This is a genomic window from Stenotrophomonas sp. PAMC25021, from assembly GCF_004795795.1.
GTDB classification, from domain to species: Bacteria; Pseudomonadota; Gammaproteobacteria; order Xanthomonadales; family Xanthomonadaceae; genus Stenotrophomonas; species Stenotrophomonas muris.
In genome coordinates this window covers 3,167,041-3,282,383 of record NZ_CP039255.1, presented here as the reverse complement: position 1 = coordinate 3,282,383, position 115,343 = coordinate 3,167,041, and the positions used below count along the sequence as shown (strand labels likewise).

General features: G+C 67.7%; 89 protein-coding genes, 2 pseudogenes and 1 riboswitch (2 of these 92 only partly in view). Of the genes and pseudogenes, 41 read left to right on the top strand and 50 right to left on the bottom strand.

Translation table 11 applies throughout. The features are described 5' to 3' along the window. The 9 genes from pbpC to prpB form a co-directional block, all read right to left on the bottom strand. Positions 1 to 1,600 carry the 5' portion of a penicillin-binding protein 1C gene (gene pbpC / locus E5790_RS15200; protein WP_111206446.1) on the bottom strand. The gene continues 782 nt to the left of window position 1, outside the view, so 1,600 of the gene's 2,382 nt are visible here — the first part of the coding sequence; it begins with the start codon at positions 1,598 to 1,600; the stop codon falls past the left edge of the window. Between the two features lie 49 nt (positions 1,601 to 1,649). Further along, positions 1,650 to 6,557: an alpha-2-macroglobulin gene (locus E5790_RS15195; protein ID WP_111206444.1), complete on the bottom strand. Its 4,908-nt coding sequence runs from the start codon at positions 6,555 to 6,557 to the stop codon at positions 1,650 to 1,652. Positions 6,558 to 6,784: 227 nt separating this feature from the next. Beyond that, the gene (locus tag E5790_RS15190) at positions 6,785 to 8,245 is read right to left on the bottom strand and encodes a bifunctional 2-methylcitrate dehydratase/aconitate hydratase (RefSeq protein ID WP_049441266.1); all 1,461 of its coding nucleotides are present in this window, start codon (positions 8,243 to 8,245) and stop codon (positions 6,785 to 6,787) included. 146 nt (positions 8,246 to 8,391) lie between these two features. Next, positions 8,392 to 9,570: a 2-methylaconitate cis-trans isomerase PrpF gene (gene prpF, locus E5790_RS15185; RefSeq protein ID WP_111206442.1), complete on the bottom strand. Its 1,179-nt coding sequence runs from the start codon at positions 9,568 to 9,570 to the stop codon at positions 8,392 to 8,394. A gap of 23 nt (positions 9,571 to 9,593) precedes the next feature. Beyond that, a complete protein-coding gene (locus E5790_RS15180) occupies positions 9,594 to 9,920 on the bottom strand; it encodes a type II toxin-antitoxin system RelE/ParE family toxin (protein ID WP_111206441.1) in 327 nt (108 codons plus the stop codon). Beyond that, positions 9,907 to 10,164 (bottom strand): type II toxin-antitoxin system ParD family antitoxin, encoded by a 258-nt coding sequence (locus tag E5790_RS15175; RefSeq protein WP_014648042.1) that lies wholly within the window; start codon positions 10,162 to 10,164, stop codon positions 9,907 to 9,909. The genes E5790_RS15180 and E5790_RS15175 overlap by 14 nt, the downstream gene beginning before the upstream one ends. Before the next feature lie 99 nt (positions 10,165 to 10,263). After that, positions 10,264 to 12,882: a Fe/S-dependent 2-methylisocitrate dehydratase AcnD gene (gene acnD / locus E5790_RS15170; protein WP_111206439.1), complete on the bottom strand. Its 2,619-nt coding sequence runs from the start codon at positions 12,880 to 12,882 to the stop codon at positions 10,264 to 10,266. A 97-nt stretch (positions 12,883 to 12,979) separates the two neighbouring features. Further along, positions 12,980 to 14,137, bottom strand: coding sequence for a 2-methylcitrate synthase (gene prpC / locus E5790_RS15165; protein ID WP_005418357.1), 1,158 nt, complete (start codon positions 14,135 to 14,137; stop codon positions 12,980 to 12,982). Positions 14,138 to 14,172: 35 nt separating this feature from the next. Further along, positions 14,173 to 15,066, bottom strand: coding sequence for a methylisocitrate lyase (gene prpB / locus E5790_RS15160; protein ID WP_005418360.1), 894 nt, complete (start codon positions 15,064 to 15,066; stop codon positions 14,173 to 14,175). 153 nt (positions 15,067 to 15,219) lie between these two features. Between prpB and prpR the strand changes: the two genes are divergently transcribed. Further along, complete coding sequence (prpR, locus tag E5790_RS15155) at positions 15,220 to 16,803, top strand: propionate catabolism operon regulatory protein PrpR (protein ID WP_049441273.1); 1,584 nt, start codon at positions 15,220 to 15,222, stop codon at positions 16,801 to 16,803. A 74-nt stretch (positions 16,804 to 16,877) separates the two neighbouring features. Here the strand turns inward: prpR and E5790_RS15150 are convergent, their stop codons facing one another. Together E5790_RS15150 and pdxH are read right to left on the bottom strand one after the other, a co-directional pair. Further along, positions 16,878 to 17,330, bottom strand: a complete 453-nt coding sequence (locus E5790_RS15150) for a DoxX family protein (RefSeq protein WP_014648046.1) — start codon at positions 17,328 to 17,330, stop codon at positions 16,878 to 16,880. 187 nt (positions 17,331 to 17,517) lie between these two features. Next, positions 17,518 to 18,117: a pyridoxamine 5'-phosphate oxidase gene (pdxH, locus tag E5790_RS15145; RefSeq protein WP_049441282.1), complete on the bottom strand. Its 600-nt coding sequence runs from the start codon at positions 18,115 to 18,117 to the stop codon at positions 17,518 to 17,520. 40 nt (positions 18,118 to 18,157) lie between these two features. Between pdxH and E5790_RS15140 the strand changes: the two genes are divergently transcribed. Beyond that, entirely contained in the window at positions 18,158 to 18,985 is an 828-nt protein-coding gene (locus tag E5790_RS15140; protein ID WP_111206437.1) for a kinase, read from the top strand. Positions 18,986 to 18,991: 6 nt separating this feature from the next. On the opposite strand, the gene E5790_RS15135 is transcribed toward E5790_RS15140, so the two are convergent. Beyond that, complete coding sequence (locus E5790_RS15135) at positions 18,992 to 19,195, bottom strand: dodecin family protein (protein ID WP_005410663.1); 204 nt, start codon at positions 19,193 to 19,195, stop codon at positions 18,992 to 18,994. Between the two features lie 98 nt (positions 19,196 to 19,293). Between E5790_RS15135 and E5790_RS15130 the strand changes: the two genes are divergently transcribed. The 5 genes from E5790_RS15130 (at position 19,294) to mdtD (ending at position 23,846) form a co-directional block, all read left to right on the top strand. Continuing rightward, positions 19,294 to 19,836, top strand: a complete 543-nt coding sequence (locus tag E5790_RS15130) for a shikimate kinase (protein ID WP_014648049.1) — start codon at positions 19,294 to 19,296, stop codon at positions 19,834 to 19,836. After that, complete coding sequence (aroB, locus tag E5790_RS15125) at positions 19,833 to 20,945, top strand: 3-dehydroquinate synthase (protein WP_049441286.1); 1,113 nt, start codon at positions 19,833 to 19,835, stop codon at positions 20,943 to 20,945. Before E5790_RS15130 ends, aroB begins: the two co-directional genes overlap by 4 nt. 51 nt (positions 20,946 to 20,996) lie before the next feature. Beyond that, positions 20,997 to 21,236: a WGR domain-containing protein gene (locus tag E5790_RS15120; RefSeq protein WP_014648051.1), complete on the top strand. Its 240-nt coding sequence runs from the start codon at positions 20,997 to 20,999 to the stop codon at positions 21,234 to 21,236. A gap of 25 nt (positions 21,237 to 21,261) precedes the next feature. Next, positions 21,262 to 22,344 (top strand): uroporphyrinogen decarboxylase, encoded by a 1,083-nt coding sequence (hemE, locus tag E5790_RS15115; RefSeq protein ID WP_049441290.1) that lies wholly within the window; start codon positions 21,262 to 21,264, stop codon positions 22,342 to 22,344. A gap of 92 nt (positions 22,345 to 22,436) precedes the next feature. Further along, a complete protein-coding gene (mdtD, locus tag E5790_RS15110) occupies positions 22,437 to 23,846 on the top strand; it encodes a multidrug transporter subunit MdtD (RefSeq protein ID WP_014648053.1) in 1,410 nt (469 codons plus the stop codon). A 509-nt stretch (positions 23,847 to 24,355) separates the two neighbouring features. On the opposite strand, the gene E5790_RS15105 is transcribed toward mdtD, so the two are convergent. Further along, a complete protein-coding gene (locus E5790_RS15105; protein WP_046432011.1) occupies positions 24,356 to 27,883 on the bottom strand; it encodes a hybrid sensor histidine kinase/response regulator in 3,528 nt (1,175 codons plus the stop codon). Between the two features lie 96 nt (positions 27,884 to 27,979). Next, a complete protein-coding gene (locus E5790_RS15100; RefSeq protein ID WP_111206433.1) occupies positions 27,980 to 31,522 on the bottom strand; it encodes an ATP-binding protein in 3,543 nt (1,180 codons plus the stop codon). A 164-nt stretch (positions 31,523 to 31,686) separates the two neighbouring features. On the opposite strand from E5790_RS15100, the gene E5790_RS15095 reads away from it, so the two are divergent. The 3 genes from E5790_RS15095 to E5790_RS15085 are packed head-to-tail and all read left to right on the top strand — an operon-like array spanning position 31,687 to position 33,476. Next, a complete protein-coding gene (locus E5790_RS15095; RefSeq protein ID WP_014648056.1) occupies positions 31,687 to 32,331 on the top strand; it encodes a YceI family protein in 645 nt (214 codons plus the stop codon). After that, on the top strand, positions 32,328 to 32,900 hold the full coding sequence (locus E5790_RS15090; protein WP_111206431.1) for a cytochrome b: 573 nt from the start codon (positions 32,328 to 32,330) through the stop codon (positions 32,898 to 32,900). Before E5790_RS15095 ends, E5790_RS15090 begins: the two co-directional genes overlap by 4 nt. A 3-nt stretch (positions 32,901 to 32,903) precedes the next feature. Beyond that, complete coding sequence (locus tag E5790_RS15085) at positions 32,904 to 33,476, top strand: YceI family protein (protein WP_111206429.1); 573 nt, start codon at positions 32,904 to 32,906, stop codon at positions 33,474 to 33,476. Positions 33,477 to 33,595: 119 nt separating this feature from the next. Here E5790_RS15085 and E5790_RS15080 read toward each other — a convergent pair whose 3' ends face one another. Beyond that, positions 33,596 to 33,826, bottom strand: coding sequence for a glutaredoxin family protein (locus E5790_RS15080; protein WP_100478603.1), 231 nt, complete (start codon positions 33,824 to 33,826; stop codon positions 33,596 to 33,598). Between the two features lie 99 nt (positions 33,827 to 33,925). Here E5790_RS15080 and E5790_RS15075 point away from each other — a divergent pair, with 99 nt between their 5' ends. Further along, positions 33,926 to 35,308 carry an L-serine ammonia-lyase gene (locus E5790_RS15075; protein ID WP_006464040.1) on the top strand — a complete coding sequence of 461 codons (1,383 nt, stop codon included), beginning with the start codon at positions 33,926 to 33,928 and terminating at the stop codon, positions 35,306 to 35,308. Positions 35,309 to 35,511: 203 nt separating this feature from the next. Beyond that, complete coding sequence (locus E5790_RS15070; RefSeq protein ID WP_032957057.1) at positions 35,512 to 36,507, top strand: alpha/beta hydrolase; 996 nt, start codon at positions 35,512 to 35,514, stop codon at positions 36,505 to 36,507. A gap of 110 nt (positions 36,508 to 36,617) precedes the next feature. On the opposite strand, the gene E5790_RS15065 is transcribed toward E5790_RS15070, so the two are convergent. From E5790_RS15065 to E5790_RS15055, 3 genes are read right to left on the bottom strand one after another with little or no spacing between them, the layout of a single operon-like run. Beyond that, complete coding sequence (locus tag E5790_RS15065; protein ID WP_014648061.1) at positions 36,618 to 37,685, bottom strand: homoserine dehydrogenase; 1,068 nt, start codon at positions 37,683 to 37,685, stop codon at positions 36,618 to 36,620. Next, positions 37,682 to 38,917, bottom strand: coding sequence for an O-succinylhomoserine (thiol)-lyase (locus E5790_RS15060; RefSeq protein WP_111206427.1), 1,236 nt, complete (start codon positions 38,915 to 38,917; stop codon positions 37,682 to 37,684). Before E5790_RS15060 ends, E5790_RS15065 begins: the two co-directional genes overlap by 4 nt. Beyond that, positions 38,914 to 39,945, bottom strand: coding sequence for a homoserine O-succinyltransferase (locus E5790_RS15055; protein ID WP_014648063.1), 1,032 nt, complete (start codon positions 39,943 to 39,945; stop codon positions 38,914 to 38,916). Before E5790_RS15055 ends, E5790_RS15060 begins: the two co-directional genes overlap by 4 nt. Before the next feature lie 77 nt (positions 39,946 to 40,022). After that, positions 40,023 to 40,141: riboswitch (SAM riboswitch) on the bottom strand. Between the two features lie 148 nt (positions 40,142 to 40,289). On the opposite strand from E5790_RS15055, the gene E5790_RS15050 reads away from it, so the two are divergent. From E5790_RS15050 to E5790_RS15035, 4 genes are all read left to right on the top strand, one after another. Continuing rightward, positions 40,290 to 41,174, top strand: coding sequence for a M23 family metallopeptidase (locus tag E5790_RS15050; RefSeq protein WP_111206425.1), 885 nt, complete (start codon positions 40,290 to 40,292; stop codon positions 41,172 to 41,174). A gap of 66 nt (positions 41,175 to 41,240) precedes the next feature. Continuing rightward, positions 41,241 to 42,845: a peptide chain release factor 3 gene (locus E5790_RS15045; RefSeq protein WP_014648065.1), complete on the top strand. Its 1,605-nt coding sequence runs from the start codon at positions 41,241 to 41,243 to the stop codon at positions 42,843 to 42,845. Between the two features lie 160 nt (positions 42,846 to 43,005). Then, positions 43,006 to 43,644, top strand: coding sequence for a hemolysin III family protein (locus E5790_RS15040; protein WP_005410682.1), 639 nt, complete (start codon positions 43,006 to 43,008; stop codon positions 43,642 to 43,644). A gap of 82 nt (positions 43,645 to 43,726) precedes the next feature. After that, the gene (locus E5790_RS15035; RefSeq protein WP_111206423.1) at positions 43,727 to 45,700 is read left to right on the top strand and encodes an AsmA family protein; all 1,974 of its coding nucleotides are present in this window, start codon (positions 43,727 to 43,729) and stop codon (positions 45,698 to 45,700) included. A gap of 551 nt (positions 45,701 to 46,251) precedes the next feature. On the opposite strand, the gene E5790_RS15030 is transcribed toward E5790_RS15035, so the two are convergent. The 3 genes from E5790_RS15030 to mtgA form a co-directional block, all read right to left on the bottom strand. Next, on the bottom strand, positions 46,252 to 46,683 hold the full coding sequence (locus tag E5790_RS15030; protein ID WP_111206421.1) for a CBS domain-containing protein: 432 nt from the start codon (positions 46,681 to 46,683) through the stop codon (positions 46,252 to 46,254). Further along, positions 46,643 to 47,662, bottom strand: coding sequence for a glycosyltransferase family 2 protein (locus tag E5790_RS15025; protein WP_049441325.1), 1,020 nt, complete (start codon positions 47,660 to 47,662; stop codon positions 46,643 to 46,645). The genes E5790_RS15030 and E5790_RS15025 overlap by 41 nt, the downstream gene beginning before the upstream one ends. A gap of 64 nt (positions 47,663 to 47,726) precedes the next feature. After that, positions 47,727 to 48,476 (bottom strand): monofunctional biosynthetic peptidoglycan transglycosylase, encoded by a 750-nt coding sequence (gene mtgA / locus E5790_RS15020; protein ID WP_032957384.1) that lies wholly within the window; start codon positions 48,474 to 48,476, stop codon positions 47,727 to 47,729. A 77-nt stretch (positions 48,477 to 48,553) separates the two neighbouring features. Here mtgA and E5790_RS15015 point away from each other — a divergent pair, with 77 nt between their 5' ends. From E5790_RS15015 to E5790_RS15005, 3 genes are all read left to right on the top strand, one after another. Next, positions 48,554 to 49,447 carry an Hsp33 family molecular chaperone HslO gene (locus tag E5790_RS15015; protein WP_014648070.1) on the top strand — a complete coding sequence of 298 codons (894 nt, stop codon included), beginning with the start codon at positions 48,554 to 48,556 and terminating at the stop codon, positions 49,445 to 49,447. 116 nt (positions 49,448 to 49,563) lie between these two features. Next, the gene (locus E5790_RS15010) at positions 49,564 to 50,412 is read left to right on the top strand and encodes a hypothetical protein (protein WP_014648071.1); all 849 of its coding nucleotides are present in this window, start codon (positions 49,564 to 49,566) and stop codon (positions 50,410 to 50,412) included. A gap of 383 nt (positions 50,413 to 50,795) precedes the next feature. Next, positions 50,796 to 53,684, top strand: a complete 2,889-nt coding sequence (locus tag E5790_RS15005) for a TonB-dependent receptor (protein WP_053496147.1) — start codon at positions 50,796 to 50,798, stop codon at positions 53,682 to 53,684. A 139-nt stretch (positions 53,685 to 53,823) separates the two neighbouring features. On the opposite strand, the gene E5790_RS15000 is transcribed toward E5790_RS15005, so the two are convergent. Continuing rightward, entirely contained in the window at positions 53,824 to 54,426 is a 603-nt protein-coding gene (locus E5790_RS15000; RefSeq protein WP_005418411.1) for a TetR/AcrR family transcriptional regulator, read from the bottom strand. Between the two features lie 153 nt (positions 54,427 to 54,579). Here E5790_RS15000 and E5790_RS14995 point away from each other — a divergent pair, with 153 nt between their 5' ends. The 4 genes from E5790_RS14995 (at position 54,580) to E5790_RS22095 (ending at position 59,023) form a co-directional block, all read left to right on the top strand. Beyond that, positions 54,580 to 55,497: an alpha/beta hydrolase gene (locus E5790_RS14995; protein WP_014648073.1), complete on the top strand. Its 918-nt coding sequence runs from the start codon at positions 54,580 to 54,582 to the stop codon at positions 55,495 to 55,497. Further along, positions 55,494 to 57,971, top strand: a complete 2,478-nt coding sequence (locus E5790_RS14990; protein ID WP_014648074.1) for an acyl-CoA dehydrogenase — start codon at positions 55,494 to 55,496, stop codon at positions 57,969 to 57,971. Before E5790_RS14995 ends, E5790_RS14990 begins: the two co-directional genes overlap by 4 nt. Positions 57,972 to 58,046: 75 nt before the next feature. Continuing rightward, positions 58,047 to 58,514, top strand: coding sequence for a hotdog fold domain-containing protein (locus tag E5790_RS14985; RefSeq protein ID WP_014648075.1), 468 nt, complete (start codon positions 58,047 to 58,049; stop codon positions 58,512 to 58,514). A 254-nt stretch (positions 58,515 to 58,768) separates the two neighbouring features. Next, positions 58,769 to 59,023: a hypothetical protein gene (locus E5790_RS22095; RefSeq protein ID WP_247594915.1), complete on the top strand. Its 255-nt coding sequence runs from the start codon at positions 58,769 to 58,771 to the stop codon at positions 59,021 to 59,023. A gap of 48 nt (positions 59,024 to 59,071) precedes the next feature. Here E5790_RS22095 and E5790_RS14975 read toward each other — a convergent pair whose 3' ends face one another. Together E5790_RS14975 and E5790_RS14970 are read right to left on the bottom strand one after the other, a co-directional pair. Next, positions 59,072 to 59,422 carry a DUF1304 domain-containing protein gene (locus E5790_RS14975; protein WP_014648076.1) on the bottom strand — a complete coding sequence of 117 codons (351 nt, stop codon included), beginning with the start codon at positions 59,420 to 59,422 and terminating at the stop codon, positions 59,072 to 59,074. 76 nt (positions 59,423 to 59,498) lie between these two features. After that, a complete protein-coding gene (locus tag E5790_RS14970; protein WP_014648077.1) occupies positions 59,499 to 60,827 on the bottom strand; it encodes an MFS transporter in 1,329 nt (442 codons plus the stop codon). A 284-nt stretch (positions 60,828 to 61,111) separates the two neighbouring features. On the opposite strand from E5790_RS14970, the gene E5790_RS14965 reads away from it, so the two are divergent. Then, the gene (locus E5790_RS14965) at positions 61,112 to 62,512 is read left to right on the top strand and encodes a serine hydrolase domain-containing protein (protein WP_032960851.1); all 1,401 of its coding nucleotides are present in this window, start codon (positions 61,112 to 61,114) and stop codon (positions 62,510 to 62,512) included. Between the two features lie 102 nt (positions 62,513 to 62,614). On the opposite strand, the gene E5790_RS14960 is transcribed toward E5790_RS14965, so the two are convergent. Beyond that, positions 62,615 to 63,373: an SDR family oxidoreductase gene (locus tag E5790_RS14960; RefSeq protein WP_032960847.1), complete on the bottom strand. Its 759-nt coding sequence runs from the start codon at positions 63,371 to 63,373 to the stop codon at positions 62,615 to 62,617. Positions 63,374 to 63,487: 114 nt separating this feature from the next. Here E5790_RS14960 and E5790_RS14955 point away from each other — a divergent pair, with 114 nt between their 5' ends. Next, positions 63,488 to 64,381, top strand: a complete 894-nt coding sequence (locus tag E5790_RS14955; protein WP_014648080.1) for a LysR family transcriptional regulator — start codon at positions 63,488 to 63,490, stop codon at positions 64,379 to 64,381. Positions 64,382 to 64,505: 124 nt separating this feature from the next. Here the strand turns inward: E5790_RS14955 and E5790_RS14950 are convergent, their stop codons facing one another. The 8 genes from E5790_RS14950 to nudE all read right to left on the bottom strand — a co-directional run bounded on the left by E5790_RS14950 (position 64,506) and on the right by nudE (position 70,597). After that, positions 64,506 to 65,000, bottom strand: coding sequence for a hypothetical protein (locus tag E5790_RS14950; RefSeq protein ID WP_014648081.1), 495 nt, complete (start codon positions 64,998 to 65,000; stop codon positions 64,506 to 64,508). A 775-nt stretch (positions 65,001 to 65,775) separates the two neighbouring features. Continuing rightward, entirely contained in the window at positions 65,776 to 66,171 is a 396-nt protein-coding gene (gene gcvH / locus E5790_RS14945; RefSeq protein ID WP_111207084.1) for a glycine cleavage system protein GcvH, read from the bottom strand. Positions 66,172 to 66,264: 93 nt separating this feature from the next. Next, positions 66,265 to 67,377: a glycine cleavage system aminomethyltransferase GcvT gene (gene gcvT, locus E5790_RS14940; protein ID WP_014648083.1), complete on the bottom strand. Its 1,113-nt coding sequence runs from the start codon at positions 67,375 to 67,377 to the stop codon at positions 66,265 to 66,267. 157 nt (positions 67,378 to 67,534) lie between these two features. Then, positions 67,535 to 67,837, bottom strand: a complete 303-nt coding sequence (locus E5790_RS14935) for a DUF962 domain-containing protein (RefSeq protein WP_014648084.1) — start codon at positions 67,835 to 67,837, stop codon at positions 67,535 to 67,537. A gap of 217 nt (positions 67,838 to 68,054) precedes the next feature. Next, complete coding sequence (locus tag E5790_RS14930) at positions 68,055 to 68,384, bottom strand: YnfA family protein (protein ID WP_014648085.1); 330 nt, start codon at positions 68,382 to 68,384, stop codon at positions 68,055 to 68,057. After that, entirely contained in the window at positions 68,381 to 69,220 is an 840-nt protein-coding gene (gene mazG / locus E5790_RS14925) for a nucleoside triphosphate pyrophosphohydrolase (protein ID WP_136191774.1), read from the bottom strand. The genes E5790_RS14930 and mazG overlap by 4 nt, the downstream gene beginning before the upstream one ends. A gap of 13 nt (positions 69,221 to 69,233) precedes the next feature. Beyond that, positions 69,234 to 70,037, bottom strand: a complete 804-nt coding sequence (gene cysQ, locus E5790_RS14920; protein WP_014038179.1) for a 3'(2'),5'-bisphosphate nucleotidase CysQ — start codon at positions 70,035 to 70,037, stop codon at positions 69,234 to 69,236. Further along, entirely contained in the window at positions 70,034 to 70,597 is a 564-nt protein-coding gene (gene nudE, locus E5790_RS14915; RefSeq protein WP_005418435.1) for an ADP compounds hydrolase NudE, read from the bottom strand. Before nudE ends, cysQ begins: the two co-directional genes overlap by 4 nt. 77 nt (positions 70,598 to 70,674) lie before the next feature. Here nudE and bioA point away from each other — a divergent pair, with 77 nt between their 5' ends. The 4 genes and pseudogenes from bioA to E5790_RS14895 all read left to right on the top strand — a co-directional run. Continuing rightward, positions 70,675 to 72,066: an adenosylmethionine--8-amino-7-oxononanoate transaminase gene (bioA, locus tag E5790_RS14910; protein WP_247594914.1), complete on the top strand. Its 1,392-nt coding sequence runs from the start codon at positions 70,675 to 70,677 to the stop codon at positions 72,064 to 72,066. Then, positions 72,057 to 72,794: a 16S rRNA (uracil(1498)-N(3))-methyltransferase gene (locus tag E5790_RS14905; protein WP_111207085.1), complete on the top strand. Its 738-nt coding sequence runs from the start codon at positions 72,057 to 72,059 to the stop codon at positions 72,792 to 72,794. The genes bioA and E5790_RS14905 overlap by 10 nt, the downstream gene beginning before the upstream one ends. A gap of 166 nt (positions 72,795 to 72,960) precedes the next feature. Beyond that, positions 72,961 to 73,065: pseudogene (locus E5790_RS14900) on the top strand (16S rRNA (uracil(1498)-N(3))-methyltransferase); the annotation flags it as partial. A gap of 166 nt (positions 73,066 to 73,231) precedes the next feature. After that, positions 73,232 to 73,336, top strand: a pseudogene (locus tag E5790_RS14895) (16S rRNA (uracil(1498)-N(3))-methyltransferase); the annotation flags it as partial. Between the two features lie 99 nt (positions 73,337 to 73,435). On the opposite strand, the gene E5790_RS14890 reads toward E5790_RS14895, so the two are convergent. From E5790_RS14890 to pilG, 7 genes are all read right to left on the bottom strand, one after another. Next, positions 73,436 to 73,900 (bottom strand): chemotaxis protein CheW, encoded by a 465-nt coding sequence (locus E5790_RS14890; protein WP_136191772.1) that lies wholly within the window; start codon positions 73,898 to 73,900, stop codon positions 73,436 to 73,438. Continuing rightward, positions 73,897 to 75,234, bottom strand: coding sequence for a chemotaxis protein CheB (locus tag E5790_RS14885; RefSeq protein WP_049441322.1), 1,338 nt, complete (start codon positions 75,232 to 75,234; stop codon positions 73,897 to 73,899). Before E5790_RS14885 ends, E5790_RS14890 begins: the two co-directional genes overlap by 4 nt. Next, a complete protein-coding gene (locus tag E5790_RS14880) occupies positions 75,221 to 81,952 on the bottom strand; it encodes an Hpt domain-containing protein (protein WP_049441324.1) in 6,732 nt (2,243 codons plus the stop codon). The genes E5790_RS14885 and E5790_RS14880 overlap by 14 nt, the downstream gene beginning before the upstream one ends. Positions 81,953 to 82,052: 100 nt before the next feature. Next, complete coding sequence (locus E5790_RS14875; RefSeq protein ID WP_014038185.1) at positions 82,053 to 84,089, bottom strand: methyl-accepting chemotaxis protein; 2,037 nt, start codon at positions 84,087 to 84,089, stop codon at positions 82,053 to 82,055. 41 nt (positions 84,090 to 84,130) lie between these two features. Further along, the gene (locus tag E5790_RS14870; protein WP_014648092.1) at positions 84,131 to 84,661 is read right to left on the bottom strand and encodes a chemotaxis protein CheW; all 531 of its coding nucleotides are present in this window, start codon (positions 84,659 to 84,661) and stop codon (positions 84,131 to 84,133) included. Continuing rightward, positions 84,661 to 85,023, bottom strand: coding sequence for a response regulator (locus E5790_RS14865; RefSeq protein ID WP_005410717.1), 363 nt, complete (start codon positions 85,021 to 85,023; stop codon positions 84,661 to 84,663). Before E5790_RS14865 ends, E5790_RS14870 begins: the two co-directional genes overlap by 1 nt. A gap of 18 nt (positions 85,024 to 85,041) precedes the next feature. Further along, positions 85,042 to 85,443, bottom strand: a complete 402-nt coding sequence (gene pilG / locus E5790_RS14860; protein ID WP_005418455.1) for a twitching motility response regulator PilG — start codon at positions 85,441 to 85,443, stop codon at positions 85,042 to 85,044. Between the two features lie 240 nt (positions 85,444 to 85,683). Between pilG and gshB the strand changes: the two genes are divergently transcribed. Together gshB and E5790_RS14850 are read left to right on the top strand one after the other, a co-directional pair. Continuing rightward, entirely contained in the window at positions 85,684 to 86,631 is a 948-nt protein-coding gene (gene gshB, locus E5790_RS14855; RefSeq protein WP_014648094.1) for a glutathione synthase, read from the top strand. After that, entirely contained in the window at positions 86,631 to 87,515 is an 885-nt protein-coding gene (locus E5790_RS14850; RefSeq protein ID WP_014648095.1) for an energy transducer TonB, read from the top strand. Before gshB ends, E5790_RS14850 begins: the two co-directional genes overlap by 1 nt. A gap of 653 nt (positions 87,516 to 88,168) precedes the next feature. Here E5790_RS14850 and tsaB read toward each other — a convergent pair. From tsaB to mrcB, 4 genes are all read right to left on the bottom strand, one after another. Further along, a complete protein-coding gene (gene tsaB / locus E5790_RS14845) occupies positions 88,169 to 88,882 on the bottom strand; it encodes a tRNA (adenosine(37)-N6)-threonylcarbamoyltransferase complex dimerization subunit type 1 TsaB (protein ID WP_049440310.1) in 714 nt (237 codons plus the stop codon). 9 nt (positions 88,883 to 88,891) lie between these two features. After that, positions 88,892 to 90,940, bottom strand: coding sequence for an ATP-dependent DNA helicase (locus E5790_RS14840; protein WP_111206956.1), 2,049 nt, complete (start codon positions 90,938 to 90,940; stop codon positions 88,892 to 88,894). Positions 90,941 to 91,533: 593 nt separating this feature from the next. Continuing rightward, complete coding sequence (locus E5790_RS14835) at positions 91,534 to 92,070, bottom strand: hypothetical protein (protein WP_014648099.1); 537 nt, start codon at positions 92,068 to 92,070, stop codon at positions 91,534 to 91,536. After that, entirely contained in the window at positions 92,067 to 94,505 is a 2,439-nt protein-coding gene (mrcB, locus tag E5790_RS14830; protein WP_032958979.1) for a penicillin-binding protein 1B, read from the bottom strand. Before mrcB ends, E5790_RS14835 begins: the two co-directional genes overlap by 4 nt. A 96-nt stretch (positions 94,506 to 94,601) precedes the next feature. Between mrcB and E5790_RS14825 the strand changes: the two genes are divergently transcribed. After that, entirely contained in the window at positions 94,602 to 96,701 is a 2,100-nt protein-coding gene (locus E5790_RS14825) for a glycosyltransferase (protein ID WP_111206102.1), read from the top strand. Here the strand turns inward: E5790_RS14825 and E5790_RS14820 are convergent. Together E5790_RS14820 and E5790_RS14815 are read right to left on the bottom strand one after the other, a co-directional pair. Further along, positions 96,698 to 98,263: a hypothetical protein gene (locus E5790_RS14820; RefSeq protein WP_046432065.1), complete on the bottom strand. Its 1,566-nt coding sequence runs from the start codon at positions 98,261 to 98,263 to the stop codon at positions 96,698 to 96,700. The genes E5790_RS14825 and E5790_RS14820 overlap by 4 nt on opposite strands. A gap of 30 nt (positions 98,264 to 98,293) precedes the next feature. Further along, complete coding sequence (locus tag E5790_RS14815; protein WP_032958977.1) at positions 98,294 to 100,450, bottom strand: bifunctional (p)ppGpp synthetase/guanosine-3',5'-bis(diphosphate) 3'-pyrophosphohydrolase; 2,157 nt, start codon at positions 100,448 to 100,450, stop codon at positions 98,294 to 98,296. Between the two features lie 130 nt (positions 100,451 to 100,580). Here E5790_RS14815 and E5790_RS14810 point away from each other — a divergent pair, with 130 nt between their 5' ends. Continuing rightward, positions 100,581 to 101,105, top strand: a complete 525-nt coding sequence (locus tag E5790_RS14810) for a hypothetical protein (protein WP_014648104.1) — start codon at positions 100,581 to 100,583, stop codon at positions 101,103 to 101,105. Between the two features lie 75 nt (positions 101,106 to 101,180). Here the strand turns inward: E5790_RS14810 and hrpA are convergent, their stop codons facing one another. Continuing rightward, entirely contained in the window at positions 101,181 to 105,263 is a 4,083-nt protein-coding gene (hrpA, locus tag E5790_RS14805) for an ATP-dependent RNA helicase HrpA (RefSeq protein WP_111206103.1), read from the bottom strand. 86 nt (positions 105,264 to 105,349) lie between these two features. Between hrpA and E5790_RS14800 the strand changes: the two genes are divergently transcribed. From E5790_RS14800 to E5790_RS14775, 6 genes are all read left to right on the top strand, one after another. Beyond that, positions 105,350 to 105,898 (top strand): Dps family protein, encoded by a 549-nt coding sequence (locus E5790_RS14800; RefSeq protein WP_005410730.1) that lies wholly within the window; start codon positions 105,350 to 105,352, stop codon positions 105,896 to 105,898. 572 nt (positions 105,899 to 106,470) lie between these two features. After that, positions 106,471 to 108,276: a DNA helicase RecQ gene (gene recQ / locus E5790_RS14795; RefSeq protein ID WP_111206104.1), complete on the top strand. Its 1,806-nt coding sequence runs from the start codon at positions 106,471 to 106,473 to the stop codon at positions 108,274 to 108,276. Positions 108,277 to 108,480: 204 nt separating this feature from the next. Then, positions 108,481 to 108,861 carry a CopL family metal-binding regulatory protein gene (locus E5790_RS14790; RefSeq protein ID WP_014648107.1) on the top strand — a complete coding sequence of 127 codons (381 nt, stop codon included), beginning with the start codon at positions 108,481 to 108,483 and terminating at the stop codon, positions 108,859 to 108,861. Between the two features lie 75 nt (positions 108,862 to 108,936). Next, positions 108,937 to 110,748: a copper resistance system multicopper oxidase gene (locus E5790_RS14785; RefSeq protein ID WP_111206105.1), complete on the top strand. Its 1,812-nt coding sequence runs from the start codon at positions 108,937 to 108,939 to the stop codon at positions 110,746 to 110,748. Then, positions 110,745 to 111,755 carry a copper resistance protein B gene (locus E5790_RS14780; RefSeq protein ID WP_111206106.1) on the top strand — a complete coding sequence of 337 codons (1,011 nt, stop codon included), beginning with the start codon at positions 110,745 to 110,747 and terminating at the stop codon, positions 111,753 to 111,755. Before E5790_RS14785 ends, E5790_RS14780 begins: the two co-directional genes overlap by 4 nt. Before the next feature lie 81 nt (positions 111,756 to 111,836). Then, positions 111,837 to 112,349, top strand: coding sequence for a GNAT family N-acetyltransferase (locus E5790_RS14775; protein ID WP_111206107.1), 513 nt, complete (start codon positions 111,837 to 111,839; stop codon positions 112,347 to 112,349). 78 nt (positions 112,350 to 112,427) lie between these two features. Here the strand turns inward: E5790_RS14775 and E5790_RS14770 are convergent, their stop codons facing one another. After that, positions 112,428 to 112,733, bottom strand: a complete 306-nt coding sequence (locus E5790_RS14770) for a zf-TFIIB domain-containing protein (RefSeq protein WP_111206108.1) — start codon at positions 112,731 to 112,733, stop codon at positions 112,428 to 112,430. 149 nt (positions 112,734 to 112,882) lie between these two features. On the opposite strand from E5790_RS14770, the gene E5790_RS14765 reads away from it, so the two are divergent. Beyond that, entirely contained in the window at positions 112,883 to 113,650 is a 768-nt protein-coding gene (locus E5790_RS14765) for a CPBP family glutamic-type intramembrane protease (RefSeq protein ID WP_111206109.1), read from the top strand. 92 nt (positions 113,651 to 113,742) lie between these two features. Continuing rightward, positions 113,743 to 114,165, top strand: a complete 423-nt coding sequence (locus E5790_RS14760) for a response regulator (protein ID WP_111206110.1) — start codon at positions 113,743 to 113,745, stop codon at positions 114,163 to 114,165. An 8-nt stretch (positions 114,166 to 114,173) separates the two neighbouring features. Here E5790_RS14760 and E5790_RS14755 read toward each other — a convergent pair whose 3' ends face one another. Then, entirely contained in the window at positions 114,174 to 115,112 is a 939-nt protein-coding gene (locus tag E5790_RS14755; protein WP_049440328.1) for an alpha/beta hydrolase-fold protein, read from the bottom strand. Positions 115,113 to 115,196: 84 nt separating this feature from the next. Beyond that, a protein-coding gene (locus E5790_RS14750) for an alpha/beta hydrolase-fold protein (RefSeq protein ID WP_100450488.1) crosses the window boundary here: on the bottom strand, positions 115,197 to 115,343 show its end. Its footprint extends 717 nt past the window's final position; only the last 147 of its 864 coding nucleotides appear in the window; the start codon falls outside the window, past its right edge; the stop codon is at positions 115,197 to 115,199.

Sequence of the window (115,343 nt, the reverse complement as noted above, 5' to 3'; positions counted from 1 at the left end):
CGCGGTACCCGTAACTGGTGCCGGTCTTCCACGCCACGCGCGGGCGGCCACCGACATCGAACGTCCCGACGCTATACCCCGGCCGCGGATTCGATTCCAGCATCTCGCGCACGATCCAGCTGGCGCCCGGCGAGGCCAGGCGACGCTCGATCATCGGTTCGTCATCGGTGTAGCGCACGCGCCCGGCGATGCCGTTGCGGTTGAGCGCGGCGAACGCGCCGACCAGGTCTTCCAGGCGTGCGCCGGTGCCGCCCAGGATCAGCGACAGATTGGGTGTACTGCCCGGCGGGAAGCGCAGCTGGATGCCGGAGTGCGACAGGCGTGCGGCGAAGCGCGCCGGACCGACCCGCTGCAGCAGGTCCACCGAGGGCACGTTGAGTGACAGCCGCAGCGCGCTGGAGGCACCAATCGGCCCATTGAAAGCCATGTCGAAGTTGCCGGGGCGGTAGCTGCCGAAACTCTGCGGCGCATCGACCAGCAGGCTTTCCGAATGGATCAGGCCATCGTCCAGCGCCATGGCATACAGGAACGGTTTGAGCGTGGAGCCCGGCGACCGCCAGGCCTGCACCATGTCCACGTGGCCCAGCCGCTGCCGGTCACCGAACGCCAGCGTGCCGACATAGGCACGCGCCTGCAGGGTCTGGTTGTCGACTACCAGCAGGGCGGCCGAGGTGCGTTCCGGCAGCGTCGAGAAATAGCTGGCCACGCGTTCTTCCAGCGTGCGCTGCAGGCCGATGTCGATGCTGCTCTGGATGCGTGCTTGGCCCGGATGCGCCGAGTGCAGGCGCTGCGCCAGCAGCGCGGCGTGCAGCGGCGGGCGCAGCGAGCGCGCCACCACGTTCTCGATGCGCGCGTCTTCCACTTCGTCCGCCGTCCACACGCCCAGCTCGTTCATGCGGGACAGCACCTTGTCGCGCGCCTTCTGCGCCGCTTCCGGATGACGGTCCGGGCGCAGCCGGCTCGGCGCCTGCGGCAGCACCGCCAGCAACGCGGCCTCGGCATGCGACAGCTGCGCCGCCGGCTTGCCCAGGTAGGCCCAGCTGGCCGCCTCCACCCCCTCGATGGTGCCGCCGTAGGGCGCGCGCTCCAGATACAGGGCCAGGATCTGCTGCTTGCTCAGGTGCACTTCCAGCTGCACCGCGCGCAGCATCTGCTTGAGCTTGCCCCACGGCGTGCGCGTATGCGGATCGAGGATGCGGGCGACCTGCATGGTCAGGGTCGAGCCACCGGAAACGATGCGGCCGCCACGCAGCAGCTGGCCGCTGGCACGCAGGATCGCCAGCGGGTTGATGCCCGGATGCCGCCAGAACCAGCGGTCTTCGTAGGTCAGCAACGCCTGCAGGTACAGCGGCGAGACGCTGTTGATCGAAGCCGGGTAGCGCCACACACCCTCGGCGTCGGCGAATGCACGCAGCGGCGTGCCGTCGGCAGCCACCACCAGGGTGCTGGTATCACGCTGCTTCGGCAGCGGTGGCGGGAAGGCGAAATCCAGCACCAGCAGCAGCGCCAGCGTGGCGGCCGTACCCCAGCGCAGCCAGGGCCACAGCGGCTGCAGCCGGCGGCGCAGGGCCGCCAGCCGGATCGACATCGTGTTGTTCATTGCAGGTTGCCAGCAGGACGGGCCGCGCCGTCGCGGCCCGTCCGCGCGGTCACGGCTGTACCACCGTGATCGTGGTCGGGTTGCTGCGGCCGACGCCGCGCAGCTGCGGCCGGTACATGTCCTCCACCAGCGGCGGCGGCACCGAGTAGGTTCCCGGCGTCACCGCGCGTACTAGGTAGAACACGTTGGCCTTGCTGCCACGCGAGAGCTTCAGCGCGGCCACATAGCGGTCATCGCGGAACTCCTCGTGCTTGGTGTCGGCGGCCTCACCACGGTCGCTGATGGTGATGCCATCGACCACCACGTCGGCCCACTGCTTGGCATCGCCCAGGTTGAAGTTCTCGATCTCCAGGCCCGCCGGCAGCAGGTCGGTCAGCAGCGCATCGGGCATCGTGGTGTCGGCAGTCACCGTGACGCGCACGATCAGCGCTTCGCCTTCCTTCAGCGGGCGCGGCGACCACGGCTTGCCATCGGTGCCGTAGTAACTGCGCTCGACGCCCAGCACACTGTTGTCCGGTGCCGGTGCGCTGCGCGGGATGCCGGCCACATCAATGCTGGCGAACATCGGCGGCTGCCCCTGCGGGGTGAAGCGCACGCCGCTGGCCAGCTCACTGGCGCTGAAGTTGCGGCCGAACAGCTTGCGCTCGCCGATGGCTTCGGTGTTGCCACCGATCACCAGCTCACCGGCCACCAGCGCCTTCTGGTTGGCGGCCAGGGCCTTGCCGAGGCGGGCAATCGCCACCTGTTCCTGCGTGCTCAGCCACATCCAGCCGGCATTGCGGCGCGCATCCAGGCCACGGCCAAGATCCACCGCACGCGCGTCCCAGGCGGGCTTGGCCAGCTTGTTCTCGTGGGTCAGCGCGATCATCAGCGCGTCATCACGGATCGCACTGCCGTAGTCGCCGAAGTACGACGGACGTTCACTGCTGGACTTGGCGAAGGCCGCCGCCAGCGCGGCCTGGCCACGCTTGGCATCACCCTGCAGCGACAGCGCCACGCCCAGGTGGACCAGCGACAGGCCACCGACCGCCTTGCTGCGCTCGTTGTCGTACAGCGTGCGCAGGGTACCCAGCGGTGCACGGTTGACCCGGGCCAGCACGTAACCCGAATACGCCTGGTTGGCGAACTTCAGCTTCTCGCGATCCTCCTGGCCATAGAACTGATTGCCGCCGGACAGCAGATCCTCGCTGAGCCGGTTGAGCGCCTTCTGCAGCACGTTGTCGGGCACGGCGAAGCCGGCGTCCTTGGCATCAAGCAGGAACTCGGTGATGTACGGGGTCAGCCACGGATTGACGTAGCCGTCGTCACCCCACATCGAGAAGTTGCCGTTGGCCACCTGCATCGACGCCAGGCGACCGAACGCACCTTCCATGCGCTCTCTACGGGTCTTGGCATCCAGGCCGTCGGCACCGAGCATCGACGACGTCGCCTGGTCCAGGATCAGCGCGGCGTAACCCTTGCTGGTGGTCTGCTCGGCACAGCCATACGGGTAGTTCAGCGCGCCCTGCAGTGCACTGGCGAACGGGATCGGCGGCAGCGGGCTGACCAGCAGGCGGGCATTCACCGACTCTGCCATCAGGCCATCGGTCAGGCCGTTGTCGAGGCTGACCGCGGCCAGTGGATCGAGTGTGCGCACCTGCGAACGCAGCACCTGCGGCCACGCCGCACGCACCGGCAGGTCGTAGCGGCGATCAGCCTTGAAGCCGTTGCCGTCCACCCGCACCCGCACCTTGGCCACGCTGTGGCCCTCGCGAGCCGACAACGGGAAGCTCAGCGTGGTCTTGGCATCGGCATTCAACTGCACGCTGCGGCTGCCCTCACCCAGGTTCAGCGGACCCTCGCTTTCCACCTTGACGTTGAACTGCCCCGGCTTGCCGGTGAAGTTCTGCACGTCCAGGGTCACGGTGCTGCGGTCGCCCGGGGCCAGCACGCGCGGCATGCTGGCTTCGGCCAGGATCGGGGCGCGCACGATGGTTTCCACGTCACGCTTGCCGTACTGGTCATCGCTGTAGACCAGCGCCGACACGCGCAGAGTGCCGTTGAAGTCCGGCACCTTCAGGCGGATGCGGGCATTGCCCTTGGCATCGAGCTGCACCGGGCCGGAGAACAGGTCCACGGTCTGCACGCGCGCGGTCGGGCGCTTGGCCTGCGGCAGTGCCTGCAGCGCCATGTCGCCGCCGAACTTCAGCTTGCCGCTGCCACCATCGAAGCTCTCGATCACCCGGCTGTAGATGTCATAGGCATCGATACCGAGGCGACGCTGGGCGAAGAAGTGCGCGCCGGCGTCGGGCACCGGGAAACGGGTGATGTTGAGGATGCCCACGTCCACCGCCGAGACGGTCACGTGCGCGGCCCTGCCGGCCAGCTGCGGTGCGCTGACCGTTACCGGCAGGTCCTGTTCCGGCCGCATCTGCTTGGGCGCGACCAGGCCGACGGCCACGGTTCGGCCCTTGCGGTCCATCGGCACATGCACCACGCCCACGGCGCGGGCCGGGGTGATCTTGCTCGGCGCACTGCCGCCGCGGAACACCAGCGCGGTGATGTAGACGTCGTGGCGTTCCCAGTCGGCGGTGACCGGGATCTTGAAGGTCGAGCCCGGCTTGGCCTCGATGTCCTGCACATACAGCATGCGGTCGGTCTCGACCATCAGGATGCCCTTGCCGGCGTGCGGCGGGGTCACCGTCACTTCCAGGGTGTCACCGGCCTTGTAGCCGGTCTTGTCCAGGCCCAGCTTGACCTTGTCCGGGCGTGCATCCAGGCCACGGTTGTCATCGCCCCAGCTCCAGCCCGCACGGAACGGGTAGCGGCTGGTCAGTCCGGTGGACGGATCGAACACGTCCACCCGGTACTCGCCCCACTCCACCGGGAAATCGAAGGCAACCGCACTGCTGCCGGCATCGACGGTGCGGGTTTCCTTGTTCTCGAAACGGCGGGTGAAATCGTAATCCCAACGGTTGTCGTTGAAGGTCCAATGGTAGTCGCGCAGTTCCCGCACCAGGGTGATCTTCAGGCCCTTGGCTGGCTGCGGTGTGCCGGCGGCATCCACGCGCATCAGTTCGAAGCGTGCGTTGCCGTTGGAATCAGCACCATCGTCGGGGTTGAACAGCGGCCGCACGCCGACCAGCGCGTTGGCCGGCCACATCACCCGTTTCAGGGTACGGGTGACCGTGCGGCCACCGGTTTCATACAGGCTGCCGGACAACACCACGGCGATCGGTGCCTTGGCCTTGGCCGCCTCTTCCGGCAACGCCACATCCTCACGCAGCTGGCCATTGGCCGGCAGCGTGGTATCGATCACGTCCTTGGCCTCGCGCGGCAGCTGCAGGGTCGGGTCACCGAAGAAATAGCCCGGCAGGCCCTCCACCGGCTTCTGCTCGGCAGCCACCGCCATGCGCGCAGTGAAGCGGTTGCCATCGGCCGGCGCGCCGTACAGATAGGCGCCGTTGGCCTGCAGGCGCAGGTCCTCGCCCGGCTTCAGCGTCTTCTGCGCGCTGTCCAGGTCCAGCTTCATGCGCTCGGGCAGGAACTCCTCGATGCGCAGGGTCATGCCCTGGATCGCTTCCTTGCTGGCCGGGTCGGTGCGGAACTCGACCTGCCAGCGCCCGGTCGGCGCCTCGGCGGGGATCACCTGCTCGAAGTTGATGTAGCCCTGGTCGCCCGGCTGCAGGCGGGTCTCGCGGAAGGTCTTGCCGTCGGGCTGCTTCAGGCGCAGGAACACCGGTTGTGCCTTGACCGGCTTGCCGTCGTTGTCGCGCAGCAGCGCGGACAGGCGCACGGTCTCGCCCGGGCGGTACAGGTCGCGGCCGGACCAGGCGTAGACGTCGAACCAGGCGTTGTCACGACCGGCCACGGCGAACTCACTCAGGTCCAGCGCCGGCTGGTTGAACGGCAGGAAGCTGGTGTCCTTGCCACTGCTGGCGACCAGCACGTGGGTGGCATCCAGGGTGTAGTTCAGCAGCGCATTGCCGTTGCCGTCGGTGCTGCCCTTCAGCACCACCTCACCCTTGGCGTCGAGCACGCGCAGGTCGATGCCCTTCAGCGGCGCACCGTCCTTGAGGCCGGCGGTGTGCACGAACAGCTTGTCCTTGTAGGCACGGGTATGCAGGCCGATGTCGCTGACCGAGAAGAACGCGGTATCGAACTCGCCCTCGTAGTCACCGGTGCGCTTGAGCAGGGCGAAGTACAGGCCCGGCTCCTGCAGTTCCTTGATGTCCTGGGTCGGCAGGTAGGTCAGCACCCGCTCGTTCTGTTTGCCACCCAGGATGAAGCGGTTGACATAGACCGGCTCGGCCAGCTTGTTGATCGGGCTGCGCTCGTAGTCGCTGCTGAGCTCCCAGCTGCCACGGCGGCCGCCGCGCTGGTACTGGCTGAAGAAGGTCGGCAGGTCCTTCTCGCGCACGCGCAGGAACTCGACGTCGACCTCCGGCACGTTCACCGAGACCACCGGCAGGCCGCGGCTGTCCTTGGCCGGCAGCACGCTGCCCTGCGAGGCGAAACCGACCACCGGCTTCAGCTCGCCGCTGAACACCTTCTGCTTCAGTTCCTTGCCCAGCCGGCTGCCGTCGGCGGCCAGCAGGTCCGGCGAGGCCACCAGGCTGAACTCCTTGCCGGCCTCGACGAACGGGTAACGCAGGGTCAGGCCGTCATCGGACAGGGTCCAGCTGCTGTCCTCGGTGCCGACCTTCTCTTCGAAGCGAACCAGTTTGTCGAAATCCTGCGTGCCGACCAGCGGGCGCGAGAACTCCAGCGCCAGCGACAGGCCGTCATTCTTCTGGTCCGGGTAGGCACGCAGCAGGGTGAATTCCTTCACCTGCTCGGCCTTGGTGGTGATGGCTTCACCACTGGCCTTGGGCAGCTGCCCGCTGTCATTGCGGCAGCCGGCCAGCCCCAGCAACAGGCCTCCTGCCAGCACGGCCGCCGCCCACCCCCACCGCTTCCGCCGTGCCGGACCGCTCATGTCGTCACTCCTTGATCGAGGCGGCCATTATAGGCAGGCCACGTCAAGGTGTTGACGCAAATCCGGCAATTGCCCCAGGCGCGGGTAGTGCCGGCCGCTGGCCGGCAGTCTCGGTAGCCGCCAACCTTGGTTGGCGTCGGCCGTGCCAACCAAGGTTGGCACCTACCCAAGCGGATCGAGCCATGTGCCCGGCAAGCAGGCGTGGTGTCAGATCCGGTGAAGCGCCCCTACCCCGGCAGGTACAGGTCCACATAGTCGGTCACCGGCATCGCCGCCAGCGCCACCAGATCCAGCGATGCGGCCAGGATGCGCTGCTGCTGGGTGGTCGGGAAGCGATGGGCCAGGTGCCGGCGGAACTTGTCCATCAGCAGCGGAATGCCTTCCTCGCGACGGCGCGCGTGGCCCAGCGGGTATTCCACCAGTACTTCGGGCAGCTCGGTGCCATCGGTGAAGCGCACGCTCAGGCCGTTGGCGATGCTGCGCTTGTCAGGGTCCAGGTAATCGGCGCTGAGCTGCGGGTCTTCATGGCAGGTCATCTTCGCGCGCAGCGCATCGATGCGCGGATCCGCCGCCACATCGTCCTCGTAGTCCTGGGCCACCAGCCGCCCATGCAGCAATGCGATGGCGACCATGTACTGCACGCAGTGGTCGCGGTCGGCCGGGTTATGCAGTGGGCCCTGCTTGTCGATGATGCGGATGCAGGCTTCCTGGGTGCGGATGGCGATGTGCGCGATGTCCTCGACCCGACGCCCCATCGCACGCAGCTGCTGGTGCAGCGTGATCGCCGCCTCCACCGCGGTCTGGCCATGGAACTCGGCCGGGTAGCTGATCTTGAACAGCACGTTTTCCATCACGTAGCTGCCCAGCGGTCGCTCCAGCGTCAGCGCCTTGCCCTGCATCGATACCGCTTCAAAACCCCAGGTCGGCGCGCTCAACACACTGGGATAGCCCATCTCGCCACTGGCCGCCATCAGCGCCAGGCGCACGCCACGGCTGGTCGCATCGCCGGCCGCCCAGCTCTTGCGCGAGCCGGTGTTGGGCGCGTGCCGGTAGGTGCGCAGCGCCTGGCCATCGACCCAGGCCAGCGACAGTGCATTGAGCATGCGTTCGCGATCCAGGCCGAGCAACTGCGCGACCACCGCGGTGGTGGCCACCTTGACCAGCACCACGTGGTCCAGCCCGACCCGGTTGAAGGAATTCTGCAGGGCCAGCACGCCCTGGATCTCGTGTGCCTTGATCATCGCCAGCAGCACGTCATGCAGGGTCGGCGCTGGGCGATGCAGGGCCTGCGCGTTGCGCCCCAGCCAATCGCAGACAGACAGGATGCCGCCCAGGTTGTCCGACGGGTGGCCCCACTCGGCGGCCAGCCAGGTATCGTTGAAATCCAGCCAGCGCACCATCGCGCCCAGGTTGAAGGCGGCCTGCACCGGGTCCAGCACGTAGTGCGTACCCGGCACGCGCGCCCCGTTGACCACGCTGATACCCGGCACCAGCGGACCGAGCAGCTTGCTGCAGGCCGGGAAGGACAGCGCTTCCAGCCCGCAGCCCAGCGTGTCGAGCAGGCAGTAGTGCGCGGTCTGGAAGGCCAGGGGGGAGTCGATGCGCGCGTCGCGTACGTAATCGACGATGTCCACCAGCAGCGCATCCCACGCTGCACGCTCGTTGGATGGGGTGTGGCTGTCAGACATCGTCGATCTCCTCTTCAGAGCTCAGGCCGCGCCTCCCGGTAGTCGCCAACCTTGGTTGGCGCTGGACGTTGCCCGGGCGGTGCCAATGCCATGCCAACCAAGGTTGGCATCTACCGAAGCATGTGATGCCAGCGCCGACCGGCTGGTTATTCGGCCGGCACCCGCACCTTGCCTTCCATCAATACGCGGGCGCTGCGGCTCATGATGGCCTTGGTCACTGTCCACTGGCCGTCAACGAGGCCGGCCTGCGCACCCACGCGCAGCGTGCCGGAAGGGTGGCCGAAGGTCACCGCTTCGCGTTCACCACCACCGGCCGCGCGATTGACCAGCGTGCCCGGAATCGCCGCCGCAGTGCCGATCGCCACGGCGGCGGTGCCCATCATCGCGTGGTGCAGCTTGCCCATCGACAACGCCCGCGCGTGCAGGTCGATGGCCGAGGCCGGAATGGCCTTGCCGCTGGAGGACACGTAGTCCCGTGCCGGCGCCACGAAGGCCACCTTCGGCGTGTGCTGGCGGGTGGCCGCATCTTCCAGGTTCCTGATCAGACCCATGCGCAAGGCGCCGTAGGCGCGGATCTTCTCGAAGCGCTCCAGCGCTCCCTTGTCCTCGTTGATCGCAGGCTGCAGCTCGGTGCCGGTGTAGCCCAGGTCTGCCGCATTGAGGAAGATGGTCGGAATGCCGGCGGTGATCATGGTCACCTCCAAACTGCCGACGCCCGGCACGTCCAAGGTGTCGACCAGGTTGCCGGTCGGGAACATCGCGCCCGCATCGCCGTCATCGGACGGATCGATGAACTCCAGCTGGATCTCGGCGGCCGGGAAGGTCACGCCATCCAGCTCGAAATCGCCGATCTCCTGCACTTCGCCATCGCGCATCGGCACGTGGGCGATGATGGTCTTGCCGATGTTGGCCTGCCAGATGCGCACGGTGCACAGGCCATCGCGCGGCACCCGGGCCGGATCGATCAGCCCATTGGCGATCGCGAACGGACCCACTGCCGTACTGAGGTTGCCGCAGTTGCCGCTCCAATCGACGAAGGCGGTGTCGATCGAGACCTGGCCGTACAGGTAGTCCACATCGTGGTCCGGCACCGAGGCGGTGGAGATGATCACGCACTTGCTGGTGCTGGAGGTGGCACCGCCCATGCCGTCGGTCTGCTTGCCATACGGATCGGGCGAGCCGATCACGCGCATCAGCAGCGCATCGCGCGCGGCGCCCGGCACCTGAGCGGCTTCGGGCAGGTCCTGCAGGCGGAAGAACACGCCCTTGCTGGTGCCGCCGCGCATGTAGGTGGCGGGAATACGGAGTTGCGGGAGGAAGGTCATCGTCGAATCCACGCGTTTGAATTTCAGGAAATGTCTTGCATCAGTGCGTCAAGACCACGATCAACGCACCACACACGCATGATGTCCACGCGGTCCGGTAGATCGAGGTAATAGACGAGGTAGCGTTCGAAGCCCGGAACCAGCATGAACCGCAACGACACCGGCAGCTGTGCTGCGAGGTCGGCGTGCCGGGTGGAACCCGAGCCTGGAAACACGGCGATGCGTTGAAGCGTGGCCTCCAACTCGGCGAGAAAGCGCCGACCCAGTACCAGCCCACCCTGCCGTGCAAACCACAGTGCGGCATCGGCTACGTCGGCTTCGGCCCTTGGCCGCCATTCAATCGCCTTCACGCTCCAACCTTTCGGTCAGTTCGCGACGCATGCGCTCGAATGTGTCGGCCGTCACCGCAACGCCTGGACCAGAAGCCAGCCCCTCGGCTATCAACTGCTTGAGCAGCTCTTCGGCCTTGCTGCGCTGGCGCTGGCGGATCAGGTCACGCACGTAGTCCGACGTACTGGAGTAGCCGCCTTCACGCACTTCCTCGTCCACGAACTGCTTGAGCGGATCGGTCAGCGAAATGTTCATGGTGGCCATGAAACTCTCCTTTGGCAGTTTTTGCCAAGTCAGTGTGCGCCCTGCCCGGGTGTCGGACAAGCCGCCCCCGGCCTCCGGGGGCAGGCATTCAGGCCGGTATCACGCCACCTTGGCCCCTTCCAGGAAGTCCTGGGCGAAGCGCTGCAGCACGCCACCGGCTTCGTAGATCGCCACTTCCTCGTCGCTGTCCAGGCGGCAGGTCACTGGCACGATCACATCCTGGCCGTCGCGGCGGTGGATGACCAGGGTCAGGTCGGCGCGCGGGGTGCGCTCGCCGATCACGTCGAAGGTCTCGGTACCGTCGATGCCCAGGGTCAGGCGGGTGGTGCCCGGCTTGAACTCCAGCGGCAGCACGCCCATGCCGATCAGGTTGGTGCGGTGGATACGTTCGAAGCCTTCGGCCACGATCGCTTCCACACCGGCCAGGCGCACGCCCTTGGCGGCCCAGTCACGCGAGCTGCCCTGGCCATAGTCGGCACCGGCGATGATGATCAGCGGCTGCTTGCGGTCCATGTAGGTCTCGATCGCTTCCCACATGCGCATCACCTTGCCTTCCGGCTCCACGCGCGCCAGCGAACCCTGCTTCACGCTGCCATCGTCGTTGCGCACCATTTCATTGAACAGCTTCGGGTTGGCGAAGGTGGCGCGCTGTGCGGTCAGGTGGTCACCGCGGTGGGTGGCGTAGGAATTGAAGTCCTCTTCCGGCAGGCCCATCTTCGCCAGGTATTCGCCGGCGGCACTGGACGCCAGGATCGCGTTGGACGGCGACAGGTGGTCGGTGGTGATGTTGTCCGGCAGCACCGCCAGCGCACGCATGCCCGACAGTGTGCGCTCACCGGCCAGTGCGCCCTCCCAGTACGGCGGACGGCGGATGTAGGTGCTCTGCGGGCGCCAGTCGTACAGCGGGCTGACCGCCGCGCCATGCTCCACGCGCACGTTGAACATCGGGTTGTAGACGCGGCGGAACTGCTCGGGCTTCACCGAGGCCTTCACCACCGCGTCGATCTCGGCATCGCTCGGCCAGATGTCCTTCAGGCGCACCTCGTTGCCCTCGGCATCCACGCCCAGCACGTCCTTCTCGATGTCGAAGCGCACGGTGCCGGCGATGGCATAGGCGATCACCAGCGGCGGCGACGCCAGGAAGGCCTGCTTCGCATACGGGTGGATGCGGCCATCGAAGTTGCGGTTGCCCGACAGCACGGCCGTGGCGTACAGGTCGCGATCGATGATTTCCTGCTGGATGGCCGGATCCAGCGCGCCGCTCATGCCGTTGCAGGTGGTGCAGGCGAAGGCGACGATGCCGAAGCCGAGCTTTTCCAGGTCCGGCAGCAGGCCGGATTCTTCCAGGTAAAGCTGCACTGCCTTCGAGCCCGGCGCCAGCGACGACTTTACCCACGGCTTGCGCAGCAGGCCACGTTCGTTGGCCTTGCGCGCCAGCAGTGCGGCAGCGATCACGTTGCGCGGGTTGGAGGTGTTGGTGCAGCTGGTGATGGCGGCGATGATCACCGCGCCGTCGGGCATCAGGCCCTGCGCCTGCTCGGCCCTGCCCGCTGCCAGCTTGGCTTCGTCGGCGATGCCGCGCTCGGCCAGCTCGGCGGTGGCCACGCGCTTGTGCGGGTTGGACGGGCCAGCCATGTTGCGCACCACGCTGGACAGGTCGAAGCGCAGCACGCGCTCGTACTGCGCAGTGGCCAGGTCATCGGCCCACAGGCCGGTGGTGCGCGCATAGTTCTCCACCAGCGCCACCTGCGATTCCTCGCGGCCGGTCAGGCGCAGGTAATCGATGGTCTGCCCGTCGATATAGAACATCGCGGCGGTGGCGCCGTATTCGGGGCACATGTTGGAGATGGTGGCGCGGTCACCGATGGTCAGTGCCGACGCCCCCTCGCCGAAGAATTCAAGATACGCACCCACCACGCGTTCCTTGCGCAGGAACTCGGTCAGTGCCAGCACCACGTCGGTGGCGGTGATGCCCGGCTGTGGCCTGCCGGTCAGCTCGACGCCGATGATATCCGGCAGGCGCATCCACGACGCGCGGCCCAGCATCACGTTCTCCGCTTCCAGGCCGCCAACACCAATCGCGATCACACCCAGCGCGTCGACGTGCGGGGTGTGGCTATCGGTGCCCACGCAGGTATCCGGGAAGGCTACGCCGTCCTGCACGTAGATCACCGGCGACATCTTCTCCAGGTTGATCTGGTGCATGATGCCGTTGCCCGGCGGAATCACGTCCACGTTCTGGAACGCCTGCTTGGTCCAGTCGATGAAGTGGAAACGGTCTTCGTTGCGGCGATCCTCGATGGCGCGGTTCTTCTCGAACGCCTGCGGATCGTAGCCACCGCATTCCACCGCCAGCGAGTGATCGACGATCAACTGCACCGGCACCACCGGATTGACCTTGGCCGGGTCGCCGCCCTTGTCGGCGATCGCATCACGCAGGCCGGCCAGGTCCACCAGCGCGGTCTGGCCGAGGATGTCGTGGCACACCACGCGTGCCGGGAACCACGGGAAGTCGAGGTCGCGACGGCGCTCGATCAGCTGCTTCAGCGAATCGCCGAGCGTGGCCGGATCGCATCGGCGCACCAGGTTCTCGGCCAGCACGCGCGAGGTGTACGGCAGGGTGGCATAGGCGCCGGGCTGGATCGCATCGACAGCGGCGCGCGCGTCGAAATAGTCCAGCGCGCTGCCGGGGAGGTTCTTGCGGTAATCGGTATTCATGGGCTGGCGGAGTGCTTGGGGCGGGCCGGGTGCCGGCGGTGCGGCGGCGAAAGCACCCGGCCGGCATGCGGCCGGCCGGATGGGTACAGCAGGGGGATCAGACGCGCTTGTCGATGGCGACGAAGTCGCGGTCTTCCGGACCGATGTAATTGGCGCTCGGGCGGATGATCTTGCCGTCGATGCGCTGCTCGATGATGTGCGCGCTCCAGCCCGCGGTGCGCGCGATCACGAACAGCGGGGTGAACATCGCGGTCGGCACGCCCATCATGTGGTAGCTGACCGCACTGAACCAGTCCAGGTTCGGGAACATCTTCTTGATGTCCCACATCACCGATTCCAGGCGCTCGGCGATGTCGTACATCTTCATGCTCGACTGTTCCTCGGACAGCTCGCGGGCCACGTCCTTGATCACCTTGTTGCGCGGATCGGAGACGGTATAGACCGGGTGGCCGAAACCGATCACCACTTCCTTGCGCTCGACGCGCGCCTTGATGTCCTCCTCGGCTTCATCCGGGTTGTCATAGCGCTTCTGCACTTCGAACGCCACTTCGTTGGCGCCGCCATGCTTCGGGCCACGCAGCGCACCGATGCCACCGCAGATCGCGCTGTACATGTCGCTGCCGGTACCGGCGATGACACGGCAGGTGAAGGTCGAGGCGTTGAACTCGTGCTCGGCGTACAGGATCAGCGAGGTGTGCATCGCCTTCACCCACGAATCCTGCGGCTTTTCGCCATGCAGCAGGTGCAGGAAGTGGCCGCCGATCGAATCATCGTCGGTTTCCACATCGATGGCGCGGCCGTTGTGGCTCCAGTGGTACCAGTACAGCAGCATCGAACCGAGGCAGGCCATCAGCTTGTCGGCGATGTCGCGCGCGCCCGGGTGGTTGTGGTCGTCCTTCTCCGGTGCCACGCAGCCGAGCACGGACACGCCGGTGCGCATCACGTCCATCGGGTGCGCCGACGGCGGCAGCTCTTCCAGCGCGGCCTTCACCGCGGCGGGGATCCCACGCAGCGACTTCAGCTTGGCCTTGTACGAAACCAGCTCGGCGCGGGTCGGCAGCTTGCCGTGCACCAGCAGGTAGGCGATTTCCTCGAACTCGCTGGTGTTGGCCAGGTCCAGGATGTCATAGCCGCGGTAGTGCAGGTCGTTGCCGCTGCGGCCCACGCTGCACAGCGCGGTGTTGCCGGCCGCGGTGCCGGACAGGGCGACGGACTTCTTCGGCTTGAAGGTCGGGGTTGCGGTCGTATCGTTCATGTTTCCCTCCGAAACTTGATGGTGCAGGGTACTGCTTATTTCTTGGCGGCGAACAGCGCATCGAGCTGCTGCTCGAAGGCGTGATAGCCGATGCGGTCGTAGAGTTCCTCGCGGGTCTGCATGGTTTCCACCACGTTGCGCTGGTGGCCATCGCGGCGCACCGCCTGGTAGACGTTCTCGGCGGCCTTGTTGGCGGCACGGAACGCCGACAGCGGGAACAGCTGGATGGCGACGCCGGCCGAGGCCAGTTCATCGCGGCTGAACAGCGGGGTGGCGCCGAATTCGGTGATGTTGGCCAGCACCGGCACCTTCACCGCGTCGACGAAGCGGCGGTAGGTATCCAGATCGTAGGCGGCCTCGGCGAAGATGCCGTCGGCACCGGCCTCGACACAGGCGATGGCGCGCTCGATCGCCTTGTCCACGCCGTCCACCTGGATGGCATCGGTGCGCGCGATCAGGAAGAAGTCCGGATCGGTCTTGGCATCGGCAGCGGCCTTCACACGGTCGACCATTTCACCCTGCGAGACGATCTCCTTGCCCGGACGATGGCCGCAACGCTTGGCACCGACCTGATCCTCGATGTGGCAGGCGGCCGCGCCGGCCTTGATCAGCGACTTCACGGTGCGCGCGATATTGAACGCGCTCGGGCCGAAGCCGGTGTCGATGTCGACCATCAAGGGCAGGTCGCAGACATCGGTGATGCGGCGCACGTCCACCAGCACGTCTTCCAGGGTGTTGATGCCCAAGTCCGGCAGGCCCAGCGAGCCTGCGGCAACGCCGCCGCCGGACAGGTAAATGGCACGGAAGCCGGCGCGCTTGGCCAGCAGGGCGTGGTTGGCGTTGATCGCACCGATCACCTGCAGCGGCGATTCGGCAGCCAGCGCCTCACGGAAGCGGGCACCGGCGGAGAAAGGGGCAGAAGCGGTCATGCGGCAATCCAGGTTGAAGTACGGGAAAGGAAGCGCAAGCACCATGCCAAGCTGCAAGCGGTTGATTTCACGGGAATGACCGGCATGCAACAGTGGAACATATGAAACATTGAAACGGATGTATCATGAAACATCCTCCCCGAAACGGCTGCCATGTATCTGCCCCGCTCCCCCCTGCGCCATGCCGATGCCGACCCGGGCCGTCCGGTGATCTGGACGGTCAGCGTCTCGCGGCTGACCGGCCTGCTCGGCGACGTGATCCCCGAGTTCGACCGCCGCGCGCGTATCGAACAGATCAACCTCGGCTTCGAGGAAGCGGTGGAGGTGATCGGCCAACGCCTGCGTCGCGAGCACTGCGACGTGGTCATCGCCGGCGGCTCCAACGCGGCCTGGCTGCGCGGCCGGCTGGAGCTGCCGCTGGTGCCGATCCAGGCCAACGGCTTCGACCTGATGGAAGCGCTGGCCCGGGCACGGCGTATCGCCAGCCGCATCGGCCTGGTCACCCACGCCAGCGACGTACCGGTGTTCAGCAACTTCCAGCAGAGCTTCGGCCTGGATATCGAGCATCGCCGCTTCGTCACCCGCGAGGACGCCCGCGACTGCATCGCCGACCTGCGCGCCAACGGCATCGAGGTGATCGTCGGCACCGGCATGGCCATCGACCATGCCGAGCAGGCCGGCCTGCCCGGGGTGCTGCTGTATTCGGCCGACTCGGTGCGGCAGGCGTTCGAACATGCGCTGGAACTGACCCAGACCCTGGCACGTTCCGGCAGCAACCGCGCTGCACCGCGCCGGCGCCCGGCAGCGCGTGCCGATGCGCATGAACTGCTGGGCGACAGCGACGCGATGGCGCAGGTGCGCGCGCAGATCGCGCTGTATGCCCCACATGACAGCACCGTGCTGGTCAGCGGCGAAACCGGCACCGGCAAGGAACTGGTGGCGCGCCAGCTGCACGCCGCCAGCGGGCGCCGTGGCCGCTTCGTCGCGCTGAACTGTGGCGCGATCAGCGAATCGCTGCTGGAAGCGGAGCTGTTCGGCTACAGCGATGGCGCCTTCACCGGCGCACGGCGTGGCGGCCGCGTTGGCCTGGTGGAAGCTGCAGATGGCGGCACCCTGTTCCTGGACGAAATCGGCGAACTGCCGCTGCCGCTGCAGACCCGCCTGCTGCGGGTGCTGGAGGAACGTGAAGTGCTGCGCGTGGGTGCCACCGAACCGACGCCGGTGGACCTGCGCGTGGTCGCCGCCACCCTGCAGTCGCTGGAGCAGCGCGCGGCGACCGGCAGCTTCCGCCGCGACCTGTATTACCGCCTGGCCGCGCTGCGGATTGCCCTGCCCTCGCTGCGCGCCCGACGCGGTGACATCCCGTTGCTGGCGCAGCATTTCTTCCGCCAGCTGCGTGGCATCGACGCGCCATTGGATGAGGCGGCGCTGGCGGTGCTGTGCGCGGCCGAGTGGCCGGGAAACGTGCGCGAGCTGCGCAATCTGGTCGATCGCCTGCGCATCCACTGGCAGCCCGGTGAAGGGCTGATCGATACGGCGCGGCTGCTGCAGCTGGCACCCGAGCTGGTGCATGAAGGTGTCGCGGCGTTGCCGCTGGAAAGCAACGGCAGGCGCCCGCCGCGGGCCAAGCTGGAAGCACTGCTGCGGGAACACCGGCATGATCGTGAGGGCATGGCGCAGGCGCTGGGCGTGTCACGCACCACGCTGTGGCGCTGGCTGCGCGCGGAGGACCTGTAAAGCCGAGCCCATGCCCGGCTGATGTCCCCGCAGAAGCAGCCGAGCATGGGCTCGGCTCTACAGGATGCGTGTCGTCAGCGCGCTTCGATGGCGAACCGTCCACTACCCACTGCGGCAATCCACAACAGCAGCACGCCCAGCGGCACTTCGCTCAGGTAGAAGAACCAGCTCAGCCAATCCGGCACGCTCAGTCCCGCAGGAATGCGCGCGATGCCATCGGTCAGCGCAGCCACTACGCAGATCGCCGCCAGCAGCAGGGCCGAGGGGCGGCTCAAAAGGCCCAGCACCAGCAGACCACCCGCAATCCACTCGATCGCACCGAGTACCGGCGCACTGAACACCGGGAATGGGATACCGGCATCGACCAGCGTATGCACCATGCGCTCGCGCCCGGCGTCGGTGAACACCTTGTTCCAGCCGGACACGCAGAACATCACACCGGCGACGATGCGGGCGAGCAGCAACAACAACGCTTCCACGCCGCGGCGTGGTGGCGGCACGGCAAACAGGCAACGCCAGGAGGGCATGGCAACTCCGCAGATCGAGGGCATCGCAGCGAGTGTGCCCGTCGCCGACCTGCTCGTGCATGAAGCGGACCAGTCCGTTCGCGACAAACGCAGGTTTCTGTAGAACCGAGCCCATGCTCGGCTGCTCCTGCGAGAACATCAGCCGAGCATGGGCTCGGCTCTACAGCAGCCCCGGCACCACCCCGCCTTACGGGTACAGCAGGCGCTTGCTCCAGCGCCCTTCGGCGCCGGCTTCATAGCACCAGCGCTCGTGCAGGCGGAACTGCGCGCCAAACCAGAACTCGATGCGGTCAGGCACCACGCGCAGGCCGCTCCAGCCCTCCGGGCGCGGCACGTCCTTGCCCTCGAAGCGGGCTTCGACCTCGGCCACGCGAGCATCGAATTCCTCGCGCGTTGCCAGCGTCTTCGACTGCTGCGAGGCCCACGCGCCGATCTGGCTCATCCGCGGGCGGCTGGCGAAATAGGCGTCGGCTTCGGCATCGGCGACCTGCTCGACACGGCCTTCGATGCGCACCTGGATGCCGGCCTCGCGCAGGCTGCGCCACAGGAACAGCAGCGCGGCCTGCGGATTGGCCTGCAGCTCCTGGCCCTTGTGGCTGTCCAGGTGGGTGTAGAACACAAAGCCGCGCTCATCGAACGCCTTCAGCAGCACGGTGCGCGCCGAGGGGCGACCCTGCGTATCGGCGGTGGCCACGGTCATCGCGTTCGGCTCGACCTCGCGGCTCTGTTTGGCCTCGTCGAACAGGCCGGCAAACGTGGACAGGGCTTCGGCGTACAGGTCGCTCATGATTGCGTTCTTCTCACACGGATTGGGCTATTGTGGCTGCATGGCCGCTGCTGCGTATATGCCCCAGGTGAAAGGATTCCCCGAAACATTGGCCGAACAGGCGCTGGATGATGCGCTGGGCAGCGGCGCAGCGGTTCCAGTATTGGCGATCAGCGGCCTGCAGGGGAGCGGCAAATCGACGCTGGCGGCGCAGGTGGTGGCCCGTGCCCGGGCACGCGACCTGAACGCCGCCACGCTGTCGATCGATGATGTCTACCTGACCCGCGCACAGCGCCAACGTCTGGCCCGCCAGGTGCACCCACTGCTGATCACCCGTGGCCCACCCGGCACCCACGACCTGCCGCTGGCCCATGCGGTATTGAACGCCGTGGCCGCACGCCAGCCCTTCGCAATGCCGCGCTTCGACAAGCTGGCCGACGAGCGCCTGCCCGAAGCACAATGGCCGCAGCTGCAGCAACCGCTGGACCTGCTGGTATTCGAAGGCTGGTTCCTGGGCACGCCCGCGCAGGATGACGACGCGCTGGACAGCCCGTTGAACGCACTGGAACGCGAAGCCGACGCCGATGGCCGCTGGCGGCGCTGGTGCAACCAGGCGCTGGCCCGCGACTACCCGGCGTTGTGGCAGCGCTGCGACCGCCTGTGGTTCCTGCAGCCGCCGGATTTCTCGGTGGTACCACGCTGGCGCTGGCAGCAGGAGCAGAACCTGCAGGCCGCGCAGCCGGGCCGGCACGGCATGAGCCGGCCACAGCTGGACCGCTTCGTGCAGTACTACGAGCGGGTCAGCCGGCAGGCATTGAGCGCCCTGCCCGCCCTGGCCGACCACGTGGTGGTGCTGGACGGCCAGCGACAGGTGCAGGACGTGCGCTGAACGCGCCTATTCCACCAGGAAAGTCACCCGCAGGTTGACCCGCCATTCGGTGATCTCGCCGCTGCCATTGGTGACCACCTTGGTCTCGTTCACCCAGGCGCCCTGGATGCCCTTGACCGTCTCGGAGACCTTCTTCAGCCCGCTGCGCACGGCGTCTTCCACGCTTTTCGGCGAGGACGCAGTGATTTCGATGACCTTGGCGACCGTCATGGCCTGTACTCCGTCTGGCGCGGGAGACCCCGCAGGAACGCCCACCCTGACGTGAAGAACGTAAAGGCCAGGGCACGGAGGTGTTAGCATCAGAAGGCATGAATCCTGCTCCGAACCTGATCCTGATCGGCCCGATGGGCGCCGGCAAAACCTGCATCGGCCGCCGCCTGGCCGAGCGTTTCACGCTGGACTTCGTCGATGTCGACCAGGCCATCGTCGATGCCGCCGGCGCCAGCATTCCGACCATCTTCGAGCACTCCGGCGAAGCCGGCTTCCGCAGCCATGAACGCCAGGCGCTTGCGCGGGTACTGGAAGGCCGTGGCCAGCTGGTCTCCACCGGTGGCGGCGCCGTGCTGGATCCGGACAATCGTGCACTGATCGCCCGGCGCGGCTTCGTGGTCTATCTTCGGGTCAGCGTGGCCGAACAGCTCGAGCGCCTGGCCCGCGACAAGGGCCGGCCGCTGCTGCAGCGCCCGGACCGCGAGCAGGTGCTGCACGATCTGGCCGCACACCGCGACCCGCTGTACCGCGAACTGGCCGACCTCACCCTCGACACCGACCCGTATACCGCTGCCGATGCGACCGCCCAACTGGTGGTCAAGCTGGCCACGCAATGGCAGCGCCAGGACCTGACCGCATGACCTCCCCCGCCCTGCTGCAGGTCGCCGTTGGCGGCGACCGCCCCTACTCCATCACCATCGGCGCCGGTGCCCAGGCCGATGGCACCGCGCTGGCCTCGCACGTGCGCGGCCGTCATGTGCTGCTGCTCAGCGACAGTGAAGTCGCCCCGCGCTATCTGGCGCCGGTGAAGCAGACGCTGCTGGCCGCTCGCCCCGACCTGGTCATCGGCGAGCACGTGCTGGCCGCGGGCGAAGCCTCCAAGACGCTGGCCGAGTTCGACCGCGCGATCGAAGCGCTGGCCGCGCTCGGCGCCACCCGCGACGCCTGCGTCTTCGCCCTCGGCGGCGGCGTGGTCGGTGATCTCGCCGGTTTCGCTGCCGCCTGCTGGATGCGCGGCGTGGACTGCGTGCAGCTGCCGACCACCCTGCTGGCAATGGTCGATTCGTCGGTGGGCGGCAAGACCGCAGTCGACATTCCGGCCGGCAAGAACCTGGTCGGTGCCTTCCATCCGCCGCGTGCGGTCATCGCCGATACCCGCGTGCTGGCCACCCTGCCGCCACGCGAGCTGCGTGCCGGCCTGGCCGAAGTGGTGAAGTACGGCGCGCTGGGTGATGCCGTGTTCTTCGAGTGGCTGCAGCAGCATGCCGATGCGCTGCTGGCCGGCGAGGATGCGGTGCTGGCCGAGGCCATCGCGCGCAGCTGCCGGCACAAGGCCGCCATCGTCGAGCGCGACCCGTTCGAGAAGGGCGAGCGTGCCCTGCTCAACCTCGGCCACACCTTCGGCCACGCCATCGAGACCGAACAGGGCTATTCGGCCCCGGGCCGCGATGCGCTGAACCACGGCGAGGCGGTGGCGGTGGGCATGGTGCTGGCGGCGAAGCTGTCCACCGACCTGGGCCTGGCCGACGATGCCGACCGCGCGCGCCTGCAGGCCCTGCTGGAACGCCTCGGCCTGCCGGTGGCGATCCCGGCCGGGCTGGAGCCGCAGGCCCTGCTCGGCCGCATGCGCCTGGACAAGAAGAACGTGGCCGGCCGCCTGCGCCTGGTGTTGTGGCGCGGGATGGGCCGTGCCGAAGTGGTGCCGGACGTGGATGAGGCGGCGGTGCTGAAGGTGCTGTCGGTCCGGTAGTGCCGGCCGCGTTGCGGCCGGGGTCACCCTGGCCCCGCTACAATCGGCGCCATGCACGTTTACCTGCAACATCCCGACGCCGGTGCGCAGGCACCGCGCTTCCTGCGCCTGAGCCTGCTGCCGGACCTGTTCGGCGGCTGGGAGCTGCTGCGCGAGAGCGGCCGTGTCGGCAGCCGCTCGCAGCTGCGGCGCGAGCTGTTCCTGCAGGCCGACGACGCCCGCCACGCCTTCGAGAAGGCCCGTGATGCCGAACTGCATCGCGGCTTCCAGATCCTTTCGCACGGCGACTGACGCCGCTGCTCCTCCCGTCCAAGGAATGCCCATCGTGACCAGCCCTCTCCGCAACGATCGCCTGCTGCGCGCCCTGCGCCGCGAACCGGTGGACTGCACCCCCGTCTGGCTGATGCGCCAGGCCGGCCGCTACCTGCCGGAATACCGCGCGACCCGGGCCAAGGCCGGCAGCTTCCTGGCCATGGCCAAGACCCCGGAGATCGCCTGCGAAGTCACCCTGCAGCCGCTGCGCCGCTTCCCGCTGGATGCGGCCATCCTGTTCTCGGACATCCTCACCATTCCCGATGCGATGGGCCTGGAGCTGTACTTCGTCGAAGGCGAAGGCCCGAAGTTCCGGCACCCGGTGCGTGACGAAGCGGCCATCGCCAAGCTGGCGGTGCCGGACATGGAACAGGACCTGGGCTACGTGATGGACGCGGTGCGCCTGATCCGCCGCGAGCTGGACGGCCAGGTACCGCTGATCGGCTTCTCCGGCAGCCCGTGGACACTGGCCTGCTACATGGTGGAAGGCGGTGGCAGCAAGGATTTCGCGCGCATCAAGGCGATGGCGCTGAACCATCCGCAGGCGCTGCACCGCCTGCTGGAGGTCACCACCGAGGCGGTGATCGCCTACCTCGGCGCGCAGCGCGCTGCCGGTGCGCAGGCGCTGCAGGTGTTCGACACCTGGGGTGGCGTGCTGTCGCCGGCGATGTACCGCGAGTTCTCGCTGCGCTACCTGCAGCGCATTGCCGAGGGGCTGGAGCGCGGCGAAGGCAGCGAGCGCACGCCGCTGATCCTGTTCGGCAAGGGCACCGGCCTGCACCTGGAAGCGCTGTCGCAGACCGGCGCCGATGCACTGGGCCTGGACTGGACGCTGGACCTGGACGAGGCGATGCGCCGCACCGGTGGCCGCGTTGCCCTGCAGGGCAACCTCGACCCGACCACGCTGTACGCCTCGCCGGATGCGATCGCCGCGGCCGCCGCGCGCGTGCTCGACACCTATGCCGCCGGCAACGGCGGCTCGCGCGAGGGCCATGTGTTCAACCTCGGCCATGGCATGTCGCCGGACATGGACCCGGCGCATGTACAGGTGCTGGTCGACGCAGTGCACGCGCACAGCCAACGCTGAGCATTCCGCATGCAGGTACGGCGCGACCTTGATCGCGCCGTGACCCGCAGTGCGCGATCATGGCGGCCCCCACGCTGCACCGGCCGCACCCCATGTCCACATCGCCATCGACCTACAACCGCCAGCGTCCCCTGCTGTGGCTGGTGTCCCTGGCGATCTTCATGCAGATGCTGGACTCGACCATCGTCAACACGGCGTTGCCGGCGATGGCGGCCAGCCTGGGCGAGAGCCCGCTGCAGATGCAGTCAGTGGTGTTCAGCTATGCGCTGGCGGTGGCCACCTTCATTCCCGCCTCGGGCTGGATCGCCGACCGCTATGGCACCCGGCGCACCTTCCTGGTGGCGATCATCCTGTTCACCCTCGGCTCGCTGGCCTGCGCGCTGGCCCAGCACCTGCACCAGCTGGTCGGTGCGCGCGTGCTGCAGGGCATCGGCGGTGCGATGCTGCTGCCGGTCGGCCGGCTGGCGGTGATGCGCTCGGTGCCCCGCGAGGATTTCCTGCGCGCGATGAGCTTCATCGCCATCCCCGCGCTGGTCGGCCCGCTGATCGGCCCCACGCTGGGCGGCTGGCTGGTCGAGATCGCCTCATGGCACTGGGTGTTCCTGATCAACCTGCCGATCGGCGTGATCGGTTTCATCGCCGCGATGAAGATCATGCCCGACCATTACGCCAGCCACCGCACCCGCTTCGACCTGCGCGGCTACGTCATGCTGGCCTTCGCGATGGTGGTGCTGTCGCTGGCACTGGACGGCATCTCCGGCCTGGGTACGCCACACGCACTGGTGATGCTGATGACCGTGGCTGGCCTGGCCGCGCTGGTGGGCTACTGGCTGCACGCCGCCAACTCGACCGCACCGTTGTTCTCGCTGGCCCTGTTCCGCGTGCCCAGCTACCGCATCGGCATTCTCGGCAACCTGTTCTCGCGCATCGGCAGCAGCGCGATGCCGATGCTGATCCCGCTGCTGCTGCAGGTCGGCCTCGGCCTGGGCCCGATGCATGCCGGCCTGATGATGGTGCCGGTAGCGGCCGCCGGCATGGTCTCCAAGCAGCTGGCGGTGAGGCTGGTCGAGCGCTTCGGTTACCGCCGCGTGCTGATGGTCAACACCGTGCTGGTCGGCCTGGCGATGGCCAGCTTCATCCTGATGACACCCGGCCAGCACCTGGCCTGGCGCCTGCTGCAGCTCGCGTTCTTCGGCGCGGTCAATTCGCTGCAGTTCACCGTGATGAACACCGTGACCCTGCGCGATCTGGACCGTGAGTTCGCCAGTTCCGGCAACAGCCTGCTGTCGATGGTGATGATGCTGGCCGCCGGTTTCGGCGCCGCAGCCGCCGGCAGCCTGCTGGCCGCGTTCGGCAACCACCTGGACAGCAACAGCGCCACCGCCGCGCTGCATGCCACGTTCCTGTGCGTGGGCGCGATCACGCTGACCTCGACGATGATCTTCTGGCAGCTGCCCGACACCAAGCCCGAACCGCGGCAGGTCGAGCACGTCGCGGAGTGAAGGGGGTTCGGCAGGGCCTGCGGCCCTGCACCTGCAGAGGCCGAAGCCGAAGCAACAGCAACAGCAACAGCGAGCATTCCGTGGGTTGGCGGGGCGGTGCGGGCTTGCAGGACACGCCGTAAACCCCGCTCCGCGGTCCGGCCCAGCCGCCGGCGGCTGCGCGTTCGGGCGCTTGCGAAGCAGTGCTTCGCAAGCAAAGCGCCCTCACCCATGGGGGCTCGATGGCGCCATCCATGGCGCCAACGGTCCTGCAAGCCCACACCGCCCCACCTCTGACAGGTTCACGCGGCTGTGGGTAACGGCGACTGTTGGAACGCGCGGTTGTTGGTAGGTGTCGACCTTGGTCGACACATCTGTCAGATATCGAATTCCAGATTGGGGTCAGAGCCCGTTGCGCAGCAACGGGATCCGACCCCGAGCTCCGACAGATCGCGGAAAACTGTCGAAGGCGGGCTTTTGACGTTGACGTTGATTCTGCAGGTGCAGGACTGCAAGCCCTGCAATAAACCCTACCTGCCCATCGCCCTGGCGATCGCTTCCACCAGCAGTTCACCGGTCACCGGCTTGCGCAGGAAGCCGCCGATGCCGGCCGCTTCCACCTGCTGCTGAAGGTCCGGATCAGTCCGCGCGGTCACCGCCAGCAGCGGCAGCATGTAGCCCTGGTTACGCAGGTGCTGGGCCAGTTCGAAGCCGCTCAGGCCGGGCAGGTCCAGATCCAGCAGGCCGACGTCGAAATCGCCGGCACTGATCTCGCGCAGCGCCGCCAGCGCATGGCCGGCATGCACCACCTCGTGGCCGCGTGCGCTCAACAACCCCCGCACCACATCGGCCACGGTGGCATCGTCCTCGACCAGCAGCACCCGCAGCGGTGGCATGTTCGCCGCATCGTCGCGATGCCCCTCGGCGGACACCTCGGCGTCACCGTCCACCACCAGTGGCAACGGCAGGGTGACGCCGAAGCAGGTGCCCCGGCCCAGCTGGCTCTCCACCTGGATCCGCCCCTGCATCGCTTGTGCCAGCTCGCGGCAGATCGCCAGGCCCAGGCCGCTGCCACCGTACTGCGCTGCCGTACGTGCACCATCGGCCTGCTCGAAGCGTCGGAACAGGCGCTGCTGCTGTTCCTGGCTGATGCCCGGGCCGGTATCACGTACCTCGAAATGCAGCGCGCGCAGCTCGCCATCGCAACGTGCATGCAGGGTGATGGTGCCGCGGCTGGTGAATTTCACTGCGTTCGACAGCAGGTTCAGCAGGATCTGCCGCACGCGCATGGCATCACCGGTCGCCTGCAGGCCCGGCGGCAGCTGGTTGTCCAGGACGAAGCGCAGGCCCTTCTGTGCAGCCAGCGGGCCCATCAGCGCCGCCAGATCCTGCAGCAGGCCATTCAACGCAAACGACTGCGACTGCAGCTCCAGGCGCCCGGACTCGATCCGCGCCAGGTCCAGCGCATCGTTGACCAGATGCAGCAGGTGCTCGCCCGCATGCCGGATCGACTGCGTGTAGCCGCGCTGCTGCGGGTCCAGCGGCGAAGCCAGCAGCAGCTCGCTCATGCCCAGCACGCCGGTCATCGGCGTACGGATCTCATGGCCAAGGTTGGCCAGGAAGCGGGTCTTGGCCGCCGAGGCCTGCTCGGCCAGTTCCTGCTTGTGCAGCGCCAGCTGGTAGGCGTGGCGCCGCTGCAGGCGGCGTCGGTACAACCAGGCGAACCAGCTGGTCAGCAGCAACCCGACCGACGCCAGCACCAGCAGGCCGGACAGGCTGCGCCACCACGGCGGCTGCACGCGGAACTCCAAGCTCTGCACCCGCGACCACACATGGTCGGCCGAGCGTGCCTGCACCTCCAGCCGGTAGCTGCCCGGCGCCAGGCGCGAGAACAGGCGCTCGCCCGCCGGACCGACTTCAACCCAATCCGGGTCGTAGCCGGCCAGGCGGTAACGGTAGGTATTGGACGCCGAGTCGGCGAAGGACAGCAATCGCGCGACGATGCGCAGGTCGCGATCGCCATCGGCGATCTGCAACGGCGCATCGTGGGTCATGTCCAGCACCTGTTCGTTGCGGCGCACTTCCACCCGCTCGATCACCAGTGGCGCGCGACGTACCGAAGGCCGTACCTGCTCCGGGTCGAACACCACTGCGCCTGCCGCCGTTCCGGCCACCAGGTGGCCATCGGCCGCTGCGATCAGGGTGTGCTCGCGGAACTCCTGGCTTGGCAGGCCGTCGTGCACGCCGTACAGGCGCACGCTCTGCCCATCGGCACTGACACGTACCAGGCCGCGTGCGCTGGTCGCCCAGGCCACGCCCTGCGCATCCACCACCAGGCCAGAGGCGGAGATCGCCGGATAGCCCTGTTCGGCACCGACCACCGCCTGCCGTTCCAGCCGCCCCTGGCTCCAGCGGTATCGCGACAGGCGCCCGTCCTCGGACAACCAGACCTGGCCGTCACGGCCCACATGCAACGCATGGATGGCCGTTGCCGGCGCACCCGGCACCGGCTGGAAGCGTTCGCTTTCCGGCAGCCACTGCAGCAGGCCACGGCTGCTGGCCAGCCAGATATGGTCCTGCGGACCGCATTCCACATCGAGGTTGAGCTGGCCCTGCTGCAGGCCGCGCTGGCCATTGTCCAGCTGGCGCCGCAGGCGTCCGTCGAGATCACGTTGCTGCAGGCCCGCGGGAAGCATCAACCAGAGGCTGTCGCCGTCGCAGGTCATCATCGCTTCGATGACCCCTTCCATCGCCGCATCGGTACCGGCATCACGGCCCCAACGACGCAGTTCGCGCCGTTGCGGGTCGTAGCGCACCAGTGCATCGGTCGATCCGATCCAGACCTGGCCACGCCGGTCCTCGCGCACCGAGGTCAGCCAGTGCATGCCGTTGACCCAGGTGCGGTGCTGCTCGATCCTGCCGGTCTTCGGATCGAAGCGGTCCAGCGCGCCATGGCTGCCCACGGTCCAGACACCGCCATTGCTGGACGGGCTGGTGCCCAGCACGAGCGCATTGCGCAGCGAGCTGGGGTCGTCCTCCAGCCGCGACAGCACCGAGAACTGCCACCAGCGTGGCAGGAGGTGCCACAACCCGGCATTGGTGCTGGCCAGCCAGATGCCACCTTCGCGGTCCTCATAGGCACCGGTCCAGTTCGGCCGCACCGGACCGCGTGCGATCGCGCTGTACAGCGGCACGGTCTGGTACTGGCCGTCGACCGCACGTCCCAGCCCGGTGCGCGTATCCAGCCAATGTCCGCCCTGCTCGTCGCGCAGCATCATGCCCAGCACCTGCTCGCCTGGCGGCAGCTTCCACGGTGGTGCCTCGAAGCGGCCATCCGGGCGGCGCACGGTGGCCCCGGCCATCGTGCTGATCCACAGGCTGCCATCGGGCTCGGCGGTCAACCCGTTGATCAGCAGGCTGGGAATGATGTCCGTACCGACACGCTCGAAGTCGGTCCCGGTCCAGCGTGCCACGCCATGCTTGGTGCCGATCCACAGGCTGCCATCGGCCAGCGTGGCCAGGTAGGGCACCGACGACGAAGGCAGGCTGCGCGGATTGTTCGGCTCGGGCAGGAAGCGCTGCAGGCGGTCCTGGCTGTCCAGGCGGTACAGGCCGCCTTCGTGGGTACCGAACCAGATCGAGCCATCAGGCGTGCTGGCCAGGCTCCAGACCGTGTTGGTGCCCATCAACGGCTGGCTGCTGCGGTCGTAGAAGTGCAGCTGCCGGCGGTCGGCCGACATGCGCACCAGGCCAGCGTTCTCGGTGCCTATCCACAACTGGTTGCGGGCATCGACCAGCACCGTCCAGATGCGGTTGTCACGCAGTCCATCCTCGGAACGCCACACGCGGTAAGTGCGGCCGTCATAGCGGGCCAGGCCATCGTTGGTCGCGATCCACAGGTAGCCGTACCGGTCCTCGGCCATGCGGTTGACGGTATTGGACGGCAGGCCATCGAACACCGTCACCTGCCGCGGGCTCGGAGGCACCGGCTGTGCCGCAGCGGGCAACGCGCCGCACAGGAGGACCAGCAGCAGCATCGCCGCCCGCAGATACACCACCGATTGCCTCCTCACGCTGGTCCTGATGATTCCCGCGCTGCGGGCGTCGGCATGGTAAACCGAAAGTCGCGCCGTTCACGCCCGGCGCCGGCACAGTCACGCAGTTGCCTGCCGTTTCGCACGCGCCTGGGCGATGGCCGCCACCAGCAGGTCGCCGGTCACCGGCTTGCGCAGGAAGCCATCGAAGCCGGCGGCCAGCACCTGGGTTTCGGCGTAGGCATCGGAACGGGCGGTCACTGCCACCAGCGGCAGTTCATAGCCCATGGTGCGCAGCTGGCGGGCGATGGCCGTACCGTCCAGCGCGGGCAGATCGAGATCGAGCAGGCCGACGTCGAAACCATCGGTGGCGATCTCCGACAGCGCGCCCAGGCCATGCAGCACGTGGACCACCTCATGCCCGCGCACCCGCAGCAGGCCGGCGATGACCTCGGCCACCGTGGCGTCGTCCTCGACCAGCAGGATGCGCAGCGGCGGCAGTTCCGGCAGGGCCGCCACCTCGCCCGCGGTGCCGGCGGCCTGGCGCGTCCAGGGCAGGGGCAGGCGCACGCGGAACCGCGCACCCTTGCCAGGCTGGCTGTCCACTTCGATACGCCCCCCCATCGCCACCGCCAGTTCCTGGCAGATCGCCAGTCCCAGGCCACTGCCGCCGTAGCGCGACGCGGTACGCGGACCGTCGGCCTGTTCAAAACGATGGAACAGGCGCTGCTGCTGCTCGGCATTGATGCCCGGGCCACTGTCATGCACTTCGAAACACAGGCCGCCCTTCTCTTCCAGGCGCACGGCCAGGCCGACGTGGCCGCGCTCGGTGAACTTGATGGCGTTGCCGAGCAGGTTCAGCAGGATCTGGCGCACGCGCATCTCGTCGCCGCTGACACTGACCGGCCCTGCCGGGTTTTCACCGCGCCGGAATTCCAGCTGGCGCTGCTGCGCCATCGGCTGCATCAGGCCCTGCACCTGGTCGAGCAGTTCCTCCAGGTCGAACGGACGCAGATCCAGCTCAAGCCGCCCGGCTTCGATGCGGGCCAGGTCCAGCGCATCGTTGACCAGCCGCAGCAGATGGCTGCCGGCCTGCTGGATCGACCCCGCGTAGCCACGCTGCACCGGATCCAGCGGAGTCGCCAGCAGCAGTTCGCTCATGCCCAGCACGCCGGTCATCGGCGTGCGTACTTCGTGGCCCAGCGTGGCCAGGAAACGGCTCTTGGCCTGCGAGGCCTGCTCGGCCAGCTGCTGCTTGTGCACCGTCAGCTGCCATTGCTGGCGACGGCGCAGCCGCGCGCGGACCGACCAGACCAGGACCACCAGCAGCAGCGACCCCAGCAGGATGTAGCCGAAGATCGCCATGCCGCTGCGCCACCACGGCGGCAGCACCTTCACCTGCAACTGCTGCGAAGGCGTCCACGCGCCCCGGGCGGTCGCTGCCTGCACCTCGATGACGTAGCTGCCGGTCGGCAGCCGCGACAGGGTGCGCTGGCCATCGCCCCCCTGCTCCACCCAGTCCTGGTCATAGCCCTGCACGCGGAAGCGGTAACGGTTGCCCTGCGGGCTGGCATAGGACAGCAGCCGCGCATCGATCTGCAGATCGCGGTCATCCGGTCCCAGCAACAGGGTGCCGGTGAGCGGCAACGGTTGCCAGCCGCGCGCGTCGTCGCGGCGTACGCGCACTTCGGCGATCACCAGCGATGAAGAAGGCAGCACCGTGTCGTCGGCATTCACATCGAAGGCAACCAACCCGGTCTGGGTGACGGCCAGCACGCGACCATCTGCATTCACTGCCGGTGGCCGGCCGGTGAACTCCGCATCGGACAGTCCATCGCGCTCGTTGAACTGCTGCAGGCGCCGCGTTTTCGGGTCCCAACGCAGCAGGCCGCGCGGCGTCGTCGCCCACAGCTGGCCGTTGCCGGCCAGCGCCAGCCCGCCCATGGTGACCGGCGGCACGCCTGCACTGCCATCGATGCGCTGGATCAGGCGCAGGCTCATGCCATCCCACTGGTAGCGCTCGAACGCGCCTTGGCGCGCCAGCCACAACTGTTGCGGATCGATCCACACCAGGTCGTAGATGGGCCCGCGCGAAACGCCCGGTACTGCCTCGAAGCGTCCAGCCTGCTCGCGCCAGATGCCCATGTCACCCATCACCCAGGGCCGGCCATGGGCGTCGAAGCGGATCTGCTCGATCGGCGCATCGGCGGTCCCGCGGAAATGCTCCAGCGGATAGCGGTGCAGCAGCCGGCCCTCTGCATCGCGCTGCTGCAGGTCCAGGCCCATCACCGACACCCACACCGTGCCATCAGGCGCCTGCCGCATCAGGTCGATGCGCTGGCGCAGGTCGGCACTGCCATCGATCCGCAGATCGCGCAGCGCGTCGGTAGCCGGATCGTAGACGGTGATGCGGCCGCCGCGTCCCAGCCACAGGCGCCCATCCGGGCGCGGCAGCACCGACCACACCACGCCGCTGCCGAGCTGCCGGTCGCTGGCCAGCAGGCGCAGGGTGCCCTGCGCATCGAGCTGGTACACCCCTCGCGCCGAGCCGACGTAGTAGTTCTTCCCATCGCTGGCCGCGCTCAACAGGTACTGGCTGTCCAGCGGCTTGCCGTCGAGTTGGTTCCAGATCGAGAAGCGCCGCCAGTCCGGTGGCAGATAGGCCAGGCCCTGGGTCAGCAGCGCCACCCACAATCCGCCCTCGTGGTCCTGCAGCAGATCGAGCACACCGCTGTGCGCGGTCAGGAAGCCGCTGCCGCGGTCGCCCTCCAGCCGGCGCAGCGCCGCCGCATCCCCCCGCAACAGGCCATCGGAGGTGCCAGCCCAGTAGCCCCCCTGGCGATCGGCCAGGACCAGGGCCGAGCGCAGCTGGGCGCTGTCGGCCCATCGCGGACGACTGACCCGTTCCTGCCCATCGATGCGGTACAGGCCATCGTTCTGGCTGCCGACCCAGATCGAACCCTCCGCATCCCGGCTCAACCGGAGCACGCTCAGCGTGCCCAGTTCCCGCGCGGCCACCGGCTCGAATCCGCTGCCGTTCCAACGCGCCACGCCCGCTTCGGTGCCCAGCCACAGGCGGCCCTGCGCATCGACCAGGCTGGTGAAGATGCTGTTGCTGGGCAGGCCCCCCGGCTGCGCCGGGTCATGGGTGTAGAGGCGCACGCTGCCGTCCTCGCCAAGCCGGCAGACGCCATGGTTGTTGGTCCCGATCCACAAGGCGTCGTCGACATAGGCCAGCGCCCAGAACTGCCCCTGGCAGGTGGAATTGACCGTGTCGAAGGTCCGGAAGCGCTCGCGGTCGGCATCCAGGCGGGCCACGCCCTTGCCGTTGATGCCCACCCAGACCCGGTCCAGCGGATCGATCAGCAGGGTCTCGATCTCGTTGCCGGGCAGCGAGCCCGGCTGTTCCGGATCGTGCTCCCAGACCCGCAGGCTGTTGCCGTCATAACGGGCGAGTCCACCATCGGTGGCGGCCCAGATGTGGCCCTGGCGATCCTCGGCCAGCGCCACCACCATGCGTGACGGCAAGCCTTCGGCGGCACCGAAGCGGCGCAGGCGCGGTGTTTCTGCCATGTCCAGGGTCGCAGCCGCCGTGGCCATCGCCATCAGCAGCAGTCCCATACCTGCGATGCCACGGCACCACCGGCGCCAGCCGCTCGTCATCCTGAACCCCCTGTCCTGGGCCGATTGTCACACAGGGCCGGGTTCATGGCTGCAACAGGCTGTTTCCAGCGGCGGCCCCACCACGAACTGTTGCAGCCATGCACGCAACGTTGGCAGGGGGCTGTGCGTATGATCACAGCGTCACCTTCCGGAGCCCGCCATCGATGCGTCCCTGCCTGGCCCTGCTGCCGATGCTGCTCGCCACCGCCCCTGCCTGGGCGGCCGCCGACACCTATCGCCTCGATCCGGTGCACACGCGGGTGCTGTTCTCCATCGATCACGCGGGCTACTCGCAGGCCATGGGCACCGTGTCCGGCAGCGAGGGCCGCGTGCTGTTCGATCCCGACAACTGGCGCGACGCCACCCTGGAAGTGGACATTCCGGTGTCGCGTCTGGACCTTGGCGACGCCAAGTGGAACCAGGCCACGCTGGCCCGCAGCCTGCTCGATGGCGAGCGATTCCCCAGCGCACGCTTCGTCTCCAGCCGGGTCGAACCGATCGACGCCAAGCGTGCGCATGTGATCGGCACGCTGACCCTGCGCGGGGTCAGCCAGGAAGTCACCCTGGACGTGACCCTCAACGCGCTCAAGCGCTACCCGCTCCCTCCATTCCGACGCACCGCCGGGTTTTCCGCCAGCACGACGCTGAGCCGGCGCGCGTTCGGCATCACCGCCTGGCCGGGGGTCATCGGTGATGCGGTACAGGTGCGGATCGAGGCCGAAGCCACCCTCGACCGCAGCGACGCCCCGGGAACTCCCGCTCCCGTTCCACACTCCGACCACACGACGGCCCCCAAGGACCCTTCATGACCGCCAAGAACACCCCCGCCGCGTGGGGAAGTGTCAGCCAGCTCCTGCACTGGTTGATCGCACTGCTGATCCTCGCCCTGGGCGTGGTCGGCCTGACCATGGGCGAACTGCCCAAGACGCCCAAGTACTTCTGGGTCTACACCGCGCACAAGTCGATCGGCATCACCGTGCTGGCGCTGGTGCTGTTCCGTCTCGGCTGGCGCCTGTATGCCGGTGCGCCGAAGCAGGTGCCGGGCGTGCCCAGCTGGCAGGAACGCATCGCCAGTGCCACCCACGTGCTGCTGTACGTGCTGATGTTTGCCATTCCGCTGTCGGGCTGGCTGTACGATTCGGCCAGTGGCCTGCGCCCGTTCCGTTGGTTCGGCCTGGTCGACGTGCCCAAGCTGAGCGGCCCCGACCCGCAGGTCGTCGTGGTGTCCCATGCCCTCCACGAATACGGCTTCTGGCTGTTGATCGCGGTGGTGCTGGCCCATGCCGGCGCTGCCTTCTACCACCACCTGTTCCAGCGCGATGCAACGCTGTCCCGCATGTTGCCGCGCGGCTGGCTCGCCTCCCCTCAGAAGGACTGACCGATGAACCTGAAACTGACCACTCCGGCCGCCGTGGCTGCCGCCCTGGCCGGCATGCTGGCCACCGCCCCGGCGCTCGCTGCGGAGTATGCGCAGGCCCCCGGTGCCGGCTCGATCCTGGTGTTCGCCAGCAAGTACGACGGCGAAGTGTTCACCGGCAGCTTCCCGGGCTTCGCCACCAGGCTCAGCTTCGACCCGGCCAACCCGGCCGCCGGTTCGCTGGATGTGGTGATTCCGCTGGCAGGCGCCAGGAGCGGCAACAGCGACCGTGACTCGACCCTGCAGGGCGCCGACTTCTTCAATGTCGGCAAGTTCGCCACCGCGCGTTACACCGCCAAGGGCTTCCGCGCCGTGGGCAACGACCAGTTCGCCGCCGATGGCACCCTGGAACTGCGCGGCGTCAGCAAGCCGGTCACCCTGACCTTCACCTGGAAGCCGGGCACCCAGCCGGTGCTGACCGGCAAGGCCACGGTCAAGCGCCTGGACTTCGGCGTCGGCGGCGGTGACTGGGCCGATACCAAGACCATTCCGGACGACACCGCGATCAGCACGATCGTGAAGTTCGACGCGAAATAAGACGCATCCGGTGATGCCGTGCCCGCGGCCGGCATCACCGGGCATCGCAACGCATCCGGTAGTGCCGGCCGCTGGCCGGCATCACCGGGAACAGAGGGGTTGCCGGCCAGCGGCCGGCACTACCGATCGACGGCCAACCAGGCCTGCACCGTGGCAGCATCGAACGGCCAGTCCAGCTCGCGCTCGCCGCGCTCGTCGCGCAGCACCGGCACCCGCGTGCCATAGCGCGCTTCCAGCGCCGGCTGGTCATCCAGGAACACCGATTCGAACTCCGGCGCCCGCGCCTTGGCCAGCTCGGCCAGGGCCATGTCGCACAGGTGGCAATCGTCACGCTGGATCAGGGTCAGCACCAGTCAGGCTCCCGTGGCGGAAATGCTGCGCCGCAGCCATCGGATGGCCCGGCAAGCCGCTAGAATAGCCGCTTGTCCGGTACCCGCAGTTTGGCATCCATGGCTGTCAGCACGTTCGACGTTTTCAAGATCGGCATTGGCCCGAGCTCCTCGCACACCGTCGGACCGATGAAGGCCGCCGAGCGATTCATCCATCGCTGGCTGCTCGACCCGGGTCGCCTGCACGAGGTCGCGCGCATCCGCGCCGATGTCTACGGCTCGCTGGCCTTGACCGGCCGCGGCCATGGCACCGACAAGGCGATCCTGCTGGGCCTGGAAGGCCAACGGCCTAACCTGATCGACCCGGACATCATTCCGGCCACCCTGGAGCGCATCCGCAGCAGCAAGCGCATCCAGCTGATGGGCCAGCACGAGATCGCCTTCGACGAGAAGCGCGATCTCGGCATGAACAAGCGCCAGAAGCTGCCCTACCACACCAACGGCATGCGCTTCACCGCGTACAACGCCGACGACGAAGTGATCGCCACCCGCGATTACTACTCGGTCGGTGGTGGCTTCGTGGTCAACCAGGACGACGCAGCCGATGACCGCATCGTGCCCGATGAAACCCCGCTGCCCTACCCGTTCAAGAGCGGCGACGAGCTGCTGGCACAGACCGCACGCAGCGGCCTGAGCATCGCCCAGCTGATGTTCGAGAACGAAAAGTGCTGGCGCAGCGAAGACGAGATCCGCGCCCAGCTGCGCGAGATCTGGAGCGCGATGCAGTCGTGCGTCACCCGCGGCATCCGCGAGGAGGGCGTGCTGCCGGGTGGCCTGAAGGTCGGCCGTCGTGCACCGGCGCTGTACCGCGAGCTGTCGTCGAAGCCGGAAGCGGCGATGCGCGATCCGCTGACGACGCTGGACTGGGTCAACCTGTACGCACTGGCAGTGAACGAAGAGAACGCTGCCGGTGGCCGCGTGGTGACCGCACCGACCAACGGTGCGGCCGGCGTACTGCCGGCGGTGCTGCATTACTTCGACCGCTTCTGCCCCGGCGCCAACGAACAGCGCGTGTTCGATTTCCTGCTGACCTCGGCGGCGATCGGCATCCTGTACAAGGAAAACGCTTCGATTTCCGGTGCCGAAGTGGGCTGCCAGGGCGAAGTGGGCGTGGCCTGCTCGATGGCGGCCGGTGGCCTGGTCGCGGCGCTGGGGGGCAACCCGAGCCAGATCGAGAACGCCGCGGAAATCGGCATGGAACACAACCTGGGCCTGACCTGCGACCCGATCGGCGGCCTGGTGCAGATTCCCTGCATCGAGCGCAATGCAATGGGCGCGGTGAAGGCGATCAATGCCTCGCGCATGGCGATGCGTGGCGACGGCAAGCACAAGGTGTCGCTGGACAAGGTCATCAAGACCATGCGCGATACCGGCCGCGACATGCAGGACAAGTACAAGGAAACCAGCCGCGGTGGCCTGGCGGTGAACGTCATCGAGTGCTGAGGGCGACCGGCTCCGGCGCGATGGCGACGGGCCACAGGTAGAGTCGACTGTCAGTCGACCATCGCGCGCAGCGCGGGATTTCCGCGGCCTGAGGGAAGAGCAGTCGACCAACAGTCGACTCTACCCGGTCACCCTTGCCCGAACGGGCGACACCGTCACCGCGTTCCGGTTAGGCTCGGGGCTTCCCCACCCCGGATTGCCCCATGCGCGTGATCGCTGCCGCCCTGCTTGCCTGCCTTCCGCTGGCCGCCCTGGCCGCCCCCACCTACGGGCCTCGGCTGGAGGGTTTCGACTACGGCTATCCGGTGAAGACCTTCGCGCTGGAATCGCAGCGGCAGCCGCTGGAGATGGCCTACCTGGACATCGCGCCGAAGAAGGCACCCATCGGCGTGGTGGTGCTGCTGCACGGCAAGAACTTCTGTGCCGCCACCTGGAAGGAATCGATCAAGCCACTGGTCGCCGCCGGCTATCGGGTGATTGCCCCGGACCAGGTGGGCTTCTGCAAATCCAGCAAGCCCGAGCGTTACCAGTATTCGTTCGCGCAGCTGGCCGCCAACACCCATGCCCTGCTGCAACAGCTGCAACTGGGTGACGTCCCGGTGCACCTGGTCGGTCATTCGATGGGCGGCATGCTGGCGGTGCGCTACGCGCTGATGTTCCCGCAGGACCTGCGCAGCCTGTCGCTGGTCAATCCGATCGGGCTGGAGGACTGGAAGGCGCTGGGCGTCCCCTGGCGCAGCGTCGACGCGTGGTACGCCGGCGAAATGAACATCAGCTATGACAGCATCCGCCGCTACCAGCTGGAGGTGTACTACGACGGCAAATGGAAACCGGCCTACGAACCGTGGGCGCGGATGCAGTCTGGCATGTACGAAGGCCCGGGCAAGCAGGCCGTTGCATGGAGCCAGGCGCTGGCCTCGGACATGGTGTTCAACCAGCCGGTGGTCTACGAACTGAAGCACCTGCAGGTGCCGACCACGCTTTTCATCGGCCAGAAGGACCGCACCGCGATCGGGCGCGACCTGGCGCCGCCTGCGGTGAAGGCGACGCTGGGCAATTATCCGGTGCTGGGCAAAGCAGCGGCCGCAGCGATTCCCGGCGCGACGCTGGTCGAGTTCGCCGAACTGGGCCATTCGCCGCAGGTGCAGGACCCCAAGCAGTTCAACAGCGCGTTGTTGAAGGCCCTGAAGTCCCGCTGACCGGCAGGCGTGCCCTCTGTAGAGCCGAGCCCACGCTCGGCTCATGCGGCAGGACCGGGGTTCTGTCAGGAGCAGCCGAGCGTGGGCTCGGCGCTACAGGAACAATGCGATCAACCCACGATCCGCAGCACGTCATCCAGCAACGCAGCCGCAGTGACTTCCGCGCCGGCACCCGGTCCCTGGATCAACAAGGGTTGGTGGCGGTAGCGATCGCTGTGGATGGCCACGCGGTTGTCGGTGCCGGCACCCTGCGCCAGCGGATGATCGGCCGGCAGTTCGCGCAGGCCCACCTGCGCACCTTCGCTGTCAACACGGCCAACGAAACGCAGCACGCGGCCGTTGTCACGTGCCTGCTGCCAACGCGCCTGCAGCGGCGCATCCAGCTGCTCCAAGGCAGCCACGGCATCCTCCAGCGGCAACGCTGCCAGCGCTTCAGGCACCAGTGAATCCACCTGTACCTGCGACGCATCCAGCGCCAGCCCGCTGCTGCGCGCCAGGATCAGCAGCTTGCGGCGCACGTCCTCGCCGGACAGGTCCAGACGCGGGTCTGGCTCGGTATAACCGGCCGCCAGCGCCTCGCGCACCGCCGCCGAGAACGGCGACTGGCCGTCATAGCGATGGAACAGCCACGCCAGCGAGCCGGACAGCACGCCCTCGATGGCATGGATGTGATCGCCACCGGCCACCAGCGCGCGCAGGCTGCTCAACAGCGGCAGCCCGGCACCAACGGTGGCACTGTCGCCATAACGCGCGCCACTGTCGGCACAGCTTTCGGCAATGGCCTGCGCGCGGGCGAGCTGCGCGCCCCGGCCCAGCTTGTTGGCGGTCACCACATGCACGCCGCGCGCCAGCCATTGCACGTGACGGGCGGCCACGTCTTCACTGGCCGTGGCATCGACCACCACGTCGCCACGCTCCAGCCCTTCGGCGCTCGCCCATGGTGGCGAACTGTGGCCATCGCGGGGGGCTCGACGTGCCAGTTCCAAGGGCAGCGCCAGGTCGCGATCGATCTCCAGCGCGGTGCGCGAGTTGGCCAGCCATTGCACGCTGGGCAGTTCCAACCCGCGTGCCTGCAGCGCCTGGTAGCGCTGTACGAAGGCCGAACCGACCGTGCCCGTACCGAGCAGCGCCAGGCGTCCCGCCCCCAGCGCAGGAATGTCAGCGGCGAGTGCGCTCATGCGTCCACCACCTGTTTGCGGCGGGCGGCCGCATCGATCACCGCTTCGGCGCGCTGCAGCGCGGCGCCGAGATCGGCCAGCAGGTCACGCTCGGCCTCGATGCCGACCGACAGGCGCAGCAGCCCTTCGCTGATGCCGGCGGCTGCACGCGCTTCGGCGGTCATCGCCGCATGAGTCATCGTGGCCGGATGTGCGATCAGGCTTTCGACGCCGCCCAGCGATTCGGCCAGGGTGAAACAGCGTAGCCCGTCCACAAATGCACGCACCGCCGCATGCGGATCATCACCGGCGCAGTGCGCCAGTTCGAATGACAGCATCGCGCCGAAGCCATTCTGCTGGCGCGCGGCGATGGCGTGGCCCGGGTGATTGGCCAGGCCCGGGTAGTACACCGCGCCGACCGCCGGATGCTGGTCCAGCAGGGCAACGATCGACGCCGTGTTTTCCTGGTGCACGCGCAGGCGCGCATCCAGCGTGCGCAGGCCGCGCAGGGTCAGGAAGGCATCGAACGGCGAACCGGTCAGGCCCAGCGCGTTGCCCCACCACACCAGCTGCTCGTGCAGCGCCGGATCGCGCGCGACCACCGCCCCACCCACCACATCGCTGTGGCCATTGATGTACTTGGTGGTGGAATGCAGCACCAGGTCCGCACCAAACGACAGCGGCTGCTGCAGCGCCGGTGACAGGAAGGTGTTGTCGACCACCACGAGGGCACCGGCCTTGTGCGCGGCATCAATGACGAAGCGCAGGTCGGTGATGCGCAGCAGCGGGTTGGACGGGGTTTCCACCAGCACCAGCTTTGGCTGCGTGGCCAGCGCCTGCGCCAGCGCTCGCGGATCGGTCAGGTCGGCGGTGACCAGTTCGAAGTGCCCCTTCTTTGCCAACGCGTTGAACAGCCGCCAGCTGCCGCCGTAGGCATCGTGCGGCACCACCAGGGTGTCGCCCGGCTGCAGCAGCGCGTTCAGCACCAGGTTGATCGCGCCCATGCCGGTCGCGGTGATGACGCCGCCGGCGCCGCCTTCCAGCTCGGCCAGCGCTTCACCCAGCAGGTCGCGGGTCGGGTTGCCACTGCGCGTGTAATCGTACTGGCGCTTGTTGCCGAAGCCTTCAAAACTGAAGTTCGACGACAGCACGATCGGCGGCGTGACCGCGCCATGCGCGGTGTCCCGATCGATGCCGGCACGGACGGCGGCAGTGGTACGACTACAGGACGGCTCGTTGGCGTGCAGGCTCATGCGGACTCTCCAGAAGTGCGGAAGGCGGTGGCGAGGATCGCATCGATGCGATCGGTTTCTTTGAGGAAGGCATCGTGGCCATAGGGCGAGCGCAGCACGCGCAGGCTGCCGCGCGGGCCCAGCCCTTCGACCAGGCCGACCAGGTCGGCCAGCGGCACCAGGCGGTCGCCCTCCACGGCCACCACCACGGTCGGCGGCAGGATCGCGGTGGGATCGACGCGGTGCAGGTCGATTGATTCGGACAGGCGCAGGTAAGCGGTCACTGGCGTGCGCGCGACGTACTGCGCACCGGCCGCGTCGAGATAGTCTTCGGCAGCCACGCGCACGCGGCCATTGATGACCTCCGGCGCAGCATCAAAGCGCTCGCCGAACTCTTCCGGGGTGCGGTAGCTGAGCATGGCGAACTGCCGGGCCAGGGCCAGGCCGTGGTCTTCGCCGCACTGCAGCTGGCCCAGCGCGACCGCGCGGCGCTGCAATGCGCGCCAGGCGGCGGCATACGGATGCGGTCGGTGCGCACCGCTGGCCAGCACCAGCTGACGCACGCGGGCACGATGACGGATCGCGAACTGCTGGCCGACCAGCGCGCCATACGAATAGCCAACGAAGGCCTTCAGCGTGCGGATGCCGAGATGGTCCAGCAGCAGCGCCAAGGCATCGGCCTGGTCGGCGGTATCGATCGGCACATCAAGTGCACCGTCGGCGCCGATGAAGTCGAAGGCCAGCACGCGCAGCTGCTGCGGATCCAGCGCGCGGCCGCTGCCCACCAGGTCTTCGGCCCAGCCCTTCTCGCGGAACTGCGTGTTGGACGCCACGTGGCGATGGGCGGAAATGCCGCCGGCCAGCACCACCACCGGTGCATTGGCCGGACCGACCCACTCATAGCGCAGGCGCACCGGGCTGGGGCCGGCGTGGCGCATCGACAGCACCGCGGCGAACTCACCGCGCTCGGCATGCACGCGGTCTTCGACCGGCACGCTGACGGGGACAAAGGGTTCGGGGCGAATGGCGGTACTGGCGGCGAAGCTCATGGCGGGATCCGGTTGGGGAATCGGCCATCGAGCCTTCGCGGGGCCCGCGTTCGAGATGCACGTGTGGTGCATGGTTCGAACCATCTTTCGGTGGACGCCACGGTCCCCGCAGGATTTGGCACCTACGCAGGCGCTTGCGCGCCTGCGGGCTGCCCCGGCTTCAAAGGGCCTGTCCCTCTGCCGGTCTCGATGGTGGGGCCACGATGCCAGCCCTTTCCGGCACTGTCAATCCCTTCATGCGGATAAAGCGATGAATATTCTTGGGACAGCTATGCGAAGGCCGTCCCGGTCGCCCTGTTCAGGATCGGGTACAGTCCGGGCGGTCCATTCCGCTGGAAACGCCGATGTCGCGCCTGCCCCTGTCCTGCCTGCTGCTGCCTCTGCTGGCGAGCGCGACCGCACACGCCGGCGACTGGCGCCAGGGCTGGGGACTGGCTCCCCCTTCCGCCCCGGCCACCCGCGCAGGCAGTGCCGAGGGCGCCGCCCTCATGGCCCAATTGCGCCTGCAGCCGGTCGGTACGCAATGGCAGGCCCGGATCGACAACGGGCTGGCAGGGCCGCTGCAGATCCAGCTGCGCGCCGCCCCCGGGCACCCGGTCGAAGGCCTCCCGGTCGAGTCGCTGATCCAGGGCGACAGCAGCCTGGTAGTCGGCCACCTGCCCGCCCCGATCGATGGCCGCATGCTGGATCTGCGCCTGCAGTCGGTGCCGGGCAACCCGGCCGCACAGGCCGAAGATGTCGCCTACCGCCTGCCATTCGATGCGGCGCGCCTGCGCGTGGACCAGGCGCCGCAGGGACGATTCAGCCATGACGACGAGGAGAACCGCGACGCGGTCGACTTCGCACTGCCGGAGGGCACCCTGGTGCTGGCCGCGCGCGAGGGTACGGTGATGCAGATCCAGGATGGCTTCCGTGGCAACGGCCAGGACCGCGAACGCGATGGTGCCCGCGCCAACTTCATCCGCGTGCTGCACAGCGACGGCAGCATGGCGCTGTACGGCCACCTGCAGGCCGGCGGCATGCGCGTGCGTCGTGGCCAGGCGATAGGGGCCGGACAGCCGATCGGCCTGTCTGGCAACAGCGGCTATAGCAGTGCCCCGCACCTGCACTTCGTGGTGCAGGTCAATCGCGGCATGGGCCTGCGCTCGGTGCCGGTGCGCATCTTCGCCGAGCAGGGCCAGCTGCAGTTCGCCCGCCAGGGCGAGGCCGAAGGCGGTACCGGGCGCTGACCGCCCCCGGCCGGTATAATCGGGCGCTTATCTCTTTGAAAAGCGCCCCGGGCGGGCGCCACTGCCATGTCCGAAGTCGCCAACGAAGCGTCGCGTCGCCGCACCTTCGCCATCATTTCCCACCCTGACGCCGGCAAGACCACGCTGACCGAAAAGCTGCTGCTGTTCGGGGGCGCGATCCAGATGGCCGGTTCGGTCAAGGGCCGCAAGGCTGCCCGCCACGCCACCTCCGACTGGATGGCGCTGGAAAAGGAGCGCGGCATCTCCGTCACCTCCTCGGTGATGCAGTTCCCGTATGAAGGCAAGATCGTCAACCTGCTCGACACCCCCGGCCACGCCGACTTCGGCGAAGACACCTACCGCGTGCTGACCGCGGTGGACTCGGCGCTGATGGTGATCGACGTGGCCAAGGGCGTGGAAGAGCGCACCATCAAGCTGATGGAAGTGTGCCGCCTGCGCGACACCCCGATCATGACCTTCATCAACAAGCTCGACCGCGAGGGCAAGGACCCGATCGAGCTGCTGGATGAAGTGGAAACCGTGCTCGGCATCCAGTGCGCGCCGGTCACCTGGCCGATCGGCATGGGCCAGCGCCTGAAGGGCGTGGTCCACCTGCTGACCGGCGAAGTGCACCTGTACGAACCGGGCCGCAACTTCACCCGCCAGGACTCGACCATTTTCCCGTCCATCGATGCTCCCGGCCTGGCCGAGAAGATCGGTGCACAGATGCTGGCCGACCTGCGCGACGAGCTGGAACTGGTGCAGGGCGCCAGCCACCCGTTCGACCTGCAGGCCTACCGCGAGGGCAAGCAGACGCCGGTGTTCTTCGGCTCGGGCGTCAACAACTTCGGCGTGCAGCCGCTGCTGGACTTCTTCGTCGAACACGCACCCGCACCGCAGGCGCGCTCCACCACCGGCCGCGAGATCGCCCCGGAAGAAAACAAGCTGACCGGCTTCGTGTTCAAGATCCAGGCCAACATGGACCCGCAGCACCGCGACCGCGTGGCCTTCATGCGGGTCTGCTCGGGCCGCTTCAGCGCCGGCATGAAGACCTTCCACGTGCGTACCGGCAAGGAAATGAAGCTGGCCAACGCGCTGACCTTCATGGCCAGCGACCGCGAAATCGCCGCCGAGGCGTGGCCGGGCGATGTGATCGGCATCCACAACCACGGCACCATCTCCATTGGCGATACCTTCACCGAAGGCGAAGCGGTCACCTTCACCGGGATCCCCAACTTCGCCCCGGAACTGTTCCGCCGCGCCCGCCTGCGCGATCCACTCAAGCTCAAGCAGCTGCAGAAGGGCCTGGCCCAGCTGTCCGAGGAAGGCGCGACCCAGTTCTTCCGCCCGCTCACCAGCAACGACCTGATCCTGGGTGCCGTCGGCGTGCTGCAGTTCGACGTGGCCGCCTACCGCCTGAAGGACGAGTACGGCGTGGAAGCCACCTTCGAGCCGGTGAGTGTGACCACTGCGCGCTGGGTCCACTGCAGCAACGAGAAGAAGCTGGAAGAGTTCCGCGAGAAGAACGCGCTGAACCTGGCGCTGGATGCCGCCGGGCACCTGGTCTACCTGGCGCCGACCCGGGTCAACCTGCAGCTGGCCCAGGAACGCTCGCCGGACGTGCGCTTCTCTGCCACCCGCGAAGCGGCGCATACCGTTTCGGCAGGCTGATGCCACGGGGTCGGATCCCTTTCCGGCAGGAAAGGGCTCTGACCCCAGCCAAGGCAAGGCAGGCATTCACCCACCATACGGTGACAGGCGTGCACGCATCGCCCATCGCGGCGATGATAGGGGGGTGCGGGTCCCCCTCCCCGCGAACAATGCCTACGCCATGTCCACGACGTCCATTGCTTCGATCCGTGAAGAAATCGCCAGCGCCCTGACCCATGGCCTGGGCGCGGTATTCGCCCTGGCAGCCAGCGCGGTGTTGATCACCCTGGCGGCGATCTACGGCGACGGCTGGCAGCTGGCCAGCGCGATCGTATTCGGTATCGCGCTGTTGCTGCTGTACACCGCCTCCACGCTGTACCACGCCATCCAGCATCCGGTCGCCAAGGGCCGGTTGAAGGTGTTCGACCATTGCGCGATCTATGTGCTGATCGCGGGCACCTATACCCCGTTCACCCTGATCGGCCTGCGCGGTCCGTGGGGCTGGGGCCTGTTCACCGCGATCTGGGCGCTGGCGCTGGGCGGCGTGGTGTTCAAGCTGTTCTACACCGGCCGCTTCAAGGTGCTCTCAACGGTGATCTACATCGCCATGGGCTGGCTGGTGGTCGTGGCGATCAAGCCGATGTGGGCCTCGATCGATGGCGGCACCCTCACCTGGCTGTTCGCCGGCGGCCTGTCGTACACGCTGGGGACCTATTTCTACCACCGTGAATCGATCCCGTACTCGCATGCCATCTGGCACCTGTTCGTGATCGGCGGCAGCGTCTGCCACTTCGTCGCGGTCACCATGCAGGTGCTGTAACGGCCGCTCGACGGCAGCGCGTGCACACCATGCACATGGTCGCTTCGCGCCCTGTCCACGAAGAGGGGGCAACCATGGCAGCGTGAATGCTGCCGCCTCCCCTGCCGCAAAGCGCACGCCCCGCTGGCGCCTCCGCCGCCCCGGCCCACGAGGCCAGCGCTGGCTCACGATCCTGATCTTCCTGCTGGCGGCGGTCCTGGTACTGATCGCGTTGTGGGACTGGAACTGGTTCAAGGGGCCGGTGGAGCGCGCGGTGCAGGCACGCACCGGCCGCGTGCTGCACATCGGGAACCTTGATGTCGACCTCGGCCGCACCAGCACGATCCGCGCCGATGCGGTCACCTTCGCCAATGCCAGCTGGGCGAAACAACCCGATATGGCCAGTGCCGACCGCGTCGAGATCGACGTGCGGGTCTGGCCCCTGCTGCGCGGCAGCGTGCAGCTGCCCGAAGTGCGCCTGACCCGGCCGGACGTGCTGCTGGAAACCGCCCCGCGCAAAGGCGAACCGGGCAACTGGGATTTCCTCGGTGACAGCGCCGGCGGGACCAGCCCCCAGCTCAAACGGCTGCGCGTCGATGACGGTCGCCTGCAGTTCCTCGATGCGCTCGGCCGCACCGATATCCGCGTGGACGTGCGCAGCGGCCAGCCGAAACAGGCCGACGCGGCGCCACCGCTGCTGGTGCAGGGCAAGGGACGCTGGCGGGGCAATCCGTTCACCCTGCGCGGTGGTACTGAATCACCGCTGGAGCTGACCGACAGCGGCCACCCGTTCCGCATCCACCTCGACGGTCGTGCTGGCGCCACCCACGCCGTCGCCAGCGGCACATTGACCAATCCCTTCCAGCTGCGCGTGTTCGACCTGCAGTTCGCGCTCAGCGGCCAGGACCTGGCCGACCTCTACCCCTTGCTCGGCATCGCCATTCCGCCGTCCCCGCCCTACGCGTTGAATGGTCGGCTCAAGCGTGACCACGACCTTTGGCGTTACGAGCAGTTCACCGGCAAGGTCGGCGACAGCGACCTCGGTGGCAACCTGCAGTTCGAAGTGGGAGGCGCGCGCCCGCGACTGACCGCCACGCTGGAATCCAGACGCCTGGACTTCGATGACCTGGCCGGCTTCGTCGGTGCGCCACCGAAGACCGGCGGCGGCGAAACCGCCAATGCAGAGCAGAAGGCCGAGGCCGCACGGGTCGCCGCGCGTGCGCGTGTGTTGCCGGACACGCCCTACAACCTCGGCAAGCTGCGTGCGATGGATGCCGACGTGCGTTGGAAAGCCCACCGCATCAACGCGCCGTCATTGCCATTGGACGACATGGATGCACACCTGTTGCTGGACGACGGTGTGCTGCGGCTGGACCCACTGAACTTCGGCGTCGCCGGCGGCGACATCCGCAGCACGATCCGCATGGACGCGCGCCAGCCGCAGATCAGTACCGCGCTGAAGGCCAGTGTGCGCGGCGTGCAGCTTGGCCAGTTGTTCCCCGACGCCAAGCTGGCCGAACAGGCCAAGGGTGGCATCGGCGGCGAGGTGGACCTGAGTGGCCGCGGCAATTCGATCGCCGCGATGCTCGGCAGCAGCAGCGGCAAGGTCGGCCTGGCAATGGGCCGTGGCCATGTCGGCAACCTGGTGATGGAACTGGCCGGCCTGGACATCACCGAGTCGCTGAAATTCCTGGTGACCGGCGACAAGCAGATCCCCCTGCGTTGCGCCTTCGCCGACTTCGGCGTGCGCGACGGCCTGATGACCAGCCAGGCGTTGGCGGTGGATACCACCGACACGATCCTCATCGGCGAAGGCACGGTCAGCCTGCGCGACGAGAGCCTGGACCTCCTGTTGAAGCCACGCCCGAAGGACAAGAGCATCCTGGTGCTGCGCTCGCCACTGCACATCGCCGGCACTTTCAAGGACCCGTCGTTCCGCCCGGACTTCAAGGCGCTGGGCATCCGCGGCGCGGTGGCCCTGGCACTGGGCAGCATCGCCCCGCCGGCGGCATTGCTGGCAACCATCGAACTGGGGCCGGGCAAGGATGCCGACTGCGGGGGGCAGTATGCGAAGTAGGAGCGTTCGTTCGTGGCGCCTGGATTGGTCGTGGTTTGAGGGGGACGAGTGACAGTTTCCTGCGCGCGCGGAACGAGAGCGGAAATTCAAAGTCAAAAGAAAAAAGCAAAGTCAAAAGCTGTTGCCAACCAAGGTTGGCAGCTACCAAAGGCAGTCAACCGACGGGCAACCCACCGCACTCGCGGGACGAGTCCTGAGGCGGAGTGCATGGCCGTGCAGGACCGTTGGCGCCATGGGCCCGAGGCATGCCTCGGGCGGGTTGGGCAGGACGCCCAACCCCGGTCTTGCCGTGTGCGCAGGACAGCGCACACGAGCAAGGCGCCATCGAGCCCCCATGGGTGAGGGCGCTTTGCTTGCGAAGCACTGCTTCGCAAGCGCCCGAACGCACAGCCGCCAGCGGCTGGGCCGGACCGCGGAGCGGGGTTTACGGCGTGTCCTGCATGGCCATGCCCTCCGCCTCCCCCGCATCAGGAAGGCGCTGCTTTGGCTTTGGCTTTGGCTTTGAGCTTCGAAAAGCGGGCCGGCGGGCCGCAGGCCCGCCGGTGAACACCTCACCCCGCCACGATGTACTGCTGCAGCTGGTCCAGCTCGCGCCGCTGCGCATCAATCACCGACTTCACCAAGTCACCGATGGAGATCACCCCCAGCACCTGCGCGCCCTCCACCACCGGCAGATGGCGGATGCGGTAGTCGGTCACCAGTTGCAGGCAATGCTCCACCTGCTCACCGGGCGACACCGTCACCACCTGCGCCGTCATGATCTCCGCCACCGCGGTATCGCGCGATGAACGATCACGCAGCACGATCTTGCGCGCGTAGTCACGCTCGGACAGGATCCCGACCAGCCGCGGCCCGTCCATCACCAGTACCGCACCGATGCCCTTTTCCGCCATCAACCGGACCGCATCGATCACCGCCGCGTCCGGCGCGACCGCATGTACTTCAGGAGACTTGCCATCCAACAGCTGCCGTACCGTCGTCATCTGCCTGCCCTCCGAGGGTGGGTTGCAGGGCCGAGTCTGCCACGGCGGATGCTAGCCACGCGTCAACCAGGTACAAGGGCCGCTGCTTGGACTCTTCGTACAGCCGCCCCAGGTACTCTCCCACCAGCCCCAGCGCGATCAACTGCACTCCCCCCAGGAACAGGATCACCGCCATCATCGTCGGCCAACCCGCCACCCGGTCGCCATACAGCGCCGCCTTCACGATCACCCACAGGCCGAACACGAACGCGACTGCGGCGGTTGCCAGTCCCAGGTAGGTGGCAGCCCGCAGCGGCACAGTCGAGAAGCCGGTGATGCCTTCGAGGGCGAAATTCCACAGCCGCCACAGGCTGAATTTGCTGGTGCCGGCCACGCGCGCGTGGCGGTGATAGGGCACGGCAATCCGCTTGAAGCCTACCCAGCTGAAAAGCCCCTTCATGAAACGGTGGCGCTCACGCATCCCGCGCAGGGCGCTCAGCGCGCGCGGGGACAGCAGGCGGAAATCTCCGGTATCGGCCGGAATCGGCGTACGCGACAGGCGACCCATCACCCGGTAGAACATCGCTGCCGTGGCGCGCTTGATCCAGGACTCGCCATCGCGGGCCATGCGCGTGCCGTAGACGTTGTCATGGCCCTCGCGCCAGCGCGCGACGAATTGCGGCACCAGCTCCGGCGGGTCCTGGCCGTCGGCATCGAGGATCATCGCTGCCCCCTCGTGCACCAGATCCAGGCCTGCGGTCAGCGCCGCCTCCTTGCCGAAGTTGCGCGACAGCTTCAGCGCCGAGACGCGCGCATCAGCCTGGGCCAACCCCGCGATCACCTCCCATGTGCGGTCATGACTGCCGTCATCCACATAGAGGATGTGGCCGTCGATGTCGGGCATGCCGTCCAGCACCGCGCACAGCCGTGGATGCAGCAGCGGTAATGCCAGGGCCTCGTTGTAGGCGGCGATGACAAAAGTGAGCCGTTCGCGGGTCATGCCCGGATTGTACATTGCCGGCCAGGCGCACGACCCGTCGCCCGCCGCTCACGCCACGCCTGCCTCAGTCCTCCGACAAGTATGACGCGCCTCCCAGCTGGCGCGCCTGGCGCTGGATCCATGCGGCGCGCCGCTGCACATACGGCCCCGGTGCGGCCGCGTTGTAGCGTCGCGGTGCCGGCAGTACCGCCGCCAGTCGCGCACTCTCGGCCGGGCTCAACCGGGCCGCGTCCTTGCCCCAGTATTTCTGGGCTGCCGCCTGCGCACCGTACACACCATCACCGAACTCGGCGATGTTGGCGTACATCTCCAGGATGCGCTCCTTCGGCCACAGCGCCTCGATCAGCACCGTGTACCAGACTTCCAGGCCCTTGCGGATCCAGCTGCGGCCCTGCCACAGGAACAGGTTCTTGGCCACCTGCTGGCTGATCGTGCTGGCGCCACGCAGGCGCCCTCCCCTGGCGTTATGGTCGCGGGCCTTTTCGATGGCCTGCAGATCGAAGCCATTGTGGTCGGGGAAGCGCTGGTCCTCGGCCGCCACCAGCGAGATCGGCAGGCTCGGCGCCATCTGGTCGAGGTCGCGCCACTGGTAATGCAGCCGATAGGACCAGTCCGCCTCGCCCAGCGCCTCGCCGTAGCGCCACAGCATCACCGTGGACACCGGCGGGTCGATGAAGCGCAGCACCAGCACCTGCAGGCAGCTGAAGGCGGCCAGCAGCACCGGCAGCCACAGCAGCCGCTTCCAGCGCCAGCGTCGCCGGCGCGGTGCGGCCACCTCCGCCACTACCTTGTGCTGCTCTCCCGCTGCCCCCATTACTGGTGCATCCTTCTTCTGTCTGGTTGTCGGCGCATTATCCGGCAACCGCCCCCGTTTACGCGCGATGTGAGCCGATGACCGCCAACTCCGATTCCCTGATCCGTTTCCTGCTCCCCGACGCCGGCGTCCGCGGCGTGCATGTGCACCTGCAGGCCACCTGGCAGGAAATCCTGTCCCACGCGGTGTACCCGGACGCCGCTGCCGAGCTGCTCGGCGAGGCCTGTGTCGCCTCGGCCCTGTTCACCGGCCACACCAAGATCGACGGCCGCCTGTCAGTGCAGCTGCGCAGCAGCACTGCCCTGCGCACCCTGTTCGCCGAATGCACCGCGGGCGGCACCCTGCGTGGCATCGCCCAGCTCAGCGAAGGCGCCGACGCGCCGCGTGACCTGTCCAGCCTCGGCGATGACGCCATCCTCGCCATCACCATCGAGAACCCCGGCCTGGACCCGCGCGAGCCGCAGCGCTACCAGAGCCTGGTCGCGCTGACCGCGCCGGAACTGGACGAGGCCTTCGAGGACTACTTCCGCCAGTCGGAGCAGCTGCCCACCCGCCTGCTGCTGGCGGCCGACCGCAACGGTGCCGCCGGCCTGCTGCTGCAGAAACTGCCGGGCGACGAAGGCGACGAAGATGGCTGGGCGCGCGCCAGCGCCCTGTTCGAGACCCTGGGCAAGGCCGAACTGCTGGCGACCCCGGCCGAGCAGCTGCTGCACCGCCTGTTCCACGAGGAGCGGCCGGAGCTGCTGGGTGAAAAGCCGCTCTCTTTCGCCTGCTCCTGCTCGCGCGAGCGGGTGGCCGGCATGCTGCAGTCGCTGGGGGAAGAGGAGGCCCGAGCGGCCGCCGAGGACACTGGCGCCGTCGAGGTGCGTTGCGAATTCTGCGGACGCGAGTATCACTTTCCATTGACGGAGTTCGGCATACTGTTCCACGGCGCCCAGGGGGCTGTACCGGCGCCTGAACGACTTCAGTGAACGGCAGTCTTGTACCTGGGGAGGATCAAGGCTTGTTAAGAATTCATAAACACCCTAGGATCGAGTTCCCGTCCCCACGGGAACTTCCGTTGTCTGTCCCTGTCTGAACTGGTCCGATGCGTACCTTCCTGCGTCTACCGCTGGCCCTGCTGATCGCCCTTGGCGCGATCACGGGCGTGCATGCGCAGAGCAAGGACACCCGCACCGTGCTGCCGGTCTGGAACAAGGGCAGCGGCAAGGTCGAGGCGCTGCTGTACCTTGAGCCGACCGGCGAACAGGCGGCCGGCGCCCGCTGGCATTTCGGCCGCAACTCGCTGGACGCGGCCTTTGGCCTGTCCTCCGGCGATTCGCTGGGCCTGCTCTGCAACAGCAGCAGCGGCACCAGCATCAGCGGTCTGGCCAGCCATTGCATGCTGGCCAGCCTGGGCGACGAGGATGATCTGAACAGCCGTCGTTTCAGCGGTACCGCCGCGCTGAACCGCGGCAACAGCCGCCTGGGCATCACCGCCGGCACTGGCCGTGAAACCCTGCCCGCCTGGTTGTCGGGCCCGAACAAGACGCCCTCGCTGCGTGCCGAGCAGAACGATCTGACCGTGTTCGCGCAGAAGAACATCGGTCGCGAAGGCTTCGTCTCCATTGCCGGTACCTACGCCAAGGCGCGCCTGGTTCCGCTGGCCGACGCCTCGCCGGCCATCGTCGATCGCTGGGACAGCAAGAGCCTGAGCATCGGCGCCGGTTACGGCAACTTCACCGGCAGCATCATCGGCCGCGTGGTCGACGTCCCGGGCAAGCCCGGCAAGTGGGAAGGCCTGGGCATCGGCCTGACCTGGCGTACCCCGTGGTCCGGCCAGCTCACCGTCGGCGCCGAGAATGTGATCAGCCGCGGCAAGAATCCGTTCTCCCCGCGCAACGAAAGCAACGACGACGGCACCGTGCCGTATGTGCGTTACGAACAGGATCTCTGATCCCGGTAAACAGGCTCAGCAACGATATTCCCAAAGGCGCCGAAAGGCGCCTTTTGCATGTGCAAGCCTGCCGCGCACTTGCGTAACCGGTATCGCCGCTGGGCGATGAAACGCTGCGCACCGACATAGTGAGATACATTTCAATCGAAACTTTTTTCATCATTCTGCGTTAACAAACGAGGCAGAGCGCCCTGACCATGCCGGTAAACTATTGAGTGGCATGGAAAAAGCGCATCTTTACCAAAATCACAGGCTTGATTAACACAGCTTTAATTCTTGGCGAACGCCCGTTACTATCGGGTCAGCCTCGCGATTTGGGAGCGCTTTTTCGCTCCCCCGCCGGGCATTAACCCCAGCCAAGATTTCTTGGAGAGAGAGAGCCAATGAAACTCAAGTCCAGCCAGCTGCGTGACGCAGTTGTGATCGCGCTTGTCGCCGGTGCCACCACCGCGACGGCCCACGCCCAAGAAGCCACCAACCTCGACCGCATCGAGGTCACCGGTTCGCGCATCCGTCAGGTCGATACCGAAACCGCCCAGCCCGTTCTGAGCATCAGCCGCGCTTCGATCGAGAAGAGCGGTTTCAAGACAGTTGCCGACGTCCTGCAGAACATCTCTGCCGCTGGCAGCCCGGCCATCAGCCGTTCCGAGCCGCTGTCCTCCGGCGAAGCCGTCGGTGGCTTCTACATCGACCTGCGCAACCTCGGCGCCGAACGCACCCTGGTGCTGGTCGACGGCAAGCGCCTCGGCGCCAGCGTCAGCGGCCTGCAGGACGTGTCGCAGATCCCGTCGGCCATCGTCGAGCGCATCGACGTCCTGAAGGACGGCGCCTCGTCGATCTACGGCTCCGACGCGATCGCCGGCGTGATCAACATCATCACCCGCAAGAACTTCCAGGGCCTGGAAGCCAACGCCTACGTCGGCCAGTACGGCGAAGGCGACGGCCAGAAGAGCAGCTTCGACTTCGTGGCCGGCTTCACCGGTGATCGTGGTTCGGTCACCATCGGTGCGGAATACGCCGAAGAAAAGGCCGTCTGGGCCAAGAATCGCTGGTTCAGCAAGTCGCAGCGCACGGATCGCCACCCGGACCGCGGCTGGACCCCGGTCAGCCAGTGGGGCGCGGTCTATGACGTCAATGATCCGAATGCACCGTTGCTGACGCTGAACCGTGGTGGAAATCCGTTCGATCCGAACGCCTATCACGAGACCGACCTCACCCCGATCACCGGTGACGTCAGCAACTCCAACGAGCAGATGCACCTGCTGACGCCGACCAAGCGTCGTTCGGTGTTCGCCAACGTACAGTACGACCTGACCGACAACATCCGCTTCGTCTCCGACCTGCTGTACACCCGTCGCGAGTCGCAGGCCCAGGTCGCCGGTTATCCGCTGCAGTCGGCCGACTATGAGCGTCAGCTGGGTACCGTGCTCTCGCAGGACAGCTACTACAACCCGTTCGGCACCGACATGGGCTTCATCCGCCGTGGCTGGGAAGTGCCGCGCCTGTCGACCAACAAGCTTACCACCTTCCGCTTCACTGGCGCCCTGCAGGGCAGCTTCCAGTTCAATGACAAGTACTTCGACTGGGAAGCCGGCTACATCTACCAGAACTCGGAGAACCTGCAGACCCAGACCGGCAACTACAACATGCTGGCGGTCACCCAGGCCACCGGCGCGTCGTTCCTCAACCCGGCCACCGGCCGCGTCGAGTGCGGCACGGCCGCCGGCCTGGCCGCGGGCACCAACCCGATCTATGGCCCGGGCCCGGGCGGCTGCATTCCGTGGAATCCGGCCATTCCGTACGGCCGTACCGGCGACGGCGGCCTGACCGGCAATCCTGCCCTGCAGCAGTTCCTGTTCCCGACCACCAAGAACACCGGTGAAGTCACCACCAAGACCTACTACGCGAACATCGCCGGCAGCCTGTTCACCCTGCCCGCCGGCGACCTGGGCTTCGCGCTGGGTTACGAGTACCGCGAAGACAAGGGCACCTACGTCCCGGATGCGCTGTCACAGTCGGGCTACTCGACCGATCTGGCGGCCGGCCCGACCGGTGGTGGCTACAACGTCAACGAAGTGTATCTGGAGCTGAATGTTCCGATCCTGGCCGACCTGCCGGGTGCCAAGGAACTGAGCTTCAACGCCGCATCGCGCTACTCGAAGTACAACACCTTCGGCAACACCACCAACAACAAGTTCGGCCTCAAGTGGAAGCCGATCGACCAGTTGCTGGTGCGTGCCACCTATGCCGAGGGCTTCCGCGCACCGACCATCGATAATCTGTACGGTGGCAGCTCGCAGACCTTCGCCTACTTCACCGATCCGTGCGATACCGATTTCGGCCTGGCTGCCAGCGATCCGGCCACCGCCCAGCGTTGCGCCGCCGCTCTGGGCGCGCTGGCCCCGAATTTCCGCCAGCTGAAGCAGGGTTACGTCCCGGCGGAAGGTCAGGATGAGCAGAGCCCGGTGCCGTTCAACGCCGTCTCCAACCCGAACCTGACTCCGGAAAAGTCCAAGTCCAAGACCGTCGGCCTGGTGTGGAGCCCGACCTTTGCCCAGGGCCTGAACATGAGCCTGGACTGGTGGAACATCAAGATCACCAACACCATCGTCACCGACGATCCGACCACCCAGCTCAACGACTGCTACGTACTCGGCATCGCCGACCGCTGCAACTCGTTCACCCGCGACGCAACCCGTGGCATCGTGACCAACCTGACCTACGCACCACGTAATGCCGGTTACCAGGAAACCGAAGGCTTCGACTTCGATGTGGCCTATCGCTTCGAAACCAGCAGCTGGGGCAGCTTCAACGCCAACCTGCAGAACACCTACGTCAGCAAGAACGTGCTGAAGACCACCAACGCGCAGCAGGTGCCGGTGTCGATCCTCAACGGCTTCAGCAGCAACTTCCGCCTGCGTTCGAACCTGGTGCTGGGCTGGGAATACGGCGATTGGGGCATCACCTGGGGTACGCGCTACTTCTCCAGCGTGAAGGAACAGTGCTACTTCTCGACCGAGTGCAGCCTGCCTGACTTCGGCTCGCCGGATCCGGCACGCGACCAGCCGATGAACCGCCGTGGCGCCACCACCTTCCACGACGTCCAGGTCTCCTGGAACGCACCGTGGAATGCAACCATCGCCGTGGGCGCGCGTAACGTGTTCGATCATTACGGCCCGCAGATGTACTCGGCGCCGAACTCGCAGTACTCCTACTACGGTGGCTACGACATCGGTCGCTTCATGTACATGCAGTACAAGCAGAAGTTCTGATCGGCACTCTGATCAGCTGATGCAGCAACGGCCCCGCAAGGGGCCGTTGCTCTTTGTGTCGCATGGAAACAGCTGGCCAGGCACAACAAAAAAGGCCGCGGTGTCGCCGCGGCCTTGCTTCAACATCATTCCCGGGTGCTCATCCGTTCGGAATCAGCGTCTCGATCAGATGCTCGACGTACGCTTCGAAATCCTCGCGCGCCTGCTTGGGCTGCTGCAGCTGCAACGACAACTGCAGGAAGCCGACATACGCGGCGTAGGCAAGGCGTGCCCGATGACGCGCATCGGTCGAGCTGAGGCCCGCCTGGCGGAACGAGGCGACCAGATAATCGAGGCGGCGCTGCGAGACGCGGTCGATCACCGGCCGCACCATCGGATGATCCAGTGCCTTCAGCAGCTCGCTGTAGATGATGTGCGGCTGCACTTCATGCGCCACCATCTGGAACAGCTGGCGCAGGCGCACGCGCGGATCCGGCACGTCTTCCAGGCTGCCGAACACCTGTTCCTGTTCGAACAGTTCCCAGCGCTCCAGCGCCGCCTGCAGCAATGCATCGCGCGAAGGGAAATGCCAGTAGAAACTGCCCTTGGTAACGCCGAGCCGCCGTGCCAGCGGCTCCACCGCGACGGCGCCGACACCTTGTTCAGCAATCAGATCGAGGGCCGCCTGGGCCCAGTCTTCGGCACTCAGGCGGCTGTTGCGGCCGGCGCGCGGTTCGCCGGCGGAAGCGTCAGGTTGATTCATGGGCTGATTTAACCATACGCCGGGGTTCGTTGCAGTACGCGGTTGCGGTCGAAACCGTCGCAGCCTCCCAGGCGAGGTCCATTCAGGGGACTTCCGCAGCGCACCATACCGTGCAGTATTGACTTCCCCCCGAACCGATCCATACTAGCAAGTATGGTTACGTCCCCACCTCCCGCTGCGTTCCATGACCTGCGCCTGGACGCCGCCCATGGCGCCCGCCTGGCCGCCACCGCCAGCGACCATGGCCGGCGCGGCCGGGTGCTGTTCGCGCATGGCTTCGGCCAGACCCGCCACGCCTGGAATGCCACTGCCCGCGCACTGAATGCCGCCGGCCTGCAGACGCTGGCCTACGACGCCCGCGGCCACGGCGATTCGGACTGGAATGCCGCCAACCTGCCCTATCACGGCGAACAGTTCGCCGATGACCTGATCGTGCTGGCCGGCGAGCAGCCGCGCCCGCCGGTACTGGTTGCCGCATCGATGGGCGGGCTGTTCGGCCTGCTGGCCGAGTCGCGCTGGCCCGGCCTGTTCTCGGCGATGGTGCTGGTCGACATCACCCCGCGCTGGGATACCGCCGGCGTCGAGCGCATCCTCGCCTTCATGACCGCCCATCCCGACGGCTTCGCTTCGCTGGCCCAGGCCGCCGACGTGATCTCGGCGTACATGCCGCACCGTCCGCGCAAATCCGAGCAGTCGCTGCGTGCGCTGCTGCGCGAGGACGGCCGCGGCCGCTGGCGCTGGCACTGGGATCCGCGCCTGGTGGCCGAACTGGCCCGCGACAGCGAACAGCACCAGGACGCACTGGCCGAGGCCGCGCGCCAGGTGAAGTGCCCGCTGCTGCTGGTCAGCGGCGGACGCAGCGACCTGGTCACGCCGCAGACCGTGGCCGAGTTCCTGGCGTTGGCGCCGCATGCGCGCCATGTGCAGCTGCCGCAGGCCACCCATATGGTCGCCGGCGATGACAACGACGCCTTTACCGCTACTGTGTTGGACTATCTGGACGTGTTGCCCGCAGCGGACGCTGCGGCTTCGTCCGCCACAAACGAGCACGTCACCGGAGCACGCTCATGAGCATCGTTCTTCCCTTCCTCGCCCTGCTGCTGGCAGGCGCGTTCGTCGCCTACCACCGCATGCGGCTGGTTACCTGGACGCTGATCAGCGTGGCCCTGCTGGCCGCCTGCTGGTTCATTCCCTACGTCAACCAGACCGCCACGATCGTCGCGGCCGCCGTGTTGGCCGTCATCGCCGTGCCGCTGCTGCTGCCGTTCATCCGCAAGCCGCTGCTGACCGGCCCGATGATGAAGGTGTTCCGCAAGGTGCTGCCGCCGCTGTCGCAGACCGAGCGCATCGCACTGGAAACCGGTTCGGTCGGTTTCGAGGGCGAACTGTTCACCGGTGATCCGGACTGGAACATCCTGCTCAACTATCCCAAGCCGCAGCTGACCGCCGAGGAACAGGCCTTCCTCGATGGCCCGGTGGAAGAGCTGTGTGCGATGGTCAACGACTGGGAAATCACCCATGTCCATGCGGACCTGCCGCCGGAACTATGGGCCTTCATCAAGAAGAACAAGTTCTTCGGCATGATCATCCCGAAGGAATATGGCGGGCTGGGCTTCTCCGCACTGGCCCACCACAAGGTGATCCAGAAGCTGGCGTCGGTGTCTTCGGTGGTCAGCTCCACCGTCGGCGTGCCCAACTCGCTGGGCCCGGGTGAACTGCTGGTGCATTACGGCACCCAGGAACAGAAGGACCAGTACCTGCCGCGCCTGGCCGATGGCCGCGAAGTGCCCTGCTTCGGCCTGACCGGTCCGTTCGCCGGCTCCGACGCCACCTCGATCCCGGACTACGGCATCGTCTGCAAGGGCGAGTGGAACGGCGAGCAGGTGCTCGGCGTCAAGCTCACCTTCGACAAGCGCTACATCACCCTGGCCCCGGTCGCTTCGCTGATCGGCCTGGCGTTCCGCATGTACGACCCGGATGGCCTGATCGGCGATACCCGCGACATCGGCATCACCCTGGGCCTGCTGCCGCGCGACACCGCCGGCGTTGAAATCGGCCGTCGCCACTTCCCGCTGAACTCGACGTTCCAGAACGGCCCGATCCGCGGCAAGGACGTGTTCATTCCGCTGACCCAGCTGATCGGTGGCGCGGCGATGGCCGGCAAGGGCTGGAACATGCTCAACGAGTGCCTGGCCGTGGGCCGCTCGATCACCTTGCCGTCCACCGCCAGTGGTGGTGCCAAGGCCGGTGCCGCGGTGACCGGCGCCTATGCGCGCATCCGCAAGCAGTTCGGCCTGTCGGTCGGCCGCTTCGAGGGCGTGGAAGAAGCGCTGGCCCGCATCGGCGGCAAGGCGTACAAGATCAGTGCGCTGTCGCAGGCCACCGCCGCCGCGGTTGACCGTGGCGACGTGCCGTCGGTGCCGTCGGCGATCGCCAAGTACCACTGCACCACCATGAGTCGCGAAGTGATCTCGGACATGATGGACGTGATCGGCGGCAAGGGCATCATCCTGGGGCCGCGCAACTTCGCTGGCCGCAGCTGGCAGGCCGCGCCGATCGCGATCACCGTGGAGGGCGCCAACATCATGACCCGCAGCCTGCTGATCTTCGGCCAGGGTGCGATCCTGTGCCACCCGTGGGTGCTGAAGGAAATGAAGGCCGCGCAGGATCCGGATACCCGCGCCGGCCTGCAGGACTTCGACCGCAGCCTGTTCGGTCACATCCGCTTCGGCATCTCCAATGCCGTGCGTTCGTTCTGGTTCGGCCTGACCGGCGCGCGCTTTGGTGCCGCCCCGGGCGACGCCTATACCCGCCGCTACTTCCGCAAGCTGGACCGCTACTCGGCCAACCTGGCGCTGATGGCCGACATCTCGATGATGACCCTCGGCGGCAAGCTGAAGTTCAAGGAATCGCTGTCCGGCCGCCTGGGCGATGTGCTGAGCCACGTCTACATGACCAGCGCCATGCTCAAGCGCTACCACGACGAAGGCGCACCGCAGGCCGACCAGCCGCTGCTGGCCTGGGCCTTCCATGACAGCGTGCACAAGATCGAAGAGTCGCTGTCGGCCGCACTGCGCAACTTCCCGATCCGTCCGATCGGCTGGCTGATGTGGGCACTGATCTTCCCGCTGGGCCGTCGTGCCGAGGCTCCGGGCGATCGCCTGAGCCGTCGTGTCGCCGCCCTGCTGATGGCGCCGAATGAAGCCCGCGACCGTCTGGCCAGTGGCGTGTTCCTGACCCCGTGCGAGAACAACCCGGGCGGCCGTATCAACAGCTACCTGAGCAAGGCGATCATGGCCGAGCCGGTGGAGCGCAAGTTCCTGAAGGCGCTGAAGAGCAAGGGCATCGAGGCGCTGGACTTCAAGGCGCAGCTGGACGAAGCCGTGGCCGAGGGCGTGATCACCCAGGATGAGCGCAGCCTGCTGGAAGAGCTGCGCACGCTGACCCTGGACACCATCAGCGTGGACGACTTCGACACCCACGAACTGCGCGCGGCCAGCTACTACGACCGCCAGCACAAGGACCCGCATTCGCAGGCAGCCTGATCGCCCGCGACACGCGTTGCTTCGACGGCGGGCCTCGGCCCGCCGTCGCTTTATCCGCCGACCGGAATACCCACCATGTCCACGCCCCTGCTCTCGCTTTACCACCGGCTGCAGCGCTGGCCCGCCGGCACCTGGCTGTTCTCGCGCGCGGTGTGCTTCAAGGCGCCCTACTTCGCCAGCATCGCGCCACGCATCACCCGCCTGGAACACGGCCGCTGCGAAGGCACGCTGGCCGACCGCCGCAGGGTGCGCAACCACATCGGCACGGTGCACGCGATCGCGATGTGCAACCTGGCCGAACTGACCGCCGGGTTGATGGTCGATGCATCGCTGCCGAAGGGCATGCGCTGGATCCCGAAGGGGATGCAGGTGCAGTACCTGGCCAAGGCACGTGGCACGCTGCAGGCGGTGGCGTTGCCGGCACAGCCGATTGTCGTCGCGGCCGAGGGCTATGCCCTGCCGGTGACGGTGAGCGTGCGCGACCGTGCGGGCACGGAGGTGTTCAGCGCGGTGATCGACATGTGGTTGTCGCCGGCGAAGTAGGTTCCCGCGAACGGCGCAGCCCCTCGGGGGTGGACGGTTGATCGCGGAAAGCCCTGGTTAGGCTGGGGACGGTGGGTTCGCGGGGGACGCCGTGAACCCATCCCTGGGGACTTGGCCGCGGCATCCATGCCGCGGACATCCCCGCGAACCCACCGCCCCCAGCCTCGGACGCATCTCTGCGGCGTCCACCCACGCAAGAGAAAAAAGAAGGGCAGAAGCAACAGCAAAAGCGGCCCACCGGCCGCTTTTTGCTGTTGCTGTTGCTGTTGCTGTTGCTGTTGCTGTTGCTGTTGCTGTTGCTGTTGCTGTTGCTGTTGCTGTTGCTGTTGCTGTTGCTGTTGCTCTTGAACTTCTTTTTCTTCTCCGTGGGCTGGCCGCGCCCTGAAACTGTCAGGGGTGTGGCGGGTGGGCCGTTCAGGGGCGTTGGCGCCATGGATGGCGCCATCGAGCTTACATGGACGTACTTGCAGCGTCCCCTGCACGGCCCACCCGCCACACCCAACACATGACCCGCTCCACGCGACCAACCCACGAGGGGCTGCGCCGTTGGCTGGAAACTACGCCAGCGCGCGAAACACCAACGCCAGGATCGCCGGCACCGCCTGGATCATGAAAATACGGCGGCTCACGCTGTACGCGCCATAGCACCCCGCCACCACCACGCAGGCCAGCGAGAACGTCACCAGCACCGGCTGATCGATCACCAGCCCCACCACGATGCCTGCCGCCAGGAAGCCGTTGTACAGGCCCTGGTTGGCCGCCAGCACGCGCGTGGCCCCGGCCTTCTCCGGCGTGTTGCGGAAGGTCTTCAGGCCCAGCGGGCGGGTCCACAGGAACATCTCCAGCACCAGGAAATAGACGTGCAGCAGTGCGACCAGCAAGGTCAGGGCGAGTGCGATCCAGTACATGTGCGGTTCCTTGGACAGGGAAGGAGAATGGGGTCAGCGCCCTTTCCCCGCGGGAAAGGGCCCTGACCCCGGCAAATCAACGGTCGCGCGGCAGCTTCTTTTCTTCGCGCAGCACGCCGAATGCAGCCAGGGTCATGAAGCCGGCCACCAGCACGCCGCCGATGAACACCACGTGCGAACCGAACAGGGTCAGTGCCTTGTGGATCCAGGTGAACCCCAGGTCCGCGCCGCGGTACACCACGGTGTCGATCGCCGCGCCGGCCTTGTAGCGCCACTGCCGGTCCACGCGCGTGTAGATGGTCTCGCGCGCCGGCTTGGCCAGTGCGAATTCGCTGGCGCGGGTCATCACCTGCACCACCGCGACCATCAACGGCATCGGCGAGGCTGCCAGCACCGAGAAGCCGATCAGGATCGCGAAACCGGGAATCAGCAGCGCCGGCGCGATGCCGTGGCGCGACAGCAGCCAGCGGGTCAGGCCCACCTGCATCAGCAGCGCCAGCGCGTTCACCGCCAGGTCGATGCGCGAGAAGAACGCGGTACTGGCCGCCGGGTCGGTAAACGCCGCGCGCACGATGCTGGCCTGCTGGTTGTACAGCAGCGTGCCGACGCCCACGCCGAACACCACCATCACCGCCAACCAGCGCAGCAGCGGCTCGCGCACGATCAGTTTCAGGCCGTCCAGCACGCTGCCGCCCATCGGTTGCTCGCCGGACACCAGTTGCTGCTCGCGTTCGCGCAGCACCGCCCAATGCCGCAGCCGCCAGATGCACAACAGGCACACGACCAGGAATGCTGCCGAGACCAGCATCAGGTTGGCGATGCCCACGCGCTGCGCCAGCGCGCTGGTGATCAACGGGCCGAGGAACGCGCCAACGGTGCCGGCCGCACCGATGTAGCCGTAGTAGGCACGCGCCTGTGCGTTGGAGAACACGTCGGCCATGAAGCTCCAGAACACCGCCACCGCGAACAGGTTGAAGACCATCACCCAGAGGAAGAAGGCCATGCCCCGCCCTGGCACGTGACTGTCGAACAGTGCGTAGAACCCCAGCAGGGTGACGATGAAGAAGCCGTACACCACGGGAAGGAACACACGGCGCGGGAAGCGGCTGACCAGCCAGCCGTACACCGGCTGCAGCACCAGCATGATCACGAACACGCAGGAGAACAGGAACTGCAGGACGAAGTCCTTCAACGCGATGCCATGGCTGGCGAACCAGGTGATCAGCACGGGCGGGAACACCGTTTCCAGGTCCGCCGAGGCGGCCATGGCCTCACGCACCGGGCGCAGCACGTAGTAGCCGCTGAGCAGGCAGAAGAAGTACAGGAACGACCACCACAGCGCCGGCGACTCGCGCAGCGCCGCCGCCAGGCCCTGCAGCGGCCCCTTGCCCGATGCAGCGCTCATGCAGCGCCCCTCGCCCACAGACGGCGGTTGGACAGCAGCATGGCAGGCTCCGGGGCGGTGAAGCGCGTACGTTAGCCAATGCACTGCAACATCGCCAGCGTGACGCGCCCTCGCGCCTGCGGACGGACGCGAGGACCGGCCTGGACGACACGTTCCGATACACACTTTCGGGGCGTCAAAATTCCAAATTTTTCAACAAGATGCGCATTCATCTTCGCTTTGTTTGTGCACAGGGGAAAAGCGGCGCTAGAATCGCCATCAGCAGTCGCGCACGGGTCCAACCGATGAAAAAGAACAGCCTGCGTCGTCCGATCCGTTCGGCGGCCACCGGTTTGCTGGGCATGTTGATGCCCGTTGCCTTGTCCACCACCGCGCAGACACCGCCGGCGTTGCCGCCGATGCCGACCAACATCGAATCCGCGACGGCTGCCACCGTCGCCCACACCCAGCCTGCGGCCTACCGCACCGGTCTGGTGCCGCGCGTCCAGGCGCCGGCGGCTGGCTTCAACGTCGCCAACATCGAATCGATGGCGCAGCAGCTGACCTATGGCGAGCGCGTGCCAGGCATGGCGGTGGCGATCGTGCAGGGCGGCCGCATTCTCAGCGCGCGTGGCTATGGCGTCACCGACGTCAACAACCCGCTGCCGGTCGATGCGCACACCGTGTTCCGCCTGGCCTCGCTGTCCAAGGCCTTCGCCGGCACCATGGCCGGCCTGCTGGTCAACGACGGCACGCTGCGCTGGGACAGCAAGGTCACCGACTACGTGCCGGGCTTCCGCCTCAATTCGCCCGAAGCCACCGACCGCCTGACCGTGGCCGACGTGCTCAGCCATCGCGTCGGCCTGCCGTACAACGCCTACGACCGCGACATCGAAGGCAACGCCGAGTACTACGCGCTGACCCAGAAGCTGGCCAACACCAGCCTGAAATGCCTGCCGGGCGACTGCTACGCCTACCAGAACGTGGCCTTCAGCCTGATCGGCGACGTGGTCTATGCGGCCTCGGGCAGCTTCTACGAGCAGTCGGTCGAGCGCCGCATCTTCAAGCCGCTGGGCATGAATGATGCCAGTCTCGGCCTGGCCGGCATCCAGGCCAGCTCGCGCTGGGCGCGTCCGCACGTGCGCAGCCGCAACGGCTGGGTCTCGCTGACGCCCAAGCCCACCTATTACCGCGTCGCTCCGGCGGCTGGCGTCAACGCCAGCGCCAGCGACATGGCGCAGTGGCTGCTGGCCCACACCGGCCATCGCCCCGACGTGCTGCCGGCACCGCTGCTGGCCACCCTGCATTCGAGCCTGATCAACACGCCGGGCGAGATGCGTTCAGGCTGGCGCCGTGAGCGCCTGCACTCGGCGGGCTACGCATTGGGTTGGCGTACCTTCGACTACGCCGGCCACGACGTGGTGTTCCATGCAGGTGCCGTGCAGGGCTATCGCGGCCTGGTCGCGCTGGTGCCGGAACGTGACCTCGGCATCGCCATCCTCTGGAATGGCGAAAGCGGCCTGCCCAGCGGCCTGCTGCCGACCGTGCTCGACTCGGCGCTCGGCCTGCCGGCGCAGCGCTGGCTGGACGTGGACACCGACTTCGGCAGCGACAACCTGATGGCCGAGGGCGCAAGCCCGGCGCAGCAGGACAAGCGCAAGGGCAAGGGCGCCTCGGGCAACCGCGCGGTGGCTTCGCCGCGCTGACCAGGCGGGCTCGACCGTGTGTGCGAAGGGCGGCCCATCGGTCGCCCTTTTTGTTGGCCGTTGCAGCGTCGAGCCCATGCTCGGCTCTGCAGTTCCGCAGCGCTAGTGCGCGAAGTAGTGCATGCCGCCGTCCACTGGAATCACCGCACCGGTGATGTAACCCGCCAGCGGCGAGGCCAGGAACGCCACCAGCGGCGCCACTTCCTCCGGTTCACCAAAGCGTCCGATCGGGATGTTGCGGGCAATGAACGCGCGTCTGCTTTCCTCGGTGGGGTGCAGGCGGTCCAGGATCTGCGCGCTGTTGATGCGCCCCGGTGCAATCGCGTTCACCGTGATGCCCTGCCCCGCCACCTCCGACGACAGGCCCTTGCTCCACAGGTGCAATGCCGCCTTCGCCGCGGTGGCCGCGTTCACCGCGCGCGGTTCCATCGAACCGCTGAAATTGATCACCCGTCCCCATGCCTGCGCCTGCATGCCGGGCAACAGCGCCTGGGTCAGCCGTCGTGCGGCGGAGAAGTTCAGGGCGATCGCTTCCTCCCAGATATCGTCATCGGCATCGACCGTGGTCGGCCGGGAACCGCCTGCGGCATTGACCAGGATGTCGACACGCTGCAATGCCTCACGGGATGCGTCCGCGATGTACCGGAGGTCGCCGGCAACCGTGACATCGCCGGCCACGATGACCGGTGCAGCGCCGCCTTCGGCTTCGATCCGCGCCGCCAGCGCCTGCAGCGGTGCCCGCTGCCGCGACGTGATGGCAATGCGCACGCCCTGGGCCGCCAGCTGCCTGGCGACGGCGGCACCGATGCCGCTGGCCGCGCCCGTCACCAACGCGGTACGGCCAGCAAGATTCAAGTCCATGGTGTTCTCCTGTCAGCGTGGCCGGCGAATCCGGTCCGTGCACGACATGCTGTTTGATCACCCCTGATTGATAAACTCCACGCAGGTTTCAGCATTCAACACCCGGGGTGTCAGATGAACCTGCTGGAGAGCATGCAGGTCTACGTGCTGATCGTGGACAAGGGCAGCCTCAGTGCGGCAGCCGCGGCGATGGATATCTCGGCAACGATGGCCGGCAAGCACCTGCGCGCATTGGAAGCCCGGCTGGGCATGCAGCTGTTGAGCCGTACCACCCGGCGCCAGCACATGACACCGTTCGGCGAGGACTACTACGCGCGCTGCAAGGAGATCCTGCGCCTGGTGGAGGAAACCGACGCGCAGGCGCAGCACCAGCAGCTCTCACCGGCGGGCACGCTGCGCATCAGCGCACCGGTGATCTTCGGTACACACGCGCTGGTACCGGCGCTGGCCGAGTACATGGCCCGTCATCCGGATGTCCGGGTCGAAGCCACGCTGACCGATCGTGTGGTCGACCTGGCCGAAGAGGGCTTCGAGGCGGCACTGCGCATCGGCACGCTGGCCGACAGCAGCGTGCTGGTGGCCCGAGCACTGGCCCCCTATCGCTTGATGATGTGCGCATCGCCGGCGTATCTGGCCAGGCACGGCACGCCACGCAGCGTGCACGCACTTGCCGGCCATCAATGCCTGTCGTTCGAACCGAGTGCGCTTGCCCAGTGGCTGCAGCACGACGCTGGCGAGCTCGACCACGTGCCCGACGGCCGACTGCAGATCAACAATGGCGAAGCGCTGCGTTCGGCGGCGCTGCACGGCCTTGGCATCGTCCTGCAATCGACGCTGCTGCTGGCCGCCGATGTCGAGGCGGGGCGTCTGGTGCAGCTGTTCCCGGAATACGGTCAGGCCGGTCGGCCGATGCACGTGGTCTATGCGCACGACCGTTACCACTCCACCCGCCTGCGCAGCTTCCTCGACTTCCTGATGGAGCGCTTTCCAGCGGCGCCGCACGGCTAGCGCCGACCGTCAGCAAAGCGGTCGAGCCTGGCTCGACTCGACGCTACAAGTGGCCCATAAAAAAACCCCCTCCCCGCTGGGCAGCCAGGGAAGGGGGTTTCAGGATGCGGCTATCGGGAAGTACTTAGATCAGCGGCGCCGGGGTTGCCGGCAGAGCGACCGGAGCGGCCTTCTTCTTGCGGGCGGCCGGCTTGCGCTTGGCAACCTTCTTCGCTGCCTTCTTCGGGGCAGCCTTCTTGGTGGCCTTCTTCGCGGTCTTCTTCACTGCCTTCTTGGCGGTCTTCTTGACGGCCTTCTTGGCAGTGGCCTTCTTCGCGACCTTCTTGGCCGGCTTGCGCGCCGCGGCCTTCTTGGCAGTCTTCTTGGTGGCCTTCTTGGCAACCTTCTTGGTGGCCTTCTTGGCAGCGGACTTCTTGGCTACCTTCTTCGCCGCCTTCTTCACTGCCTTCTTCGCAGTGGTCTTCTTGGCGACCTTCTTCGCAGCCTTCTTCACTGCCTTCTTGGCGGTTGCCTTCTTCGCGACCTTCTTCACTGCCTTCTTGGCAGCGGCCTTCTTCGCGACCTTCTTCACCGCTTTCTTGGCGGCGGGCTTCTTCTTCGCAGCTTTCTTGGTTGCCATGGGATGGCTCCTCGTCAGTGATAGGGAGTTGAAACGCCCAGTTGGATCAAACCCGCGGATGCTGCGTGCGGGGACCGCCGGCGCGTCAGGCGCGCCGTTACGGATGCGGCAATGCCCGCCTCGATCGGCGGAGCGGGCATCGGAACGGGAGTTGCCTTGCATTTCTCCGGGGGAAGCGGGGCCATGTCCACCGTCATCAGGGTCGCGGTGGTCTTGAAGGGGCTGCTTCGCATCGGACGATTGATTCTGCGCACTCGGTTGGGCAGGCAAGGTCTGCTGAGGCGAAACCTAATCACGGTTTTTTTTACTGTCAACAACCCCCGCGAAAAATTTTCACATCCGCGCCTTCCCGGGCGCCGCCGGCGCCACCACTCTGCACGGCCTGCAACGACGGTGGAAGCGGCGCGCACGCACGTTGCCTGCATCGATGCCAATGCAGGCGTTGATCAAAAAACACTTGAAATAAGCACTCCGCGTAGACAGGCGCAGGCAAGGCACAACGGCGTACGCGCATCGTCGGTGGTCACCGGCACCGCCGCCAACGCCAGCACAACGGCGCCGCAACGGGGGGCGAAAAGTTTTCACATTCGAACGCTTCGGCGCGGGGCTGAAACGCGGATTTGCGCAAAACTGCGCACGCCCATCGGCACCGTTCGCCTGTCGGCTGATGCCACGCCGAGGGTGCACAGCGAACCCCGCGTCATGAGTCCGACGCGGTCGCCAAAACAAAAACGGCCACCCGAAGGTGGCCGTTCCAGAATCCGGAAACGACGACTCAGTGGTCGTCGTTCTCCAGGGCTTCGGCGTACGCGTCCGGGTCCAGCAGCTCGTTGACCTCTTCGGCGTTGGTCAGTTCGATCACGAACATCCAGCCTTCGCCGTAGGCATCTTCGTTGATGGTTTCCGGCTTGTCGGACAGGGCCAAGTTGACCTCGACGACCTTGCCGCTGATCGGGCTGTAGACGTCCGAGGCGGCCTTCACCGACTCGACGACGGCGATCTGTTCGCCGGCCTTGGCGTCGGCGCCGACTTCCGGCAGTTCGACGTAGACCAGGTCACCCAGCAGGCCCTGGGCGTGGTCGGAAATACCGACGGTGACGCGGCCATTGCCTTCGACACGGGCCCACTCATGGGACTTGAGGAACTTGAGGTCGCCGGGGATCTCGCTCATGGGACTGCTCCAGAGATATGCAGGGGTGGAAAAAACGGGGCTAGTGTAACCAACCGGCCGCCACTGCTGTCAGTGACGACCGGCACGTTCGGATCAGGCGTCGGCGAGCACGCCGGGCTGGGCCTGGCCTTCGCGCACGAACGGGAACTTGACCACGCGCACCGGCACCTGCCGGCCGCGGATGTCGACGGTGACCTCGCCGAGTTCACCGGCCGGCACGCGGGCGAAGGCGATGCCCTTGGCCAGGGTCGGCGAGAAGGTGCCGGACAGGATCTCGCCCTGGCCGCCAGCGGTGGTCACCGCCTGGCCGTGGCGCAGCACGCCCTTCTCGTCCATCACCAGGCCGATCATCTGGCGCGCGGTGCCGGCGGCCTTCTGCGCCTCCAGCACGTCGCGGCCGATGAAGTCGCGGCCTTCGTCCAGCGACACGGTCCAGGCCAGTGCCGCTTCATACGGGCTGATCTCTTCGTCCATGTCCTGGCCGTACAGGTTCATGCCGGCCTCCAGGCGCAGGGTGTCGCGCGCACCGAGGCCGGCCGGCTTCACGCCTGCCGCCAGCAGGCGGTTCCAGAAGGCGACCACGGCATCCTGCGGCAGCAGGATCTCGAAACCGTCTTCACCGGTGTAGCCGGTGCGGGCGACAAACAACTCGACGCCGTCGTCGGACTGCGCCTGCAGGGCGGCGAAGCGGCCCAGCTTGGTCAGTGCTGCACGGTCGGCTTCGCGGGCCAGGCCGATCACGATGTCGCGCGCCTGCGGGCCCTGCACGGCGAGGATGGCCAGGTCCGGGCGCTGCTCGACGGAAACACCGAACGGTGCCGCCTGCTCACGCAGCCAGGCCAGGTCCTTTTCGCGGGTGGAGGCATTGACCACCATGCGGAAGAAATCGTCGCCCAGGTAGTAGACGATCAGGTCGTCGATGACGCCGCCGCGCGGATTCAGCATGCACGAGTACAGGGCCTTGCCGGTCACCTTCAGTTTGTCGATCGAATTGGCCAGCAGGCGGCGCAGGAACGGCTTGACCTGGTCACCGCGCAGGTCGACCACGGTCATGTGACTGACGTCGAACACGCCGGCTTCGCGACGCACCAGGTGGTGTTCGTCCAGCTGCGAGCCGTAGTGGATGGGCATGTCCCAACCCCCGAAATCGACCATCTTGGCGCCAAGGGCGCGGTGGGTATCGTTGAGCAGCGTCTTCTGGGTCATGACCGGTCCGGCAGCAGAGGAAACAGGAATTCCCATTATCCCAGATCGGTCGCCCGCAGGCGTGCCGCAGCGCAGCGGTTCGTGGAAGCGGAAGCGCGGCCCGCCGCGCCCTTTCCCTTTCGGGCGAGGCAATGGCTGCGCTCCCCGCAGCCGCCTGTTACAGGCGCACCCGCCCACGCAGGATGTCGACGAACATCACCCAGTCACCCATGAATGAATACAGCGGATGCCGGAAGGTGGCCGGGCGATTCTTCTCGAAGAAGAAGTGGCCGACCCAGGCGAATCCATAACCGCAGAACAGCGCGGCCAGCAGGAGCGTCGGCTGGCCGCGCAACACGGCAGCCGCAGCCAGCAGCAGCACCCCGCAGCTGCCGATGAAATGCAGGCGCCGCGAGACCGGGTGGCGGTGCTCGCTGAGATAGAACGGATAGAACTCGCGGAAGCTGGCGAAGCGGGACATGCGCGTGCTCCGGGGCCGTGGTCACTGCCATCATGCGCCTTACCGGGATGCAGCGCTGCGCGCTTGCGGGGCATGGCCCGGCGGCCGTTGTAGAGCCGAGCCATGCTCGGCTGCCTTGGCCTTTGTAGCGCCAAGCTCGCTCGACTGCTCCCCGGAGAAGCAGCCGAGCATGGCTCGGCTCTACAAAAGGGTGGGCGCGGTCGAGCCTGGCTCGACGCTACACCGGGGGCGTGCGCGGACCGAACATGATCACCGCCATGCCGGCCAGGCACAGGGCTGCACCGAACAGGTCCCAGCGGCTGGGGCGGATGCCGTCGACCAGCCACAACCAGAACAGCGCGGTGCCGATGTACACGCCACCGTAGGCGGCATAGACCCGTCCACTGGCAGTCGGGTGCAGAGTCAGCAGCCAGGCGAACAGGGCCAGGCTGGCCGCGGCCGGCAGCAGCAACCAGACGCTGCCTCCCTTGCGCAGCCACAACCATGGCAGGTAACAGCCGACGATCTCGGCCAGCGCGGTCAGCAGGAACAGGCCAAGCGTCTTCACGCTTTTTCTGCTGCCTTGGCGTGCTGCCACAGCGCTTCCTGCGCATCCAGGTCCAGTGCCACCAACGCCTCCCCCTGCGCCTCGGCCTGCGCTTCCATCGCGCGGAAGCGCCGCTCGAACTTGTGGTTGGCCCCGCGCAGTGCGGCGCCCAGATCGATATCGGCGTGCCGGGCCAGGTTGGCGCAGACGAACAGCAGGTCGCCCAGTTCTTCCTGCAGGCGCGCCTTGTTGCCCGCGATATCGCCGCGCTCGAATTCCTCTCGCAGCTCCTGCAGCTCCTCGGCCGCCTTGTCCAGCACAGGCAGCGGGCCCGGCCAGTCGAAACCGACCCTGGCCGCGCGCGACTGGAGCTTCACGGCGCGCTGCCATTCCGGCAGGCCACGCGAGATACCGGCCAGTGCGGAGGTGTCTTGCTCGCCCTTGGCGGCACGCTCGGCGCGCTTGATCGCGTCCCAGTTGCGCATCACCCCGTCGGCATCGTCGACGCTGACATCGGCAAACACATGCGGGTGACGGCGCTGCATCTTGTCGCTGATCGCACGTGCGACATCGGCGAAGGCAAATGCCCCCTGCTCCTCGGCCATGCGTGCGTGGAACACCACCTGCAGCAGCAGGTCGCCGAGCTCGTCGCAGAGATCGTCGAGGTCGCCGCGGTCGATCGCATCGGCAACCTCGTAGGCTTCCTCGATGGTGTACGGGGCAATGGTCGAGAAGTCCTGCTCCAGGTCCCATGGGCAACCTCCCTGCGGGTCGCGCAGGCGCGCCATGATGACCAGCAGGCGTTCCAGTTGATGGCTTGCCTCGCTGCCGGTGGCAGGGGTGTCGTGCGCGCTCATGCGGCCTCCAGGTTCAGTCGGACAACCAGTCGCGCCACGGCAGGCTGGTATCACCAAGGGCAATGAAATCGCCGTTCAACAGCGTTTCGCGGCGGTTGTAGCGGAACGGCTTGCCGGTCGCGGCCGACAGCACCGCGCCACCCGCCGCATGCAGCACGCACTGGCCGGCGGCGGTATCCCATTCAGAGGTCGGGCCGAGCCGCGGATAGACATCCAGGCCGCCTTCGGCGATCCGGCAGAATTTCAGCGACGATCCCTGCGCGATGGTCTCGATGCGGCCCATGCGCGCCAGCAGCGCCTCGGTTTCCGGCGAACGGTGCGATCGGCTGGCGGCGACGCGCAGCGGAGCAGTGGCCGGCGTGCGGGTGCGCAGCACGGTGTCGTGCAGACCCTGCCGCCGATAGGCCAGTTCCCCGCGCATGGCATGCCAGACAATGCCGGTGACCGGCGCCAGCACCACGCCGAATGCCGGTGCGCCCTGGTAGATCAAGGCAATGTTGACGCTGAACTCACCGTTGCGCTTGACGAACTCGCGGGTGCCGTCGAGCGGGTCCACCAGCCAGTAGGCGCCCCAGTGGCGGCGCTGCTCCCAGCCCACCTGCGCCGATTCCTCGGACAGGATCGGCAGGTCCGGGGTCAGCTGGCGCAGGCCCAGTTCAATGACCTGGTTGGCGGCCAGGTCAGCTGCGGTGACCGGGCTGTTGTCGTCCTTGATCTGCACGTCGAAGCCATCGGCATACACCTGCATGATGGCCTGTCCGGCTTCCTGGGCGATGGCGATGGCGGTCTCGCGCAGGTCCGTCGTCAGCTTGATCATCGCGTTCCCTGCAGCCACTGGCGGGCAATGAACAGCGCCGCCAGCGAGCGTCCCTCTGAGAAGTCCTCGCGCAGCATCAGCTGGTCCAGTTCGGCCAGCTTCCACGGCACCACTTCCAGCTCCTCCGGCTCGTCGCCGGCCAGTTTTTCCGGGTACAGGTCGCGCGCCACCACCAGCCACGACTGGTGGCTCATGTAGGTCGGGGCCAGGGTCATCGCGCGCAGCACGTCGACCCGGCGCGCACCATAACCGGCCTCTTCCTTCAGTTCGCGGTCGGCCGCCTGCTCGGGCGTCTCGCCGGCATCGATCCGGCCCTTCACCAGCCCCAGTTCGTAACGGTGCATGCCAGCGGCGTATTCACGTACCAGCAGCACGGTTTCGTCGTCGAGCATCGGCACCACCACCACCGCACCGTGCCCACGGCTGACCAGGCGCTCGAAGCGGCGGCGTTCGCCGTTGGAGAACTCCAGGTCCAGGTGCTGGCGCTGGAAGGGGCCGTTCTCCTCATCGGTGATCCGATGGATGATCGGCAAGCGACGGCCGGCACGGTCATCGTTCATGCGGAATCTCCGCGGCGACCGGCGGCTGCGCCGGGGCCGATAGAATGTGCAGGCAGCAACATGTTCATGAGCCCGAAATGCTAGCAGACCCAACCCCCTCCCCGCTGGTCCGCCACTGGCGGCAGCGCGACCTGCAGGTGCTGTGGCACCCGTGCACGCAGATGCGTGAGCATCCGGACACCCTGCCGCTGGTACCGATTGCCCGTGGCGAAGGCGCATGGCTGATCGACCACGACGGCAACCGCTATCTGGACGCGGTCAGCAGCTGGTGGACCAATCTGTTCGGTCATGCCGAACCGCGCATCGGTGGTGCCATCGCTGCCCAGGCCGGGCAGCTGGAACAGGTGATGCTCGCCGGTTTCGGCCACGAGCCGGCGATCACCCTGGCCGAACGCCTGCTGGCACTGGCGCCACGCCAGGCCGGCCGCGAACCGCTGGCCAAGGTGTTCTACGCCGACAACGGGTCCGCCGGCGTGGAAGTGGCGCTGAAGATGGCCTTCCAGTACTTCCAGAACCGCGGAGAGCCCCGGCGCACGCGCTTCATCGCGCTCGAGAACGGCTACCACGGCGAAACCCTGGGCGCGCTGGCGCTGGGTGACATTCCGCTGTACCGCCGCGTCTATGCGCCGCTGCTGGCCGAGGGCCTGTTCGCGCCGTCGCCCGATGCCTACCTGGCCGAACCGGGCCAGAGCGCGGCCGATCGCGCACGGCAGGCGGCCGATGGCCTGGCCACGCTGTTCGACCAGCACCCGGGCGAGGTCTGCGCGGTGATCCTGGAACCGCGCCTGCAGTGTGCCGGCGGCATGCGCATGCATGACCCGGTCTACCTGCAGCGCGTGCGCGAACTGTGCGATGCCCATGGCGCGTTCATGATCGCCGACGAGATCGCCACCGGCTTCGGCCGCACCGGCACCCTGTTCGCCTGCGAGCAGGCCGGGGTGATGCCGGACCTGATGTGCCTGTCCAAGGGCCTGACCGGCGGCTTCCTGCCACTGGCCGCCGTACTGGCGACGCAGGCGCTGTATGACGCCTTCCTCGACGACTCGCGCGAGCGCGCCTTCCTGCATTCGCACAGTTACACCGGCAACCCGCTGGCCTGCGCCGCGGCGCTGGCGACGCTGGACATCTTCCGCGACGACGATGTGATCGCGCGCAACCGGGGCATCGCCTCGGTGATGGGCACGCTGGCGGCACCGTTTGCCGACCACCCGCACGTGGCCGACGTGCGCCAGGCCGGCATGGTGGTGGCGTTCGAGCTGTCGCGCGACGGCAACAAGCGCACGCCGTTCGACCCGGGCCTGCGGCTGGGCCTGCAGGCCTACAAGGCCGCCCTCAAGCGCGGCGTGGTGCTGCGCCCGCTGGGCGACGTGCTGTACTGGATGCCACCCTACTGCGTGGACGACGAACAACTGGAGCTGCTGGCGCACACCACGCTGGCGGCCATCGACGAGGCGATTGCATGCGCGTGACCCGCTGCCCCATCGACCTGGCGCTGCACAGCGGCCAGACCGTGACCCTGCCGGAAGAGACCGCCAATCACCTGGTGCGGGTGATGCGCCTGCGCGAAGGCGATACCTGCGTGCTGTTCAACGGCGATGGCCACGACTACAGCGCGACGCTGACCGTGGCCGGCAAGCGCGAGGTGCAGGTCCGCATCGACGCCGTGCAGGCCATCGACAATGAATCCCCGCTGGCGATCACCCTGCTGCAGGGCATCGCCCGTGGCGAGAAGATGGACCTGATCCTGCAGAAGGCCACCGAGCTGGGCGTGGTCGCGATCATTCCGGTCAACGCCGAGCGCACCGAGGTGAAGCTGGACGCGGCACGGGCGGAAAAGCGCGTGGCGCACTGGAACAACGTGGTGACCTCGGCCTGCGGCCAGTCCGGGCGCGCGCGCATTCCGCCGGTAGGATCGCCGCTGTCGCTGGCGCAGGCTGCGGCGGCGCTGCCAGCCGATTCGCTGCGCCTGACCCTGGATCCGCAGGGAGCACATCGCCTGTCGACGCTGGAAGCCGCTCCCGCTGGCGGCATCGTGATTGCAATCGGCCCGGAAGGCGGCTGGTCGCCACGCGACTGCGATCAACTGGCCGCAGCAGGATTCCAGGGGCTGCAACTGGGGCCGCGGATCCTGCGCACGGAAACGGCCGGACTGGCCGCGATCGCGGCGTTGCAGGCGCGGTTGGGCGATCTGGGGTAAGGCTGATTCGTGGTAGTGCCGGCCGCTGGCCGGCATCCACGGGATCATGGGGCTGCCGGCCAGCGGCCGGCACTACCAGCTACCCGACCGGCGGATTGCCGATCAGGCCGCCAGCGAATGTCGACGCTGGAAGCCGCTCCCGCTGTCGGCATCGTGATTGCAAGCGGCAGGATTCCAGGGGCTGCAACTGGGGCCGCGGATCCTGCGCACGGAAACGGCCGGACTGGCCGCGATCGCGGCGTTGCAGGCGCGGTTGGGCGATCTGGGGTAAGGCTGATTCGTGGTAGTGCCGGCCGCTGGCCGGCATCCACGGGATCATGAGGTTGCCGGCCAGCGGCCGGCACTACCGGGAACCCGACCGGCGGATTGCCGATCAGGCCGCCAGCGGATGTCGACGCTGGAAGCCGCTCCCGCTGGCGGCATCGTGATTGCAAGCGGCAGGATTCCAGGGGCTGCAACTGGGGCTGCGGATCCTGCGCACGGAAACGGCCGGGCTGGCCGCGATCGCGGCGTTGCAGGCGCAGTTGGGCGATCTGGGGTAAGGCTTCGTGGTAGTGCCGGCCGCTGGCCGGCATCCACGGGATCATGGGGTTGCCGGCCAGCGGCCGGCACTACCGGCTACCCGACCGGCGGATTGCCGATCAGGCCGCCAGCGAATCCAGCGCCGCTTCCAGTGCATCCAGGTTCGGCAGCAGCGCGCTCTGCTCACCCAGCAGCACGCGCATGTGCACGATCTGCGGCAGGGTTTCTTCGGAGGCGTCGGCCAGCAGGCCGTCGCGCGGCACCGAGATCAGCTGCGGGAAGTTCTGCGTCAGCAGCGCGTAGTACGGGCGCTGCGCGTTGCCGCTGAGGGACTTCAGTACTACCACCTTGTTGTGGCCGGCCACCGTCTCTTCGCCCAGCCCGGAAAGGCGTGCGAACGACACCAGCGGCACCTGCCAGCCGTGCCAGCCGATCTCGCTAACCAGCCAGCGCGGTGCATCGGAGACCGGCTGCACCGGTACGCGCGACATCATTTCGGCCACGGTGGCATTGGGCAGCAGTACGCGCTCGTTGCCGGCCTGGATCAGGACGCCGCGGATTTCGTCGTTGCTGGCGTAGCTCATGGTGCCTCTCCGTTGTCGTCCTGCTCACCCCAGCGCGCGGCAATTGCCTGCGCCAGCTCCTGCGGTTCACCGGCCACCATGCCGGCAGCAACCACGGCGGTGGCCGCAGCCGGGTCGTAGCAGCCCTCGCCTACCTGCCCGGCCACCCACGCACCGGCGGCCGCCAGGTCCAGCGCCGGGCCGACATGGGCCAGGTCGGCACCGCTGAGCAGCACCAGCGCAGTGTGTGCGGCCGGCAATGCAGCGAGCGAAATACCGGTGGCATCGCTCTGGAAATGCAGGCCATCGCTGGCCGCGCGCACGCCGATATCATCAGCCAGCACGTGGACCTCGCCCGGCGCGGCGCGCTGGCCGGCCTCGGCCAGCTGCACCGGCAACGGCGAAACACGCGACATCTGCTTGACCAGGTTGCCGTAGCGGCCACCGTCCAGGCGCATGTGCACCAGGACCGGCACGCTCAACGACGCGGGCAGTGCGCCGAGCAGGCGACGCAACGCATCCGGGCCACCGATGCCGGCCAGCACCAGCACTGATGCGGCGCGCGCACCGGCCGGGGCGGCGGCATCCAGATCGACCAGGGTCAAATGATCGGTATCGAAGGAGGGCTGCGGCGCAGCGGCCGGCGCCGCCACTTCTGCCGGTGCCGGCGCTTCGATCGATTCCTCGACCAGCGACCAAGCGGTGTGATCGAAGGAGATCGGCGGTGCCGCAGGCGCCGCCGGTTCGGCCGGCGCTTGCGGCGGCGAAGGCGGATCCCGTGGTTCGGGCACGTCCGGCTGCAGTGCCGCCAGGGCCTGCTCCAGCGCGATCGGTTCGTGCAGGTGTGCCGGCGGCGAATACAGACCGTCGGCCGGAACGTCATCGGCCCAGCTCAGCGCCTGCGCCAGATGCGGCTGCAGGGCTTCTTCCTGCGGTGCCGGCGCGGGCGCCGGATGGCCGGGCTCCAGCTGCAGGCTGGGCTCTTCCTCGGCACCCGGCGGCAACACCTGCTGGTGGCCGTGCAGCTTGGCGGCCAGATGGCGCCCCCAACGCTGCGCCTCCCAGCCGTCGCGGCGCGCGGCCAGCTCGGCCTCATCGAACACCAGGGTCAGCCCCGGTGCCGAGAGCGCGGCGTCCAGCCGTTCCAGTGCGTCCTCGATGGCCGCTTCCAGCGCGATCACCACGAACTGCGGATCCGCAGCCTGCAGGACCTGTGGCTCCAAGCCGTTCGGGTCATCTTCCAGAACCAGCTGCACATCTGCATGCGACAGCGCCTCGCGCAGGCGTTCGCGCGCCGCACCGGGGCGGGCCAGCAGGGCGACGGCCGGGGCCGGATGGGTTTCACTCACGGACACGGGCGATCCCCAGCAGGTCGTACACGTTACGCATCAGGTCCAGTTCCTGGTACGGCTTTCCCAGATACCGCTGGACACCGATCTCGAAGGCGCGCTGGCGGTGCTTGTCGCCGCTGCGCGAGGTGATCATCACGATCGGCACATCCTTGTAGCGCGGGTCGGCGCGCATCGCCGTGGCCAGCTCGTAGCCGTCCATGCGCGGCATCTCGATATCCAGCAGCATCAGGTCCGGCACGCGCTCTTCCAGCCGCTCCAGTGCTTCCACGCCATCGCGGGCGACGCTGACTTCGAAGTTGTGCCGTTCGAGGATCCGTCCGGTCACTTTGCGCATGGTCAGCGAGTCATCGACCACCATCACCAGCGGCACCTGGCGTTCGTCGCGCGGTGCATTGGCCAGCACCGGTGCGGTCGGATTGGCGAGGAAACGGCGCACCAGCGGCGCGACGTCCAGGATCACCACCACGCGACCATCGCCGGTGATGGTGGCACCGTAGATGCCCGGTACCGATGCGATCTGCAGGCCGACCGGCTTGACCACGATTTCGCGGTTGCCCAGCACCTGGTCGATCGCCACGGCAGCGCGCAGGTCACCGGCACGCACCAGCAGCAGCGGCACCTGGTCCTGGCCATCGGCGCGTGCCGGGGCCTGCCCGACCAGGCTGCCGAGGTCATACAGCGGATAGTCTTCGCCGCTGTAGCGGTAGCTGCTGTCGGCGGCCTCGAAGCGTTCGCGTGACAGGCGGCCGATACCACTGACCGAGGCCACCGGCACGGCGAAGGTGGTTTCACCGATCTGCACGAACACCGCCTGGGTGACGGCCAGCGTCTGCGGCAGGCGCAAGGTGAAGCGCACGCCCTGGCCACGCACCGACTGGATGTCGACCGAGCCGCCGAGCTGGCGCACTTCGTTGCGCACCACGTCCATGCCCACGCCACGACCCGCCAGCTGGCTGACCTGGTCGGCGGTGGAGAAACCGGAGGCGAAGATCAGGTTGTCCAGTTCCTGCTCGCTGGGCTGCGCGTCGGCGGCCAACAGGCCACGATCGATGGCGCGGCGTCGGATCGCTTCGCGGTCCAGGCCAGCACCGTCATCGGCCACTTCCAGCACGATTTCCGAGCCTTCACGGTGCAGGCGGATGGCGACTTCGCCCTCTTCCGGCTTGCCGGCGGCGCGACGCTGTTCCGGCGCTTCCAGGCCGTGGGCCACGGAGTTGCGCAGCATGTGTTCGAGCGGCGCGACCATGCGGTCGAGGACATTGCGGTCCAGTTCGCCGTGGGTGCCCTCGAGGGTCAGGTGCACCTGCTTGCCGGTATCCATGCCGGACTGGCGGACCACGCGGCGCAGCCGCGGCACCAGGCCATCGAACGGCACCATGCGCGCGCGCATCAGGCCGTCCTGCAGCTCGGAGCTGACGCGCGACTGCTGTTGCAGCAACGAATCGTACTGGCGTGACAGATCGTCGAGCACGCCCTGCAGGCCCCCGAGATCGGCCGCCGACTCGTTCAGTGCACGGCTGAGCTGCTGCAGCGTGGAGAAGCGGTCCAGTTCCAGCGGATCGAACTTCTGATCGGCCTGGTCCTGCTCACGCTGGTAGCGGGCGACGATCTGCGCCTCGGTTTCCAGGTCGAGTCGGCGCAGCTGGTCGCGCAGTCGCGCATTGGTGCGCTCCAGCTCGCCCATCGCGCCGCGGAAGGCACCAAGCTGCTGTTCCAGGCGCGAGCGGTAGATCGCCACTTCACCGGCATGGTTGACCAGGCGGTCGAGCAGATCCGCGCGCACGCGCACCTGTTCCTGCTGCGGGCGCGCCAGCGGATCTTCATCGATCACGCCTTCGGCCGGCAGCGGTGCCGACAACGGCGCATCGAGCAGTGCCGGCGCAGGGCCGGCGACCGCTGCCGACGCGGTTTCTGCAACGCTCGCCACGTCCGCTGCGCCTGCGGCAGCCGCTGCTGCTGCGGCAATATCGGTGGTGGTACGCACTTCGAACGCATCGACCAGATCCTGCGCCGGTTCCACCACGCGGTGGTTACCGGTGCGGGTCAGCAGCTGGTGCAGGCGATCGAATCCGCGCTCCAGCAACTGCACATCGCGGCGTTCGATCTCGGTGCGACCGGCGGCGACCGCCTCCAGCAACGATTCGATGCTGTGGCCGAGATCACCGATGGCGTTGATGCCGGCCATGCGTGCGCCACCCTTCAGGGTGTGCAGGTCACGCTGCAGGCCGGCCAGCACCTCGCGGTCCTGCGGTGCATCACGCAGCTCGCTGATCAGGCCATCGCAGTGGTCGAGCAGGTCCTTGCCTTCCTCGACGAAGATGTCGACCAGCTCGCGATCGTAGACGCTGAAGTCGAGCGTATCGGTGCTGTCTTCCGGCACCGGCATGGCAAGGATGTCAGGTGTCACGGTTTCAGGCACGTCGGCTTCGGGCGCGCTGGCTGCCACGGCATCCGACACCGCAACCGCGTCGACGCCGGCAGCTTCGGCGTGGACCTCCGCCTGGCCCGGCGCGTCTTCCAGTTCGAAGAAGCGTACCGGTTCGGCGGTGGCCTGCGCTGCGGCCTCCGCGATCTCCTCATTCACCGTCGCCGGGGACGGCTGATCGGCGCTCTCTCCTTCACCGATCGCCGCCTCCCCGCCGACGTCCGCATCCTCGGCAAAGGCTTCCGCCTCGCCCGGCGCGAGTTCGCTGGCCTGCAGGCCGAGCACGGGCCATTGCCCGTCGTCGGCCAGGGGCTGCTCTTCGTCGATCACGTGCAGGCCGGCCTCGAGCGCGGCTTCCAGCGAGACCGGTTCTGCAAACCCCGGCGCAGCCATTTCATCCTGCAGGCTCGACAGCTCGCTGTCGAGTGGCAGTGCAGCAGGCATTTCGAACGCCGTGGCATCAGCGACGTGCGCGCGATCGGCCGAGGGCGCATTCAGGTCAGATGCGACGGCTTCGACAGCGGCCGGAGTCTCTTCGGCGTCGCGGTCGTCAACCGGCAGCGCACTGGCATCCAGGTACGGCGACAGATCATCCACGACGGTCAAACCGGCATCGTCGGACAACCGCAGCACGCCTTCGGCCTCCGCCTCGACACCGGCTACGGCAACGGCTGGAACGTCGTCGGCCACCTGGATCGATTCGACCACCGGCAGCGACGCATCCTCCTCACCCGGTACGGACGGCCATCCGGCATCGAAGTAGCGCGAAAGATCATCGCTGGCCGTCAGCTCACCGACCTCCAGCCCGGCCTCGATCGCCACGTCGGCGACCGGGGCTTCGACAGTATCGGCACGTGCTTCCGCGTCCTGCTCCGGTGCGGCAAAAGAATGCGGCACCGCATCGGATTCAGGCGCGACGGCTGTCGATGCATCCGCGTCCAGTTCCACCGGCGGTTCGTCATCCAGCGCCAGATCGTCTTCTTCGTCTTCCAGGCCCACCATCGGCCAGCGCGCTTCCGGCAACGCGCCAGCCAGCGCCTGCAGGCGCTGCGCGAGTACCTGTTGCGGCGCGATGCGCGGCTGTTCGGCCTGCAACGCTTCCATGGTGGCGGTGATCGCCTGCGCAGTCGCATCCAGGGCGGCTACGCCTTCATCACCCGGGACCACCTCGGCGGCCAGTGCGCGCTTGATGTAGGACTCCGCGCCGCCGGTCACCGCCGTGATCTCGGGCACTTCGGTCATCGCGAAGGCGCCGTTCATGGTGTGCACCGCGCGCAGCAGTGCATCGCTGACCGGTTGCGGCGCCTGCTGCGCCGAACGCAGCCAGTCCTGCAGGGTGGCCTGGTGGACTTCCACCTCGGCCTCGAGAATCTCGCGCAGCACGCTGTCGATGTTGGCCGGCGTACCGGCCACTTCGGCCTCCACGTCGGTATCGGCCGGCGCCGAGGCGGCAGCCTCCACATCGAGAATGCGGCTGATCTCGTCTTCGCCGTCAGCTTCAGCAACCGGTACAACCGGCGCAGCCGCACCCGGCAGCGGTACGTAGTAGGTTTCCTCGCCTGCGCCGACACGATCGGCAATGGCCTGCATGGCCTGCAGGTCGACGCTGATGCGCTGGCCGTGGCGCAGCGCTGCGTTCAGTTGTGGCAGCGCCGCATGTGCGTTGTCGACCATCGCCAGCACCGCCGGCGAGGCGGCGCGGCTGCCATCCAGCACGCGGTTGAGCATGCCTTCGATCTTCCACGCGAACTCGCCCAGCGTACGTGCGCCAACCAGGCGGCCACTGCCCTTGAGGGTATGGAAGATGCGGCGGATCGGGCGCAGCCGGTCCATGTTGTCCGGCTGCATGCGCCACGCCGGCAGCAGCGTGCCCAGATTGGCGAGCTCGTCGTCGAACTCTTCCAGGAACACCTCGCGGATGTCCTCGTCGATGTTCTCGGCGTCGTCGTCGAAGCCGGCGTCGAAGCCCGTAGTCGCGTCGGCATTGGCGTCGGCGCCGGTCGCAACGACCGCCTCCGGTGCCGTCGCGGTGGGCATCGCCTGCGGATTGAAGCCGGCAGCAGCTGCACTCAGCTCGGCGAAGAACTGGGCATCGGCTTCGCTGAAATCGATCGGCGCGATGGTGTCGATATCGATCACCGACACGGCCGGCGCCGACGTTTCCGCTGCCGGGGCGGGCGCTTCGATCGACGGCGGCGTGATCGACGATGCCGGCAGGTCATCCGGAGCCTCGTCCACCCTGACCTCCGCCGCAGGCGATGCATCGGCCAGCGGCGGCGCCACGGCATCGACGATCTCCAGCGACGGATGCAACCCGGCGTCATCGTCCAGCGACAACGTTTCCATCGCGTGCAGCGACAGCACATCGTCAGCGTTGTCCAATGCATCGGCGTCGAAGCGGAACACCACGTCGTCGGCCTCGGCAACCGCGCCCCGTTCGGCCGCTACCGGATCGAACACCGGCGCAGCATCGAATCCGGTCACGGGCGAAACCACGCTGTCCGTCGTCTCGTCGATCGCAGGCGCTGCGCTTTCCTCGAGCACCTGCGGCGCCTCGGACAGCGACCACTGCGGTGCATCGGCGTGATCGCTGTCGGCCAGTTCGAAGCTGACGGGATCGAAACTGGCGAACGTCGGCGCGCGTTCGTCGCCGGCGGGCGCGGCCGCCTCGGCTTCGGGGTAGAACGGCGCCAGCTCCCACTGTGGGACATCAGGCGCAGGTGCGCTGGACGCGGCGAAGACCAGCGATGCCTCGGCATCATCCTGTGTTGGCAGCGGCGAGGCGCCAGCATCCAACGGGCTGGCGGCCACGACGCCCGCGGTGCCCAGCGCGCCGAACATCAGGCTGTTGTCGGGCACCCTCGGTGCCGGTGTGGCCGGCGGCGGATCGAAGGTGAAGTCCGGCAGCGATACCGGCACGTCGCCGGCCGCGGGCGCAGCAGGCTGCACCGGTACCTCGATGCGCTCGGGCTGCAGCGGCTCGACCTGCACCGGCAGCGGCTCACGTTCGATCGCAAGCGCTGCCGGCGCTTCCGGTGCGGCGGCGTTGCGTTCGGGCAGCGGCCAGTAGCGCAGTGCCTCGAGGCTGCTGCGGGTGATTTCGAGGATGTCTTCGCGGCCCGGGCGACGATCGCGCAGGGCTTCCAGGTAGTACTCCAGGCTGGCCATGGCATCGGCCAGGGTGTCCAGCTGGCGGCCGCTGGGCACGCGCTGGCGGCCGATCAGCTCGGCCTCGATGTACTGCTGCACGCCACGCAGGTAATCGGCGGCGGTACCCAGGTCGAGCATGCGCAGCGCGCCGGACACATCGCCCAGCAGGCGCGGTACATCCTGCAGCTCGGCATGGTTCCAGCTGGTTTCGATGAAGGCGACGAAATGCTCGCGGGCGGCAGCGAAGTTGGCGATGGCTTCATGGGCCAGCACTTCCACCGTGCGCCGGTTCTCCACCGCGCTCGGATCGTCCTCGCCACTGCCGCCGGCGCCCAGATGGGCAACCTGGTCGTCCAGCGAGGCATCGACGTACAGCAGCGCACCGGCGATATCCAGCAGCAGGTTCTCGTCGATCTGCTGGCGCCCCTCGACCACGCCACGCAGCGCGTCGCGCTGCTGCACGACCACGCCACGGGCCACGCCCAGGCCCATCATGCCCAGCGTGTCGGCCACGGCGCCCAGTTCGTTGGCCTGGGTCTGCAGCTGTTCCGGTGCACCGCCGGTGCGCAGGTGCAGGTCAAGCGCATCCTTGATGCGCAGCAGTTCTTCCTTCACTGCGCTGCCGACGGTATCGAGCAGCTCGCGGTTGCGCCCGCTCAGGCTGCCCCGGGCATGGTCCAGCTCGGCCTCGGTGGCGGTGATGCTGTCCGGCGCAAAGGCCAGCAGCACGCTGTCGTTGACGCCTTCTTCGCCACGCGACGCGCGGATCTCGTTGAGCAGCGGCATCAGCACGATCGGAATGTCGCGATGGCCGTTCTGCAGGCGCTCCAGATAGTCCGGCAGCAGCACGCTGCCACGCATCAGGGTCGCACAGGCTTCATCCCGGTCGGCCACCTGGCCGGCGCCGATGGCATTGGCCAGCTGCTCGAGCTCTTCGGCCACCATCGCCGGGGCATACAGTTCAACCATGCGCAGGGTGCCCTGCACCTGGTGCAGGTAGCCGGCGCAGATGCGCATGCGGCTGGCATCACTCGGGTCTTCCGCGTAGTACTCGACCTCGTTGCGCACCTGGCGCAGGGTCTCGTCCAGCTCGGGCTTGACCCAGCCCAGCGCTGCGTGGCTCATCGCATCGCGCAGACTGCTCATGGACGCGCTCCGTTCGCCGCCGCGCGATGGCCGCGCGGATTCTGGCGTGGGGAATGGAAATGCTTCATCGACTGGTTCCTTGCTCGCCGCCCTGCCCGCGTCACGCCGGCAGCTTGAAGTCGGCGACCGAACGGCGCAGGTCCGCCGCCAGCTGCGCGAGGTGGCCGATCGACTCTGCGGTCTGCCCGGCACCCTGCGAGGTCTGGCCGGTGATCTGCCGGATCACGCCCATGGTGCGGGTGATGTCCGAGGCCGCGGCCGACTGCTGCTGGGCGGCGATGGAGATGTTCTTGATGAGGGTATTGAGGGCGTTGGATACGCGCTCGATCTCGGTCAGCGCGGTACCGGCGTCCTCGGCCAGGCGCGCACCGGACACCACTTCGGCCGTGGTCTGCTCCATCGAGGTGACCGCTTCGTTAGTATCGGCCTGAATGGCCTGGACCAGGTTTTCGATGCGTCGGGTCGCACCCGAGGTACGTTCTGCCAGGCGCTGCACTTCGTCGGCCACGACCGCGAAACCGCGGCCCGCTTCACCCGCCGACGCCGCCTGCACCGCCGCGTTCAGCGCCAGGATGTTGGTCTGCTCGGAAATGTCATTGATCAGTTCCACGATCGAGCCGATTTCCTGCGACGACTCGCCCAGGCGCTTGATGCGCTTGGAGGTTTCCTGGATCTGGTCGCGGATCTGGTCCATGCCCTGGATGGTCTCGCGCACCACGCCGGCGCCTTCGGCGGCGATCACCACCGAGCGCTGTGCCACGTCGGCCGACTCGGCCGAGTTGCGCGACACCTGCTCGATGCTCGCTGCGATTTCACCGATGCGGTCCGAGGCGGAGGTGATCTGGTTGGCCTGGTGGCCCGCCGCCTCTGCCAGCTGCATCGCGGTGGCCTGGGTTTCCTGGGTGGACATCGCGACCTTGGCCGAGGTGTCGTTGATGGTGGTCACCAGGTGGCGCAGCTCGTCCACCGCATAGTTGATCGCGTCGGCGATCGCGCCGGTCATGTCCTCGGTCACCGAGGCCTTCACCGTCAGGTCACCCTCGCCGAGCGAGGAGATTTCGTCCAGCAGCCGCATGATCGCCTGCTGGTTGCGGCTGTTGAATTCCACCTGGGTCTGGTAACGCAGTTCCTGCTCGCGCGAGCGGCTGCGCACGTTGGTGGAGACGAAGCCGATGATCGCGATCAGCGACAGTGCGCCGGACACCACGCCGATCCAGAAGTTGGGGAACAGGCGGGTGTCGGACACCGAGCCGAACGAGGAGAACGCATCGAACAGCTTGCGGCTGTCGTCCAGCATGTGGGCCGAGCCCTGGCCCAGCGCGGTCGCCGCCGATTGCGCCGCGAACAGCTGGCGCGAGCTGGCCAGGATCGCATCGGCGTCCTGCTTCATCGCTTCCCACTTCTGCTGCGACTGCTCCAGTGCGGCCACGGCGGCAGCACCGCGCACGGCGGTGATGCCCAGTTCCTCGTTGCCGTTGCGCAGGCCGTCGAGCACCTGCGAGAACACGGTGATGTCACGCGCCAGCGCATCCCCGGAGGTCGCTGCGGCGCTGCCACCGGCACGCATTTCGGTCACCCGACGGGCCATCGAACCGGCCACCACGACCTGCTGCAGTGCGCTGTACACCTGCGACGAGGGGGCGCCGGAGGCGGACATCGCGCGCACCAGCTCGTTCAGCTGGGCCTGCAGGCCCGGTACCGCGCCGGTGAAGTTGTTGGCATTGCCGGCCAGCGCCAGCACCGCCGGCTCGCTGGCCACCAGCTGGCCGGCCTGCTTGCCCAGCGGCGCCCAGGTTTCGCCCAGGGTGGCGATGGCGCCGGACACGCCCGGCTCCTTGCCATAGCGGCCCTGCAGCGTCGACACGTTCTGTTCGATCGCGTTGCGGGTGGCCTTGAAGGCGGTGAAGGCCTGGGCGTTGCCGCCGACCGCGTCACGTCCCTGGTTGGCCAGCTGCTGCGACAGCACCTGCAGGTCGGCGGCCTTGGAGCCGGCGTCGGCAAGGCGGCTGCCCTGCCAGGTGGCGACGCCGGTGTTGACGCCGAACAGGATCATCGATGCCAGCAGCAGGAACAGCCAGAGGTTGCTGCCGCCCAGCCGCAGCTTGCCGGTCTTGGTGGCGTCCGAAGCAGTACTCATCGTTCAACCTCGATCTTCAATGCAGGGGGCGATGCCCGGCCTCAGGCCGCGGCTTGCCGGAATTCAGGGGTGCGCGACAGCAGCGAGAGCGAGAACACGCCCCAGTCATGGCCGTCGGCATGGAAGGCACGGTCAACGAAATGGCCGTAGCGGCCTTCGGCCAACGTGCCCGCGTCGATCTGCTGGTCCAGCTCGAAGCTGCGCTGGCCGAACAGTTCATCGATGGTCAGTGCGACGTCGCCGCCAGCCTGGCGCATGATCAGCACGCGCTGGCCTTCCTGCTGCACGGTGCGCGTGCCTTCCAGGAAGTACTTCAGGTCGACCACCGGAAACAGGTTGCCACGCAGGTTGCCCACGCCCAGCAGCCAGGGCTGCGCGCAGGGCACCGGGGTCACCGGCGGCATCGGCACGATTTCCACCACTTCGCGGAAATCGGACACCAGCCGGCGCTGGCCGACGCGGTAACCGACGCCACGCCACAGGTCCTGGGCGAACTGCCGCCCGGGCAGCTGCACTGCATGGGCCAGGCTGCGTCGTTCGTAGGCTTCAAGGATGTCGAAGGGCGAGCGCATCAGGCCACCAGTTCGTTGATCCGCGCGATCAGTTCATCCTCGCGCGGCGGCTTGACGATGTAATCGGCTGCGCCCTGGCGCAGGCCCCAGGCCTTGTCGGTTTCCATCGCCTTGGTGCTGACGATGATCACCGGGATGTGCTTGATCGCCGCATCGCGGGCCATCGCCCGGGTGGCCTGGAACCCGCTCATGCCGGGCAGGACCACGTCCATCAGCACCAGCTGCGGCACCTGGTCGCGGACCAGCTGCAGGCCATCCTCGGCGTTGTCCGCTTCCAGCACCTCGTGGCCGGCACGGCGCAGCCACTGGGTGAACACCGCGCGGTCGGTCGGTGAATCCTCGATCAGGACGATACGAGCCATTGTGCCTTTCCCCCCTGGTCAGGCGTTGACGTATGTGCGGATGGCACCCAGCAGTTCTTCGCGCGTGAAAGGCTTGGTCAGGTATTGCTCCGAGCCGACGATGCGCCCCCGCGCCTTGTCGAACAGACCATCCTTGGACGACAGCATGATCACCGGGGTCGCCTTGAACAGCTGGTTGCCCTTGATCAGCGCACAGGTCTGGTAGCCATCCAGGCGCGGCATCATGATGTCGACGAAGATGATCTGCGGCTGCTGGTCTGCGATCTTGGCAAGCGCTTCGAAGCCGTCGGTGGCGGTGACCACCTCGCAGCCTTCGCGCTTGAGCAGCGTTTCCGCAGTCCTGCGGATGGTCTTCGAATCATCGATGACCATCACCCGGAGTCCTGCGAGTTCCCCGCCCGCAGTCGTGTTTTCAGTCATTGCCTATCCCCAAGCGCACGGCCCAATCTCTGGCGGGAGCCGCTGCGAAAGCGTATCTATATCGCACTTCCCGCGCCCGCTTCAAGGCCGGCCTGCCGCGCAGGGGGTAGCACCGGGCTGAACGTGACCGGGTTCGCAATGACTGCGCTGCCGGCAGGCGGACGCTGCGTTGCACTACGGCGGGGAGGCACACGGCCGGCGTTGCCGCTACCATCAACGCCTTGCCTGACAGGTGCGCCCATGCCGTTGAACGTCATCGTGGTGATGGACCCCATCGCCCACATCAAGATCGCCAAGGACACCACCTTCGCCATGTTGCTGGAAGCCCAGCGCCGTGGCCATGCCCTGCACTACGTGCGGCCCGGCGGGCTGGCCCTGGAAGGTGGCGTGGCGGTGGCCCAGACCGCACCGCTGCAGGTGCGCGACGACCCGGCCGGCTGGTATGAGCTGGGCGCGTTCAGCCGTACCGAGTTCGGTCGCGGCCAGATCGTGCTGATGCGCAAGGACCCGCCCGTCGACGCCGAGTACATCTACGACACGCAGGTGCTGGACGTGGCTGCCGCTGCCGGCGCCTGCGTGGTCAACAACCCGCAGGGCCTGCGCGACTACAACGAGAAGCTGGCCGCCCTGCTGTTCCCGCAGTGCTGCCCGCCGACCCTGGTCAGCCGCGATGCCAAGGCATTGAAGGCCTTCGCGCTGGAGCACGGCCAGGCCGTGCTGAAGCCGCTGGATGGGATGGGCGGCCGCTCGATCTTCCGCAGCGGCCAGGGCGATCCGAACCTGAACGTGATCCTGGAAACCCTGACCGACGGCGGCCGCAAGCTGGCGCTGGCCCAGAAGTTCATTCCCGACATCACGGCCGGCGACAAGCGCATCCTGCTGGTCGACGGCGAACCGGTCGACTACTGCCTGGCGCGCATTCCCCAGGGTGACGAGTTCCGCGGCAACCTGGCGGCTGGCGGCCGTGGCGAAGGGCGCCCGCTGAGCGAGCGTGACCGCTGGATCGCCGGCCAGGTTGGCCCGGAGATGAAGCGCCGTGGCATGCGCTTCGTCGGCCTGGACGTGATCGGCGATTACCTGACCGAGGTCAACGTGACCAGCCCGACCTGCGTGCGCGAGCTCGACGCGCAGTACGGCCTGAACATCGCCGGCACCCTGTTCGACGCGCTCGAGGCCGGCCTGCGCTGATGGCGGCCGCACCTGCCGTCCTGCCCCCGCCGGCGCGCGAAGCGCAACGGCTGGGCGCGACCATCGCGCTGTCGATCGTGGTCCACGCCCTGCTGATCCTGGGCGTGGGTTTTGCGGTGAAAGGCGACGCACCACTGGTGCCGACGCTGGAGGTGATCTTCAGCCAGACCCGCACCGCACTGACCCCGAAGCAGGCCGATTTCCTTGCCGCCGCCAGCCAGGAAGGTGGCGGCGAGCACGACCGTGCGCAGCGCCCGCGCGACAACCAGGCCGGCATCGTTCCGCAGGCCCAGGCGGGGCTGAGCCCGGTGCCGCAACAGCAGCAATCGGCCGCGCCGGCGCCCCCGCCGCAGGCGCGGGTGGTCAGCAGCCGCAACGGCGAAGAGGCAGTGGCCCAGGCGCAGGCGCGCCCGACACCGGAGCAGCCGGAACCGGATGCACCGCTGACGGCACGCGAGCAGCGTGATGCCGAGATGGCACGGCTGGCGGCCGAGGTGCATCTGCGCTCGGCGCAGTACGCCAAGCGCCCGAACCGCAAGTTCGTGTCGGCCAGCACGCGCGAATATGCCTACGCCAATTACCTGCGCGCCTGGGTCGACCGCGCCGAGCGCGTCGGCAACCTGAATTACCCGGACGAGGCCCGGCAGCGCCGGCTCGGCGGCCAGGTGGTGATCAGCGTGGGCGTGCGCCGCGATGGCAGCGTGGAAAGCAGCCGGATCCTGCGTTCAAGCGGGACGCCGTTGCTGGATGAGGCGGCGCTGCGGGTGGTGCAGCTTGCGCAGCCATTCCCGCCGCTGCCGAAGACCGAGGACGAGATCGACATCCTGCAGGTCACCCGCACCTGGGTGTTCCTGCCGGGTGGCACCCTGCACGACGACCGGTAGGGGTTTGTTGCCCGGGCCTGCGGCCCGGGACCCGCTGGAAGGCTGGAGCAACGGCAACAGCAACAGCGGCGGTTGGGATATTGGGTTTGGCGGGGCGGTATGGGCTTGCAGGAAACGCCGTAAACCCGTCCCTGGGGGCTCGATGGCGCCTTGCTCGTGTGCGCTGTCCTGCGCACGCGGCAAGACCGGGGTTGAGCGTCCTGCCCAACCCGCCCGAGGCGTGCCTCGGGCCCATGGCGCCAACGGTGCTGCAAGCCCATACCGCCCCGCCTCTGACAGATCCCGACGCATCATTGCTGTTGGTAGGTGTCGACCTTGGTCGACACACATCCACGCTACGCGTGGATGCGAGCGAAGCGATCCGCTGTTGACTTTGATTTTCTTTTGATTTTCCGTGGCGGACGCACACGGAAACTGTCAGAGGTCGGGCGGGGTGGGTTCGCGGGGGTGTCCGCGGCATGGATGCCGCGGCCAAGCCCCCATAGGTGAGGGCGCTTTGCTTGCGAAGCACTGCTTCGCAAGCGCCCGAACGCACAGCCGCCAGCGGCTGGGCCGGACCGCGGAGCGGGGTTTACGGCGTCCCCCGCGAACCCACCCCGCCCGGCCAAGCGCGGCTTTGGTTTATGCGATCAACCAACCCCGCCACGAGGGGCTCAGCCGTTGGCCTTCGCCTTCGCCTCGCGCGCGGCCTGCTGCTCGACCAGGGTCAGTGCCACGTTGTCGCGCAGGTAGGCCGGCTCGACCTTCTCCGGTGCAATGGCTTCGCCGCGCGCGAACGCCGGCACCGCCAGTGCGAGCACGTCCGACGCACGCGGCAATGCCGTGGCGTCGAATCCGCGCAGGCCAGTACCGAGCTGCGCGACCAGCGCACCCTCGGCTGCGGCGAACCCGGTACCGACACCGTAGGCCGACAGCCCTTCCGGCAGCGCCACCGCTGCCGGCGCGCAGACGCGCTCGGCATCGCGCGCGACCGGCAGGCCGTCCACGCGCTCGAAGCGGGCGACGTAGAGTTCGCCCATCCGCGCATCGATGGCCGACAGGATCTGCGTTTCTTCCGCCGGTGCGCGCAGCGCCAATACCTGCAGCGTCGAGACCGGCAGCAGCGGGCGGTCCAGTGCCAGTGCGATGCCCTGGGCAATGGCAATCGCCAGGCGCACGCCCGTGAACGCACCCGGACCGCGACTGAGGGCGATGCCATCAAGCTGGCGACGGCTGATGCCGGCGTCGGCCAGCAGCGCCTCGGCCCACGGCAGGCTCAACTCGGCGTGCCGGCGCGGGGCGATCTCGAAGCGTTCCAGGACCTGCCCATCGACATGCAGGGCAACGGAACAGGCTTCGGTGGCGGTTTCAAAGGCAAGCAGTTTCATTGGATCAGGTCAGAACAAGGGGAACGTGGCACCGGGAGCAGGCTCCGGGCCCGCCGCAACGGCGGCCGGGGCAGCCGCATCATCGGCCACGGGCAGCCATTGTGGCCTAAAGAAGGCCTGCACATCGGCCAGGCTGCGGGTGCGCCGGAACGGCGGCAGCGACTCAAGAAAGACCCGGCCATAGCCACGGTTGAGCAGGCGCGGATCGCACAGGACCAGCACGCCCCGGTCGCTTTCGCTGCGGATCAGGCGGCCAACGCCCTGCTTCAGGGCGATCACCGCCTGCGGCAGCTGCTCGTCGCGGAACGGGTTGCCCCCCTGGCTGCGGATCGCCTCCAGCCGCGCCTCGTATACCGGGTCATCCGGTGCCGCGAACGGCAGCTTGTCGATCATCACCACGCTCAGCGCTTCGCCGACCACGTCCACGCCCTCGCGGAAACTGGCCGAGCCCAGCAGCACGCCATTGCCCGATTCGCGGAAACGCTGCAGCAGCGCCGCGCGTGGCGCCTCGCCCTGCACGAACAACGGCCACGGCCCGTCGCGCAGTGCCTCGGCGGCCTCGCGCAATGCACGGTGCGAGGCGAACAACAGGAACGCCCTGCCCTGCGAGGCCTGCAACACCGGCCGCAAGGTCTGGATCAGCGCGGTGCCAAACCCGCGCGCCGCCGGATCGGGCAGGCCTTCGGGCAGGTAGCACAACGCCTGCTCGGGCCAGTTGAACGGGCTCGGCTGGACCAGCGTGTGCGGATCGTCCAGGCCCAGGCGCGTGGCGATGTGGTCGAAGCCACCGCCCACGGTCAGCGTGGCCGAGGTGAAGATCCATGCCGCGCGGCTGCGCTCGCGATGCTCGCGCAGCGGGCCGGACACATCCATCGGCGTGCGCTGGCAGCGGAAACCACGCGGGGTGAGCTCATACCAGAGCACATCGGCGGCACGGGGGGTCTCCGCCGGATCGGTATCGAAATCGAGGGTGGGCTCATCATCGCCCAGCCAGCGCTGCAGCCGCGACACCGCCTCGCGTGCCCGCGCATGACAGGCATCCAGACCCGCCGCCGCCTCGCGCAGCGGTTGCAGTGCCTGCTCCAGCGTCACCAGGCCGGCCATCACCGTATCGAATCCATCGCGCACCTGTGGCATCGCCAGCGCACGCCACTGCGTACCCCGTGGCGGCAGCCCCTCCATCGCCGAGCGCAGCGCCAGCAACGCCTGCTGCAACTGGTCGACCGGTTCCTGCAGGGCCGACTGCGCGCCGCCTACGCCGCGCGCCTCGGCCAGGCAGTCGCGGCCGAGTTCCTGCCACGGGCGCATGCCGAAGCCTTCGCCGAAAAACTGCGCGGCCAACTCGGGCAGCTGATGCGCCTCGTCGATGACAAAGGCCTGCGCCCCCGGCAGCAACTCACCGAAGCCGTCCTGTTTCAGTGCCAGGTCGGCCAGCAGCAGGTGGTGGTTGACCACCACCACGTCGGCAGCCTGCGCACGTTGGCGCGCGCGCACCACGAAGCAGTCTTCCCAGAACGGGCAATCGGTACCCAGGCAGTTGTCGACCGTGGAAGTGACCATCGGCAGAAGCGGCGAGTCATCGGCCAGGCCTTCCAGTTCGGCGATGTCACCGAACTCCGAACGGCCGGACCAGGCCAGGATGCGCTGGAACTGCGCAGCCTGCTCCGGGCTGGAAAAACGCGGTTCGCCCCGCGCCTGCTGCAGGCGGTAGCGGCACAGGTAATTCGCGCGTCCCTTCAGCAGCGCGCTGCGCAGGCCAACGCCCAGTGCCTGGCGCACGCGCGGCAGATCGCGGTGGTAGAGCTGGTCCTGCAACGCGCGGGTACCGGTGGAGATGATGGTGCGCAGCCCGGACAGCAGCACCGGCACCAGATAGGCGAAGGTCTTGCCGGTGCCTGTACCGGCCTCGGCCAGCAGCAGGTCGCGCTGCTGCAGCGCTTCGGCGATGGCGTCGGTCAGGTGCAGCTGTGCCGGACGCGGGACAAAGGCATCCAGATGCGAGGCGAGCGCGCCGCCTTCGCTGAGGGCTTCGCGGCTGGCATGGACAAGGTCGGACATCAGAGGGAGAGGATACCCGGCCGGGCGCTGCCCGGCACCCGTTTCAAGCCAGGGCAACAGCAACAGCGGTGTTCATGGCTCTGGATTTTTACGTACTGGGCAGGCCGGGAGGGGCAGGCAGGACACGCCGTAAACCCATCCATGGGGGCTCGATGGCGCCATCCATGGCGCCAACGGTCCTGCCTGCCCCTCCCGCCCCACCCTCGACAGTTTCCCAGTGACGGATGCACGCGCGGCGTCGCGTCGAGCTTGCTCGACTGCCCTTTCAGAAGCGGTGGGTGGAACGGAAACAAGAAGGGGTCGGATCCGTTTTCCTGCGGAAAACGGATCCGACCCCACAACGAGTGCGCGCAGCGCGCGACCCGCTTTTGATTTTCTTTTTCTTTTCCGTGGCTGGACGCACACGGAAACTGTCAGAGGTTGGGCGGGGTGGGTTCGCGGGGGTGTCCGCGGCATGGATGCCGCGGCCAAGCCCCCAGGGACGGGTTCACGGCGTCCCCCGCGAACCCACCCCGCCCGGCCAAGCGCGGCTTTTGCTTCTGGCTTCAGCGACCAACCCACAGCCACGAGGGGCTGTGCCGTTGGCTGAAAACTCAGTACCGCTTGATCCCCGGCACCGTGCAGCCCTCAATCTGCGCATGCGCCGACACCGCATTCTCCTTCTCGCCCCGCGCCAGGCGCGACTGCTCGATCGTCGCCCAATGCCGGCGGCACAGCGGCCCGGTCTTCGAGCCCAGATCCACCGCCTTGCGCGCGAACGTCTCCGCCTGCGCCCACTGGCCCTGCAGCAGCGCCAGTTCGGCACGTTCCTGCAGCACTGCCGGGTCACCCGCCACGATCTCCAGCGCGTGGTCCAGGCTGCTGGCCGCGCCGGCCAGGTCGTTCGCCTGGCGTTGTGCCAGTGCAGTCACCCGCAGATCTTCCACCTGCGAATCACGCAGCGGCTGTACCGACAATTCCTTGTCGTCCGGACCCGCTGCAGCATCCACCGCAGCCAGGCGCTGCGCCGGCGTGGTGGTATCGACCGGCTTGACCACCGGTGGTGCGCTGCTCACGCAGGCGGCCAGGGCCAGGCTGAGGCCGGTCAGGGCCAGGGGCTGCAGCAGGGATCGCATGTTCATCGGCATCATCGGCTCGGGGGAGGAGTGGCGGCGGCAGGTGCCGCGGCAGGTTCGGCAGGCGCTTCCGGCTTGCGGTCCAGGCCGAACCAGCTGCGCCAGCCACCGCCCTCGCCGTCGGCCTCGCCCTGCCCCTCCGGCGACGCGGCCGGCGCGCACGGCGCATAGGCAGGCGCATAGCCCACCACGAACGGGAAACGACGCGCGCCGGGGCAGCCTTCATCGGTGCTGTTGAGGCCGGTGGGGGCCACCGACTGCCAGTCCAGGCCCTTGTTGCTGACCCGCAGCGGCGCGCTCGGCAGGCGCTGGAAGATGCCCGACCAGACCCGCATCGCGCCGGTGGCGCCATACAGGCCGGCCTGCGCGTTCTGGTCGTTGCCGATCCAGATCACTGCCAGGTGATCACCGGTGTAGCCGGCATACCAGCTGTCACGGCCATCGTTGGTGGTGCCGGTCTTGCCGGCGGGCTGCAGGCGGCCGAGGCCATCGGCATTGAGCCGCTGCGCGGTACCGCTGGCGACCACCTGCTGCAGGCCGACACTGATCAGGTTGGCGGCAATCGAGTCGCCTTCCTGCGCCGGTGCCGGGGTCTTGTCGTACCGCTTGAGCAGCTTGCCCTGCGGATCGAGCACGCCACGCACCGCGTGCAGCGGCTGGATCTCGCCGCCGGACGCCAGGAACTGGTACAGCTGCGCCATCGCGTACGGGCTCTGGTCGGTCGAGCCGAGGATCACCGCCGGGTTGGCGTCAGCCTTGATGCCGGCCAGGACATGGATCAGCTGGGTCACGCGCTCCGGGCCGACCTGCATGCCCACGCGCACCGTGGCCTGGTTGTAGGAATGCGCCAGTGCGTCGATCAGGCGCACCGTGCCGTGGCTGCGGTTGTCCGCGTTGCCGGGACTCCAGTTGCGGCCGCGGCCGAGCTGCACCGTCACCGGCGAATCATCCACCCAGCTGGCCAGCGAGTAACGGTCCGGCTGCGCCAGGGCCAGCAGGTAGACGAACGGCTTGAGCAGCGAACCGACCGGACGCTGCGCCTCGATCGCGCGGTTGAAGCCGACCTCGGACACCTCGCGGCTACCGATCACCGCCAGCACGTCGCCGTTGTGCACGTCGGTCAGCACCATGCCGGCCTGCAGCTCGGGGCGGCGCTTGCTTTCCAGCGACTTGATGGTGCGGGTCACCGCGCCTTCGGCATAGGCCTGCGCGGACGGCGACATGCCGGTCATCACGCTCAGGCCCGCGCCCTGCAGCGCCGATTCCGGATAGTCATGGCCGAGCTGGCGGCGGACCAGGTCAACGTAGGCCGGGAAGCGGTTGGCTGCCACCAGGCCCGGCGTCTTGGGCACGCCCAGCGGCGCCTTCAGCGCGCGCTGGTACTCGGCATCGTCGATCAGCGTGGCCTCATGCAGCTTGCCCAGCACGAAGTTGCGGCGATCCAGCGCGCGCTCCGGGTTGCGCCGCGGGTCGTAGAAGGACGGCCCCTTGACCAGGCCGATCAGCAGTGCGATCTGCTCGGTCTCCAGCGACTGCAGGTCACGGCCGAACCAGAACTCGGCGCCGGAGGACATGCCATGGATCGCCTGGCTGCCGCGCTGGCCCAGGTACACCTGGTTGAGATAGGCCTCGAAGATGGTGCGCTTGTCATAACGCGCTTCCATGATCAGTGCGTACAGCACCTCATTGAACTTGCGGGTGACCGTCTGCTCCTTGCCGATGCCGAGCAGGCCGCTGCGGGCCAGCTGCTGGGTCAGCGTCGAAGCGCCCTGGCGGCTCTGGCCACCGGAACGGATCGTCACCCACACCGCGCGCGCGATGCCGGACAGGTCGATGCCGTGGTGGCGGTTGAAGTCCTTGTCCTCCACCGCCTGCAGGCCAGTCACCAGCAGGTCCGGCGCCTCGTCCATGCGGATCAGGCGGCGCTCTTCCTGCTTCTGGCCGTACAGGGTGGCGATGCGCGCCGGATCCAGCCGCGCGGCCTTCAGCGCCTTGCGGTTGTCGGCGTCGCGCAGCGAGGCCACGCCGCCATCGGCCAGCGACAGCTCCACCCGGCGCGGGGCCACCCGGCCGTCAACGTCGTTGAAGCCGCGGCTGGAGATGACGAAGCGCCCGCCGTTCACCGCATAGGTGGCCGGCTCCTTGCCCTGCCCGTCATCGCGGTAGGCAGAGGCGGCCAGCTCGGTCTTCAGCGTAGACGCATCCATCGCCTTGCCGGGGGTGAGCACCAGCGGGCGCGCGTACACGCGCGTCGGGATCTGCCAGCGCAGTTCACCGAAACGCTGGGTCACCTGTTGGTTCAGGTACAGCGTATAGGGAATGAGGAAACCCAATCCCAACGCGACCGCAGCCATGCTCCAGGTGATCAGCCGGCGCCGCCACAGCGGACCGTTGTCCTGCTGGTCGTCGTCGGAATCGTCGATGTCGTCGGAATCGTAGCGTCGGGGCACGGGAATGCGAGAATGTAGGGTCTGGCGAGTCTACCCCAGCCGCTGCGGCTGGCGAATTCTCCCGGGTTCCCCTGCTTAAGCTGGAGTTGCAACCGGATGGCGATGTCCCTGGCCGAGATCCGATACCTGATCAACCGCCTGTCGGGCCTGGCCCGCCGGAGCCTGGCAAGCCTGCGCACCCGTGGCTGGCGGGCCACCTGGCAACGCATCCGCGTGCATGCCCAGCGCGCCGTCCCCGCCCCGCGCACGCCACTGTTCCTGCCGCCAGCGCAGGATTTCGCCCCCTTCACGGTGCCGTTCAGCGAGTCGCCGGAGGTGAGCATCGTCATCCCGGTCTACAACCACGTCGCCCACACCGTGGCCTGCCTGCGCGCCCTGGCGGCGCACCCGCCGGCCGCCGCGTGCGAGATCCTGGTAGTGGATGACGGCAGCAGCGATGCCACCGTGCAGTGGATGCCGCAGGTGGCCGGGCTGCGCTATGAAGTGCGTGCGCACAACGGCGGCTTCATTGAAGCCTGCAATGACGGTGTATCGCGCGCACGCGGCCGCTACGTGGTACTGCTGAACAACGATACGGTGCCGCAGCCGGGCTGGCTCGACGCCCTGCTGGACACCTTCGGCAGCGTGCCCGACGCCGGCCTGGTCGGCAGCCAGCTGCTGTACCCGGATGGCCGCCTGCAGGAGTCGGGCGGGGTGATCTTCGCCGATGGCAGTGGCTGGAGCTACGGCCGCTTCGAGGCCGCCGATGATCCGCGCTTTGCCAGCCTGCGCGACGTCGACTACTGCTCGGGCGCGGCGCTGATGCTGCCACGCGCCCTCTGGCAGCAGCTGGACGGCTTCGACACCCGCTACAAGCCGGCCTACTACGAGGACACCGACCTGGCCTTCCGCGTGCGTGCACACGGCCTGCGCGTGCTGGTGCAGCCGGCCAGCCGGGTGATCCACGACGAAGGCACCAGCAACGGTACCGACACCGGCAGCGGGGTGAAGGCCTACCAGGTACGCAACCAGGCCATCTTCGCCGCCCGCTGGGCCACCGAACTGGGCCGTCATCCGGCGGTCGGCGAAGTGCCGTCTCCGGCGCTGCTGCTGCGCGGCCGGCGCCAGGTGCTGATCCTGGACGAGGAAGTACCGCAGCCGGATCGCGATTCCGGGTCACTGCGCCAGGTCAATCTGATCCGCCTGCTGCTGCAGGGCGGCGCCCACGTTGTGTTCGTACCGACCCGGCGCGAGCACGCCGGTGCGGCCACCGAAGCGCTGCAACGGATGGGCGTGGAAGTCTGGTACGCGCCCTTCCTGGACGGCGTAGCCGGCTGGCTGCGCAGCCACGGATCGCGTTTCGACGTGGCAATGCTGGTGCGTCACCACGTCGCCCACGAATGCCTGCCGCTGCTCAGGCGCTATGCACCGCAGGCACGGACCGTGTTCGACACCGTTGACCTGCACTACCTGCGCGAACGCCGCGGTGCCGAAGTCGCCGGCGACGCAACCCTGCTGCGTGCAGCGGAACGTACCCGCAGCAGCGAACTGGCCGTGATGGAGCAGTGCGACATCACCGTGCTGGTCAGTGCGGCCGAACGGGAGCAGCTGCAGTCCGATGCGCCGCAGGTGCGGGTGGAGCTGATCTCCAACCTGCATGAGGTCGCCGGCGCCGGCGCTGTATTCGAGCAGCGGCGCGACCTGGTGTTTGTCGGTGGCTTCCGTCATCCGCCGAACCTGGACGGCATGGAATGGTTCATCGGCGAGGTCTTTGCCCGCATCCGCGCCCGGTTGCCGGAAGTGCGCCTGCACTGCATCGGCGCCGCGGCGCCGGAGTCGCTGCTGGCACTGGCCGCACGCCAGCCCGGTGTGCAGATGCACGGGTTCGTCGAAGACATCACGCCCTACATGGACGGCGCGCGCATCGCCATTGCGCCGCTGCGGTTCGGCGCCGGCGTGAAGGGCAAGATCAACCTGAGCATGGCCCACGGCCAGCCGGTGGTCGGTACCACCTGCGCCGTGGAAGGCATGCACCTGCATCCCGGCCAGGACGTGCTGGTGGCCGATGACGCTGTCGGTTTCGCCGATGCGGTGATCCGCCTGTACCAGGATCCACAGCTGTGGCAGCAGTTGTCCGATGCCGGCCTGGCCAACGTCGCCCAGCATTTCTCACTTGATGCCGCCCGCGCGACCGTGCAGCGGGTGTTCTTCGCCTAGTCCGCCCGTCCACCGGCGCGACGCAGGCGGTCTTCGAACGCCGGCAGTTCGGCCAGGTCCGGTTGCAGCAACCGCGCCTGTTCGGCAGCGTGCGCGGCAAAGGCCAGGTCGCCATTGCCGAGCCGTTCGCTGCCGATCGCCAGCCAGCGCTGGGCCAACCGCAGCCGCGCCGAGGGCAGGCCCGCTGCGGTCGGTGACAGCGTCTGCCAGGCCTGCAGGCAGGCACCCGCCGCCTGTACCCGGTTCTGCCGCAGATTGTCGTCGAAGCAGCGGCGACTGGCGGGCAGCAGGCGTGCTGCGGCAGCCTTGACCCGCGTGTCGCGGGGGGCCAGTGACTGGGCTTCGCGCAGTGCGTCGAACGCGCTGTGCCCCGGTGGGCTGATCCACTGCCCTGCACGTTCGGCACGCTCGATCTTGCGCAGGTGGTCGCGCAGCTGGCGTTCGCGCTGCGCCGTACTGATCGCGGGCTGCTGCAGGGCCTGTTGCGCCTGGCGCGCACGCTGCAGGCGCTGTGCCAGTTGCTGCCGGATTGCCTGCGAAGCGCCCAGCTCCGCCGCCAGGGCTGCATCGCGTTGCGCCGCATCGAACTGGAAGTCGTCGGCGGATGTCTGGCTGCGCACGACCACCGCCTGCAGCGCCTGCTCACGCCCCCGCTGGGCATTGGGATCATCGGCCGCCACCGCAAGCACTGCCAGGAAACCCTGGGCCGCGGCGTCCAGCTGCTGTCGTTGCAGTGCCCGCTGCGCCTGCCGCAGGCGCTGGTCCACCGCGCGCGCCAGGGCTTCCTCGCTGGCCGGCAGATCGGCATGACCGGCATCGAACTGGCGGGCACGACGCAGGATCGCGGCCGCCTCGGCCAGCTCTCCGCGCCCTGCCAGCGTGCGCGCCTGCAGCAGCAGGTCGCTCAGCGCATCTTCGCGCCCTTCCAGCGCCGGCAGGTTGTCCGGCTGCAGGGCAAGGATGCGCTGGAACAAGGGCAACGCACTGCTGTCGCCATCATCCAGGCGTCCGGCCGCGAACGCGTTGCGCGCCTGGGCCAACAACGCACCAATACCGGCTCCGGCACTGCGTCGCGCCTGCAGCTGGCGGGCGACCGCATCGGCTTCGCCCTGCGGCACCTGCAGCTCACGGGCCAGTGCCAGTGCCTGCGCGCTGCCGTCCAGGTCACCGGCGTGCAGGCGATCGCGCGCCTGTTGCAGCGCTGCCGCGCCGGTATTGGCCAGGCCCTGGCGCGCCTGCGGGCGATCACCGTCCAGCGCCAGCACCGCCTGGTAGCGCTCGCGCGCACCACTGCCATCGGCATCGCTCAAACGACCGGCGGCCAGCGCACGATCCCCCTCGGCCAGCAGCTGTTCGATCTGCGGCTCATCCCAGAACCAGTCGGCCAGCGGCTTGCGCAGCAGGACCAGCAGCACGAACACGGCCAGCGCCGCAAGCAGCGCCCAGCGCCAGACCCGGCGCGCATGGCGTGCCTGCAGCCACCACCAGCGACCCTCGCGACGGACGCGGTCCAGCGCAGGATGTTCAGCGCCATGCGGGCGATGCGGGGGCTCGCGTTCCATGCGTGCAGGGTAGCCGGGGCAGCGTGAAGCTCAGCCGAGGCGACGTGCCTCGCTCACGCCCGGCAGCGCATCAAGCTTGCCCAGCAGCGTCGACAACTGCCCGTAGTCGCTGACCTTCAGCCGCAGCCGCAAATGGGCACGGCCACTGTTGCGCACGTTGTCACTGTGGATGTCGAGCACGTAAGCGTCTTCCTGGGCGATCAGGTTGGTGATGTCCTTCAGCAGCCAGCGGCGGTCGACCGCGTCGACCACCACGTCCACTTCGTAGCCGCCACCGGCCTGGCCCCACTCCACCGGCAGGATGCGCTGCGGGCTGGCGGCGGCCAGCCGGGCCAGCGCGGCGCAGTCTGCACGATGCACAGTGACACCACGGCTACGGGTCAGGTAGCCGACGATCGGCTCGCCGGCCACCGGCTGGCAGCAGCGTGCCAGCTGCACCAGCAGGTTGCCCACGCCCTGCACGGTGAACTTGGACTTGCCCAGGTTCTCGCGGCGCGCGGTCGGCCGCGGCAGGGTCGGCGCGGGCGCGGGCTGGCTGGCGGCACGTTCCGCCTCCAGCAACGTCCGGCTGACCTGGTTCGGGCCGGTATCGCCCAGCGCCACCTGGATGTACAGGTCATCGACGCTGTCGGCATGGAACTTCTTGGCCGCGACGGCCAGGTCCGAGTGCTGCAGGCCCAGCCGCTTCAGCTCGCGCTCGAGCAGCTCGCGACCGGCCTGCACGTTGCGCGCGCGGTCCAGCTTGTGGAACCAGCTGCGCACCTTCTCGCGCGAGCGGTTGCTGGCCAGGAAGCCATTGGCCGGCATCAGCCAGTCGCGGCGCGGGTCGGCCTCCTTGCCGGTCAGGATCTCGACGCGGTCGCCACTGCGCAGGCGATAGGTCAGCGGCACGATACGGCCGTTGACCTTGGCGCCGCGGCAGCGGTGCCCGACCATGGTGTGCACCTGGTAGGCGAAATCGAGCGGCGTAGCGCCCTGCGGCAGGTCCAGCACCTCGTCCTTCGGGCTCAGCGCATAGACCCGGTCCTCGGTCAGCTCGGCATCGAGCGCCCCGGCCAGTTCATTGCCCTGCCCGTCCTGCGCCTGCTCCAGCAGCTGGCGCATCCAGGTGATCTTGCGATCGAAGGACTTCTCCGCGCCCTTGCCGCCTTCCTTGTACTTCCAGTGCGCGGCCACGCCCAGCTCGGCCTGCGAGTGCATTTCATGGGTACGGATCTGCACTTCGATGGTGCGACCTTCCGGGCCGACCACGGCGGTATGCAGCGAGCGATAGTCGTTGGCCTTCGGGCGTGCGATGTAATCATCGAACTCGCTTGGTACCGGCGCCCACAGCGCGTGCACCACGCCCAGCGCGGCGTAGCAGGCGGCGACGTCGTCGACCATCACGCGCACCGCACGGATGTCATACAGCTGGTCGAAGGCCAGCCGCTTCTTCTGCATCTTCCGCCAGATGCTGTAGATGTGCTTCGGGCGGCCGCTGACTTCGGCCTTGATGCCCTGGGCGACCAGCTCGCGCGACAGCACCTTCTTGACGTTCTCGACGTAACGCTCGCGGGCGATGCGGGTTTCGTCCACCTCGCGGGCGATGCGGCGGTAGGTTTCCGGTTCCAGGTGGCGGAACGCCAGGTCCTCCAGCTCCCACTTCAGCTGCCAGATGCCCAGGCGGTTGGCCAGGGGCGCGTGGATGTCGCGGGTCAGCTGGGCCAGCGCGCGGCGTTGCTCGTCGTCCAGCTTGTCGGCCGCGCGCATCCTCGCGAGCTGGCGCGCCAGCAGGATCGGCACCACGCGCAGGTCGCGGATGATCGCCAGCAGCAGCCGGCGCAGGCCCTCGCTGTTGCGTCCGGCCTCACGGCCGGCGTGCAGCGCCCACACCGGGTCGGCCGCATCCTGGCCATCGAGCAGGCCGATCACCGCCGCCTGGTGGCTGCCCAGCGGCAGCTGGTCCAGGCTGGCGCGCAGGCCCGGCAGGTCGAACAGCAATGCTGCCACCACCGCGCCTTCGTCGGCCGAGAGCATCGCCAGCGCATCGAGGGTATCGCCCAGCACCGACCAGGTGGCACGCATCTGGTGGTCGCAATCCGGCGCTTCCCAATGCTCGCGCAGGGCCTGGCGCAGCGGGGCAGGCAGCACCGCTGCCGAGGGACGGTTCAACAAGGCATCCAGGCCAGGGACGGAAGCGCGGTTCACAGCATCGAGCAGGCAAGACAGAGGCCCCTACACTAGCGCCGGCGCCGTTCAGGGACAATCACTGCGGCCACCATCACCCGGCATGAAGACATGCCGCTACACTCGCCAACACATCCAGGAGAGACCCGCCATGCCTTCGATTGCCCTGCGCGTCCGTCCACGGCTGCTGGCCTGTGCCGCCGTGTTGCTGTCCCTGTCCGCGCCTGCGCTGGCCCAGCGCGTGGTGGAGGGCGACCTGCAGCAGCAGATGTCGCCCACCGAGTTCAAGGCCGCCGGCCTGGACAAGCTCAGCGCCGCTGAACTGGCCACGCTCAACCGCTGGCTGCAGGGCAAGGTCGAGGCGGCCACCACCCAGGCCGTCGCCGCAGCGCGCGAAGAAGGCCGCCAGGAAGTGATCAAGAAGAACCGCGGCTTCCTGGACTTCGGCAGCAGCGAACCGATCGAAAGCACCCTGCAGGGCGAATTCCGTGGCTTCGGCCAGGGCCGCCGCTACGTGCTGCAGAACGGCCAGGAGTGGGAGCAGATAGACGCCACGCACTATTCCGGTGGCCGCAAGGAAGCGCCGAACGTCAGCATGCGCCCGGGCGTGATGGGCGCCTGGTACATGAAGGTGGACGGGGTGAACGTGCAACCGAAGGTTCGTCGCACCAAGTAACGCCCGGGCATTCCAGCCGTGCCGGATCCATGCCCGGCGGCCATGGTCGCCCGATGGGGCGACCATGGCGCGCGTTCACGCCTGGCGAAGTGCAGCCACCCGCTGCGCCAGCTTCTTCGCCGAAATGCCGGTGCGTGCCCCCAGCTCCTGCGCGAACAACGACACCCGCAGCTCTTCCAGATCCCAACGCAGCGCCTGCCATTGCGGGCGATCACGCAGGCCCTGCTGCTCGCCCGCTTCCAGCGCCTCCAGGAACGGGTGCAATTCCAGCATGCGCGCCTGGTCACGCGACGGATCACGCTTGGCACGCTCGGTGCGCAGGATCATCGCCTTCAGGTAGCGCGGGTACTGCGCCAGCGCGTCGGCCGGCGTGTCGCGCAGGAAGCCGGGGTGGATCAGCCCGGCCAGCTGCGCTTCCATGTCGTCCAGGTTGCCACGCGCCCAGCCCATCAACGGCGCCTCCAGCAACGGCTTCAGTTCCGCCACCAGCGCCAGGATGGACTCGGCCAGTTTCAGCCGCGACATCGCCTCGCCGAACAGGGCCTTGGCCGCATGCTCGCGGCGTTGCTCGAAGGCTGCCGCATCGCGGATGTCTTCCAGGCCTTCGGCCAGCACCGCGTTCATCGCCGCATCCACCAGGTCTCCACGCAGGCGTTCCTGCGATTCGATCGCGGCATACAGCAGGCCGGTCTTGGCACCCACCGGCAGCTGCTTGCGCGCCTGCTTGACCTTCTCGGCCAGGGCAATCTCCAGCAGCCGGCGCACACCCAGCGGGTGGGCCTCCTGCGCCTGCTGGCGATCGGCGAAGATGCGCAGCGCCACGCTGTCGCCCTCGTCCAGCAGCGCCGGATAGGCCGGAACGCCGGCTTCACCGGGCACCTGCAGCGGAATCGGCGCGGCCGGGAACGTGCGCAGGCCATCGGCCGCCATCTCGCGCCCCGCCCGTGCAGCGAAGGCATCGCCGGCACGGCCGCCGAATTTCGCGCGCAACGCATCCAGATCCCGCGAGGTCGCCAGCACCTTGCCGTGCTCGTCGCGCAGGCGCAGGTTCATGTGCAGGTGCGGTTCGATCGAAGCGGGTTCGAAATCGAGCGCCGTCACCGTCGCGCCGGTGGCACGTGACAAAAAGCGCGCCAGTTCGCCAGTGATGGCATCGGCGCTGGGCTGCGGGAATGCCTCGAAGAACGCACGACCGAAGTCCGGCGCCGGCACGTAGTTGCGGCGCATCGCCTTGGGCAGGCTGCGGATGAGTGCCGAAGCCTTGTCGGCGACGAAGCCAGGCGCCAGCCAGCCCAGCTGCACCGGGTCCAGCGCGTTGAGCAGGTGCAGCGGCACGTCCAGGGTCACGCCGTCATCATCGGCACCCGGCTCGAAGCGGTAGTGCAGTGGCAGGCGCGCCTGGCCCAGTGGCAGGTACTTCGGGTAGCGCTCCTGTTCGCTGCCCTCACCCGGCAACAGGTCGACCAGTGACCAGTGCAGGGTCTTGCGCTGTTCCGGCGCCAGCCCCTTCCACCAGGTATCCAGCCCTGCGGCCGAATGGATCTGCGGCGGCACCCGGTCCAGGTACCAGCGCGCCTGCCAGTCCTCGTCGGCCACGATGCCGGCGCGGCGCAGCTTCGCTTCCTCCTCGCGGGCGACCTCCAGCACTTTCTGGTTGTCGGCCACGAAGCTGGCGCGGGTGTTGATCTCGCCGGTCACCAGCGCCTGGCGCACGAAGATGTCGTGCGCCTCGCCCGGTGCGATGCGGCCGTAGTGCACCGGCTTCTTCGGTGCCAGCACCAGGCCGAACAGGCTGATCTGCTCGGAGGCCAGCACCTGGCCCTGCGCGCGCGACCAGTGCGGGTCGAAGTGCTTGCGCAGCAGCAGGTGCGGCAGTTCGGCGATGACCCAGTCCGGCTCGATCGCGGCCAGGGTCATGCCCCAGACCTTCTGCGTGTCCAGCAGGTTGGCCACCAGCAACCACGGCGGCGGGCGCTTGGACAGCGCCGAACCGGGGAACGGCAGGAAACGGCGCTGGCGTGGCGCCTGGAAATCGCCCTTCTCGCTGCGGTGCCCGATCTGCGTCGGCAGGCCCGCCACCAACGCCCGGTGCAGGGTCTGGTAGGCAGCCGCGCGCACGCGTTCGCTGAAGCCGCCGCCCGCCGGTGCCTGCTCCTTCTGTGCACGTACGGCCACCGGCGTCGGCGCCGCTTCGGCCTTGCCTTCGCGGGCCAGGCGTGCAGCGCGGTGCAACTGGCCACGGGTGGCCTTCACTGCGGCGGCATCATCACGCGCTGCCGCCGGCGCACTGCTGCCGGCCAGCAACGGCGCCATCGACGCCTCGTTGGCCTCTTCCTTCCAGCCCAGTTCCTCGCACAGCAGCCGCAGCTGGCGGTGCAGCTCGCGCCACTCGCGCATGCGCAGGAAGCCGAGGAAATGACGGCCGCACCAGTCGCGCAGCTTGGACTGGGTCAGGTCTTCATGGGCCTGCCGGTAGGCATCCCACAGGCGCAGCACGCCAACGAACTCGGAACGACCATCGGCGAACTGCGCATGCGCGCTGTCGGCGGCACCGCGTGCTTCGGGCGGACGTTCGCGCGGGTCCTGGATGCCCAGGAACGAGGCGATCACCAGCATCGGCCGCAGGCAGCCGGCGGCCTGCGCGGCGACCAGCATGCGCGCCAGCTTCACGTCCACCGGCAGGCGTGCCATCTGCTTGCCGATGGTGGTCATGCGCCGCTCGGCGTCGATCGCACCCAGTTCGGTCAGCTGCTGCCAGCCATCGGCCACCGCACGCTCGTCCGGCGCTTCCAGGAACGGAAACTCCTCGATGCGGCCCAGGCCCAGCTGCAGCATGCGCAGGATCACCCCGGCCAGGCTGGAGCGGCGGATTTCCGGATCGGTGAACTCCGGCCGCGCCTGGAAATCGGCTTCGGCGTACAGGCGGTAACAGATGCCCTCGGCGATACGGCCGCAGCGGCCCTTGCGCTGGTTGGCGCTGGCCTGCGAGATCGGCTCGATGTGCAGGCGGTCCAGCTTGTTGCGCGGACTGTAGCGCTTGACGCGGGCAAAGCCCGGATCGACCACGTAGCGGATGCGCGGCACCGTCAGCGAGGTCTCCGCGACGTTGGTGGCCAGCACGATGCGCCGGTTCGGCCCGGGATTGAACACCCGGTCCTGGTCCTGGTTGGACAGCCGCGCATAGAGCGGCAGCACCTCGGTGTTGCGGTACTTGCGGCGCTCCAGCGACTGGTGCGCATCGCGGATCTCGCGTTCGCCCGGCAGGAAGATCAGCACGTCGCCGCGCGCATCCAGGCGGGTGATCTCGTCGATGGCCGACACGATGGCGTCGTTGACGGTGCGTTCGCCCTGGTCTTCGCCCTCGCCTTCCAGCGCGCGGTAGCGCACTTCCACCGGGTAGGTACGGCCTTCGACGCTGATCACCGGCGCATTGTCGAAATGCTGGGCGAAGCGTTCGGTGTCGATGGTGGCCGAGGTGACGATCAGCTTCAGGTCCGGGCGCTTGCGCAGCAGCTGCTTCAGGTAGCCCAGCAGGAAATCGATGTTGAGGCTGCGTTCGTGCGCCTCGTCGACGATGATCGTGTCGTAGTTCGACAACCAGCGGTCACTGGCGATCTCCGCCAGCAGGATGCCGTCGGTCATGAACTTGATGCGGCTGTCGTCGCTGACCTTGTCGTTGAAGCGCACCTGGTAGCCGACCAGCTGGCCCAGTTCGCTCTGCAGTTCCTGCGCCACGCGGCTTGCCACCGCACGTGCGGCAATCCGTCGCGGCTGGGTGCAACCGATCATGCCGGCCTGGCCACGGCCTGCGGCCAGGCACAGTTTCGGCAGCTGGGTGGTCTTGCCCGAGCCGGTTTCACCAGCGATCACCACCACCTGATGGTCGCGGATCAGCCCGATGATGGCGTCGGCTTCACGCGCAATCGGCAGCTGCGGGTCCAGAGTAATGGACGGCTGCTGCTGCGCCCGGACCTGCCGGCGCTGCACCGACGCCTGCAAGGCCTGCTCGAAGGTAGCGGCCAACGCCGCATCCTGTGGCTTGGCCTGGCAACGCGAGAGCATCCCCAGCAAACGGCCCCGGTCGCGGCTCATGGCGCCGTCGATGGCGGCGCGCTGTTGGCGCAGGCGGGACGATGGATTTTTATCGATAGAGTTCATCAATCGGTTCGTTCAAAACTTTGATAGCGACCAGTCATCACGACCGGTTTATTGTGAAGGCCAACGATTCCACAAGGAGAAACCCCATGGCGAAGACCAAGAGCACGACCAAGGCCAAGACCGGCAAGCAGAAGCTTGCAGCGGCGGCCCCGTCGGCGCCGAACATCGATATCGGGATCACCCAGGGCGACCGCAAGAAGATCGCCGACGGTCTGTCGCGCTTCCAGGCCGATGCGTTCACGCTCTACCTGAAGACGCACAACTTCCACTGGAACGTGACCGGGTCGATGTTCAACTCGCTGCACACCATGTTCGAGACGCAGTACACCGAGCAGTGGGCGGCACTGGACGACGTGGCCGAGCGCATCCGCGCGCTGGGCTTCAATGCCCCGGGCTCCTACCGGGAATTCGCTGCGCTGACCTCGATCGCCGAGGAACCGGGCCTGACCGACAGCGCGGACTGGCGTGAAATGGTACGCCAGTTGGTGGTCGCCAACGAAGCAGTCTGCCGTACGGCACGTGAAGTGCTGGAGGTGGCGGCCAAGGGAGACGACGCCCCGACCGAGGATCTGATGACCCAGCGGCTGCAGACCCACGAGAAGTACGCCTGGATGCTGCGCTCGCTGCTGCAGTAAGAGTTGGGGGGCCCGGCAGGGCTGCGCCCTGCACCCGCAGAGGCCTTAAAGCCAAGGCCAGAGCCAGAGCAAAAGCTGGCCTCCTGTGGGTAGGCGGGATGGGTCCGGTGGCAGGGGACGCCGTAAACCCGTCCTTGGGGGCTTGGCCGCGGCATCCATGCCGCGGACACCCCTGCCACCGGACCCACCCCGCCTTCGGCAGTTCTCCGCGATCTGCCGGCAAAGCCATTGGGGTCGGATCCGTTTTCCCCAGGAAAACGGATCTGACCCCATTTTGTTTGTCGAGTTCTGACAGTTTTCATCCACGCATGGCGTGGATTGATCTGGCCCCCCGTCACCGGGAAACTGTCGGGGGTGGGGCGGTGTGGGCTTGCAGGACCGTTGGCGCCATGGATGGCGCCATCGAGCCCCCAAGGGCGGGTTTACGGCGTGTCCTGCAAGCCCACACCGCCCCGCCCAATAGGCAGACAGCCCAGAGCCGGCTGTTGCCTTTGACGTTGCACTGGCTTGCAGCAGGTGCAGGGCGCAGCCCTGCCGAACCCCTACCCCTCCCTCCGGGGTAAACTAACCGGATGGCTTCCCGTCCCGCGCACGACCTGCTCCAACGCGTCTTTGGTTACGACGATTTCCGTGGTCCGCAGCAGGACATCGTGGAGCATGTGGCTGCCGGTCACGATGCCCTGGTGCTGATGCCCACCGGCGGCGGCAAATCGCTGTGCTACCAGGTCCCGGCCCTGCTGCGTGACGGTTGCGGCATCGTCATCTCGCCGCTGATCGCGCTGATGCAGGACCAGGTCGAAGCCCTGCGCCAGCTCGGCGTGCGCGCCGAGTACCTGAATTCCACCCTGGATGCCGACACTGCCGGCCGCGTCGAGCGCGAACTGCTCGCCGGTGAGCTGGACATGCTCTATGTCGCTCCCGAGCGGCTGCTGACCGGTCGCTTCTTGTCGCTGCTGTCGCGCAGCCAGATCGCCCTGTTCGCCATCGACGAAGCACACTGCGTGTCGCAGTGGGGCCACGACTTCCGCCCGGAATACCGCCAGCTGACCGTGCTGCACGAGCGCTGGCCGCAGATCCCGAGGATCGCGCTGACCGCCACCGCCGATCCGCCAACCCAGCGCGAGATCGCCGAGCGCCTGGATCTGCAGGAAGCACGCCACTTCGTCAGCTCCTTCGACCGCCCCAACATCCGCTACACCGTGGTGCAGAAGGACAACGCCCGCAAGCAGCTGACCGACTTCCTGCGCAGCCACCGTGGCGAGGCCGGCATCGTCTACTGCATGTCGCGGCGCAAGGTCGAGGAGACCGCTGAATTCCTCTGCGGCCAGGGCTTCAACGCCCTGCCCTACCACGCCGGCCTGCCGCCGGACGTGCGCGCGAACAACCAGCGCCGCTTCCTGCGCGAGGACGGCATCGTGATGTGCGCCACCATCGCCTTCGGCATGGGCATCGACAAGCCGGACGTGCGCTTTGTCGCGCATACCGACCTGCCCAAGTCGATGGAAGGCTACTACCAGGAAACCGGCCGCGCCGGTCGCGATGGCGAGGCCGCCGAGGCCTGGCTGTGCTACGGCCTGGGCGACGTGGTGCTGCTCAAGCAGATGATCGAGCAGTCCGAGGCCGGCGAAGAGCGCAAGCAGCTGGAGCGGGCCAAGCTCGACCATCTGCTGGGCTACTGCGAATCCATGCAGTGCCGCCGCCAAGTGCTGCTGGCCGGTTTCGGCGAGACCTACCCCCAGCCCTGCGGCAACTGCGACAACTGCCTGACACCGCCGGCCTCGTGGGACGCGACCATTCCGGCACAGAAGGCGCTGAGCTGCGTCTACCGCAGCGGCCAGCGCTTCGGCGTCGGCCACCTGATCGACATCCTGCGTGGCAGCGAGAACGAGAAGGTGAAGCAGCAGGGCCACGACAAGCTCAGCACCTATGCGATCGGTCGCGATCTGGATGCGCGCACCTGGCGCAGCGTGTTCCGCCAGCTGGTCGCCGCCAGCCTGCTGGAAGTGGACAGCGAGGGCCACGGCGGCCTGCGCCTGACCGACGCCAGCCGCGACGTACTGACCGGCCGCCGCCAGATCAGCATGCGCCGCGACCCGGCCAGCAGCACCAGCGGGCGCGAGCGCAGTGCGCAGCGTACCGGGCTGTCGGTACTGCCGCAGGATCTGGCGCTGTTCAACGCCCTGCGCGGCCTGCGTGCCGAACTGGCCCGCGAACAGAACGTGCCGGCGTTCGTGATCTTCCACGACAGCACCCTGCGCAACATCGCCGAACAGCGCCCGACCAGCCTGGATGCACTGGCACGGGTCGGCGGCATCGGCGGCACCAAGCTGAGCCGTTACGGCCCGCGCCTGGTCGAGATCGTGCGCGAAGAGGGCTGACGGTATCGCGTTGCCGCGCTGCGCGGCCGCCGGACATGGTCCCAACGGCACGTGGGCGCCCCTGTAGAGCCGAGCCCACGCTCGGCTGCCCCTGCGCGAACAGCAGCCGAGCGCGGGCCCGGCTCCACCTTGGTGCAGCTCCAACCTTGAACCGGCCATTCAGCCGGAAGTGCATCCGCGCCCGCTTGCGGCTAGATTAGCGCCATGTCCCTGGCCTCGACCCTGCTTCGTGTCGTGCTCATGCTCAGCCTGTTGCTCAACGGGCTGAACGCGGCCATGGCCAGCGGTCATGAAGAAATGGGGCGGATGGCACACGCCGTCGCGGCCGCCGCAGCTGGCGGTGACGCCGACTGCCACCACGCCGGCATGCAGGCCGACCCGGCCCCGCAGGCCAAGGCCCCCGCCCACGACGCCCACTGCCAGATCAAGGACTGCGTGCGCAGCTGTGCCCAGCACCCGTTGCTGGTGGTGCAGCCGTTGCCGTTCATGGCCGGCCCGGCGTTGTCGCTGGCACCACAGCCGATGCCGGCCACCGGCCGTCCGGCGCCGCCGCTGCCGCCGATCTCACGCCCTCCCATCGGCTGATTCCACATGCACCGTGCGCCCTGCGCACCGTAGCCGGCCACCTGCCGGCGTCTTTACGTGTCTGGAGTCACCACCATGAATACCCGCATTCCCCCCGGTCCGGGCGCCGTGCCCATGCCGTCGCGCCGCCTGTTCGTGCAGGGCCTGGCCGCCGGCGGCGTGGTTGCCGGCATCGCCGCCGTCGGCGTACCACAGCGCGCGCTCGCCGCCGCCACGGCCACCCCGCGCCTGGCCGGCGCCCCAGCCGTGCTCAGCGACACCCGCATCGAACTGGCCATCGGCGAATCACTGGCCAACTTCACCGGCCGCACCCGCCCGGCGATCACCGTCAATGGATCGCTGCCGGCGCCGATCCTGCGCTGGCGCGAAGGCCAGACCGTGGACCTGTTCGTGCGCAACACGCTGGAACGCCACCCGACCTCGATCCACTGGCACGGCATCCTGCTGCCGGCCAACATGGACGGCGTGCCCGGCCTGAGCTTCAACGGCATCGGCCCCGGCGAGACCTACCACTACCACTTCCAGCTGAAGCAGTCGGGTACCTACTGGTACCACAGCCACTCGATGTTCCAGGAGCAGGCCGGCCTGTACGGCGCGCTGATCATCGATCCGGCCGAACCGGCGCCGTACAGGCACGACCGCGAGCACGTGATCATGCTGTCCGACTGGACCGACATGGATCCGGGTGCGCTGTTCCGGCGCATGAAGAAGCTCGCCGAGCATGACAACTACTACAAGCGCACCCTGCCTGACTTCCTGCGTGACGTGAAGCGCGGGGGCTGGTCAGCCGCGCTGTCCGACCGTGGCATGTGGGGGCGGATGCGGATGACGCCGACCGACATCTCCGACATCAACGCCCACACCTACACCTACCTGATGAACGGCACCGCCCCGGCCGGCAACTGGACCGGGCTGTTCCGCAGCGGCGAGAAGGTGTTGCTGCGTTTCATCAATGGCGCCTCGATGACCTACTTCGACGTGCGCATCCCCGGTTTGAAGATGACCGTGGTCGCCGCCGATGGCCAGTACATCCATCCGGTCAGCATCGATGAGTTCCGCATCGCTCCCGCCGAAACCTACGATGTGCTGGTCGAGCCCACCGGCCAGGACGCGTTTACCATCTTCTGCCAGGACATGGGCCGCACCGGCTTCGCCGCCGGCACGCTGGCGGTACGCCATGGCCTGCAGGCGCCGATCCCTGCACGCGACCCGCGCCCGTTGCTGACCATGAGCGACATGGGGCATGACATGGGCGGTGGCGGTCATGGCGGGCACGACATGACCGCGATGAAGGGCATGGAAGGCGGCTGCGGCGCCAGCATGGGCCACGGTGCGCATGGCGGCGGTGATGCCGCCAGCAAGGCGCCAAAGCACCCGCCCAGCGAGCGCAACAACCCGCTGGTGGACATGCAGAGCTCGGCGACCGAACCGAAGCTGGACGACCCCGGCATCGGCCTGCGCGACAACGGCCGCCAGGTGCTGACCTATGGCGCGATGCGCAGCCTGTTCGAGGACCCCGATGGCCGCGAGCCCAGCCGTGAGATCGAACTGCACCTGACCGGGCACATGGAGAAATTCTCCTGGTCGTTCGATGGCATTCAGTTCGCCAGCGCCGAACCGCTGCGGCTGAACTACGGCGAGCGCATGCGCATCGTGCTGGTCAACGACACCATGATGCAGCACCCGATCCACCTGCATGGCGTGTGGAGCGATCTGGAGAACGCGCAGGAGGAATTCCAGGTGCGCAAGCACACCATCGACATGCCGCCCGGCACCCGCCGCAGCTACCGCGTGCGCGCCGATGCGCTCGGCCGCTGGGCCTACCACTGCCATCTGCTGTACCACATGGAAGCGGGCATGATGCGCGAAGTGAGGATCGAAGAATGAGCCGCTCACTGCTTTCCCCCAGCCTGCTGGCCCTGGGCCTGGCCGCCGCATTGCCGGTGTTCGCGCAGTCGCACGCCGGGCATGACATGGCCGCGATGGATCCGCCCGCAAAGACCGCCAACGCGCCGGTCGAACAGGCCGATCATTCGAAGATGGATCATTCGAAGATGGATTCGGGCGCCACAGATCATGCCGGCATGGATCACTCGAAGATGGACCATGGCGCGATGCAACCGGCGGCGATGGACCATTCGCAGATGGACCACGGGGCAATGGGCCATGCCACGCCCGCGCCCACCGAACCGCGCGACCCCATCCCGGTGCCGTCCGATGCCGATCGTGCCGCTGCATTCCCACCGATCGCGCACGGCGCGATGGAGCATGCGCCGGAGATCAACAGCCTGCTGCTGATCGACCGCCTCGAACATTGGGACGGCAAGAGCAGCAACGGCCAGGCCTGGGAGGCCACCGGCTGGATCGGTGGCAACATCAACCGCCTGTGGCTGCGCACCGATGGCGAACGCAGCCGCGGCCGCACCGAGTCATCGTCGCTGGAAGCACTGTATGGCCGCAGCGTGTCGCCGTGGTGGGACGTGCTGGTCGGCGTGCGCCAGGACTTCCGCCCGGCCGACTCGCGCACGTGGGCGGCCATCGGCATCCAGGGGCTGGCACCGTACAAGTTCGAGAGCTCGGCCACGCTGTATATGGGTTCCGGCGGCCAGGTGCTGGCCAAGGCCGAGGTCGAGTACGACGTGCTGCTGACCAACCGCCTGATCCTGCAGCCGCTGCTGGAAGCCACCGTCGCTGCCAGGGATGAACCGGAGTACGGCATTGGTCGCGGACTGAACAAGGTCGAAGCCGGGCTGCGCCTGCGCTATGAGTTCAGCCGCCGCTTTGCGCCATACATCGGCATCAGCCACGAGCGCACGTTTGGCGACACCGCCGACTACGCCGGCGACCACGCGCGCGACACACGCTGGGTGGCCGGCGTGCGCATGTGGTTCTGAGCAGCGGCTCGTGCGCAATGGCCAGCCCCGGCAGCCGCCGGGGCCGGCTACACTGCGCCACGTTCCAGTGCAGGCACCGCCATGTCGTTGCAGATCCGCCGCGCCACCCTTGCCGATGTCGACGCCCTGTCGGCGATCGCCATCACCACCTACACCGAAACCTGGGGCGACTCGTACCCCGCGCAGGAGCTGCATGATTTCCTGCAGGCGCACTACAGCAGCGAACCGCAGCGCACTGAACTGTCCGACCCACGCAGTGCCATCTGGCTGCTGATGGACGGCGACGCCGTGGTCGGCTACCTGGCCGCCGGTGCCAACACCCTGCCGCATGCCGATGCACGCGAGGGCGACATCGAACTGAAGCGGTTCTACATCCTGGCCGCACACCAGAACGGCGGCCATGGTGCACGCCTGATGGACGCGTTCATGGCCTGGCTGGACCAGCCGCGGCGCCGCACCCTGTGGGTGGGCGTATGGGAAGAAAACTTCGGCGCACAGCGCTTCTACGCGCGCTATGGCTGCAGCAAGGTCGGCGAGTACGACTTCATCGTCGGTGATACCCACGACCGCGAGTTCATCCTGCGGCGGCCGTGATCATGCAGCCCATGTAGCGTCGAGCCATGCTTGGCCAGGGGCCGCAATATCCAGTCGAGCATGGCTCGACGCTACAAACTAGAAATCGAACAGTTCCGACAGGAAGCTGTCCTTCTTCTTTTTCTTGTAGCCCTGGCCCCGGTTGTCCTCGTAGCGCTGGCCGAGGTGGCGGGTATCACGGTGCATCACCGGTGGCGGCGACGCCGGCTGAGCCAGCACGGGCGCTGCCGGCGGTACGGCCGCACCGGCGCCTGCGCGCTCGATGATCTTGTCCAGCTCACCACGATCCAGCCACACGCCGCGGCAACTTGGGCAGTAATCGATCTCGATGCCGTGGCGTTCGGCCATCTGCAGCGTCTGGGTCTTGCACACGGGGCACAGCATCGGTATTGCTCCTGTCGGTCTGGTTTCGACTGTACCTGCACCGCGATGACTGTGCGGCAACGCGTGACCGATGGCACAGGGACTTCCGGCGCGTGCCCACATGCGTACCGCGCGGCACACTGCGCCCTTGTTCCGCAGGGAATGCGTACATGACCGTGTTGTCCCGCCTGCCCACCACCGCGCGCCTGTTGCTGGTGCTGCTGGGTGTCGGCCTTGGCCTGAACCTGCGGGATATCGCCGCGGCCATCGGCACACCGGTTCCCGCACTGCCCATCCCCTATGGCGGTAGCCTGTTGGACAACGCGCTGGCGGTACTGGTGGCACTGCTGCTGGCCGCGCTGCTGCGGCCCCGTGACATGGGCCTGATGGCCAGCTTGGGACTGCGCGGAAACGGCTGGGGCGGCCCGTTGTGGGTGCTGCTGGCCAGCCTGCCCTGCTGGCTGGGACTGGCGCTGCTCGGAACTCCGAACACGGCACTGACTGCGCTGGATGCCACGATGCTGGCCGCGCTGTTCCCGCTGGCCGAGGAAGTGCTGTTCCGTGGCCTCGGCTTCGTGCTGCTGGTGAAGATCGTGCGCGGTCCGTGGCCGTTGCTCGCGCTGCCGCAGGCACTGCTGTTCGGCATGGTGCACTGGCTCGGCTTCGGCGGGTTCGACGGCGGCGGCATCGCACTGTTCATTGGCGCGGTGATCGCGCTGGGCGGCTTCATCTTCGCCTGGCTCGACCACCTCGACGGCGACACCCTGTGGTGCGGCCTGGTCCTGCATGTTTCGATGAACCTTGCCTGGAATGTGTTCAGCCTCGATGACGCCATCGCATTGGGTTGGCAGGCCACCGGCCTGCGCATCGGCACCGCCCTGCTCGCAGTGGTGGTGCTGGCCTGGCACGTGCGGCTCAGGCGCCAGAGAGGCCTGTAACGCCCGCTTAGCTTGCCGTGCACGTCGGGATCACTACCGGCTTGCGCATACTTGCGCGCCTTTTCACCGTTGCTGTCCGGAGTTGTCGCGTCATGTTGCTGTCCAAGCGCCACGTTGAACCCCGCGTCCTGCTCATCGAGGACGCCGAGGAAACCCGCGAGCTGAGCCGACTGGCGCTGGAAAGCCAGGCCTGCCACGTAGTGGGCGTGAGCTCTGCCGAAGCGGCGCTGGGCCTGCTGGCGGCCGGTGAGCGTTTCGACCTGCTGTTCACCGACGTCAATCTGGGTGCGATCAGTGGCATTGAAGCCGCCAACCGGGTCCGCAGCCTGTATCCCCAGCTGCCGATCCTGGTGACGTCGGGCATGGACCAGCACCAGGTGCTGCCGCAGCTGCGCGACGGCATCCATTTCCTGCCCAAACCCTACAACATGAGCGAGCTGCTCGACGCCATCCGGCTGTGCTTCCGGCACGCCGATGCGGGCGTATTGACCGGGCCGGACGCACAGGCGGCCTGAGGCACTCATCAACCGCTGCTGTACGGCCCGGTACCCGGGAACACCTTCAGCAGCGCGCGGGTGATCATGTCCGGGTAGACGGTGAAATGGTCCTCGCCGTCGATCACCATGTTCTCCACCTTCAATGATCGCCCGCTGCTGCGCAGCTGCTCGGCGAACTCGGCGTTGTGGCGCAGCATGTCGTTGCGGGTGAAATAGCGCGGCTCCGGCTTGACCGTTTCGAAGCTGCCGATCGACAGCACCACCGTGGTCGGCTGCGCAGGCGCCTTGGCTTCGGCCAGCATGCGCGGCACCCGATGGTTGTCGAACCACAGCGACGGGCTGGACAGGATGTAGCTGCGGAACATGTCCGGGCGCGTGGTCAGCACGTAGGCGCCGAACAGGCCGCCATAGGAATGACCGGCATAGGCTCGCCGCGCCGGATCGGTGCGGTAGCGCGCATCGATCAGCGGCAGTACGCGCTCGGCGAGGAAGTCGCGGTAATGCGCGGCGCCGCCGTAGCTGACGTCGTCGCTGTAGTCACGCGGATCGGTGCGCGCCGGATCGCTCGGCGTGTAATCCCGCGAGCGGCTCTGCCTGGAGGTCAGGCCTTCCTGCGGCGGCAGCCCGACCAGGATGAAATCCTCGATGTTGACGCCCTTCTGCCCGACCAGGTTGCGCACGCTGCGCACCAGCGGGAAGCTGTACAGCGCATCGGTCACGTACAGCACCGGATAGTGTTTTTCCGGATGTGCGGCGTAGTCGGCCGGCAACGCCACCCAGATCGGGTAATCGCGTCCCACCGGGTCGTGCACGCGCAGCGCCTCGGTATCCGGCAGCACCACGCCCTGCGCGGCGGTGGCCGCGCTTTCCTTCGCTTCATCCAGAGTTGCCGGTGGCGCCACCGACATCGCACAGCCCCCCATGGCCAGGCAGGCCGCCACACTCCATCCACGCACACGCTGCATCCACACTCTCCCGTTGCGGGCGACGTACCCGGGTGGCGTCGCTACCGCATCCTCACACGTCGCGCGGCGCCGCGCCACGCGCGGTCAGGGCGAGGCCGGCGGCGGCGCCGGGAACAGTGTGCGCAGCGCCTGCAATGCGGCCGGGTGGTAGACGGTCGCGTGGGTTTCCTCCGGCAGCGGCAGGTACTTCACCAGCGGCGACGGCGAGGCCTGCTGCAGCAGCGCGGCCAG

Coding starts and splice junctions, on each gene's coding strand:
- E5790_RS15010 (WP_014648071.1), top strand. CDS start 49,564: ATGCGTACCTTCCTGCGTCTACCGCTGGCCCTGCTGATCGCCCTTGGC.
- mtgA (WP_032957384.1), bottom strand. CDS start 48,476: ATGGGGGCAGCGGGAGAGCAGCACAAGGTAGTGGCGGAGGTGGCCGCA.
- gshB (WP_014648094.1), top strand. CDS start 85,684: ATGCCGTTGAACGTCATCGTGGTGATGGACCCCATCGCCCACATCAAG.
- acnD (WP_111206439.1), bottom strand. CDS start 12,882: ATGAATACCGATTACCGCAAGAACCTCCCCGGCAGCGCGCTGGACTAT.
- E5790_RS15055 (WP_014648063.1), bottom strand. CDS start 39,945: ATGAGCTTCGCCGCCAGTACCGCCATTCGCCCCGAACCCTTTGTCCCC.
- E5790_RS15025 (WP_049441325.1), bottom strand. CDS start 47,662: ATGACCCGCGAACGGCTCACTTTTGTCATCGCCGCCTACAACGAGGCC.
- hrpA (WP_111206103.1), bottom strand. CDS start 105,263: ATGAACTCTATCGATAAAAATCCATCGTCCCGCCTGCGCCAACAGCGC.
- E5790_RS15000 (WP_005418411.1), bottom strand. CDS start 54,426: ATGAATCAACCTGACGCTTCCGCCGGCGAACCGCGCGCCGGCCGCAAC.
- E5790_RS14810 (WP_014648104.1), top strand. CDS start 100,581: ATGCCTTCGATTGCCCTGCGCGTCCGTCCACGGCTGCTGGCCTGTGCC.
- E5790_RS14790 (WP_014648107.1), top strand. CDS start 108,481: ATGTCCCTGGCCTCGACCCTGCTTCGTGTCGTGCTCATGCTCAGCCTG.
- E5790_RS14800 (WP_005410730.1), top strand. CDS start 105,350: ATGGCGAAGACCAAGAGCACGACCAAGGCCAAGACCGGCAAGCAGAAG.
- E5790_RS14780 (WP_111206106.1), top strand. CDS start 110,745: ATGAGCCGCTCACTGCTTTCCCCCAGCCTGCTGGCCCTGGGCCTGGCC.
- E5790_RS15195 (WP_111206444.1), bottom strand. CDS start 6,557: ATGAGCGGTCCGGCACGGCGGAAGCGGTGGGGGTGGGCGGCGGCCGTG.
- mdtD (WP_014648053.1), top strand. CDS start 22,437: ATGTCCACATCGCCATCGACCTACAACCGCCAGCGTCCCCTGCTGTGG.
- E5790_RS15190 (WP_049441266.1), bottom strand. CDS start 8,245: ATGTCTGACAGCCACACCCCATCCAACGAGCGTGCAGCGTGGGATGCG.
- E5790_RS15085 (WP_111206429.1), top strand. CDS start 32,904: ATGAACCTGAAACTGACCACTCCGGCCGCCGTGGCTGCCGCCCTGGCC.
- E5790_RS15045 (WP_014648065.1), top strand. CDS start 41,241: ATGTCCGAAGTCGCCAACGAAGCGTCGCGTCGCCGCACCTTCGCCATC.
- aroB (WP_049441286.1), top strand. CDS start 19,833: ATGACCTCCCCCGCCCTGCTGCAGGTCGCCGTTGGCGGCGACCGCCCC.
- prpC (WP_005418357.1), bottom strand. CDS start 14,137: ATGAACGATACGACCGCAACCCCGACCTTCAAGCCGAAGAAGTCCGTC.
- E5790_RS14820 (WP_046432065.1), bottom strand. CDS start 98,263: ATGGAACGCGAGCCCCCGCATCGCCCGCATGGCGCTGAACATCCTGCG.
- E5790_RS14995 (WP_014648073.1), top strand. CDS start 54,580: ATGGTTACGTCCCCACCTCCCGCTGCGTTCCATGACCTGCGCCTGGAC.
- E5790_RS14865 (WP_005410717.1), bottom strand. CDS start 85,023: ATGGCTCGTATCGTCCTGATCGAGGATTCACCGACCGACCGCGCGGTG.
- E5790_RS15140 (WP_111206437.1), top strand. CDS start 18,158: ATGGCCGCTGCTGCGTATATGCCCCAGGTGAAAGGATTCCCCGAAACA.
- prpR (WP_049441273.1), top strand. CDS start 15,220: ATGTATCTGCCCCGCTCCCCCCTGCGCCATGCCGATGCCGACCCGGGC.
- E5790_RS14835 (WP_014648099.1), bottom strand. CDS start 92,070: ATGATGCCGATGAACATGCGATCCCTGCTGCAGCCCCTGGCCCTGACC.
- E5790_RS15095 (WP_014648056.1), top strand. CDS start 31,687: ATGCGTCCCTGCCTGGCCCTGCTGCCGATGCTGCTCGCCACCGCCCCT.
- E5790_RS14765 (WP_111206109.1), top strand. CDS start 112,883: ATGACCGTGTTGTCCCGCCTGCCCACCACCGCGCGCCTGTTGCTGGTG.
- E5790_RS14755 (WP_049440328.1), bottom strand. CDS start 115,112: ATGCAGCGTGTGCGTGGATGGAGTGTGGCGGCCTGCCTGGCCATGGGG.
- E5790_RS14760 (WP_111206110.1), top strand. CDS start 113,743: ATGTTGCTGTCCAAGCGCCACGTTGAACCCCGCGTCCTGCTCATCGAG.
- E5790_RS14950 (WP_014648081.1), bottom strand. CDS start 65,000: ATGGCAACCAAGAAAGCTGCGAAGAAGAAGCCCGCCGCCAAGAAAGCG.
- E5790_RS14970 (WP_014648077.1), bottom strand. CDS start 60,827: ATGAGCGCTGCATCGGGCAAGGGGCCGCTGCAGGGCCTGGCGGCGGCG.
- E5790_RS15135 (WP_005410663.1), bottom strand. CDS start 19,195: ATGACGGTCGCCAAGGTCATCGAAATCACTGCGTCCTCGCCGAAAAGC.
- E5790_RS15050 (WP_111206425.1), top strand. CDS start 40,290: ATGTCGCGCCTGCCCCTGTCCTGCCTGCTGCTGCCTCTGCTGGCGAGC.
- E5790_RS14825 (WP_111206102.1), top strand. CDS start 94,602: ATGGCGATGTCCCTGGCCGAGATCCGATACCTGATCAACCGCCTGTCG.
- tsaB (WP_049440310.1), bottom strand. CDS start 88,882: ATGAAACTGCTTGCCTTTGAAACCGCCACCGAAGCCTGTTCCGTTGCC.
- E5790_RS14955 (WP_014648080.1), top strand. CDS start 63,488: ATGAACCTGCTGGAGAGCATGCAGGTCTACGTGCTGATCGTGGACAAG.
- E5790_RS15040 (WP_005410682.1), top strand. CDS start 43,006: ATGTCCACGACGTCCATTGCTTCGATCCGTGAAGAAATCGCCAGCGCC.
- bioA (WP_247594914.1), top strand. CDS start 70,675: ATGCTAGCAGACCCAACCCCCTCCCCGCTGGTCCGCCACTGGCGGCAG.
- E5790_RS14975 (WP_014648076.1), bottom strand. CDS start 59,422: ATGTACTGGATCGCACTCGCCCTGACCTTGCTGGTCGCACTGCTGCAC.
- E5790_RS15015 (WP_014648070.1), top strand. CDS start 48,554: ATGACCGCCAACTCCGATTCCCTGATCCGTTTCCTGCTCCCCGACGCC.
- E5790_RS14985 (WP_014648075.1), top strand. CDS start 58,047: ATGTCCACGCCCCTGCTCTCGCTTTACCACCGGCTGCAGCGCTGGCCC.
- E5790_RS14905 (WP_111207085.1), top strand. CDS start 72,057: ATGCGCGTGACCCGCTGCCCCATCGACCTGGCGCTGCACAGCGGCCAG.
- E5790_RS14880 (WP_049441324.1), bottom strand. CDS start 81,952: ATGAGCAGTCTGCGCGATGCGATGAGCCACGCAGCGCTGGGCTGGGTC.
- E5790_RS15175 (WP_014648042.1), bottom strand. CDS start 10,164: ATGGCCACCATGAACATTTCGCTGACCGATCCGCTCAAGCAGTTCGTG.
- E5790_RS15075 (WP_006464040.1), top strand. CDS start 33,926: ATGGCTGTCAGCACGTTCGACGTTTTCAAGATCGGCATTGGCCCGAGC.
- prpF (WP_111206442.1), bottom strand. CDS start 9,570: ATGACCTTCCTCCCGCAACTCCGTATTCCCGCCACCTACATGCGCGGC.
- E5790_RS14935 (WP_014648084.1), bottom strand. CDS start 67,837: ATGTCCCGCTTCGCCAGCTTCCGCGAGTTCTATCCGTTCTATCTCAGC.
- E5790_RS14870 (WP_014648092.1), bottom strand. CDS start 84,661: ATGCGCTCGCCCTTCGACATCCTTGAAGCCTACGAACGACGCAGCCTG.
- E5790_RS15005 (WP_053496147.1), top strand. CDS start 50,796: ATGAAACTCAAGTCCAGCCAGCTGCGTGACGCAGTTGTGATCGCGCTT.
- E5790_RS14850 (WP_014648095.1), top strand. CDS start 86,631: ATGGCGGCCGCACCTGCCGTCCTGCCCCCGCCGGCGCGCGAAGCGCAA.
- cysQ (WP_014038179.1), bottom strand. CDS start 70,037: ATGATCAAGCTGACGACGGACCTGCGCGAGACCGCCATCGCCATCGCC.
- E5790_RS14890 (WP_136191772.1), bottom strand. CDS start 73,900: ATGAGCTACGCCAGCAACGACGAAATCCGCGGCGTCCTGATCCAGGCC.
- E5790_RS15060 (WP_111206427.1), bottom strand. CDS start 38,917: ATGAGCCTGCACGCCAACGAGCCGTCCTGTAGTCGTACCACTGCCGCC.
- pilG (WP_005418455.1), bottom strand. CDS start 85,443: ATGACTGAAAACACGACTGCGGGCGGGGAACTCGCAGGACTCCGGGTG.
- E5790_RS15030 (WP_111206421.1), bottom strand. CDS start 46,683: ATGACGACGGTACGGCAGCTGTTGGATGGCAAGTCTCCTGAAGTACAT.
- gcvH (WP_111207084.1), bottom strand. CDS start 66,171: ATGAGCGAGATCCCCGGCGACCTCAAGTTCCTCAAGTCCCATGAGTGG.
- E5790_RS15100 (WP_111206433.1), bottom strand. CDS start 31,522: ATGACGAGCGGCTGGCGCCGGTGGTGCCGTGGCATCGCAGGTATGGGA.
- E5790_RS15065 (WP_014648061.1), bottom strand. CDS start 37,685: ATGAGCGCACTCGCCGCTGACATTCCTGCGCTGGGGGCGGGACGCCTG.
- E5790_RS14875 (WP_014038185.1), bottom strand. CDS start 84,089: ATGAGTACTGCTTCGGACGCCACCAAGACCGGCAAGCTGCGGCTGGGC.
- pdxH (WP_049441282.1), bottom strand. CDS start 18,117: ATGAGCGACCTGTACGCCGAAGCCCTGTCCACGTTTGCCGGCCTGTTC.
- E5790_RS14965 (WP_032960851.1), top strand. CDS start 61,112: ATGAAAAAGAACAGCCTGCGTCGTCCGATCCGTTCGGCGGCCACCGGT.
- E5790_RS14775 (WP_111206107.1), top strand. CDS start 111,837: ATGTCGTTGCAGATCCGCCGCGCCACCCTTGCCGATGTCGACGCCCTG.
- E5790_RS15150 (WP_014648046.1), bottom strand. CDS start 17,330: ATGCCCTCCTGGCGTTGCCTGTTTGCCGTGCCGCCACCACGCCGCGGC.
- E5790_RS15120 (WP_014648051.1), top strand. CDS start 20,997: ATGCACGTTTACCTGCAACATCCCGACGCCGGTGCGCAGGCACCGCGC.
- gcvT (WP_014648083.1), bottom strand. CDS start 67,377: ATGACCCAGAAGACGCTGCTCAACGATACCCACCGCGCCCTTGGCGCC.
- E5790_RS15070 (WP_032957057.1), top strand. CDS start 35,512: ATGCGCGTGATCGCTGCCGCCCTGCTTGCCTGCCTTCCGCTGGCCGCC.
- E5790_RS14770 (WP_111206108.1), bottom strand. CDS start 112,733: ATGCTGTGCCCCGTGTGCAAGACCCAGACGCTGCAGATGGCCGAACGC.
- E5790_RS14840 (WP_111206956.1), bottom strand. CDS start 90,940: ATGTCCGACCTTGTCCATGCCAGCCGCGAAGCCCTCAGCGAAGGCGGC.
- nudE (WP_005418435.1), bottom strand. CDS start 70,597: ATGAACGATGACCGTGCCGGCCGTCGCTTGCCGATCATCCATCGGATC.
- mazG (WP_136191774.1), bottom strand. CDS start 69,220: ATGAGCGCGCACGACACCCCTGCCACCGGCAGCGAGGCAAGCCATCAA.
- E5790_RS15090 (WP_111206431.1), top strand. CDS start 32,328: ATGACCGCCAAGAACACCCCCGCCGCGTGGGGAAGTGTCAGCCAGCTC.
- recQ (WP_111206104.1), top strand. CDS start 106,471: ATGGCTTCCCGTCCCGCGCACGACCTGCTCCAACGCGTCTTTGGTTAC.
- prpB (WP_005418360.1), bottom strand. CDS start 15,066: ATGACCGCTTCTGCCCCTTTCTCCGCCGGTGCCCGCTTCCGTGAGGCG.
- E5790_RS14960 (WP_032960847.1), bottom strand. CDS start 63,373: ATGGACTTGAATCTTGCTGGCCGTACCGCGTTGGTGACGGGCGCGGCC.
- hemE (WP_049441290.1), top strand. CDS start 21,262: ATGCCCATCGTGACCAGCCCTCTCCGCAACGATCGCCTGCTGCGCGCC.
- E5790_RS14785 (WP_111206105.1), top strand. CDS start 108,937: ATGAATACCCGCATTCCCCCCGGTCCGGGCGCCGTGCCCATGCCGTCG.
- E5790_RS15130 (WP_014648049.1), top strand. CDS start 19,294: ATGAATCCTGCTCCGAACCTGATCCTGATCGGCCCGATGGGCGCCGGC.
- E5790_RS14990 (WP_014648074.1), top strand. CDS start 55,494: ATGAGCATCGTTCTTCCCTTCCTCGCCCTGCTGCTGGCAGGCGCGTTC.